We start from the raw sequence: 110,553 nt of genomic DNA on the forward strand, positions 1-110,553 counted from the left end.
AGTAGTGCCGCAGCATCCCGTCCTCCTCGCGGATGACGAGCGCGAGCTTGCAGTGCGTCTTCAGGCCCACCAGCCCGTAGACGACGTGCACGCCGGCCTTCTCGAGCTTGCGGGCCCAGACGATGTTGTTGGCCTCGTCGAAGCGCGCCTTCACCTCGACCAGCGCCAGCACCTGCTTGCCGGCCTCGGCGGCGTCGATGAGGGCCTGGACCACGGGGCTGTCGCCCGAGGTGCGGTACAGCGTCTGCTTGATGGCGAGCACGTGCGGGTCGCGCGCGGCCTGTTCGAGGAACGCCTGGACGCTCGTCGCGAAGGACTCGTACGGGTGGTGCACGAGGACGTCGCGCTTGCGGATGCTGGAGAAGACGTCGCTGCGCTCGTTGTTGTCCCCGGGCTGGAACGCGAGCGCCGTCGTGGGCAGATGCGGCGGGTAGCGCAGGTCGGGGCGCTCGATGCGGCCGAGGTCGAACAGGCCGCGCAGGTCGAGGGGACCGGGCAGGCGGTAGACCTCCTGATCGGTGATGTCGAGCTCCTTCACGAGCAGGTCGAGCGTGAGCTCGTCCATGTCGTCCGTGATCTCCAGCCGGATCGGCGGCCCGAACCGCCGGCGCAGCAGCTCGGCCTCGAGCGCCTGGATGAGGTTCTCGCTCTCGTCCTCCTCGATCTCCACGTCCTCGTTCCGGGTGAGGCGGAACGCATGGTGGTCCAGGACCTCCATACCGGGGAAGAGATCGCCCAGATGGTTCGCGATGAGCTCCTCGAGCCGCAGGAAGCGCTTGATCTCGCTCGATCCGGGCACCTCGACGAATCGGGGCAGCATGGGCGGCACCTTGAGGCGGGCGAACTCCTGGCGTCCCGTCCGGGCGTTGCGGATGCGGATCGCGAGGTTCAGGGAGAGGCCCGAGATGTACGGGAAGGGGTGCGCGGGATCGACCGCCAGCGGCATGAGAACGGGGAACACCTGCGCCTGGAAGTACTCGCCGAGCGCATCGCGCTCGGCCGCGGTCAGGTCGGTCCACTCGGAGATCTCGATGCCGGCGTCGGCCAGTGCCGGCCGGACGTCGTTCGTCCAGACCTCGGAATGGCGCAGCTGCAGGGCGTACGCCTCCCGGGAGATGTCGGAGAGGACGTCGGAGGGCGCGCGCCCCACGTTCGTGGGGACGGCGAGGCCGGTGAGGATGCGGCGCTTGAGTCCGGCGACGCGGACCATGAAGAACTCGTCGAGGTTGCTGGCGAAGATGGCCAGGAAGTTCGCCCGTTCGAGCTCGGGCAGGCTCGGATCCTCGGCGAGCTCCAGCACCCGCTGGTTGAACGCGAGCCAGCTCAGCTCGCGATCGAGATAGCGATGATCGGGCAGCTGCGCGTCCTCGAAGGCGAGCGCGTCGAAGTCGTCGTCCTCGGCGTCTCCGAGGCCGGCGTCTGCGAGGGAGGGATCCATCATGGGATTCATCTAAGCACCGGGAGGTGACGCGCGTGTGAACTGCGACGGGATCAGCGCGCTCCGGCGAGCTGGTCGTCCTCGTAGACGTTGAACCGATAGCCGACGTTGCGGACCGTGCCGATGATCTGCTCGGCGTCGCCGAGCTTCGCGCGCAGACGCCGGACGTGCACGTCGACGGTGCGGGTGCCGCCGAAGTAGTCGTATCCCCACACCTCGCTGAGCAGCTGTTCGCGCGTGAACACCCGGGAGGGGTGCGTCGCGAGGAAGTGCAGGAGCTGGAACTCCTTGTAGGTGAGGTCCAGGGGACGCCCGTGCAGTTTGGCGGAGTAGGACTGCTCGTCGATCGTGACGCCGGACGCCTGGACCCGTGACGGCTCGGCCGATTCCTCGCTGCGGGCGATCGCGAGCCGGATGCGGGCGTCGGCCTCGGCAGGCCCGGCGGTGACCAGCAGCACATCGTCGATGCCCCAGTCCCCGGACACCGCGCTCATGCCGCCTTCCGTGACGACCAGCAGCAGTGGCGCATCCTGACCCGTGGTGCGCAGCAGCTTGCACAGGGACTTCGCACCGGCGAGATCGTGACGTCCGTCGACGATCACGACGTCGCACTCCGGCGCCGACACGAGCTGCGCGGGCTCGGCGGGGATCTGGCGGACCCGGTGGCTGAGCAGATCCAGCGCGGGCAGGACCGGCTCCGCGGTGGGAGCGGATGTCAGGATCAGAAGGAGGGCCACGCAACGTCCTTTCGGGCGTCGAGATCGTCGCCCTTGACGACGATCGAGTGCGACGCCGTGCGCCCATGATACCGATGCCGGTGCCGCGGGGTTCGCAGGACGGAGGCGTTGGGGGACAATGGAGCCATGTCCGAACCGGCCCTGGCTCCGCGCAACGCCCTCACCGGGATGATCCTCGTGTGGTCGGTCGCCCTGCTCGCGGCCGTCGCGATCGGCATCTTCGTCGCGGAGCCCTGGCGGATGCCGGCGCTGCTGGTCTCCTTCGGCGGCGTCGTGCTGCTCGGGTTCGCGGTGCAGCTCGGCTACGGCCGGACGCACGGCTTCGTCGTGCGGGTGTCGGCGAGCATCATGGGCGCGCTGCTGCTGATGGGAGTCGTCTCGGTCGGCTTCGGCCTCGCCGCCATCGCGACCGCGGGGTAGAGTGGCCGCATGGATCTTTTCGCGCTCGAGCTCTTCTTCATCGGTCTGCTCGGACTCGCGAGCCTCGCGATCGTGTTCGTCTCCGGAGTCGTCCTGCGGAACCTGTTCCGCGGCCAGCGCTGACAGCCGTGCTCGAACTGCCGACCGACCTCCCCGCCGACCTCGCGCCGCTGTCCTGGCTGCTGGGCGTCTGGGAGGGGACCGGTGTCATCGACTACCACGCCGGTGACCACCACTTCGAGGGCGAGTTCACGCACCGCGTGAGCTTCAGTCACGACGGCGGGCCGTTCCTGAACTACGCCGCGACCGGGTGGGTCCCGCGCGGCGAGGGTGAAGCGTCTGTCCCACTCGTCGCGGAGTCTGGGTTCTGGCGCATCGCGCGCCCCGCGGGCCCCGCAGATGCCGGACCCGCACTGCTTCCGCCTCTCGAGGATGCGCCCGCGCGCACGGTCGACGACGTCGAGCTGCTGCGCGCGCCCTCCGGAGGATTCCCGCTGGAGGTGTCGATCGCGCACTCGGACGGTGCGCTGGAGCTGTATCTGGGCGAGATCGCCGGCCCCCGCATCGACATCGCCACCGACGCCATCGTCCGCGGCGCCGGCGGCAAGGACTATGCGGCCGCGACCCGCATGTACGGTCTCGTCGAGGGGCATCTGCTGTGGGCATGGGACATCGCCGCGCTCGGCTCCGAGCTGAAGTCGCACGCATCCGCCCGACTGGCGAAGGTATGACCGGTTTCGCGGATCTGCCCGGCGCCGTCCAGGACGACGGCGTCATCGCCCACTACGGCGAGCCGATGCGGGAGCAGCGGCGGCTCGCCTCCGGCGACGCGATCGCGCTGCTTGGGGATCGCGCCGTCGTCGAGGTGTCCGGTCCGGAACGGCTGAGCTGGCTGGACTCGTTCACCTCGCAGGCCACGACCCGCATGGCACCGGGGGAGAGCAGCGAACTGCTGATCCTCGACCCGCAGGGCCACGTCGAGCACGCCGCGGGCATCGTCGACGACGGGACCTCGGCCTGGCTCCTCGCGGATGCGGAGGATGCCGAGGCGCTGGTGTCGTGGCTGAAGCGCATGGTCTTCCGCGCTCAGGTGACCGTCGAGCCGCGTCCCGACCTCGCCCTGCTCGGGTTCTTCGCCGGAGGGATCGCTGAGGAGGCTCTGCCCGCCGGAGTCTTGATCTGGGCGGATCCGTGGGAGCACGTGCAGAGCGGCGGGCATCAGTACGCGACCGTGGCCGAGCATCCGTCCGCCGGGTACGCCTGGCGCGTCGCGAGCGTCGAGGCGGATGCCGCGGCAGCCCTCGCCGGGCACGTCGAGGCCGCGGGGCTCCTGGCCGCCGAAGCGCTGCGGATCGCCGCGTGGCGTCCCCGCTGGGCCGCCGAGGTCGACGAGCGCTCCCTCCCGCATGAGACCGACTGGATCCGCAGTGCGGTGCACCTGAACAAGGGGTGCTACCGCGGCCAGGAGACGGTCGCGAAGGTGCACAACCTCGGGCATCCGCCGCGCCGCCTCGCGGCACTGCACCTGGACGGCAGCGACGACGTGCTGCCCGGACCGGGAGCGCCCGTGTTCGCCGGCGAGAACGAGGTCGGGCACGTGACGTCGGTCGCCCGTCACCACGAGGAGGGGCCCATCGCGCTGGCGATCCTGTCTCGCCGCGCTCCGGACGGCGACCTCATCGTGCGCGCCGACGGCATCGACATCGCTGCGGCCCAGCAGGTGATCGTGCCGGCGGATGCCGGGGCGACGGTGGACGTCCCCCGGCTGACGCGGCTGTCCCGTCGTCGCTGACGTCTTTCCTCACCGGGCGGCGCGGGTGGGCGCCGCGTTTCGACTCGTCGCTGCGCTCCTCGCTCAACGAGCGGGAGAGGGGAGGCTCCTCGCTCGACGAGCGGAAGTGGGAGGCCAGCTCAACGAGCCGACGAGGGCGGCGCGGGCGCGACGGCCGCCCATGGGACGGTCAGCTCGCCGAGGCGCCAGCGGCTGCGTCCCCCGAGCACCGGCCATCCTGCGGCCTTGAGCGCGGATGCCGCGGCGACGAAGCGCTGCGTGGCGCCGAAGGTCGACAGCGGTGCCGCGCGTTCCCACTCCCGGTCGAGGTCTCGGAGCAGGTCGTGCACGCGCTCGCCGGGGACGTTGCGGTGGATGAGCGCCTTCGGCAGCCGTTCGGCGATGATGCCGGGCCGAGCGAGATCGGTCAGCCGCAGCGACAGCGTGAACCGCACCGGCTCGGCATCCGCGGTGACGTCCACCCAGGTCGCAATCCGTCCGATCTCGTCGCACGTCCCCTCGACGAACAGGCCGCCGGGAGCCAGCCGGGACGCGACCGTGCGCCACGCCTCGGCGACATCCGCCTCGTCGTACTGCCGCAGCACGTTCATGGCGCGGATGACCGCTGGTCTGCGGCCGCTCGCGACGGGGACCTCGAAGCCGCCGCGGTCGAAGGCGACCCGCAGATCCGGATCGAACGACGTCCGACCGGCGCGGAGCTCCTCGAGCTGGGCACGTGCCTGGGCGACGCGCTGCGGATCGAGCTCGAGGCCGAGGACCTCGGCATCCGGGCGTATGCGCGTCAGCCGCGACGCCAGCTCGAAGGCGGTGACCCCGCTCGCCCCGTAGCCGAGGTCGACGACGAGCGGGTCAGCGGCCCGGCGGAAGGCCGCCGACGCGGCGATCCAGCGGTCGTTGCGGCGGAGGCGATTCGTGCCCGTGGTGCCGCGCGTCGGCCTGCCGAGCGGAGATGACGCCATGGGTCAATCCTCGCAGGGCGCTCGATAAGCTGGAACCATGACGCGCACCCTGATCCTGCTCCGCCACGGCCGGAGCGAGTGGAACGAACTGAACCTCTTCACCGGCTGGGTGGACGTCCGCCTGAACGCGCAGGGCGAGGCCGAGGCCCGTCGTGGCGGCGAGCTGCTCGCCGAGGCGGGCATCCTGCCGGACGTGCTGCACACGTCGCTGCTCAGCCGGGCCATCCAGACCGCCGACATCGCCCTCGACGCCGCCGACCGGCTGTGGATCCCCGTGTCCCGCTCGTGGCGTCTGAACGAGCGCCACTACGGTGCGCTCCAGGGCAAGGACAAGGCCGAGACCCTCGAGAAGTTCGGCCCCGAGCAGTTCCAGCTCTGGCGTCGGTCGTTCGACGTGCCGCCGCCGCCCCTGGACGACGACAGCGAGTTCAGCCAGGTGAACGACCCGCGCTACGCGGGCATCGACGGCGAGGTGCCGCGCACCGAATCCCTCAAGCTCGTGATCGACCGACTGCTGCCCTACTGGGAGAGCGCGATCATCCCCGACCTCGAGGCGGGCAAGACGGTCCTCGTGACGGCGCACGGTAATTCGCTGCGCGGCCTGGTCAAGCACCTCGACGGCATCAGCGACGAGGACATCGCCGAGCTCAACATCCCGACCGGCATCCCGCTGGTCTACGAGCTCGATGAGGACAACGTGCCCACCGGTCCTGGCCGCTACCTCGACCCCGAGGCCGCCGCCGCCGGTGCCGCCGCGGTCGCTGCTCAGGGCAAGAAGTAGCGGGGAGACCTCTTCTCCGTGACGAGACCCCGTCGTATCCACGTGGATACGACGGGGTCTCGTTGCTGGTGAGAGGTCTCCGGCCGGCAGGGAGAGGTCTCTTGCGTGGGCGGGGCCGGAGATCAGGCGTGTCCGAGCTCCTGCTGCTCCGCCTCCTGCGCCTCCAGGGCGAGCACGATGTCCTCCTCCTGCACGGCCCAGTCGCCGGTGGAGAGGTAGACGACCTTCTTCGCGACGGCGACGGCGTGGTCGGCGAAGCGCTCGTGGTAGCGACTCGCGAGCGTGGCGTCGACGGTCGCGTGGGCCTCGCCCTTCCAGTTGTCGCTGAGCACCTTCTCGAACACGCTCGCGTGCAGCTCGTCGACGTCGTCGTCCGCATTGCGGATCGCATCCGCGAAGCGCAGGTCCTGCGTGCGCAGCAGCTCGGCCAGGGTCCGCGCGATCTCGACGTCCAGCTCGCCCATCCGGATGAAGGTGCCCTTGAGGCCCTTCGGGATGGCGCGCTCGGGGAAGCGCAGCCGCGCGAGCTGCGCGATGTGCTCGCTCATGTCGCCCATGCGCTCGAGAGACGCGCTCACCCGCAGCGCGGTCACGACGATCCGGAGGTCGCGGGCGACGGGCTGCTGGCGGGCGAGGATCTCGATCGCCTGCTCGTCCAGCGCGACGGCGAGCTCGTCGATCTTGGCGTCGTCGCTGATGACCTCCTCGGCCAGGCCCACGTCGCTGGTCGCGAACGCGCGCGTGGCCTTGTCGATCGAGACCGTGACGAGATCGGCGATCTCCACGAGACGGGACTGCAGGTCCTCGAGGGACTGGTGGAAGACTTCGCGCATGTGCGGCGCAACCTTTCGGGTCTCAGCGGCGTGGATGGCCGATCAGCGGGCGCAGCGCAGCGCGCGGGCCCGAGGCGATTGTGTTCGTCGAAGGTTAACGAATGGTGCCCAGAACGTGAATAGTAGTTCGCCGGCACCCGTTCTGGCGCGGAAACCCGCCGAGGCGCCGGTGAACGCACTCTACGCTTGTCGTATGACCACGCCGCAGATCGCGCTGCTCGCCCTCGCTGTCGGCGTGCTGATCGGAGCCGGGATCTGCGGGCTCATCTACCTCGCCTATCGCGCCAGGGCGCAGGCCGAGGCGGAGACCTCCACCGCGATCCCCGCCGGGACGACGGACGTCCTGGAGAGCATGGAGGATGCCGCGTGCGTCGTCGACGCGTCCGGTCTCGTCCTCGCCACTTCGCACGCCGCCGAGCGGTTCGGCATCACCGTCGGGTCGATCCTCGACAATCAGGAGCTGCGCCAGTTGGTGCGCACCGTGCGCTCCACGGGGGCGTCCGAGACCCAGACCATGCGCATCAGCCGCGGGGGGACGACGCTGGATCCCCGGCTCGTCTCCGCCCGCGCCAGCGCGGTCGGAGCCCGGCTCACGCTCCTGGTGATCCGCGACGTCACGGAGCAGGAGCGTCTGGACCAGGTGCGGCGCGACTTCGTCGCGAACACCAGCCACGAGCTGAAGACCCCGGTCGGCGCGGTCAGCCTGCTCGCGGAGGCGATCGAGTCCGCCGCGGACGACCCCGCGCAGGTCCGCGTGTTCGCGAGCCGCATCTCGGCGGAGGCCGCGCGCCTCGGCCAGCTCACGGGGCGCATCATGAGCCTGTCCCGACTGCAGGCCGCGGATGGTCTGTCGGATGTCGCGAACGTCGCGATCGACGAGGTGATCGCGGCCTCGGTCGAAGCGCACGCCGTCCAGGCCGACTCCGCCGGAGTCGAACTCGCGCGCGGCGGCGACCGCGAGATCTGGGTGCGCGGAGACGCGCAGATCCTCATCGAGGCGGTCGGCAATCTCATCGCGAACGCCATCGTGTACTCGCCGCGCGGATCGCGCGTGGGCGTCGGAGTGAAGGCGGACGGCGACGTCGTCGAGATCGCCGTCTCCGATCAGGGCATCGGGATCTCCGAGGCCGACCGGGACCGCATCTTCGAGCGCTTCTACCGTGCCGACGAGGCGCGCTCGCGGCGCACCGGAGGGACCGGGCTCGGCCTGTCGATCGTCAAGCACGCCGTGCACCGCCACGGCGGCGAAGTGCGCGTCTGGTCGCGTCCCGGACGCGGCTCGACGTTCACGATCCGCCTTCCGCGCATCGAGGCGCCTGCGCCCGAGGACGCCGGGAAGAAGACCAAGAAGAAGCGCGCGAAGAAGGCCGCCAAGGCGGCACGCGCCCGTACCGGAGAGAGCGTATGACCCGCATCCTTCTCGTCGAGGACGAACCGGACCTCGCAGACCCCCTGGCCTACCTGCTGCGCCGGGAGGGCTACGAGGTCGAGATCGCCGAGGACGGACCAGGCGCGCTGAACGCGTTCCGCGAGCAGGGGGCCGACATCGTCCTGCTCGACCTGATGCTGCCCGGCATGCCGGGAACCGAGGTGTGCCGGCAGATCCGCTCCACGTCCGCCGTGCCGATCATCATGCTGACGGCGAAGGACTCGGAGGTGGACATCGTCGTCGGGCTCGAGCTCGGCGCCGACGACTACATCACCAAGCCCTATTCCTCGCGCGAGCTGCTCGCCCGCATGCGGGCCGTCCTGCGTCGGGTCGTGCAGGCCGAGAGCGAGCTCGACGAGCGGGTGCTCGACGGCGGACGGGTGAGTCTGGACATCGACCGGCACACCGTCACGGTGGCGGGGTCGCAGATCAACATGCCGCTGAAGGAGTTCGAGCTGCTCGAGGTCCTCATGCGCAACGCCGGACGCGTGCTCACCCGGGGCCAGCTGATCGATCGCGTGTGGGGCAGCGACTACTTCGGCGACACCAAGACGCTCGACGTGCACATCAAGCGCATCCGGTCCCGCATCGAGGAGAACCCGTCCGAGCCCGCGATGCTCGTCACGGTGCGGGGACTGGGCTATCGCTTCGAAGGCTGAGGCCCGCACGGAGAAGGCCGGTCGCCCCGCGGGGCGACCGGCCTTCTCCGTGTCAGGATGCCGAGGGTCAGTGCTCCTCGGACTCCTCGGCGTCGGGGGCGTCGGTGGGAACCGGCGTCTGCGTCGGAACGGCCACCTCGTCGTCGATGATGATGACCTCCTCGACCGGTTCCGGCACGAGGTCGGAGTAGTAGGGGAGCGTGCCGTCGAGGACGGGGACGTTCGCGGCGGCCCCGGTGCCGTCACCGGACTGGAAGTACACCTCGACGGTGGAACCGGGGGCGAGGGTCAGCTCCCCGCCGGAGGCCGCGGCGTCCAGCAGCAGCGGCTCCTCGTTCGCGCCGAGGCTGACGGTCTCGCCGGCGGCGACCTCGACCTCGAAGGGCTCCAGACCCTGCAGCTCGACGGTGACGACGGCGTCGTCCTGCGACCCGTTCACGAACGCGGCGACGAGGTTGCCGAGCTCGCCGTTCTCGTCGGCGATGATCATGGCGTTGCGCACGACGACGGGGCCGGCGGTGTCGGAGACGTTCACCCCGTCCGAGGCGGAGTAGGCGATGGTGCTCGCCTGCGGGGTGATGAAGGTGCACCCCGTCGCACCCGTCAGCACGAGAGCGCTGAGAACGACAGACGCAGCAAGGCGCGATTTCACGGGTCCTCCTGAGATGCGGCGGGAAGTGCACGTCCATTCTATGCGTACGCCGGAGGGCCCGTCGGGACAGTGCGGGGCAAACCTTAGTGCATGTCGCCTGTGGTATCCTGGAGTTTGCCGAAAGGACACGCTTTTATGCTTTTTGAGGTTGGCGAGACGGTCGTCTATCCGCACCACGGGGCCGCGACGATCATCGAGGTCAAGGACCGCATCATCAAGGGCGAGACGAAGAAGTATCTGAAGCTCAACGTCACGCAGGGGGATCTGATCATCGAGGTCCCGGCCGAGAACGTCGACCTGGTCGGGGTCAGGGATGTCATCGGCAAAGAGGGCCTCGACCACGTGTTCGAGGTGCTGCGCGCCCCCTTCACCGAGGAGCCCACGAACTGGTCCCGTCGCTACAAGGCGAACCTGGAGAAGCTCGCCTCCGGTGACGTCATCAAGGTCAGCGAGGTCGTCCGCGACCTGTGGCGCCGCGACCAGGACCGCGGACTCTCCGCGGGTGAGAAGCGCATGCTGGCCAAGGCCCGTCAGATCCTCATCTCCGAGCTCGCGCTCGCCGAGAAGATCGACGAGGAGAAGGCCGGGTCGCTCCTCGACGAGGTGCTGGCCTCCTGATTCAGGATTCCGGAAAGGCGGATGCTTCGGCATCCGCCTTTTCCGTGTCCGGGACCGACCGCGGGTAGCGTGAGGGCATGACTCTGCTCCCGGTTCCCGACACCGCCGTCATCGTCGTCGCCGCAGGATCGGGGACGCGGTTGCGCGCCGGCGGGCCGAAGGCCCTGGTCGGCATCGACGGACGTTCGATCCTGCGCCACGCCCTCGACGGCGTGTTCGCCGCGCGGCCGATGCAGGTCGTCGTGGTGGCTCCGGCCGGATTCGAGGGAGACGCCGAGAGCGAGCTGCGCGCCGCGGCCGGCGAACGCGCCGATCTGGGGCGCGTCGTCACCGGAGGCGAGACGCGTCAGCTGTCGGTCGCCGCGGGGCTGGCGGCGCTGTGGGGCGACGTCACGCGGGTTCTCGTGCACGACGCCGCGCGGGCGCTGACCCCGGCCGCGCAGATCGATGCCGTCGCGGATGCCGTGACCGATGACGCCGGGGTCATCCCCGTGCTCCCGGTCGTCGACACGCTCAAGCGCGTCGACGCCGCCCAGGTGCTCTCCGCCGTCGACCGCGCCGAGCTCGCGGCCGCCCAGACACCGCAGGGGTTCCCGCGGCTTCCCCTGGAGGCGGCCTATGCGACGGCGCTCGCCGCCGCCGTCGAGTACACCGACGACGCGGCGCTGTACGCCGCGGCAGGTCATCCGGTCCGCCACGTCGCAGGTTCCGAGCGCGCCTTCAAGATCACCACACCCGCGGACCTCGAGCGGGCGCGTCACCTGCTCGCCGGTGGCGGGCCGGGCGCGGCATCGATCCCGCTCGTGCCGTCCATCGGGATCGGCACCGACGTGCACGCCTTCGGCGGCGAAGGGAGCCTGTGGCTCGCGGGCCTGGAGTGGCCGGACGAGCCCGCGCTGTCGGGGCACTCGGACGGCGACGCCGTGGCGCACGCCATCGTGGACGCCCTGCTGAGCGCCGCGGGCCTTGGAGACATCGGGCAGCACTTCGGCACGGCGCATCCGGAGTACGCGGGTGCGCACGCCGACGTGTTCCTCGCCAGGACGCTCGAGCTCGTCACGGCGGCCGGTTTCCGAATCGGCAACGTGTCGGTGCAGTTCCAGGGGAACCGTCCCCGCTTCAGCGCGCGCCGGGCCGAGGCCGAGCGGGTTCTGTCGTCAGCGCTCGGCGGCGCTCGCGTGATCGTGGCGGCGACGACGACCGACGGTCTGGGGTTCCCTGGGCGCGGTGAGGGCATCGCTGTCATGGCCGTCGCCCTGCTCATCCCAGCGTCCTGACCCGTACGGTCGGCAGCATGCCCCGGGCGAGCGTGACACAGGCGGGCGTCCAGCACGGCGCCGGTAGGCTGGTGCGGTGACGATCCGCCTCTACGACACCCGCGCACAGCAGCTGCGCGACTTCGTGCCTCTCGACCCCGAGAGCATCACGATGTACGTGTGCGGACCCACGGTGCAGTCCGGACCGCACATCGGTCACGTCCGGGCGGCGCTGGGCTTCGACCTGCTGCGGCGCTGGCTGCAGTTCCGGTACGGACGCGTGACGGTCGTCCGCAACGTCACCGACATCGACGACAAGGTGCTGGCGAACGCGACGGATGCCGAGACCTGGTGGGCCCTGGCCTATCGGATGGAGCAGGAGTTCGCCGCCGCGTACGCCGGAGTCGGCATCCTTCCGCCCACCTACGAGCCGCGTGCGACCGGGTCGATCCCGCAGATGCAGGAACTCATCGAGGTGCTGATCGAACGAGGGCACGCCTATCCGGCCCCGGACGGATCCGGCGACGTGTACTTCGACGTGCGATCCTGGGCGGAGTACGGCGCGCTCACGCACCAGTCCGTCGACGCGATGGAGCCCGCGGAGGACGCCGACCCCCGAGGCAAGCGCAATCCGCAGGACTTCGCGCTCTGGAAGGGCGCCAAGCCCGACGAGCCGGTCGACGCGAGCTGGAGCTCCCCCTGGGGCCGCGGCCGGCCCGGATGGCACATCGAGTGCTCCGCGATGGCCAAGCGCTATCTGGGGGCGGAGTTCGACATCCACGGCGGCGGCCTCGACCTGCGCTTCCCGCACCACGAGAACGAGCTCGCCCAGTCGACCGCCGCCGGCGACGGGTTCGCCCGTTACTGGGTGCACAACGGCCTCGTGACCGTGGACGGCCAGAAGATGTCGAAGTCGCTCGGCAACTTCACGCTCGCAGCCGATGTGCTCGGCGCGCACGATCCGCTCGTCGTCCGCTATGCGCTCGCCGCAGCGCACTACCGGTCGAGTCTGGATCTGACCGAGTCGTCCTGGGCCGAGGCGGAATCGGCGCTGGGGCGCATCCGGACCTTCCTCGAGCGCGCCGTCCGCACGATAGGTGAGCAGTCCGCGGCATCGGCTGCGGATCAACTGCCGCCCGCGTTCCTCGCCGCGATGGACGACGACCTCGGGGTGCCGCAGGCACTCGCCGTGCTGCACGAGACCGTGCGCGCCGGCAACGGGGCTCTCGATCGGGGAGAGGACGACGCCGTGCGCTCCGCGTTCTCAGGGGTCACCGCGATGACCGAGGTGCTGGGGATCAACCCCCTGTCGCCGCGCTGGCGGGGCGACGGCGGAACGGAAGGCGATGCGCTCGACGCGCTCGTGCGCACGATGATCGACCAGCGCGCGCAAGCACGCGCCGACAAGGATTGGGCCGCAGCCGATCGCATCCGCGATGCGATCGCGGCGGCGGGTATCACTCTGGAGGACACTCCGGACGGAACGCATTGGAGCATCGATGGCTAAGCCAGGCAACCCCTCAGCGGGCAAGGGCAAGAAGAAGGGCCCCACCAAGGGTACCGGCGGGCTCGGACGGAAGGCTCTGGAAGGGCGCGGACCTACGCCCAAGGCCGAAGACCGCTCCTGGCACGTGGCCGGGAAGCGCAAGGCCGCTGCCGAGCGCTACGCCGCCGCCGGCGGAAAGGGGCGTCCGGGGGTCGCGGGCAAGCGCCAGACCACCGGCGGGAACCCGAACCGCAGCGCGCGTTCGAAGGACAACACCGCTGACACCGAGACGGTGACCGGACGCAACTCCGTCCTCGAGGCGCTGCGCACGCGGATCCCCGCGACCGCGCTCTACATCGCGCAGCGCGTGGAGATGGACGACCGCGTCAAGGAGATGCTCGCGCTCGCCAAGAACCGCGACATCGCGATCCTCGAGGTCACCCGCCAGGAGCTCGACCGCATGGCCGGCTTCGACGGCGTGCACCAGGGGGTCGCGCTCAAGGTCCCGCCGTACGAGTACGCGCACCCGCAGGACCTGCTCGAGCAGGTGATCGACCGGGACGAGGTCCCGCTGTTCGTCGCTCTGGACGGCGTGACCGACCCGCGCAACCTCGGTGCGATCATCCGGTCGACGGCGGCGTTCGGCGGACACGGCGTCATCCTGCCGCAGCGCCGTTCCGCCGGGGTGAACTCGGCGGCCTGGAAGACGAGCGCCGGGGCTGCCGCACGCGTCCCCGTGGCGCTGGCGACGAACCTCACCACGCAGCTCAAGGAGTTCAAGAAGCAAGGCGTGTTCGTGCTGGGCCTTGACGGCGACGGCGACGTCTCGCTGCCGTCCCTGGAACTCGCCGACCGCCCTGTCGTCCTCGTGATCGGCTCCGAGGGCAAGGGGCTGTCGCGACTCGTCACCGAGACCTGCGACCAGATCGTCTCGATCCCGATCTCGGCGGCGACCGAATCGTTGAACGCCGGGATCGCGGCATCCGTCGCGCTCTATCAGGTCTCGACCGTCCGGAACGCCACCAATCAGGGGGAGTGATCGCATGGCGCGCATCGTCGTCATCGGAGGAACCGGCTACGCCGGTCGCCACATCGTGCAGGAGGCGGTGAGCCGCGGCCACGAGGTGATCTCGGTCTCGCGCTCGAAGCCGGAGAACCCGGTGGACGGCGCGCTCGCCGTGCAGGGCTCCGTGCTGGACATCGACGCCCTGGGCGACGTCTTCGACGGAGCGGATGCCGTGGTCTCCGCGCTCTCCCCGCGGGGCGACATGACCGACGGCGTCCTGGACGCTCTGCGGGGCCTCATCTCGAAGCTCGCCGGCACACCCACGCGACTGGGCGTCGTCGGCGGTGCCGGCGGCAGCCTCGTGGCGCCCGGCGGTCCCCGGCTGTTCGATTCCGGGTTCCCCGAGGAGTACAAGCACGAGGCGCAGGTCGGCATCGACTCGCTCGCACTGCTGGAGTCCTCGGATGCCGGGCTCGACTGGTTCTTCATCCACCCGGCCGAGGTGTTCGGGCCGTGGGCGGAGGGGGAGCGCACCGGCCACTACCGGGACGGCGGCGACGTGCTCGTGCGGGATGAGGACGGCAAGTCCTACATCTCGGGCGCTGACTTCGCGATCGCCGTCGTGGACGAGATCGAGCAGGGCCACCACCACCGCGAACGGTTCACGGTCGGGTACTGATCCCCACGCCCAGTTCGCAGACGTGGTGACTACACGAGGTCGCGCCAGTCGATGTCCGCGGTGTCGTCGGAGACCGGGACTGCGCCCGTCACGACCGGCAGCGACATCGTCTCGGTCGGGGGACCCATGATGGTGGCCTCATCGCGGCGGTGGCGCAGCACCTCGTTGATGTAGCTCGTCAGGACCTCGGCCAGCGGCACCGAGCGCCCCTGCGCCTGCGACAGGTACCAGCGATGCTCGAGGACCTGGTGGAACACCTCGGCGGGCTCGAGCTTTGCGCGCAGGTCGTAGGGGATCGCGCGCACGACCGGCTCGAACACGCGGGTCAGCCACTCGTGCGCGTACATCTCCTCGTCGGCCCACTGCTTCTTCGAGCGGGCGCGGAACTCGTCCAGGTCGTTCAGCAGGCGGCGCGCCTGGTTCTCCTCGACGTCGAGGCCGGTGAGGCGGATGAGGCGGCGCTGGTGGTGACCGGCGTCCACGACCTTCGGCTGGATCTCGACGAGCGTGCCGTCGGCCGTGGTCGTCATCGACATCTCGTCGATGTCGAATCCGAGCGCGTTCAGCCGCTCGACGCGCTCGGTGATGCGCCACGTCTCGTTGGCCGAGAACGACTCCTCGGCGGTCAGCGCAGCCCACAGGGACCGATAGGACGACACGATGCCGTCGGCGATGGCCACGGCATCCACCCCGTGCTCGAGTCGCCCGCCCGCGGCGAGGTCCATGATCTCCCCGGCGATGTTCGTCCGGGCGAGGTCGAGGTCGTAGGCGCGCTGTCCGTCCGTGAGGCCCTCCTCGTGCAGCTCTCCCGTCTCGGCGTCCACGAGGTAGGCGGCGAACGCCCCGGCATCCCGGCGGAACAGCGTGTTCGACAGCGACACGTCGCCCCAGTAGAAGCCGACGTTGTGCAGCCGCACGAGCAGCAGGGCCAGAGCGTCGACGAGACGGGTCGCCGTGTCGGGGCGGAGCACGCGGGTGAACAGGGCTCGGTAGGGCATCGAGAAGCGCAGGTGCGAGGTCACGAGCACGGCGGGAAGCGGCGCGCCCGCGGCGTCGGTCCGCCCGTCGATGACGGCGACGCGCGAGACGCACGGGACGTCGAGCCGCGCGAGGCTGCCGAGCATCTCGTACTCGCGCCTGGCCATCTCACCCGTCGTCTCCTTCACGGCGACGACGCGTCCGGAGAGATCCGCGAAGCGCACCAGGTGACGCGACAGCCCCTTGGGGAGGGAGACGATGTGCTCGGACGGCCATTTCGCCAGCGGCACGGACCACGGCAGGCCGAGCAGGCCCGGGTCCACGGTGCTCGCGGTGATGCGCAAGGCGTCCTGCATGGTGCTCCTCGAGATCGATCCGGAAACGACGCGGCGCGGGCGACCCGAAGGTCGGCCCGCGCCGCGTGTGAGGCGGACTTACGCCGCCGAGACGACCGGCTTGTCGTTCAGGCGATCGCCCGACTCGAGGTCGAAGGCGTGCACGTGGCCGGGGTTGGCGGCCAGCGTGACGGTCTCGCCCGCGTTCGGGTGGCTGCGGCCGTCGACGCGCGCGACGATGTCGGTGCGCTTGCCGTTGATGTCCGTGTGGCCGTACAGGTAGCCGTCAGCACCGAGCTCCTCGACGAGGTCGACCGTCACCGCGAGGCCCTTGCCGTCGGCAGGGCCGACGGTGATGTCCTCGGGGCGCACGCCGACCGTGACCTGGCTGCCCGTGGCACGGCCGACCGTGTCACGGTCGAGCGGGACGACCTCGGAGCCGAACTGGACGCCGCCCTCGGCGAGGTCCGCCGCGAACAGGTTCATGGCGGGGGAGCCGATGAAGCCGGCGACGAACACGTTGTTCGGCTTCTCGTACAGGTCGCGCGGCGAACCGACCTGCTGGAGGATGCCGTCCTTGAGGACCGCGATGCGGTCACCCATGGTCAGGGCCTCGGTCTGGTCGTGCGTGACGTAGACGGTGGTGACGCCCAGGCGGCGCTGCAGCGACGCGATCTGCGTACGGGTCTGCACGCGGAGCTTGGCGTCGAGGTTCGACAGCGGCTCGTCCATGAGGAACACCTGCGGCTGGCGGACGATGGCGCGACCCATGGCGACACGCTGACGCTGACCACCCGAGAGGGCCTTCGGCTTGCGGGTCAGGTACTGCTCGAGGTCGAGGAGCTTGGCGGCCTCGAGAACGCGAGCAGCGCGCTCCTCCTTGCCGACGCCCGCGATCTTGAGCGCGAAGCCCATGTTCTCGGCGACGGTCATGTGCGGGTACAGGGCGTAGTTCTGGAAGACCATCGCGATGTCACGGTCCTTCGGCGGGACGTCGGTGACGTCGCGGTCGCCGATGAGGATGCGGCCGGCGTTGACCTCTTCGAGGCCGGCGAGCATGCGCAGCGAGGTGGACTTACCGCAACCGGAGGGGCCGACCAGGACGAGGAACTCGCCGTCTCCCACTTCGAGGTTGAGCTTGTCGACAGCGGGACGGGTTCCGCCGGGGTACAGGCGGGTGGCGTCATCGAACGTGACAGATGCCATGGCATTTCTCCTTCACCGGCAGGTACGTGCCGGACGATCCGTAGTGATGGAAGCGGCGGGTAGCACCCACCGTGGCCCACCGTTGGGCCGAGTTCAGTATGGCATGAGTTCCCACATCTGGGTATTTCCCAGCCTGCCTCGTTAACATCGATGTCAGTGCTGCTTCTTCAGCGGCCATCCGGGGAACCCGTCCCCGCGCAGATTTTCAAGAGGAACGATGTCGAGCGACGAAACGCCGAACGTCCCCGCCACCCGCAATTCCCGCGAGGCGGTCCGGGAGAAGGCTCAGCAGGTCAACGCCAAGCAGTCCCGCGCGCGCATCGTGCGGCGGATCATCATCGGCCTGGTCGCGGTCGTCGCGATCGGCGCCGTCGGCACCGCGGTGACGATGGCCGTGAACTCGTCGGTCTCCGAGCCGACGCTCAACCCCGCCGGGCTCGCCGATGACGGCATCGTCGTGCAGGAGATCACCGGCGCGACCGTCGCCGGATCCGAGATCCCCGCGACGCCGACGGCCGAGCCGACCGAGGCCGGGGAAGCGGCGACGCCGACCCCGGAGCCGACCGAGACCCCTGGGACGGTCGACATCCACATCTACGTCGACTACCTGTCGCCGGGCGCCGGTGACTTCGAGCGCGCCAACGCGCTGCAGCTGACGGGCTGGATCACGGAGGGCGCGGCGACGGTCACGTACCACCCGGTGTCGCTCCTGACGGCGAACTCGAACGGCACCAAGTACTCGCTGCGTGCTGCTGCCGCAGCGGCCTGCGTGGCGGAGTACTCGCCGACGCAGTTCTACGCGTTCAACCACGAGCTGCTCGTCGAGCAGCCCGAGGTCGACAGCGACGGCCGCTCCGACGTGGAGCTCGCCGATCTCGCCGGCGCCGTCGGCGTCGACGACGCGAAGACGGTGCGCTCCTGCATCGAGGGCCAGGACTTCGTCTCCTGGGCGAAGGATGCCACGGCTCGCGCCCTCGAGGGGCCGCTGCCCGGTTCAGACGATCTCGCACTGAGCGCGGCGCCCATGGTGGTCGTCAACGGCCAGGCCTACGTGGGTTCCCTCGAGGATCCGGCCGAGTTCTCGCAGTTCGTCCTCACGGTCGCGAGCGACGCCTACTACGAGGCGGCCGAGACCCCGACTCCGACGCAGACCCCCGCCGAGTGACGGGCGGCCTGAGAGGCTGACATCCCGTCGGGCAGGGCGCGGAGCGCCGTGCCATAGACTCTGTCATGCGGTGCCGTGGCGCCGCTCGCCGACTTAGCTCAGCTGGTAGAGCACCTGTCTTGTAAACAGGCGGTCGCGGGTTCGAGTCCCGCAGTCGGCTCCGTGCTCTCCTGATCCGACGACGCCTTCCTGATCCGACGACGCCGGCTGATGCGCGTGCCAGGATGAACCCCATGGACTACACGCATCTCGGACGCACCGGCACGCAGGTCTCGCGCATCGTTCTCGGGACCATGAACTTCGGCGATCGCACCTCGGAGGAGGAGTCCTTCGCGATCATGGACCGCGCCCTCGAGCTGGGGGTGAACTTCTTCGACACGGCGAACGCCTACGGCGGCGCGGCGGGTCGCGGCGCCACCGAGGAGATCGTCGGACGCTGGTTCGCGGCCCGCCCCGGGGTCCGCGACGACATCGTGCTCGCGACGAAGGTGCACTCCCCGATGGTGGCTCCGACCGAGGACGGCGACGTCGTCAACGCGCGGGGCGCGTCGGCCTGGCAGGTGCGGCGCGAGGCGATCGGCTCGCTGCGTCGCCTGCAGACCGACCGGATCGACCTCTACCAGTTCCACCACATCGACCGGCACATCCCGTGGGAGGAGATGTGGCAGGCGATGGAGATCCTCGTCTCCCGCGGAGAGGTCGTCTACACCGGCAGCTCCAACTTCGCGGCGTGGAACATCGCCCAGGCGAACGAGATCGCGAAGCAGCGTCACTTCCTGGGCCTGGTGAGCGAGCAGTCGCTCTACAACCTCGCGCACCGAACGATCGAACTCGAGGTCATCCCCGCGGCGCTGAACTACGGCCTCGGCATCCTGCCCTGGTCGCCGCTCAGCGGAGGACTGCTCAGCGGAGGCTCCTCCGACGCGAACGCCCGGTCCAACACCGGTCGCGCGGCGGAGACCCGGGCCAAGCATAAGGAGGCCGTTGAGTCCTACGAGCGCTTCGCCCGCGAGCACGGCTGGAAGCCGGCCGCGCTCGGCCTCGCCTGGCTCCTGCACCAGCCCGGCGTCACCGGGCCGATCATCGGGCCGCGCACCGTCGCCCAGCTGGAATCCGCCGTCGAGGCGCTGGACATCGAACTCACCGCGGAGGACCTCCGCGAGCTGGACGAGATCTTCCCCGGACCCGGCGGCCAGGCACCCGAGGCCTACGCCTGGTGAGGTGAACCCACACCGAACACGTGCGGGTCGACCGGCCGCTGCGCCCGCGGCAGCTTCTCGACCACCAGCCGGTACGACTCGGTGACCAGTTCCGTGACCAGCCCGGGTTCCAGTGAGGGGCCCGGGCTCACGGAGATCCAATGCTTCTTGTTCATGTGATAGCCGGGCGTGATGTCCGCGAAGGTCTCGCACAGCGCCGCGGCATCCTCGGGGTGCGACTTCAGCGTCACCATCGCACGCCCCGCGTAGTGCGTCTGCAGCATGAACACCTTGCCGCGCACCTTGAAGACGTCCCACTCCGGCCCGAACGGATGCTCGAGGCCTGCGCCGGGGAGCTCATCGGCGCGCGCCGTCGCGATGCGCAGCAGGGCTTCGTCGTCCATCAGAACAGCTTCTCCGCCGAGCCCTTGTCGTTCTCCCGTGGAGTGGCTGTGACCCGCTCGTCGAGGGACGCCGCGGCCGCCAGCGCGTCGTCGATCACCTCGCGCCCGCCCTCTCCCAGAAGCCACTCGCGGGCGTAGTCGGTCGGGATGAGCACTGGCATCCGGTCATGGATCCCGGCCAGATGATCGGGCGCGGGGCGCATCACGATCGAGTAGCAGGTGAACCAGGCGCCGTCGGCTGTGCGGCCGCGCTGCGTCACGGCGGCCATGCCGAACAGCGCCCCCTCGTCGAGGCCGAACTCGTGCCACACGCGGTCGGGCTTCTGCAGTTCGAACCAGCCGGTGGCCGGCACGATCGCGCGGGAGCGAGCCTTGCCCGGCTGATCCTGCAGCCGTTCGGACCGGGTGTTGATCGAGGGGAACTTCGCGGGTTCGCCGTTCACGAGGAAGCCCCACCACGCGGGTTCCAGCACCGCTTCGCCGTCCTGGGGAACGACGACCGGGTTGAGATTGCGCAGGTTCTTCCCCGTCGGACGCAGCGTCTCCCCGGCGTTGCGCTCCGCCCACTCGCGGAGGCCGTCGAGGATGTCGGCGTCCGCCTCCGCCAGCAGCTCGGCGTCGGTGAATCGGGGATCGAGTCCATAGCTCGCGCACATGCCGCCAGGGTAGCCCCGATCACCGACATCCGCCGCGGTCGGGTTCGGGTAGCGTGGCAGGAGTGCCGGATACCCGTCGACTGCCCGCCTTCGCGGCCGTCGGCGGCGCCGTCTCGATCGGGGCGATGACGGCCGTCCAGGCCCGGATCAACGGCGTGCTCGGCGTCCGGCTCGACGACGGCATCCTCGCGGGCCTCGTCTCGTTCCTCTCCGGGACGGTCCTGCTCGCCGTGATCGTCCTGGTGCTACCGTCCGGTCGCTCCGGAATGCGGCGGCTCTGGCGCAATGTCCGCAGCCGCGACATCCCGCCCTGGATGCTGCTCGGCGGCGCCTGCGGCGCTCTCACCGTGACCACGCAGGGTCTCACGGCGGCCGTGCTGGGGGTCTCGCTGTTCACGGTCGGCGTCGTCGCAGGGCAGACGGTGCACGGGCTGATCCTCGACCGGATCGGCTTCGGGCCGGCGGGAGTCGTGGCCGTCACGATGGGACGCGTCGCCGGGGGAGCGCTCGCGCTCGTCGCCGTCGGCATCTCCCTCGGCGGCGACGTGCTCGAGGACGCGCCGCTGTGGATGCTGATCCTGCCGTTCGCCGCCGGAGTCGGCATCGCGTGGCAGCAGGCGACGAACGGGCGGCTCGCACAGCGCGTCGGCTCACCCATGATCGCGACCATGACGAGCTTCATCGCGGGGACGATCGTCCTCGCCGTCGCCGCCGGGATCAGCGTCCTCGTGCAGGGCCCTCCGGAGCCTCTGCCCGCGGAGCCCTGGCTCTATCTGGGTGGCGCGCTCGGGGTGGTCTACATCTTCCTCGGCGCCTTCCTCGTGGCTCAGACGGGGGTGCTGCTGCTCGGCCTCGGCTCCGTGCTCGGGCAGCTCGTGACGGCCGTGCTCATCGATGCGATCTGGCCGGCGGACTCGGCGCCCGCGATCTGGCAGATCATCGCGATGGTGACGGTGGCGGTGACCGGCGTGCTGGTCGCGCTCATCCGTCCGCGCCGACGCTGACCCCGTCCTGGGGTCGCGGAGTCGCTAGTTCTTGTGCGGCATCCGGGTGAGCAGCGCCCGGGCGTCGACGGGCTTGCGGCGCCCCGGCTTCTTCGCGGGCTTTCCGCCGACGTACAGCCAGCCCAGCAGCTCCTCGTTCTTCTTCAGACCATGGGCCTTCGCGACCGCCTTCGACCGCGTGTAATGGCCGGTGCGCCAGATGACACCCCATCCTGCCTCGTCGAGCAGAAGGCTGAGCGTGTGCGCGACGCCCGAGGCCACGGCCTCCTGTTCCCAGCCCGGCACCTTGTCGCTCTTGCGGTGGCTGACGACGACGGCGATCAGCAGCGAGGCGCGCAGCGGCTTCGAGGAGGGATGCTTGTCGCCCTGCGCCTTCGCGATCGCCTTCCCGAGCACCTCGCGGTCGGCGCCGCGCAGCTCGATCAGCCGCCACGGACGCAGAGAGGAGTGATCGGCGACGCGGCCCGCCGCGGCCACGAGCGGCAGGAGCTCCTCGCGGCTGGGCGCGTCCTCGGTGACCTTCGACCAGGACTGACGCGCACGGACGGCGTCGAGGGCGCTCACGCCGATGGTTCCTCGGGGGTGAAGGTGAGCGCCAGCGAGTTCATGCAGTAACGGTCGCCCGTCGGCGTGCCGAATCCGTCGGGGAACACGTGCCCGAGGTGCGAGCCGCAGTTCGCGCAGCGCACCTCGGTGCGGACCATTCCGAGGCTGGTGTCCTCGATGAGCTCGACCGCCTCGGGGCGGATCGATTCGTAGAAGCTGGGCCAGCCGCACCCGGAGTCGAACTTCGTTCCGCTCTGGAACAGCTCCGCCCCGCAGGCGCCGCAGGTGTAGAGCCCGGCGCGCTTCTCGTCGAGCAGCTCGCCGGTCCAGGCCCGCTCGGTCGCGGCCTGGCGGAGCACGGCGTACTGGTCGTCGCCGAGCTCGGCACGCCACTCGGCATCGGACTTGTTCACGCTGTAGGACATGAGACCTCCTGAGTCGCTCTCCATTCTCTCGCGTTCCGGGCAGCTCGGGCGATCGCTGCCTGGGAGTTCTCTCGCGTCCCCGGCGGCTTGCGGGATCACGAGCTGGAGCGCGCCGGGAGTGGCTTCCGGGGATGCCGCGACGTGCGGCGTAGGCTTCGAGCATGCTCGGAGACCTGACGGACCGCGATCGCGCGATCCTCGCCCTGGAGGTCTCCTGGCCGCGCCACAGCGGGTCGAAGGAAGAGGCGATCCGCACCCAGCTGGGGATGAGCCCGGCGCGCTATTACCAGCTGCTGTGGCGGCTCATCGACACCGAACAGGCGCTGCAGCACGACCCGCTCCTCATCCGGCGGCTGCGACGGATCCGCGATGCGCGCGGCGCGCAGCGCACCGCCCGGATGCAGGGTTTCGTCGGCTGACAAGGCGCACACGCCGCAACCTGAACGTCCGAGACAGGGATGCCGAGACGCATGCCCTAGCATCGAGGGGTGTCAAAGCCCGTTCGTGATCGTTTCGACGATGTTCCCCGCACGTCCGGACGCGTCGGCGCGCACCGCGCCGAGAACCCCGGCAGCAACGGCTGGATGGTCCTGCTGTGGGCCGTCGTGGCCGCGCTCGTCCTTCTCGTGGTCGGCATCTTCGCGTCGCTGATGATCATGGGGCGCATCACCCTTTTCCCCGCTCCGCAGGAGTCCGTGACGCCGATGCCGGAGGAGACCGGGATCGTGGACACGTCGTACTCCGTGATGATCCTGAACGCCACGCCCGAGGACGGGCTGGACGAGCAGATGCGGGATGATCTCGTCAACGCCGGTTTCGCCGCGGATCTGGTCTTCGCCGTCGACGGCAGCTCGGACGACTTCCCCGAGACCACCGTGTACTACGTCGAGGACGCCGACGAGCAGGCGGCGATCGGACTGGCCGGACTCATCGGAGGAGCGGCCGTCGAGCAGAGCGACGCCTACGCCGGCATGAACGACACCGGGCAGAAGCAGCTGGCGGTCGCGATCGGGCTCGACCGCACGGCAGCGGGGTCCGCCGAACAGACGCCCGAGGAGTAGCGTCCGCGGCTGTTTCCTCCTGCGCGGGCGCGGCTTGCACTCGATGGGGTCGAGTGCCAGAATGGGCGTTAGCACTCGATCACTCTGAGTGCTAAACCGAACGTATACGTCCAGGAGGGACGACAAAACTCATGGCAAAGATCATCGCTTTCGATGAGGAGGCCCGTCGTGGTCTCGAGCGCGGCCTGAACATCCTCGCCGACGCTGTCAAGGTGACCCTCGGCCCGCGCGGTCGCAACGTCGTGCTCGAGAAGAAGTGGGGCGCCCCCACGATCACGAACGACGGTGTGTCGATCGCCAAGGAGATCGAGCTGGACGACCCGTACGAGAAGATCGGCGCGGAGCTCGTCAAGGAGGTCGCCAAGAAGACCGATGACGTCGCCGGTGACGGAACCACCACCGCGACCGTCCTCGCCCAGGCACTGGTCCGCGAGGGCCTGCGCAACGTCGCGGCCGGCGCCGACCCGATCTCGCTCAAGAAGGGCATCGAGAAGGCCGTCGCCGCCATCACCGAGGAGCTGCTCTCCAGCGCCAAGGAGATCGAGTCCAAGGAGGAGATCGCCGCGACCGCGTCCATCTCCGCCGCCGACGCCTCGATCGGCGAGCTGATCGCCGAGGCGATCGACAAGGTCGGCAAGGAGGGCGTCGTCACCGTCGAGGAGTCGCAGACCTTCGGCACCGAGCTCGAGCTCACCGAGGGCATGCGCTTCGACAAGGGCTACATCAACCCCTACTTCGTCACGGACGCCGACCGCCAGGAGGCCGTGTTCGAGGAGCCCTACATCCTCATCGCGAACTCGAAGATCTCGAACATCAAGGATCTTCTCCCCGTCGTCGACAAGGTGATCCAGGACGGCAAGGAGCTCGTCATCATCGCCGAGGACGTCGAGGGCGAGGCTCTCGCGACTCTCGTGCTGAACAAGATCCGCGGCATCTTCAAGTCGGCGGCCGTCAAGGCTCCCGGCTTCGGCGACCGCCGCAAGGCTCAGCTGCAGGACATCGCGATCCTCACGGGCGGACAGGTCATCACCGAGGAGGTCGGTCTCAAGCTCGAGAACACCACCCTCGACCTGCTCGGCCGTGCGCGCAAGGTCATCATCACCAAGGACGAGACCACGATCGTCGAGGGTGCCGGTGACCACGACCAGATCGAGGGCCGCGTGACCCAGATCCGTCGCGAGATCGAGAACACCGACAGCGACTACGACCGCGAGAAGCTGCAGGAGCGCCTCGCCAAGCTCGCCGGCGGCGTCGCCGTCATCAAGGCGGGCGCGGCCACCGAGGTCGAGCTCAAGGAGCGCAAGCACCGCATCGAGGACGCCGTCCGCAACGCGAAGGCGGCCGTCGAGGAGGGCATCGTCCCCGGCGGTGGCGTCGCGCTCATCCAGGCGGGCACCAAGGCGCTCGACGCTCTCACGCTCGAGGGCGACGAGGCGACCGGCGCGAACATCGTCCGCGTCGCGATCTCGGCTCCGCTGAAGCAGATCGCCCTCAACGCCGGCCTCGAGCCGGGCGTCGTGGCGGCCAAGGTCGCCGAGCTCCCGACCGGGCAGGGCCTGAACGCCGCCAGCGGCGAGTACGTCGAGATGTTCGGCGCTGGCATCATCGACCCGGCCAAGGTGACCCGATCGGCTCTGCAGAACGCCGCGTCGATCGCCGGTCTGTTCCTCACGACCGAGGCCGTCGTCGCCGACAAGCCCGAGAAGGCCGCGGCTCCGGCCGCCGACCCGACGGGTGGCATGGACTTCTGACCCCATCCACGCACAGAAACGCCCTGGCTCCGGCCAGGGCGTTTCTGCGTTCCGCGCGGGGGTCAGCGGAACAGGCTGGCCGAGTACTGGTCGGCATCCGCGTACTGCGCGGCCGCGGTGCCGAGCGCGGTGCTGATGGACGACAGCACCTGCTCGACGTGCAGCTGAGCCGCCCGCCATTGCTCCCCGCATGCCTGGAACGCCGCGGACGCGTTGCCGGTCCAGGAGGACTGCAACTGCGTCAGCTGGGCGGCCAGCGCGGTGGATTCGGCCTGCAGCCGCTCGACCGTTCCCCTGGCGGCCGCGGTCGCGGTGTTGACGGCGTCGGTGTCGACGCTGAAGACGGACATGGAGACTCCTCTCGTCGCCCCTGCGTTGCTGCCGGGGGAGCTCCACAGTAGGTCGGCGGCGGCCACGGGCGCTCGGTCCGGAGCCCGGCTTCTGCGGCATCCGTGGACAGCCTGCGCTGCCGGCCCCGCTGTGCAGGGCGAGTACGTCAGATGTCGAGCCGCTCGATCGGCTGCGTGTCCTGGAGCAGATGCTCGGGGATGGCGCGTGCCGGGGCGAGCGGCAGGGTCACGGTGAACGTCGCCCCGCCTCCCGGAGTCTCCGAGACCGCGACCGAGCCCTGCAGCGCCTCCACGATGGAGGCGACGATCGCCAGGCCCAGACCGGATCCGCCCGTCTCGCGCGCGCGGGACGTGTCGGCACGCCAGAAGCGCTGGAAGATCTGCTCCCGGATCTGCTCCGGCACGCCCTCCCCATGGTCGGCGATCGCGATCGTGCCGACACCCGCCACGCGATCGGCGCCGACGATGATCTCGATCGGCGAGTCCTCGTTCGAGAAGCGCCGCGCGTTCCCGAGCAGGTTCGCCACGACCTGGCGCACCTTGTTCTCCTCGCCCAGCACGATGGGGGGCGTGCTCACCGGGGTGTCGACCACCTCGCTGAAGTCGATCTCCGGGACCGGCTCGGCCGACGGCGTGCGGGGTCGGCGGCGCAGGCGCGCCAGCGTCGCCCCGGCTCGACCGCGCGGAGTCGGCGCCGGACGCTGCTGCTCCACCGGGACGGTCGACGTCGAGGGCTCCCGCGGCGGAGGCCGGCGTGCGGTGGTGTCGATGACCGTCACGGTGCGACCGGGGGCCGCCGCCCGGACGTCGAGAGCGGCATCCCGAGCGATCGGACGCAGGTCCAGGGGGACGATCTCCAGCTCGCGCTTCTCGTCCAGCCGCGCGAGGGCGAGGAGGTCCTCGACGAGCACGCCCATCCGGGTCGCCTCCTTCTCGATGCGCTCCATCGCGCGAGCCGTGTCCTCCTCACCGCGGATGGCTCCCATCCGGTACAGCTCGGCGTAGCCGCGCACGCTCACCAGCGGCGTGCGCAGCTCATGGCTGGCATCGCCGATGAAGCGCCGCATGTGCTGCACGGTCCGGTCCCGCTCGGCGATCGATCGGTCCAGACGGTCGAGCATGGTGTTGATCGCGAAGTTCAGTCGCCCGACCTCGGTGGTCGGTTCGAGGTCGGTCATGCGCTGGCTGAAGTCGCCGGACGCGATCGACATGGCCGTCGTCTCGACATGCCCGAGGCGACGGAACGTCAGGGTCACCAGGCCCCGCGTCAGCAGCGCCGCGATGAGGATGGTGAACAGCGCGACCGTCGTGTAGACGCCGAAGTAGACGCCGACGATCCGATCGACCTCCTCCAGAGGCATCGCCACGTACTGCACATAGACGATGCCCTCCGGCCCCTGCTTCGTGCTGACCGCTCCGTTGAAGTGGGCGGTGCCGTCGGCGCTGGTCAGCTCCAGCGGCGTCCTGTCCTCATCGGCCTTCGCCTGCGCGAGCGTGTACGTGTCGGGGAAGTCGGGGGACACGGCATCCTGGGCCCCGCCGGCCTGCGCGACGAAGGTGCCTGCGGAGTCGTAGAAGGCGACGAACGCCTCGCTGCGGACCGCATCCTCCCGTTCGGTCAGGACCAGTCCGCCGTCCCCGTCCGAGCCGACGTCGAAGAAGCGATCGGCCATGTCGGTGCTGGCCAGTGACGGCAGCTGCGAGTTGATGTTGCCGATCAGCGCCTGGCGCATGATCGGCACGGTGCCGATGCCCGCGACCACGAGGCCGAGCGCGAGCACGGCGACGGTGACGCCGGTGACCTTCGCCCGCAGGCTGATCCGCCGCCACCCGCTGGTGACCGCGTCGGGCTTGTGCGCCATGCGGTCCCTCCCGTGAACGGCGTGCGGCGGCTGCCGGTCAGGCGGACTTGCCGCCGACCTTCAGCATGTAACCGAAACCGCGCTTGGTCTGGATGAGCGACTCCTCGGTGTGCGGGTCGATCTTGCGGCGGAGGTACGAGATGTAGCTCTCCACGATCCCGGCGTCCCCGTTGAAGTCGTACTCCCAGACGTGATCCAGGATCTGCGCCTTGGACAGCACGCGGTTCGGGTTGAGCATGAGGTAGCGCAGCAGCTTGAACTCGGTCGGGCTCAGCTCGATCGGGACCTTGCCGACGTAGACGTCGTGCGTGTCCTGGTCCATCGACAGCTCGCCGGCGCGGATGATCGACTCCTCGTCGGCCTGCATCGTGCGGCGCAGGATCGCCTGGGCGCGCGCGACGATCTCGTCGAGGGCGAAGGGCTTGGTGACGTAGTCGTCGCCGCCCGCGTTGAGACCCTCGATCTTGTCCTGCGTGTCGTCCTTGGCGGTGAGGAAGAGGATCGGCGCCGTGAACCCGGCACCGCGGAGGCGCTTGGTGACGCTGAAGCCGTTCATGTCCGGCAGCATGACGTCGAGGATGATGAGGTCGGGCTCCTCCTCGAGGACCGCCGAGATGGTGGCCGCTCCGTTCCCGACGGTCTTCACCTGGAATCCGGCGAAGCTCAGACCCGTGGAGAGCAGGTCGCGGATGTTCGGCTCGTCGTCGACGACCAGGATGCGCGCATCAGTCATGCCCCCATTATGGTGACTCCGGCCATGCCGTGGCTGATCATTCGCCGGAATGGCGCATCACGCCCTCACGCCGCGGTGAGCTCGTCGGCGTCGAGGATCGTGTAGCTGTACCCCTGTTCGGCGAGGAAGCGCTGGCGGTTCTGCGCGTAGTCCTGGTCCACGGTGTCCCGTGCGATGAGCGTGTAGAAGCTGGCGGTGTGGCCGGACTGCTTCGGCCGCAGCAGGCGCCCCAGGCGCTGCGCCTCCTCCTGTCGGGATCCGAAGGATCCGGACACCTGGATGGCGACGGATGCCTCGGGGAGGTCGATCGAGAAGTTCGCGACCTTCGAGACCACCAGCAGCGAGATCTCGCCCTCGCGGAACTGCCGGTACAGCTCCTCCCGCTCGTCCACGGGCGTCGCGCCGGTGATCTGCGGGGCGTTCAGCGCCTCGGACAGCGTGTCGAGCTGGTCGAGGTACTGGCCGATCACGAGGACCCGCTCGCCCGGGTGCTTGGCGATCAGCTCGCGCACGGCGTCGATCTTGGCGGGCGCCGAGGCGGCGAGGCGGTAGCGGTCGTCATCCGTGGCCGCGGCGTACTCCAGCCGGTCGCCGGGTGGCAGGTCGACGCGCACCTCGTAGCAGGCGGCGGGGGAGATGAAGCCCTGCGCCTCGATCTGCTTCCACGGCGCGTCGAAGCGCTTGGGGCCGATCAGGCTGAAGACGTCGCCTTCGCGGCCGTCCTCGCGCACGAGCGTGGCGGTCAGACCGATGCGGCGACGCGCCTGCAGGTCGGCCGTGAGCTTGAAGACCGGAGCGGGGAGCAGATGCACCTCGTCGTACACGATGAGACCCCAGTCCAGGGCATCGAGCAGCGCCAGGTGGGCGTACTGCCCCTTCCGCTTCGCCGTGAGGATCTGGTACGTCGCGATCGTGACGGGCTTGACCTCCTTGGCCTGCCCGGAGTACTCGCCGATCTCCTCGGGAGTGAGCGAGGTCCTCTTGAGCAGCTCATCCCGCCACTGCCGCGCCGAGACGGTGTTCGTCACGAGGATCAGCGTCGTCGTCTTGGTCGCGGCCATCGCGCCGGCCCCGACGATCGTCTTGCCCGCACCGCAGGGGAGCACCACGACGCCGGAGCCGTCCTTCGCGAAGGCATCCACGGCCTCCTGCTGATAGGGCCGGATCGTCCAACCGTCCTCGGCGAGCTCGATCTCGTGCGGCGTGCCGGGGGTGTACCCGGCGAGGTCCTCGGCGGGCCAGCCGATCTTCAGCAGCTCCTGCTTGATCTGGCCGCGCGCCCACGCGTCGACGACGTACGAGTCCGGCGACGGGTGCCCGATCAGCAGCGGCTGGATGCGCTTGTTGTTCGCGACCTGCGCGAGGACGGCGGGGTCGGTGGAGCGCAGGATCAACGTGCCCTCGTCGTCGCGTTCGATGACCAAGCGGCCGTAGCGGTTGACGGTCTCGGCGAGGTCCACGGCCACCGACGGCGGCACGGGGAAGCGCGACCAGCGATCGAGGGTCTCGAGCATGTCCTCGGCCGTGTGCCCGGCCGCCCGTGCGTTCCACAGTCCGAGACGCGTGATGCGATACGTGTGGATGTGCTCGGGGGCCCGCTCCAGCTCGGCGAAGATGGCCAGCTCGTGGCGGGCGCTCTCGGCATCCGCGTGCGCGACCTCGAGCAGGACGGTGCGATCGCTCTGGACGATCAGGGGGCCATCAGACATAGCAGACCAGTCTACCGGGAGTGACCGCGGCGGGCGTCGGGCGCTCAGGCCTCCGGAGCCGCGTCCAGGATCCGCGCGGATCGGATGCTGGAGACGGGCAGGGTCCGTTCGACATCGGCTGCGCGATCACGACCGCGCAGCCGACCGCCGCCGAGCCCGCTCGCCTCGAGGGTCAGCTCGCGCGACGAACCGTCCGGCATCCCCACCTCCACGACGACCACGGCGCGCTGCCGGACTGCCGCTTCGAGCTCGCGGTCCAGCCACGCGGCGTCGGCGTCCGGCCCCTGCCGCTCGCGCAGACGGGCGATGAGCGGCGCATAGGACGCTGCGTCCACCGTGGTCGATGAGGCATCCGCGGGCGGGGTGCGGCGCATCGAGACCGCCTGTCCGTCGGCGTCCACGAGCGTCGCGGGATAGCGGGCGTCGACGAGCGACCAGTACACGGTGTCCGCGCGCACGCGGGAGGTGAGCATCCCGTCCTCCCGAGCGAGGGCGAGCGGACGCAGCCCGCGGTCGATGCCGATCGCCTCGATCAGGTGGGGGTCGCTGCTCGTCACGATGGTCCCCTCGTCCGAGGACCAGACGCGCACGAGCCCGTGCCGCGCGGCCGTCTGGGTGACGAGGTAAGCCAGCGGCTGCGGCAGGCCGGTCAGCGACAGGCCGGTGAGGAATTCGACGATCGAGGACTCGGTCTCTCCCTCCACGAGCGCGCGCGTGAGGGAATCCGCTGTGAAGCGGTACGAGGACGACTGCGCCGAGTCCCGCTCCACCATGCCGCGCAGTCGCACCTCGAGCGCGGGCTGCAGCGGGCCGGGGGCGATCGCGGTCAGATCGTTCTGGAGGAAGACCCGATCCACCTCCGCGGGGACGCGCCCACGCAGAGCGTCGGCGTCGGCATCCCCTCCTCGTCGCAGGCGGGCGGACCACTCCGGCTCGGTGTCGTCGTCGGCGAGGAGGCCGAGCAGCCGCGCGCGGCGCTGGAGCCGTTCGTGTCGTTCCGGCCAGGCCGGATCCCACGGGTAGGCCGAGGACCACGACGCCGGCGGGATCCAGCCGGCCCGGTCTCGCAGCCCGGTGGGCAGCGAGGCGCGGAACGCGGTCGCGAGGCGCTCCCAGCGCTCGGCGAAGCCGAGGTCCAGCCATTCCCGTGCATCGGCCGTCGGCACCACGCGGCGTTCCTGCGTCCGCAGCAGTCCGGCATCCTCGGCCAGAGCGCGCAGCTCGTCGGCGTCGTCCGGATCGATGCCGGACTCCGCCAGCCGCTTCTTCTCGCCGGATGCGAGAGCACCCGTCGCGAGCAGGGCGAGCGGAGACTCGCGTGCGGCGAGGAGGATGTCGGCGACGCGACCCGACGTGGTGAACGCGTGCTCGGCGGCGCGCGCCGATGCGCCGTCGGACGCGGCTTCCGGTTCGATGTCGGCCGACGCCCGGACGACGGGGCGCCCCGACACGGAGTCCGCGACGGGCGCGTACGGGCGGCCGTCGGCGGCGATCAGTGCCAGGGCGATCAGGCGTTCGCGGCTCTCCCCGGCATCCGCTCCGGAGGCGGCTCGAGCGAGCGCCGCGGCGTCCTCACGGGGGAGCGCGGTGACGGCGCGGTCGACCGATCCGGGATCGAGCAGCGCCTCCGCGGCGTCGAAGAAGTCCTGCCACGCCGCATCCGCACGCACCCCGCGCGCGGTGAACAGCCGCTCCAGGTCCTCATCGTCTGCAGCGGCCAGCCACACGGCGAGCGGGCGGGCGTGCGTGCTCATGTCAGGAGCGCTTGGTCGCGCGTCCCTTCCGCACGAAGCTCATGATCAGCAGCGTGATGATCAGCACGAACGCGATCGGAAGGCCCCATTGGGGGACGGCCGCGACGACCGGCCAGACGCCGGTGCCGAAGTCCTCGTGCTGCATTCCCACCGCCGTGGCGATGATGATCGCGAAGAAGCAGATGACCGACAGGGCGGCCAGGGTGAGCGCGGTGAAGGCGAGGATGCGATCCACCGCGCGGACCGGCACGTCCGGTCCGGAGTTCTGCGTGCTCATCCGTCTCAGCCTAGTCCCTCGTTCCCCGGTAGGCTGGAGGGAGGTGCGCGGGGGCGCACCCGATTTCCGATCGCAACACAGTGAGGTTCTCCATGCCCACCGGCAAGGTCAGGTTCTACGACGACGAGAAGGGGTTCGGCTTCATCGCCAGCGATGACGGCCAGGACGTCTTCCTGCACGCCTCCGCTCTCCCCGCAGGAGCGACGGTGAAGGCCGGCAGTCGCGTCGAGTTCGGCGTCGCCGACGGCAAGCGCGGACTGCAGGCGCTGTCCGTGCGCGTGCTCGAGGCACCGGTGAGCCTGTCCAAGGCCAAGCGCAAGCCGGCGGATGACATGGCGATCATCGTCGAGGACCTCGTGAAGCTGCTCGACGGCATCGGCGGAGACCTGCGCCGCGGACGCTATCCGTCCTCCAGCCACGGTCGGAAGATCGCGGCCGTGCTGCGCAAGGTGGCCGATGACCTCGACGCCTGAGCCCGATGCGCGTCTGATCGACGCCCGTGATCTCGCACTCTCCGCGCTGCACGAGATCACGGCTCCGTCGACCGTCGGTCCCGCCGCGGGTCACCTGGTCGAGGAGGACGGCTCACTGTCCCTGCGCTTCGAGAACCGGCTGGCCGGATATCCCGGCTGGTACTGGACGGTGACCGTGGCGCGCGTCGACGACGAGGAGCCGACCGTGCTCGAGGTCGAGCTGCTGCCCGGTGACGGCGCGCTGCTCGCGCCGGACTGGGTGCCGTGGGCCGAACGCCTCGCGGAGTACCGTGCGCACCAGGCGGAGCTCGCCGAGCAGGCGGCCGCCGAGGCATCCGCCGCGGTCGTGGACGACGACGCCGAAGAGGACGTCGATGACGAGGACGCCGACTCGGAGGACGACTTCGACGACGACCTGGATCTGGACGCCGAGGCCGATGAGGACGTCGAGGACGACCTGGACCTCGACGAGGACGCCGTCTCGCCGCGCCTGCACGCCGGCGATCTCGACGGCGTCGACATCGACGAGCTCGACGATTCCGCGCCCGACGAGGATGAGGACGAGCTCTCGGACGAGGATGAGACCGAGCTCTCCGACGAGGACGAAGTCTCCGACGAGGAGGAATGACCCCGGATGCCGCGCGCTGCGGCATCCGCTGCTCTCGCGTCACGCTGCTGTGACCGGTGTCGTGCGGCTCGTGCCCTGCGTCGCGCTGCCATTACCTGCAGACGCCGCTCATTCCGCGACGCTCGGATCGGAAGCGCGAAACCGGGATCAGTGCGATCCCGGGATCAGCAGCGTGAGATCCGGACGCCGCAGGCTCACGCCTGCGTGTGCTCCAGGACGTAGTCGATCGAGCGGATGAGCTGGCGGACATCATCCGGCTCGATGGAGACGAAGGTCGCGATGCGCAGCTGGTTGCGACCGAGCTTGCGGTAGGGCTCGGTGTCCACGATGCCGTTGGCGCGGAGGGTCTTGGCGATCGCTGCCGCGTCGATGCTGTCGTCGAAGTCGATCGTCGCGACGACGGGGGAGCGGTGCGCCGCCTCGGCGACGTACGGCGTCGCGACGTCGGACGCCTCGGCCCAGTCGTACAGTGCCTGGGAGGATTCGGATGTGCGCCCGCCCGCCCACGCGAGTCCGCCGTTGCCGTTGATCCACTGCAGCTGGCTGTCCAGCAGGTGCAGGGTGGTCAGCGCCGGCGTGTTCAGCGTCTGGTTCAGGCGCGAGTTGTCGACCGCGTTCTTGAGGCTGAGGAACTCGGGGATGTAGCGACCGGATGCCGCGATCCGCTCGATCCGCTCGATGGCCGCCGGTGACACCGCGGCGAACCAGAGCCCGCCGTCGGAGCCGAGGTTCTTCTGCGGGGCGAAGTAGTAGACGTCGGCCTGGGTGACGTCGAAGTCGATGCCGCCGGCAGCGCTCGTCGCGTCGATGACCGTCAGTGCGCCCTCGGCCGCCACGCGCTCGACCGGAGCGGCGACGCCGGTGGAGGTCTCGTTGTGAGGCCAGGCGTACACGTCCACGCCGTCCACGATCTCGGCAGCGGTGCGCGATCCGGGTTCCGCGTTGCGCACATCCGGCGCCTGCAGCCACGGCGCTGCCGCGGCCTTGGCGAACTTGCCGCCGAACTCGCCGAACACGAGGTTCTGCGCTCGGTTCTGGATCAGGCCGAACGCCGCGGCATCCCAGAACGCGGTCGACCCGCCGTTGCCGAGGATGATCTCGTAGCCCTCCGGAAGGCGCAGGAGCGAGGCGAGCTGCTCTCGGACGCTGCCGACGAGGTTCTTCACCGGGGCCTGGCGGTGGGACGTGCCGAGGATCGATCCGCCGGACGACACCAGTGCCTCGAGCTGCGCGGGGCGCACCTTGGACGGTCCGCATCCGAAGCGGCCGTCGACGGGCAGGAGGTCTCGGGGAATCTCGATCGCCATGGGTCGATTCTAGGACCCGCGCTCCATGCTGTTTCCCCCGGTGACGCCGCTGATGTCGGAACAGGAATGTAGGCTTGCCTAAGAACCTTCGGAGGGCCAGATGACCGACCTGATCGACACCACGGAGATGTATCTCCGCACCATCCTCGAACTCGAGGAGGAGAACATCGTGCCGCTGCGCGCGCGGATCTCCGAGCGGCTGGGTCACTCCGGTCCGACGGTGTCGCAGACGGTGGGCCGCATGGAGCGCGACGGCCTTGTCGTCGTGTCCGAGGACCGCACCCTCGAATTGACGGACGCCGGGCGCCGCAAGGCCGTCGACGTGATGCGCAAGCACCGGCTGGCCGAGCGCCTGCTGTCCGACGTGATCGGGCTCGACTGGGCGTACGTGCACGAAGAGGCCTGCCGGTGGGAGCACGTCATGAGCGAACAGGTCGAGCGTCGTCTCGTCGAGCTGCTCGGCCACCCGACCGAATCGCCGTACGGCAACCCCATCCCCGGGCTCGACCAGCTCGGCGATCTTCCTGCGCGGACGTTCGATGAGGGCGTGATCGGTCTCGTGCAGAAGCTCAACGCCGCGGAGGAGTCGACGGAGGGGACGGTGCGCCGCCTCGCCGAGCCCGCGCAGGTCGATCCGGAGCTGCTCGAGCAGCTGCGCGGTGCGGGCGTGGTGCCCGGGGCGCGCGGGTCGTACCGATACAACGAGGGCTACGTGCTGATCCAGATGGACGGCAGCGACGAGGGACTCGAGCTCCCGGTCGAGCTCGCTTCGCACATCTTCCTCGTGCGCGACGAGGCCTGATTCCGCCGGTCGCGGATGCGCGGCATCCGGGTTCGGATGATTGCCAGGTTCGCAGGGTGACAGAATCGTTATCTTCCGGTAACCTCGGTCAGGTCGTCCGCGAAGAAGCCCGCAGGCGATGACCGTGAAGATCGCCTCACCGGCTCGTCGTCTTCACGGGAACAGAACGCACAGTGCCCGAGCTACACACGTGCCCCGACAGCAGAGTGCCGACGAGCCAGCGCAACCCGAGCGCCGAGGCGCAGGAGGATCACTGATCTTGGCCACAGACATCGAATCGCCCGAGAAGTCAACCGAAAAGCGCACCCTCGCCCGTCGTGGCGCGGGTCGAAGCGGGCGCAAGGTGTCCGTGAAGAAGCCACTGCGATCGATCGCCATCTTCGGCGCGGTCGGTGCCCTGGTCGCCGCGGTCGCCCTGCCCGCGTATGCGTCCACGACTCCGACGACCGAGGCGGCGACCACGCTGCAGCAGGTCGCGATGGATGACGCGCAGTCCCTCGTCGTCGCGTCCGAGGCGACGTCCGCACCCATGGATCGCGGCAACTACTCGGCCACCACCCCTGAAGAGATCGCGCAGAAGAAGGCCGAGGAGGCCGCCAAGGCGCGTGCCGCGGCCGCGGCCAAGGCGGCGGCCTCATCCTCGCCCTCGTCGTACAGCACCGCCGGAGTCGCGCTCGTCGCTCCGGGATCCGGCCAGGTGCGCAACCCGGTCGGCGGCTCGTACTACGTCAGCCGCACGCTCAGCGGCAGCCACAACGGCGCCGACATGGTGGGCGACGCCGGCACTCCGCTCTACGCGGCCGCCGCCGGCACGGTCCGCATCTCGACGGACAGTTACTACGGCTACGGCGTCGGTGTCGTCATCGACCACGTGCTCGGCGGCCAGCAGGTCTCGACGCTCTACGGCCACATGATCTACGGCTCGCGTCAGGTCCAGGCGGGGCAGACCGTCCAGGCCGGGCAGCTGATCGGATTCATGGGCAGCACCGGGCGCTCGACCGCCAACCACCTCCACTTCGAGGTGCGCATCGGCGGAGGGCTCGTCGAGCCGATCGGCTGGCTCAACGCCAACGGCGCTCCTGCCTGATCGCCATCGACACGCCCCTCGGCGTTCACTGGGCGTTTCGCCGATACTCGGGCTGATGGGTTAGCCTGATCCCGTTGTCGCACAGGCGGGAGTGGCTGATGGACCGAATACCGGGCATCCGAACCATGGATGCGCTCGGCCTTCTGGTGCTTCGGCATTGCCCGCAGGGATGCCACGGTGCAACCGTGCGTGAAAGGCGCTGTCTCTAGAGACGGCGCCTTTTCTCGTCCCTGCGTTCCTCCGCCCGCGCGGCCTCGTGTGAGTCGAGAGTGCCGGGAAGCCGTCCCGGCGTATCGAGAGGATGAAGATGCGCACACTGGTGCTGAACGCCGGATACGAACCCCTCGCCGTGGTGTCCTTCAAGAGAGCGCTCGTGCTCGTCATGAACGACAAGGCGACCGTGATCGAGCACGTGGAAGGCGATCCGGTCTGGGCCAGCCACGGCTCGTTCGACCGCCCGGTCGTCATCATCCTCAGCCGCTACGTGCGGGTTCCCTCCACCCGTCGTGTCCCGGTGACCAGGCGCGGCGTGCTCCGTCGAGACAACCAGCGCTGCGGGTACTGCGGCAAGGCGGCCTCCACGATCGACCACGTCCTGCCGCGCTCGCGAGGAGGGGCGGACTCCTGGGAGAACCTGGTCGCCTGCTGCCTGCGCTGCAACAACATCAAGAGCGACCGGACTCCGCAGGAGATGGGGTGGGAACTGCGGTTCACGCCGCGCCCTCCGCGAGGTACGAGCTGGACCGTGCGCGGCACGGAGCGCAGCGATCCGCGGTGGGAGCCGTATCTCGCGCTTGCGGCGTGACCGCCGAGTCGTTCGCGGACACCGGACGAGGGGGAACCTCGTCCGGCCTGGGTAGACTGGTCGAGCCAGCCTCTGTAGCTCAATGGAAGAGCAGTTGCGTCCTAAGCAAACGGTTGGGGGTTCGAGTCCCTCCAGGGGCACCGTCTGTTCTCTCGCGAAGAGGTCGCGGGTTCTTCACCCTGTCGCTCCGGCCGGCTCCCCGCACACGAGAATGGCGACGGAATCGGCGTAATGAACTGACCGTCGTCGAGTCTCTTCGAGTGCGTGGGGGAGCGACGATCCCGTGCGACACCGGATCTCATAGTCGAGCAGTACCGAGCACAAGGGCCGTGATGGTGACAGACAACAACAAACGATGGGGAGTGGGCCGAACCGGGGCCTGGATCGCCGCGGCAGCGGTGGCACTGAGTGCACTTGCTGCCCCGATGGCTGCGACAGCCGCGCCAGCCGTGGATCTCGAGACGGGGGACACGGTCTATATCGGCGGCAAGCAGGGCTATGGCGGCACGGGCGTGTTCCCGCTGTGGCCGGGCGATGCTCAGGACGGCGACCCTCTCTTCTGGGCGTATTGCCTGGAGAACCAGGTCGACGCGAGGACCAGCGCGACAGGGGTGGTCGGTGACGTAGGGGACTACGTCGGCACCAACTACTTCACGGACCCGACGGTACAGGGCAAGGTCCTGTGGGTGCTCGCGAACAGCTACCCTGCGCTCTCGCTCGACGAGTTCGGTACCGCCGCGGGCGTTCCGGAGATCTCCCGCAACGACGCGATCGAGGCGACGCAGTATGCCATCTGGCGATACACCGACCTGACGTTCGATGCGAACTGGGACTTCGAGACGCAGGATTCCGCGGATGCGTACTGGTACTTGATCAACGGTGCGAACGCCTCTTCGGGTCTGAGTCCCGATGACTTCGAAGTGACCGCGTCCGTCGAGTCGCCCCCCACGCCGCAGACAGCCGATTCCCTGGTCGGGCCGTTCACCGTCACGACCAACCAGTCGACCGTATCGGTCAGCAGCGACGGAGATGCGGTGATCACCGACGCCGTGGGGAACCCCATCGACACGGATGCCGTGGTCGACGGGCAGCAGCTCTACCTCGACCTGCGAGGCACGAGCGCAGCGGGCTCTGCCACCATCACCGTCAGCGCCCGGGGGTCGAGCAGCACGGGGAACATCATCTCCGTCCCCACCGTCGCCGGCACGACCCCGACGGAAGAGGACCACGCGCAGAGCCTCATCCTGGTCACGCCGAGTGAGACCACGACGACGGCCCAGGGCACCGTCGAATGGGCGGCATTGCCGGTTCCAGCGATCAGGACGTCATTGGTGGACGCGGCTGATGGTGATCGGGTGCTGCCGTGGAGCGGAGGATCGGTGACGGACACGGTCGCGTTCCAGAATCTCACGCCGGGCACGGAGTACACGCTGACGGGTGAGCTCATTCGGAAGGCGGACGGTTCGACGACGGGCATCACGGGCTCGACGACGTTCACGCCGACCGAGCCCGACGGCAGCGTCGAGGTGTCGTTCGTGGTTCCCGAGGGATTCGCCGGTGAGGTCCTGGTCGCTTTCGAGCGTCTGTTCCTGGGGGAGGCGACGGGCGATCCTGTCGCCGTCCACGAGGACATCGATGATCCGGCTCAGACCGTCACCGTCGAGGAGGCGCCCGTCACCCCGACGGAGCCGAGCACGCCGTCCCAGCCGAGCACGCCGTCCCAGCCGAACTCGCCGACGCAGCCGAACTCGCCGACGCAGCCGGATGCCTCGGAGCCGTCGGAGGGACGGCTCGCGACGACGGGAGCCACGCTTCCTGACGTCGGTGTCGCAGCGGCGGCGATCATGGTGGCGCTGGGGACAGCCCTTCTTCGGATGCGCCGGGCGCGCTCCGAACTCTGAGTCGTTCTGACCGCAACAGCAGGCCCGGCATCCTTCGATGCCGGGCCTCTGCGCTTCCTCCCTGATCAACGAGGCAGCGCTGCGGCCGGCGAGAGGAACTCTCTCAGATCTGCGACGAGCGCCCCGCTGGCCTCCTCGGCCACGTGATGCCCGCTGTCGATACGAGCCTCCTTCGGCTCTGCGATCGTCCAAGGGCGCCAGACGGCGAGCGGATCGTCGTACAGCGACAGGAGGTCATCACGGAGAGACCAGATGAGGAGGGTCGGCGACGCGATCCTGCGCCCGGCGGCGCGGTCGGCGTCCTCGTGCTCCCTGTCGATCGTCAGCCCCGCCCGGTAGTCCTCGAGCATCGGCGAGGATCACACGCTCCGGGATCTGCGGCTGCGCGAAGAAGAACCAGTGTCACCACGCGGTGGCGAAGCGGTCATCGGCTCGACGAAGATGCTCGCTGATCGGCAGACAGTCCACGAGCGCCAGCCGTCGCACCGCCTCCGGATGGTCGAGCGCCAGTCGAAGGGCGACATAGCTCCCGCGGTCGTGCCCGACGAGGTCGAAGCGACCATGGCCCAGCTCGCGAGCGACCTGCAGCATGTCGTTCGCCATCACGCGTTTCGAGGCCTGTGAATGATCCGCCGCCGGTGGTGGCGCAGTCGATGCTCCGTACCCCCGAAGGTCCGGGCAGATCACGGTGAACCCGAGGTCCACGAGAAGGGGAGCCACGCGATGCCAGGTGGACGATGTGCGCGGATGGCCGTGCAGAAGCATCACTGCAGGTCCTTCGCCGCCGAATCGGCAGAAGATGGTCGCGTCGTCCGTCCGGACGTGCGCCTCGGAGAATCCGGAGAACACCGCGTCCTGGAACCGGTCCTCAGCCTGCCATCGCCTGGAGACGCGTGCGGAGCTCCTCGCTGGTGTGGGTCTCCTGATCGAGATTCTGCTGGAGCAGCTTCGCCGCCTCCGTGCTCTGTGCGTTCACGGCGAGGATCAGGGACGTGTACGCGGCGATCTCGTAGTGCTCGTTCCCCAGCGCGGAGGCGAGTGCGACCTGATCGCGCAAGGCGGGGGCGGCGCGCTTGATCAGCGATTCGGCCTGGCGCGAGATGCCCTTCGTGCTCGGCGACGGAGCCGTCGATTCCGGCAGCTCCAGAACGCGGAACACCTGCTGCAGATTGGCGATCTGCTCCCGGGTCTCCTCCTGATGGTGCCGGAACAGCTTCTTCACATCCGTCGACTTCGCGGCGCCGGCGAGCTCCTTCAGCGCGGCCAGGGAGTCGTTCTCCATCGTCAGTGCTGTGCGGAGCTGGAAGCGGATGAGGTCCTGCGGGGATTCGAGCACCGTCTGGGACATGGCCATTCCTTTCGTCGGAGGACTCACCGTACGGTGCTCGCGCCAGACGCCATGAGGGGCTTGATTTCCGCGTCGCGGAGCACTATCGCGTCCGTGAACGGGGTCGCTCCGCAGGGCCGGCGTCAGGCCACGAGCGGCAGCAAGGACGCCAGGAAACCCAGGATCGCGGCGCCGAGCATGACGGCCGCGAGCACCAGGCAGACGCGCACGGGCGGAGACCGCTTCTCGAATCGCATGCGCTCCGGATCCCGCGTGGAGACGAAGCCGGGCACGGTCGTGCGATCGGCGTACGTCGCGTGCTCCCGCACGCTCAGCGGACGCGTGCAGGTGCGCCCCTGGACGCTCCAGAGCGCGAAACTGCGGTCGTCGATGTCGTCGAGGATCGTCACGGAGGCCGGGGCGTACGCCCCCTCGGCCAGGCGGATCATGAGACCGATCGCCAGCAGCGGGATGCCCGCCAGCACGCCGATCCAGGACAGCAGGTCGCCGATCGTGCCGACGACGTCGACCGCGCTCATGAGCCGGAACCGGATGCGAACAGGCTCGTTGTCACGCGGCTTCCTTCCGACCTGCGCACACGCTGCGCTTCCTCGACGTTAGCGCACGCCGTCACGCCCGACGCGCCATGGTCGCCGTCCCGCGCACCGGTGCCCTCCGCGCCTGTCGCTCGAGTCGGCGCAGCAGCGGCGTGAGCTGCTGCTCGGCGGTCGACGGATGCTCGGGATGCCATTGCACCCCGGTGATCGGCGCGGTCTCGTGCACGACCGCCTCGACGACGCCGTCGCCCGCGCGAGCGGCGACGCGCAGCCCCGCCCCCAGCGCGTCGACGGCTTGATGGTGCGTGCAGAGCACCGGGAGGTCAGCATCCACGTCGCCGGCGAGATCCACGTCGTTCTCGAGCCGCACGTGCGACCGCACGAACGGATCCGTGCCTCGACCGCGGTGCCGTTCCACGGTGGGCAGATGCTGCACGAGCGTTCCACCGAGCGCGACGTTGATCACCTGGAGTCCGCGGCAGATCCCGAGCACGGGCTTTCGCTGCTGCAACGCCTCGAGGACGACCGCGATATGCGTGCTGTCCGTACGCGGCTCGTGGTGTCCGGAACCCGGGTACTCGACTCGGTCGCCGTACAGCCGCGGATCGACGTCCTCGCCGCCCATGAGGACGATGAGGTCGGCGCGGCGCGCGGCCGCATGGGTCTCGGCGGTCGCGATCTCCGCGGTCGGCACCAGGATCGGCTCCCACCCCAGACGGATTACGGACTGCGCCGCCGACGCGTTCAGCGCGTCGAGCTCGGCCTGATATCCGGCCGCGTGCGGCCTGCGGGTGCGCAGGTGCAGGAGCGCGACTCGATGGGTGGTGGGCATTGCGTCTCCGGTCGTTCCCGGTCCGTGTCACCCACACGAACCCTCAGTGCTGCGGAATCACAGCCATCCTGTCGCCCGGGCTTTGCGCGGCGGCGTCGGGGGCGTTACCGGGATGTTTCGGCGTGCGCACGGCGCACCATCGGATGCCGTCCGCGGACCGGAACTCGATCACCGTCAGCGCCGCGGAGCCGATCGGCCGCACGTCGTGTCGCGTGAGGACTTGTTCCGTGTGAGGGGCCGCGTCCACGACATAGGCGGCTTCGAAGAGCGCCCACAGCCGTCCGGCCGTCACCTCCTCGCCATGCGCGTCCGCGTCCGCCTGCACGTGGCGGGCGAAGTCGATCTGCATCCGCCGCGGGAGTGTCACCCCGAACGCGGACTCGAGCAGGTGGGCGATCCCGCCCTTGCCCGACTGCGAGTTCACCCGGATCACCGCGTCGTAGTCGCGACCGAGGTCCCCGGGGTCGACCGGCAGGTACGGGACCAGCCACGCGGCCTCCCGCTCGGGCGTCCCTTCGGCCGCAGCACGCTCACGGTGCTCGGCGAATCCCTTGCGGATCGCATCCTGGTGCGTGCCGCTGAACGCCGTGTGCACGAGATCACCGACATAGGGATGCCGCGGATGCACCTCGATGCGGTTGCACTCCTCGACGGTGCGGCGGATCTCGTCGATGTCCGAGAAATCGATCATGGGGTCGACGCCCTGCGCGTGCAGGTTCAGCGCGAGGGTCGCAATGTCCACGTTCCCGGTGCGCTCGCCGTTGCCGAACACGCACCCCTCGACGCGCTCGGCTCCGGCCAGCACCGCCAGCTCGGCGCAGGCGACGCCGGTGCCTCGGTCGTTGTGCGGATGCACGGACAGGATGACGCCGTCGCGCCGTCCCAGATTGCGGTGCATGTACTCGATCTGATCCGCGTACACATTGGGCGTCGCGATCTCCACGGTCGCCGGGAGATTCAGGATCACCGGGCGCTCGGGAGCGGCATCCCACAGGGTGGTCATGGCGTCGCACACGTCGAGGGCGTAGTCCGGCTCGGTGAGGTTGAAGACCTCCGGGGAGAACTGGAACCGGACATGCGGGAGATCGCCCGCGAGCGCGAGCACGTCGCGGCCGGCATCCAGGATCAGTCTCTTGAGCTCCTCGCGGTCTCGCCCGAGCACGACGTCTCGCCAGGTCGGTGCCGTCGCCGTGTACACGTGGATGACCACGGGGTTGCGGATGCCGCGGATGGACGCGACCGTCTGCTCGATGAGATCGCGGCGGGCGGCCGTGAAGACGACGATCGTGACATCCTCGGGGGCGAGGTCCGACTCGGCGATGAGCCGGACGAAGTCGAAGTCGGTGCGGGATGCCGAGGGGTACCCGACCTCGATCTCCTTGTAGCCCATGGCGACGAGCAGTTCGAAGAACCGTCTCTTGCGCTGCGGGTCCATCGGCTCGGCGAGCGCCTGGTTGCCGTCGCGCAGGTCGACCGGGACCCACAGGGGTGCGTGAGTGAGCCGTCGCGACGGCCATGTCCGCTCGGTCAGCGGCACGGCGACGCGATCGAACACCGACGCGTATCGGTACGAGGGCATCTGAGAACGCTGCTGGCGGTTCCAGTGCGGTGCGGACGCGGGGACGCCGCCGGCGGGTGTGGACAGGGTGGGGAAGGCGATGGACATGATTCCTCGGCACGTCGAAGGGGATCGACCGGTCGGCGACGACGCCACGACGGGGATCCGGTCTGGTCACGACCCGTCGTGGCGACGAAGGAGGAGGAGCCCGATGTGCATGGCGCTACGTTAGCAACTCCTCAGACAAGTTGACAAGTTAGGATGATGCGCATGGTTCAGATCCGCCGCACGCCGCTCGCCGATCAGGCTGCAGATCTCCTGCTCGACCGCATCCGCTCGGGGGAGTGGGTGCTCGGGCAGAAGCTGCCGGGGGAGACGACACTCGCCCCGCAGCTGGGAGTCGGCCGCTCGACGGTGCGCGAGGCGATCCGTCAGCTCGCCGGTCGCGGCGTTCTCGCCGCGAGGCAGGGGTCGGGCGTCTACGTCCTCGCGCTGGACGCCCCCGAGGATTGGGACGCCGTGCTGCGCCGCGCCGACATCGCCGCCGTCATCGAGGCGCGCATCGCCATCGAGAGCGAAGCGGCGTCACTCGCCGCCAAGCGTCGAACGGCGACCGACCTGCGCACGATCCGTCGAGCCCTCACGGGCCGCGACAACGACGCCGAGGGCATCGAGGCGCATGTGGACGCGGACACGGCCTTTCATCGCAGCATCATCGCCGCCGCACACAATCCGATCCTGCTCGAGCTGTTCGACGGGTTCACGCCGCGCCTGCGGCAGGCCATGGTCGAGATGCTGCGCCTCCGGCCGCTCCACAGCGGGCCCGCCGACCAGGAGCGCCACGCGCGGCTCGCCGATGCGGTCGCCGCGAGGGACGCCGGCGCAGCGGCATCCGAGAGCAGAGCGCACCTGAACGAGCTGAAGAAGGGTCTGCGATGAGCGACGAGGTCCTGCGGCTCGATGCCGTCACCTTCCGGCGCAACGGCACGCACATCCTGCGCGGCATCGACCTCGTCGTCCACCGCGGCGAGCACTGGGCCCTGTTCGGACCGAACGGTGCAGGCAAGAGCACGATCCTCGGTTTCTGCGGAGCACAGACGCACCCCACCTCGGGGACCGTCGACGTGCTCGGCCGCCGGCTCGGACGCGTGGACATGCAGGAGCTGCGACGGCACATCGGGCATGTCAATCCGCGACATCCGATCCGCATGCCGCTGACCGCCCTGGACGTGGTGCTCACCGGCTTCACCGGAACCATCGATCAGGCGATCCGCTGGTCCCCGTCGACGGCGGAGCGGAGCCGCGCGACGGAACTGCTCGCGATGGTGGGGCTGCATGATCGCGCCGAGCTCATCTGGCCGACCATGTCGCAGGGCGAGCGGGGCCGGACGCTCATCGCCCGTGCGCTCGCCGCCGATCCGTCTCTCCTCCTGCTCGACGAGCCGACCACGGGACTGGACGTCGCCGCGCGCGAGCAGCTGCTCGAGACGATCGACGACCTCTCCCGCACCGAGGCCGATCTCGCCTCGATCCTCGTGACGCATCATCTGGAGGAGCTCCCGGAGACGACGACCCACGCCATGGTCATCGCCGAGGGTCGGGTTCTCGCCGCGGGGCCGGTGGCGGAGACGATCACCTCGGAACTGATCAGCGACGCGTTCCGGCATCCCATCGATGTCGCCCATGACGACGGGCGTTGGAGCGCACGAGCGCGTCGGCGGACCGTGGTCTGACGCGAGCGCTCAGCGTTCGCCCCGGGACAGTCTCGAGGGCCACCAGATCGCTCGGCCGATGTCGTACGTCAGAGCGGGCACGAGCAGGGAGCGCACCACGAAGGTGTCGAGCAGAACGCCGAATGCGACGATGAACGCGAGTTGCACGAGGAACAGGATCGGGATCACCGAGAGCGCCGCGAACGTCGCGGCCAGCACCAGGCCGGCCGACGTGATGACTCCTCCGGTGATGGCGAGGCCCCGCAGGATGCCCTCCCGTGTCCCGTGCTTCAGCGACTCCTCGCGCACCCGTGTCATGAGGAAGATGTTGTAGTCGATCCCGAGCGCGACGAGGAAGACGAACCCGTACAGGGGCACCGCCGGATCGGCCCCGGGAAAGTGGAAGATCCCGTTGAACACGAGGGCAGAGACCCCCATGGCCGTTCCGAACGACAGCACCGTGGTGAGGATCAGCAGCACCGGCGCCAGGATCGAGCGCAGCAGCAGCATCAGGATCAGCATGATCACGACGAGGATCACGGGGATGATGAGCGTGCGGTCATGGATCGACGCGTCGTTCGTGTCGACTGCCGTCGCCGTGACCCCGCCGACGAGAGCGCCGGTGCCGTCGAACTCGTCGCGCAGTTCGCGGACCGTGGCGGCGGCGGCATCCGAATCCGCGGCATCCGTGAGCGTCGCCTGGAGGAGGACGTCGCCGTCGACCACCGTGGGATCCGGAGCGGGCGCGCCCGGCGCCCCGACGGGCTGGATGCCGTCCTCGGTGACCGGAGCAGTGCCGCTCGGGGAGTCCGCCGCCGTCACCGACACGGACTCCACGCCGCTGTTCGCGAGCAGCACGTCCGCGGCGTCCTGCAGCGCGTCCTCCGGCACGACGACGTAGGCCGGGCTGCCCGACCCGCCGGGGAAGTGCTCGCCCAGCGCCTCCTGACCGTCCCGCGCCTGGGACGAGCCGAGCACGAGAGCCGACTGCGGGACTCCCGACGCGTTCAGCTGGGTGACTCCGGCAGCACCGGCCAGCAGCACGAGGGTCGTCACGATCCAGATCACGCGCGGGCGTCGGCTGATGAGGCCGGCCAGGCGGGTCCAGAGTCCCTGGGCGGGCATGCCGTTCTCGGCCGCGACGACCTCCGGCTCGAACGCGGGACGGCGCGGCCAGAACGCCGCTCGACCGAACAGGAGCAGCAGGGCGGGCAGCAGGGTGAGCGCCGAGAGCATGGCGAACACGATGCCGATCGACGCCACCGGACCCAGCGTGCTGTTGGACTTCAGATCGCTCAGCAGCAGGCACAACAGTCCGGCGATCACGGTGCCGCCGGACGCGAGGATCGGTTCGAAGGATCCCTTCCACGCGCCGAGCACGGCGGCGCCGGTGTCCTTCGTCGCGCGCAGCTCCTCGCGGAAGCGGGCGACGAACAGCAGCGCGTAGTCCGTGGCGGCGCCGATCACGAGGATGAACAGGATGCCCTGGGTCTGTCCGCTCAGCAGCAGGATCTCGGCCTTCGCGAGCCACCACACCGTCAGCAGGGCGACGCACAGGGCGAACAGGCTCGTCGCCAGCACGACGACCGGAAGCAGGAGAGACCGGTACACGAGCACCAGGATCACGAGCACCGCGAGCAGCGCGACGCCCAGCAGCAGTCCGTCGATGCCGGCGAAACCCGCCACGAGGTCGGCGCTGAATCCGGCGGGACCGGTGATGAACACGGTCACGCCCGCGGGCGCGGCGTCCGAGAGCTCGGTCTCGAGCGCGGACACCGTCTCGCCGAGGTCGGCTTCGCTGAGCACCGGGATGAACGCCTGCGCGGCCATGCCGTCCTCGGAGACCAGCGCGGGGGAGACCTCCGCGCCGACGCCCTCGATCTCGGGGGCATCCACCACGGCATCCGAGATCTCATCGAGCTGTGCCTGCGTGAGCTCCTCGTCGCCGACGAACACCGCGATCGCCGGGATCGCATCGGTGTCGTTGAACTCGCCGAGCAGCTGCTGCACCTCGGTCGCCTCGGCGCTCTCCGGCAGATAGCTGGTCTGGTCGTTCGATGAGACCTCGTCGACCTTGCCGAACAGCGGCCCTCCGAACGATGCGGCCGTGAGCCAGACCAGGATCAGGGCGACCGGGAGGAGGACCCGCGCCCAGGAGTGCTTGCGCACGCGGGTGCGGGTGCGAGGCGCGGAGGCGGTCGTGCGGGGCATGGAGGCCTTTCGGTTGCGTGCGGATCGGAGACGCCGGGGCGTCAGCCCAGCCAGGCGAGGATGAGGATCAGGGTGGCGAGGAAGCCGGCGCCGTAGTTCAGGGCGATGAAGCGGCGCCACGCGCGATTCGTTCGGGCGGCGGTCTCGTCGGTCACGTTCCACCAGGGGACGGCGTTGATGAGGTACGGGATCGCGAGAACGGCGGCGAGGGGAGCCGGCCACGCGGCAGGCAGGACGGTCAGCGCGGCCGCTGCCCAGAGGATCACAGCCAGACGCACGGTGGTGCGGGCGCCGAGAGCGGTGGCGATCGAGCCGATGCCCGCCTCGCGATCCGGCACGACGTCCTGGACGGCGCCGAACGCGTGCGCCGCCATCCCCCACAGGAAGAAGGCGACGAGGATCAGGATGAGATCGATGCTGACCGATGCACCCGCCAGGGCCAGGCCCACGATGGCCGGACTCGTGAAGTGCGTGCTCGAGGTGATCGAGTCCAGCACCGGCCGCTCCTTGAACCGCAACGGCGGTGCCGAGTAGGCGACCACGGCGAACACGCTGAGAGCCAGCCACGCCGCCGACGCGGGCGTCCCGACGGCCAGGAGGAAGACGAGGAAGGGGACGTTGCTCGCCGCCGCCGCCCACAGCGTGGCGCGATGCAGCCGCGGCGGCAGCAGGGCGCCTTCGATTCCGCCCTTGCGCGGATTGGCGGCATCGGATGCGTAGTCGAACACGTCGTTGATGCCGTACATGGCGAGGTTGTACGGCACGAGGAAGTACAGCACGCCCACTACGAAGACCGTGTCGACCTCGCGGGTCGTGAGAAGGTATGCCGCCCCGAACGGGAATGCGGTGTTGATCCAGCTGATCGGCCGCGAGGCCAGCAGGATCGTGGACAGAGCGCCGCGAATCATCAGCCCAGCCCCGCATCCGTCCCGATGCCGTCGGCCTCGGACGCTCGGCGCGTGCGCAGCAGGACCCAGACCGACGGGAGGAGGATCGCCGCGGCGATCGGATAGGCGAAGTCCTCGATCGGCGCGAGCCCGATCCGCAGTCCGGAGAGGTGAGGATCCGCGTAGGTGAAGAAACCCGCGCCGATCATGATCGAGTCGAACACGGCCGTGAGCACGAGGAGGGCGCCGAGCGCGAGACCGATCGCTCCGGCGCGCGGCAGGCGGCGAGCGCGCAGCGCCGCGAGTCCGGCCAGTGCCACGGCCAGTCCGAGGAAGACGAGCGACAGGAGCGCATAGGTCATGATGCCTCACCGCCCGACGCTCCTGTCAGCATGCGCTCGGCGCCCGCATAGAGCACCATCGTGCACACCACCAGGAAGACCAGGAAGACCGGCTCCTCGAGGGGGAGTTCCGGGGCGAGGAGGATGCCCGTGGCGTACGGGCTGTCTCCGCGGAGGAAGATGCCCAGCGAGATCCCGGCGAGATCCCACAGGACGAAGAACAGCAACCCGATCGCCGTGACGGTCAGGGCCGACCGCGCGTCCCGCCAGAAGAACAGGCGGTATCGCCAGTCGATCAGGAGCATGCACCCCAGGCTCGCAAGCAGCGCGAGGAGATAGATCGCGCCCATCACGCCGTCCCCGTCCCCGCTCGCGCCGCCCCCGCGCGCGCGGCGACGGGGCCCGGGCTGTGGTCCCCGCGGATCCGCTTGAGCACGAGCTCGGCGCTGATGAGGCACATGGGCACGCCGATTCCCGGCGCTGTGGTCGCACCGGCGTAGTAGAGACCGTCGACACGACGCGATGCGTTCTGCGCACGGAACATCGCGCTCTGAGACAGGACGTGCGCCGGACCCAGCATTCCTCCGCGCCAGGAGTGGTATTGGTCGGCGAAGTCGGCGGGCCCGAGCGTCTGACGCACGACGATCCGCTCGCGGAGGTCTCCGATCCCCGCCCACTCCGAGACGAGATCGATCGCGGCATCCGCAGCACGCTCGACCCTTTCGGACCCGGCACCGTCCGCGCCGCCATGGCCGATGCCGACGTCGGCAGGGACAGGGACGAGGACGAACAGGTTCTCGTGCTCGGCAGGCGCGACCGCCGGATCCGTCGCCGACGGCCTGCAGACGTAGATCGAGGCCGGGTCCGGGATCCGCGGTGCGCGTCCGAAGATCGCGTCGAAGTTCGCGTCCCAGTCCCGCGTGAAGAACAGGGAGTGATGGGCGAGCTCCGGCAGCGGTCCCCGCACCCCGAGCATGACGATCACGGCTCCCGGTCCGCTGATGCGCCGGTTCCACCACCTCTCGGGATAGGTGCGCAGGCTCGGGGGCAGCAGCTCCGTCTCCGTGTGGTGGAGGTCCGCCGCGGAGACGACGATGTCGGCGAGTTCGAGATGCTCCTCACCCGAGGCATCGATCCAGCGCACTCCCTGCGCGCGATCCCGTCCCGCGGCGGGCACGGTGAGGATGGTCGTCACCTCGGCGCCGGTGACGACCGAGGCTCCGTTCTCCTCCGCCAGCGCGCGGATGCGGTCGGCGACCGCCCAGAATCCGCCCTGGGGGTACTGCACGCCTTCGTCGAGATCGAGCGTGCTCATGAGGTGGTACATGGCCGGTGCACGGCGAGGGTCCGTCCCCAGGAACACCGCGGGATAGCCGAGGATCTGCCGGATCACCGGGTGCCGGAAGCGGCGCGCGGCGAAGGCGTCGAGCCGGCCGGCCAACAGGCGTGCCAGCCGGGGGAGTCGGCGCAGGATCTCCGGAGACGCGAGGTGCGACAGGCGCGTGAACGGGTTGTAGAGGAAATGCCGGACAGCCATCTCGTTCGCCTCGGCCGCCGATGCCAGGTACGCGGCGAGGCGGGGGCCCGCCCCGGGTTCGAGAGCGTCGAAGAGAGCGCGCACGCGGTCCGCTCCGGCCGGCACGCTCACCGGCGCAGACGCCTCCTCCGTCGCAGGCTCGGAGAACACGCGGTACGCAGGATCGAGGTCGACCAGGTCGAGCTGCTCGGCTGTCGTGGTGCCCATGAGATCGAAGAAGTGGTCGAAGACGCCGGGCATGAGATACCACGAGGGTCCGGTGTCGAAACGGAACCCATCGCGATCGAGCACTCCCACCCGTCCGCCTGCCCGGTCGTTCCGCTCGAGCACCGTGACGCGGTATCCGTCGCGGGCGAGCAGCCCCGCGGTGGCGAGTCCTGCGATGCCGCCGCCGATCACGATCACCCGGCTCATCGCCGCGGCTCCGCCCACGTGACGACGAGGGATCTCGCCGCGAGCAGGACCTTGACGGCGTCGGGAACGCGCACCCTCTTCTCGTACAGAGCGGCCGCGGGCAGGCGGGCGACGCGTGCGGCGAGCGACTCGAACAGCGCGAGCGCGCTGCGGACCGCGGCGCGCGCGTCCCGGGGGAGCAGAGGGATCGCCCGTCGGGCATCATCGAGCTGCGACCGCACCGTCCGGACCCAGGCGTCGCGATCCTCGTCGGTCAGGCGCCCGGAGCCGCCGAGATAGCCGCGATGCAGTCGTTCGGTGTCGTCAGCGATGTCGCGGAGGAAGTTCACGTTCTGGAACGCGGCGCCGAGCTGACGCGCCCCGGCCTCCAGTCGGTCGCGGTCGGCCTGTGGGGGGTTCTCGTCCCGCAGGAAGACGCGCAGGCACATCAGGCCGACGACCTCCGCCGATCCGTGGACGTAGCGGGCGTGCGCCTCGGCCGTGTAGGTCTGAAGGCTTCCGGGCGCGGACTTCTCGTCTGCGGTCGTGTCGGCGCGCATGGAGTCGAAGAACGGTCGCGTCAGGTCCTCGCCGATCCGGCATCGCGCCGCGGTCCGTGCGAACGCATGGATCACGATGTTGCTGCTGTACCCGGTCCGCATGGCCCGATGGGTCTCGTCGGCGTACGCGTCGAGCGCGGCGCGCTGCGCGGCCGGGTCGAGGCCGGCCTCCCTCGCGACGCCGTCGACGATCTCATCCGCGACGCGCACCAGGGCGTACACGTTCCGCACGTGTTGGCGATGGCGCCGCCCGAGCAGGCGGGTCGCGAGGCCGAACGACGTCGAGTACGCCCGGATGACGCCGGTGGCCGCGGTCTCGGCCGTCCGCGTGAATCGGGAAAGCGCCGGCGCGTCGTCCGGAGAGGCGGAGACAGTCATGACACACGCCCTTCGATGCGGGAGATCAGGTCGGCGAGCGTCTTTCTCGCGCTGGACGGCAGGAGGAGGTCGTCGTCAGCCAGGCCGGCCCGAGCCGCGGCGATCTGCTCTGCGACGAGCTGCTGCACGAAGGCTTCCGCCCCGCAGCGCCGAAGGTGTCCGCGGATCGCGGCGGCGCCGTCCGCGGTCAGATTCGGATCGCCCAACCCGGGGCGGATCGCCGTCCAGGCGCTCGTCATGCGGGCGTAGGCGATCAGTGCCGTCTCCTTGCCTTCGCGCAGATCGGAGTACGGCTCCTTGCCGTGCTCGGCGGCGTCCCCGAACACCGAGAGCGCATCGTCCTGCAGCTGGAACGCGATGCCCAGGTGCTGGGCGGTCGCGGCGAGGCGCGCTTCGATCGGTGGCGCAGCCCCGGCGAGGACCGCGGCGAGTCGCAACGGGAACTCGAAGGTGTACGTGGCGGTCTTGCGCGCCGTCATGGTCAGGATGGTCTGCAGATCGGGCGTGATCACCCCGTCGCTGAGCCCGACGTCCGCGTATTCGCCTGCCACCGTCTCGGCGATCGTGTGGTCCAGAAGGTCCAGTAGTCGGGTGCGCCGGTCAGCGTCGAGATCCAGTCGGGCGAACATCTGGTGCACAGCGGAGAGCAGCAGATCTCCCATGAGGACCGCTCCCGTGGTCGCCCAGTGGTCGGCCGCGCGACGGTCGAGACCGGGATTCGCGGAGCGCAGGGTGCCGATGAGATTCGGCTTTCCGCGGCGATGCGTGTCGCCGTCGATGACATCGTCGTGGAGCAGGAACGCGTAGTGCAGGATCTCGACGGCGGCGGCGAGCTCGATGACGACGTCGAGCGGGGGGCGTTCCGGCGCGCCGTCGAGGAGCCCGGCGTGCAGGTCCACCACCAGCCGTGGCCGCAGCAGCTTGCCGCCGAGCACGTGCTCCGCAGCGGAGCGCCAGAGCTGCGCATAACCTTCGCCGTAGTCGGCCGAACGTGCCGCGTTCGCCTCGAACACGGTCCGCACACGTGATTCCACCTGTTCGTGGATCTCTTCGCGGGTGACGGTGGCGTTCATGGGTCAGACCCTGCCCGCTGCGCGCAGAAGAGGCAACTGCTCTCGCAGCCAGGGGCTGAAGGCGAAGGGGGCGCTCGCGATCGCCGTGAGCAGGTCATCGGGCAGGACCCACGCCCACTCCATGACCTCCGCAGGGTCGGGGACAGGGTCCTCGTCGATCCGGGCCACGTGCACCGGGCAGATCTCGTTCTCGACGGTCCCGCCCGCGTCGACGGCGCGGTACCGGTAGTCGGGCAGAGCGGCGAGCACGTCGATCGGCGTGATCCCCAACTCTTCGCCGCCGCGCCGGATGACGGCATCCAGGAGGTCCTCATCGGGTCGTGGATGCCCGCAGAAGCTGTTCGTCCAAACGCCGGGCCAGGTGCGCTTGGACAGGGCTCTGCGGGTGACCAGCAACCGTCCGCTGCCGTCGAGCAGGTGACACGAGAACGCGAGGTGAAGCGGAGTCGTCGACGAATGGGCGTCGTCTTTCGGTGCTGTCCCGATCGCGGTGCCGTCCTCGGCGAGGAGAGTCACATACTCCACAGGGCCCTCCCTAGTATCGTTTATTGCTAGCCAAGCGAGAAATCAAGCTAGCATGAATGAACATCAGGAGTAAAGTGGCGAGGTGTCCATGGAAGACCGCGCGAACCCCCTCGAGTCCGTGCCCGCCGACACGTCATCTTCCACGCGCGACGGACTCGACCGATCCGCAATCTACGACGTCGACTCATCCGACCCGCGCCAGATGCTCGTGGACCGGTCAGGCATCGACGACGCCGACGTGCGTCAGATCACCGAGCTCATGAAGGCGCTCGGCGCCCTTCGGGAGGCGGAGCAGCGGCTCTCCGAGGCCTCGCGACGCTACATGCAGCTCAACGAGACCGACATGCGTGCACTGCACTACCTGATCGTGTGCACGCACAGGGAGATCATCGCCACGCCGGGAGGCATCGCGCAGCACCTGTCGATCTCCAGCGCCTCGACGACGAAACTGCTCGACCGTCTCGAGCGTGGAGGCCACATCGTGCGGGCCGCGCACCCCACCGATCGCCGCGCGCTCGCGATCACGATCTCGCCGGAGACCCACAGGGCCGCGATGGAAACCGTCGGGCGTCAGCAGGCGAAACGGTTCAATGCGGCCGCACGGTTGTCGTCATCCGAGCGGGAGGTGGTGATCCGCTTCCTGCGGGACATGACGGACGAGATCACCCTGCGCGACGAAGCCTGGGCGAGCGACGCAGCGCACGCCCAGGCCTGATCCGCGCGGGGAGCAGGCCTGATCCCCGCGGGAGGGAAGTGGATCAGTGCGCGGCGCGGTACGCCTCGACCACGGATTCGGGGATGCGACCGCGCTCGGACACCTTGTGTCCGTTCGCGTTGGCCCACTCCCGGATGGCGGCGGTCTCCGGATTGCGCGAGGCGGTGCGCTTGCGCGTCGACCCCGATCGCGCTGCCACGCCGACGGACGAACGACGCCCGGCCGCGATATAGGGTTCGAGCGCGGAGCGGAGCTCCTGCGCATTCTCGTTCGTCAGGTCGATCTCATACGAGATGCCGTTGAGCGAGAAATGCACGGTCTCGCCGTCACCGGCTTCGAGAAGAGTTCCGTCGAGGTCGTCCACAAGCTGGTGCACAATTCGTCGAGCCATTTCCCCATCCTATTCAGACGCCTCCGAACGGCCAAGGAATTCATTCTCTTTTCATGGAGAATGCGCTCGTCGCATCGGTCAGGAAGGAATCACGGAAGCAACCCCATGCGCCGCGCTTTCGCGACGGCGGCATGACGCGTCGAGGCGTCGAGTTTGGACATCGCCGTTCCGAGGTAGGCCTTCACCGTCCCTTCGCGCAGTCCCAACTGCGCCCCGATCTCGGCATTCGTCGCCCCCAGAGCGGCGCACGCCAGCACATCCGTCTCGCGGGGCGAGAGGTGAATGTGAGGGAGGGGACCCGTCGTGGTCGGCGGCTCGCCGCCGGCGAGCTGCAGCAGCCTCCGTTCGAGATCGCCGAGCCGTGCGCGCAGATCATCGTCGGAGACGGAGGCCGAGATGCTGCGCAGTTCGGCGAAGCTCTCCCGGAGTTCCTCGCGGCGCGAGGCGGTCATCGTCGGGCTCGGCGGTGCCATCGCCTGGAGGCGACGCCCCACCTCGTCGCGGATGCGCAACTCGGTGCTCACCGCCTCGGCCACGCTCATCGCGGGTGCCGTCGTCACGCCTCCGACAGGGGACTGCTCCCACGCGCCGGCGTAGAGGACGCCCCGGGCTCGCCCCGCCACCACGATCGGGATCGCGAGGAGCGTGCGGAGCCCCTCGCCGAGGACGAAGCCGTCGTAGTCGTGGGTGATCTGCCGGGATGTGCGGTAGTCGCTCGTCATCCGCGGACGCTGTTCGCTCATCGCGCGACCGCCGAGGCCGCGCTCCGGCCGGACCCGGAGCCCTTCGAGGCTGCGCGTGCGGGTTCCCACGATGCTCGTGACCGAGACCTCGCCGTCCTCGACGAGCCCCCCGAACGCGACAGGAAAGCGGGTGCGCCTGGCCAGCTCGCGCACGGCCTGTGCCACGAGCTCGGCGTCGGTCTCGTCGGAGACTGCCGGAATCACGGATACCTACTTTCGGGGGTGACGGCCCTGTTCCCCGTTTCGTAGCGTCGACCCTACCACCGGGCGGATCCCTCCGCCCGGGCTCGACCATGTGGCAAGGAGGCCTCATGACTGACCGAATCGAAGGCGAGTCGGCAGGACAGATCGACTACATCGCCGTCGAGGAATCGCCGAGATTCCAAGGACTCAAGCGAACGCAGAGATCATTCATCTTCCCGCTGGCTGCCCTTTTCCTGATCTGGTATTTCGTGTACGTGCTGCTCGCCGCGTTCGCTCCCGAATTCATGGGCCAGCGCGTGTGGGGTGATATCACGATCGGACTGCTTTTCGGACTCGGGCAATTCGTGTCGACATTCGCGATCACGATGGGATATGTCGCCTTCGCGAACAGGAAGCTCGATCCCGTCGCCGCAGAGATCCGTGACGAACTCGAGAAGGCGCAGGCCCAGGCATGAACCTCATCCCGATGGAGACGACGCCGACGGGCGCGAACAACCCGATCCTGAACATCTCGATCTTCGCGGCCTTCGTGGCCGTGACTTTGTTCATCGTCATCCGCGCGAGCCGCAACAACAAGACGGCGGCTGACTACTACGCGGCCGGTCGTTCGTTCACGGGCCCTCAGAACGGATTCGCCATCGCGGGGGACTATCTGTCCGCGGCGTCCTTCCTCGGCATCTGCGGTGCGATCGCCGTGAACGGCTACGACGGGTTCCTGTACTCGATCGGGTTCCTCGTGGCATGGCTCGTGGCCCTGCTGCTCGTCGCCGAGCTGATGCGCAACACCGGCAAGTTCACGATGGCGGATGTGCTGTCGTTCCGCCTCAAGCAGCGGCCGGTCCGGATGGCGGCCGCGATCACGACTCTCGCGGTGTGCTTCTTCTACCTCCTGGCGCAGATGGCGGGTGCGGGCGGTCTCGTCTCGCTTCTGCTGGGCATCGACGCCCGGATCGGGCAGTCCGCGGTCATCGCCGTCGTCGGGGCGCTGATGATCCTCTACGTGCTGATCGGCGGGATGAAGGGCACGACCTGGGTGCAGATCGTGAAGGCCGTCCTGCTCATCGCCGGAGCGCTGGCGATGGCGATCTGGGTGCTGGCATTGAACGGCTTCAGCCTCAACACGCTGCTGGAGTCCGCTGTGGAGGCCTCCCCGCAGGGCGACGCGATCCTGGCCCCTGGCCTGCAGTACGGCGCGAATCCCTGGGACTTCCTCTCGCTGGGCATGGCGCTCGTGCTGGGGACCGCCGGTCTGCCGCACGTGCTGATGCGCTTCTACACGGTCCCGACGGCGAAGGAGGCCCGCCGTTCCGTGGTGTGGGCGATCTGGCTCATCGGCGGGTTCTACCTGCTGACGCTCGTGCTCGGGTACGGTGCCGGAGCGCTCGTCACGCCCGAGGTCATCGTGAACGCCCCCGGCGGCGTCAACTCGGCCGCGCCGCTGCTGGCGGAGAGACTCGGCGGGCCACTGCTGCTCGGCTTCATCTCGGCCGTCGCCTTCGCGACGATCCTGGCGGTCGTCGCGGGCCTCACGATCACCGCCGCCGCGTCCTTCGCGCACGACATCTACGCCAACGTGATCCAGAAGGGCCGCAAGAAGTCGGACGGGACGCCGGCGGATGCCGACCCGAATGCCGAGGTGAAGGTGGCACGCCGCACGGTGGTCGTCATCGGCATCCTCGCGATCCTCGGCGGCATCGGGGCGCAGGGACAGAACATCGCGTTCCTGGTCGCCCTCGCCTTCGCCGTGGCGGCCTCGGCGAACCTGCCGACCATCCTCTACTCGCTCTTCTGGCGGCGTTTCAACACCCGGGGCGCGGTGTGGAGCATGTACGGCGGGCTCGGATCGGCGATCATCCTGATCGTCCTCTCCCCGGTGTTCTCGGGCTCCGAGACGGCGATGATCCCGCAGATCGACATCGCGATCTGGCCACTGAACAACCCCGGGATCGTCTCGATCCCGCTCGGGTTCCTGCTGGGATGGCTCGGCACGATCACGGCACGCGGCACCGAGTCGCGGGCGCTCGCCGCCGAGATGGAGGTGCGCTCCCTCACCGGATTCGGGGCCGAGAAGGCCGTGGAGCACTGACCCGCCGAGCGCGGACATTCGAGAAGGGGACGAGGACCCCGGCTGCCTACCGGCCGGGGTCCTCGTCACGCGGTGCGCGCCGCGGCCGAAGACGACTCGAGATCGATCAGGAACCGCTTGTGCTCTGGGTGAGCGCCGTATTGTCCCGCGCTCCCGTCGGCGCGCACCACGCGGTGCACGGGCACGATGATCGAGAAGGGGGTGAGACGACAGGCCGTTCCCACGGCGCGTGCGGCGCCGGGGCTCCCCGCCAGGACGGCGACCTCGCCGTAGCCGAGAGTCTGCCCCCAGGGGATCTCGCACACCGCGAGCAGGGCGTCGCGGTGGAACCCCTCGATCAGACGCCAGTCCAGCCGGATGTGTTCGTCGAAGCGGATGGGGACGCCGTCGAAGTACTCCTCGATGAGGTGCGCGAGTTCGTCCGCGGCACCGGGATCGGGTTCGGGCACGGTGTGCAGCCGCCGGGCGACGCCCTCCAGCAGCCAGGGGACGGTCGGGTCCTGCCCCTCGGAGAGGTCGAAGCTCACGACGCCGTCGTCGGAGAACACGACGAGGGCGTCGCCCAGCGGAGTGGGAACGAAGTCGTATCGGAAGTTCATGCCTCCATCCTGCTCGCCCCGAGGGCGTCGGTTTGGTCGCGGAGCCGCGATCGGGGGAGAACCCGCCGCGGGGCGGATCTGTGCAGGGCGAGTGCTCCGCGGCATCCGGAACCGCCCGTGAGGGCACCAATCCGGCACAAACCCGCCTGGCATGCAGGACCTCCTGCCACCTGACGCCTAGTCTGTGATATGTGTGGCGACGACAGGACAAGTCTGCGGATGACGCGGAGACGACGGCCGCAGTGACGCTCGGCGCACTGGGCGAGTCGTCGACCGGCGTCGCCCTGCCGCACGCCGCGGATGCCGAGCGGGCGCGCCTCAAGGCGGAGGCGGCGGATCTCGGCGGTCCGTCCCCGCTGATCCGTTATCACGACAGCGTCGAGGGCGGCATCGACATCTCCAAGGCGCACCCGGGGAGTCTGCCCCAGTTCATCACCGGTCGGTCCACTCTGCTGTCGAACCTCTTCCGGGACGAGGTCGGGCTGCGCACCGCGCGCCTGGCGGCCGAGCGCATCACCGCGAAGCACACCGAACTGCGCACGGTCCGCGGCATCGACGCCGTCCACCTCGTCGTCGGCCTCGCCGGGTGGCGGATCGGCGGGGTGGCGTTCTCTGCGCCGGTGCTGCTGCGCCCGCTGGCCATTCGCCGGCACCACTCCGACTTCGAGCTCAAGCTCCAGGGGGCCTTCTCGGTCAACCCGGAACTCGTGCGCATCGCCAGGGAGCACTTCGGGATCACGATCGACGCGGATGCGCTGGCAGCGCTCGCGTACGACGGCGGCATCTTCAAGCCCCAGCCCGTGATCGACAGCCTGCGGGCGCTCACGAGGTCGATCGACACGTTCTCGGTGCAGCCCCGGCTCGTCGTCTCGGTGTTCGCGGATGTGGCCTCGGCGATGGCGGCCGACAGCCGGAACCTCGATCACCCCGTGCTCAACGCCCTCGCCGGTCACGTCGACGACCGGGAGCGCCTCACCGTCGAACGACCGGCGCCCGCCGTGACGAGCCCGGACGATCGCGCGCCGGCATCGGACACGCTGCTCCTGGATGCCGACTCCGAGCAGGAGGCGGTGCTCGCCCGGATCGCCGCCGGCCATTCGCTCGCGATCGCGACGCTGCCGGGGACGGGTGGCACCCAGACCGTCATCAACGCCCTCGGCGAGCTGATCCGGGCGGGCAAACGCGTGCTCGTCGTGTCGGCGCGGCGATCGACGCTCGACGGCGTGCGTCATCGCCTGAGCGGGATCGGGCTGGACAGCCTCGCGATCAGCCCGGCCTCGGTCCGGCGTGACCTCGTCCACGCCATCGGGCGCAATGAGAAGGCCACGGCTCCGCGGGCCGGAGAGGTCGACGACGCGCTGGTGCGCCTGCGCACCGTGCTGCGCGACTATCGGCAGGCTCTCACCGCGCCGATCGCCGGCACCGGGGCCTCCGTGCTCGATGCGACCAGGCAGCTGACGCGGCTCGCGTCCCTGGAGCGGCCGCCGTCCACGACGGCTCGTCTCGACCTCGAGGCGCTCACGCGTCTCGCGGGGGATCGCAGCGCCGCAGCGGCCAAGCTCGTGCAGGCGGCCCGGCTCGGCGAGTTCCGCTTCGGTCCGGACGATTCGCCCTGGTACGGGGTCACGTTCGCCAGCACCGAAGCCGCGCGCGCTGCGCACGAACTGGCCGGCCGACTGCACTCCACGAGCGTTCCGGCACTGCTCGAACGCGGCTACGAGCTCATCGCCCAGACCCGGATGCGGCCGTTCGCGACGATCGACGAACTCGGCGAGTACCTGCGACTGCTGCAGGGCATGCGCGATTCGCTCGACCGGTTCAGTCCCACGGTCTTCGAGCGGCCGCTGGGCGAGCTGATCCAGGCGCACGGCTCGCGACGCGACGCCCCGGGGATGTCTAGTGCGAACCGGCGCCGGCTGAAGAAGCTCGCGAAGGAGTACGTGCGCCCGGGCGTGCACATCCTCGACATGCACGAGGCGCTGCTGAGGATTCAGCAGCAGCGCACCGAGTGGCAGCGTTTCGTCGATGCCGGTGTGGCTCCGGAGATCCCGCTGGGGCTCGGAGACGTGCACGCGGCGTGGCAGCGCGTCGAGGCCGAGCTCGGTGAACTGGATGCCGCGCTCGGGCGGCGCGAACCACTGGCGACGCTGCCGCTGGCTCGCCTGGTGCGCACGCTCGCCGGACTCGCCGCCACCTCGGACGTCTTCGAGAACCTCGTCGAGCGGGCGACCATCCGCGACGAGCTCGCGCGGCTGGGGCTGGAGCCGCTGCTGGCCGAGCTGTCGGTCCGCCACGTCTCCGAGGACCGCGTGGCCGACGAGCTGGAGTTCACCTGGTGGCAGTCGCTGCTCGAGCGCGCTCTGCAGGACGACCGCGCGCTCCTGGGCGCGAACACGGCCGTGGTGGACCGGCTCGAGAAGGACTTCCGCCTCGTGGACGAGGCGCACGCCGCAATGGCGGGACCGCTGCTGGCGTGGCAGCTCGCCAACCAGTGGAAGATCGCGATCGTCGACGAGCCGACCGAGTCGCAGCATCTGCGTCGCGCGCTCACCCAGGGGACGCCGACCGCCGCCGAGATCGTGAGCGCCGCGCCGACGCTCCTGTCGGTCCTCGCCCCGGCATGGATCTCCTCGCCCTACCAGGTGCCCGAGATCCCGGACAGCGTGGAGTTCGACACAGTCCTGCTGGTCGATGCCGCGGCCATCAATCTCGCGGAGGCGGCACCCGCGATCCGGCGCGCACGGCAGGTCGTCGCGTTCGGCGATCCGGTGACCCAGCGTCCCACGCCCTTCCGCGTGGCGGTGGCAGGCGACGAGGACTGGGAGCCGGAGGTGCCGTTCGATTCGGTCTCGGTCTTCGAGCGCCTCGCCGAGCTGCTTCCGGTGGCCACACTGACCCGCAGCTATCGCGCCGGGGGAGAGGATCTCGCCGAGCTCATCAACGACGCGTTCTACGGGGGCGAGATCCAGTCCCTGCCGTGGGCGGGCTCCTATCTGGGGCGAGGCAGCCTGACGGTCGATTACGTCGAGGGCGGGGTGGGCACACCCGATCCGGTCTCGGGTGCTGTCGAGAGTCCGGAGTCCGAGGTGTCCCGCGTGGTGACGCTGGTCGTCGAGCACGCCGTGCACCGGCCCACCGAGTCCCTCATGGTCGTGACCGCGAGCAGACGTCACGCCGAGCGGGTCCGCGCCGCCGTCACCAACGCGTTCGCGGGCCGCAGCGACGTGACCGCCTTCGTCTCGCGCGACACCGCCGAGCCGTTCGCGGTGCTCACGCTCGAGGAATCCGTCGCCGAGAGCCGTGATCGGGTGATCTTCTCGCTCGGCTTCGGGCTCACCAAGCACGGCCGCGTCCTCAGTGACTTCGGCGATCTGTCGAGCGCCGACGGCGAGCGGCTGCTGACGGTGGGCATGACCCGTGCGCGCCGTTCGATGGTGCTGGTCTCGTCGATCCGGCCCTCGTCCTTCGACGACGGCCGGCTCGAGCACGGGGCGGCGACGCTCATGTCGATCCTCGGCGGTCTCGCGACTCGCGGTCGCGAGGCGCGCCTCGAGGACCTCGCGGACCCGTTGACCCTCGCTCTGGCGCGGGAGCTGCGTCGTGCCGGGGCGTCCGTCGACGTCGACTACCGGGGGCTGCTGCCGCTGGTCGCGCAGCACGGCGGCCGGGCCGTGGTCATCGAATCCGATCCGGAATCGCGGGGCGAATCGCTTCGCGAGACCCTGCGCCTGCGGCCGAACGTGCTGCGCCGGCTGGGCTGGCACTACGTGCGCGTGCACGCGTTCGACCTCTACAGCGACCCCGCGACCGTCGCCAACCGCATCGCTGACGTGCTCGGCATCTCCGCCGACACGCAGCGGGTGGACCTCGACACGCAGCCCATCGAGCGGGGCGATGACTGAGGATCCGCGCCAGCGGGTCGAGCGGGTCGCGGGAGCGCGTCGCGCTCGCCTGACCCCGGCACCCGGCACCGACCCGTCACCGGACGTCGAGACGTCGGATGCCGCGGCATCCGTCCCCGTGAAGGACCAGGGCCCCAACGACGCGCGTCTGCGCCAGGACGTCCCCCCGCACTACTGACCCGCGCACGCGACTCCGCCCGCCTCGGGAAACGCCGAGAGGGCAGAAACGCGCAGTGCGCCGGCGCGCGACGGCCCGTTTCTGCCCTCTCGCGGCGACTACGCGGCGTTGTTCCTGCGCAGCAGGTCGCGGATCTCGATGAGGAGTTCCTGTTCGCTGGGCAGCGTCTCCTCCTCGACCGCGGGGTTCTTCGCGGCCTGGTGCTCCTTGTACTTGTTCATCGGCAGGACGAACACGAAGTAGACCACGATGGCGACGGCGAAGAAGCTGATGATCGCGGAGATCAGGTCGCCGAGTGGGAACGTCACCTCGTTGCCGTAGATGTTCGTCAGCTTCGGACCGAAGTTCCCCGCGGCATCCGCCTCGAAGAACAGCGAGACGAGCGGATTGATGATGCTGGTCACCACGGCGTTGACGATCGCCGTGAACGCACCGCCGATGACGACCGCCACCGCGAGATCGATGACGTTGCCCTTGGTGATGAACTCCTTGAATCCCTGGATCACGGGAACCCCCAAACGAATCGGACCTCAGCTCGAGGCCGGAGCCGCAGCGGGCGCCGGTGCGGCGCTCGTCGACGAATCCGCCTTCGATGATGCCGAGGATTCGCTCTTTCCACCACTTCCGCCGCGCGAGTCCGTGCGATAGAAGCCGGACCCGTTGAAGGTCACGCCGATCGAGCCGTACTGCTTGCGCAGCGGGCCGCCGCATTCGGGGCACGTGGTGAGCGCGGCATCCGAGAAGCTCTGGACGGCGTCGAACTGGTGACCGCACTGCGTGCAGGCATAGGCGTAGGTGGGCATGGCGGTGTTTCCTGGAATCAGTGCCGCGCGGGCGACAGGGTGAGGGTCCGGGTGGGGGTCACGATGCCGGTGACGGCCTGGTCGTGCACCTCCCTCGGAAGGGATTCGAGTACCTCGGAATCATAGATCACCGCGTACACCGGCGGGCACTTCTCCATCGAGCCGATGGTCTTGTCGAAGTACCCGCGGCCCCAGCCCAGTCGCATGCCCGTCCGGTCCACCGCGGCCGCGGGGATGATCATGAGGTCGACATCGTTCACCGCGATCGGCCCGAGCACCTCGCCGGTGGGCTCCGGGAGACCGTGCAGCCCCTCGGCGACGTCGTCGGTGTCGTTCGCGACGGCCCAGTCCAGGAGCCCGTCCGCACGCGTGACCGGCAGCAGGACTCGGATGCCGCGGCGCACGGCCCTCGTCACGAACTCGCGCGTCCCGGGTTCGGTGGTCGTCGACAGGAAGCAGGAGACGGAACGCGCGCCGAGGGAGTCGATCAGCTCGTCCAGACGTTCGCCGATCGCGACCGCGGCGGCTTCCCGCTGCGCGTCGGAGAGGAGCTGACGCCGCTCCCTGAGCTCGGCCCGCAGCGCCCGCTTGGCCTGCTCGACGTCGTTGGACATGCTCCCGAGTCTAGACGGGGCGTCCCGGTAAGCTGGCCGAATGGCGAATCACACGATCAAGGCCGTCATTCCCGCGGCGGGGCTCGGAACGCGCTTCCTCCCCGCCACGAAGGCGATGCCGAAGGAGATGCTGCCCGTCGTCGACAAGCCGGCGATCCAGTACGTCGTCGAAGAGGCCGCAGCGGCCGGCATCGACGACATCCTGGTGATCATCGGGCGCAACAAGAACGCCATCTCGAACCACTTCGACTCGGTCCCCGAGCTCGAGGTCAAGCTCATGGAGAAGGGCGACACGGGGCGTCTGGCGCGCGTCGTGCAGTCCAGCGACCTCGCCGACATCCACTTCGTCCGCCAGGGCGAGCCGAAGGGCCTCGGGCACGCCGTGCTGCGCGCCAAGACCCATGTCGGCGACAGCTCCTTCGCAGTGCTGCTGGGCGACGACCTGATCGACGAGCGCGACGAGCTGCTGACGACGATGCTGGAGGTGCACGAGCACACCGGCGCCGCCGTCATCGCGCTCATGGAGGTCGATCCGTCCAGCATCCACATGTACGGCGCCGCCGCCGTCGAGCCGACGGACCGCGACGACGTCGTGCGGGTCACCGGACTCGTCGAGAAGCCGGCGCAGGAGGACGCGCCGTCCAACCTCGCGATCATCGGACGCTACGTGCTGCCGGCGAGCGTCTTCGAGGTCCTCGAGCGCACCGAGCCCGGCAAGGGCGGCGAGATCCAGCTGACCGACGCGCTGCAGGAGCTGGCGACCCGGCCCGAGGGGCCCGGAGTGGTCGGAGTGATCTTCCGCGGCCGTCGCTACGACACGGGGGATCGTGTCGACTACATCAAGGCGATCGTGCAGCTGGCGGCCGATCGCGACGACCTGGGCGCCGACCTGCGCCCGTGGCTGAAGGAGTTCGCCGAGCGCCTCTAGGCCGCGAAGCGAGGCGTGCGATGGAACTGCTGGCGGGGCACCGGCACGGCAAGGTCGAGCTGCGGCTCATCCGCACCCGTGACGCGCGCACCCTGCAGCAGGAGCTCTTGAGCAACCGTGCCTGGCTGCAGCGCTGGGAGGCGACGATCCCGAACGGCGTCGCGTCGTTCGACATGCGCGTGGGCATCCGGCGTCTGCTGCAGCAGTACCGGGACGGCGGCGGGTATCCGTTCGTCATGGAGTACGACGGCGAGATCGCCGGTCAGCTCAACATCTGGGGCGTCGCGCGCGGGTCGCTGTGCTCGGCGACGATCGGGTACTGGGTGAGCGAGCGGTTCGCGGGGCGCGGGATCACGCCCACCGCGGTGGCGTTGGCGACCGATGCCAGCTTCACCGAGTACGGGCTGCATCGCATGGAGATCTGCATCCGCCCGGAGAACGCCGCGAGCCTGCGCGTCGTCCAGAAGCTCGGATTCCGGTACGAAGGCCTGCGGCGGAGGTACATCCACATCGACGGCGACTGGCGGGACCACTACGCGTTCGCTCTGACCCGCGAGGACGTGCCGCAGGGTGTTCTGGCGCGCTGGCTGCACGGACAGGCGCCGCAGGATGCCGCGGCCATTCCTCCTTCGGACCGGCTGTCGATCTGATTCGCCGGCGACACGCGTCCGGACTCCGGGGGCGGGGGGTGCGGTTCCCTTACCGTTGACGTTATGGATGGGCCGGTGCTGAGCGGGGGAGTGATCGTCCTCGTCGCCGTGCTCCTGTGGATGCTCTACCTGTTGCCCAGCTGGCGCGGACGGTACCAGTACAACGCGGCGGAGCGGAACGCCGTCCGTCTGAACCAGGCGCTGCGCGTGCTCGCCGAGACGAGCGAGACCCCGGAGGAGATCCGCCTCGAGCTGAACGCCCGGACGGCGCTGGCGCAGCAGAAGCTCGCCAAGCGCGTGCAGTCCGAGAAGGAGGCCGCCGAACTCGTGCGGCTGCGCGAGGAGCTGGCCGCGGCGCAGGCGGATCCGGCGCTGCAGCAGGCGAGGGCTCGCCGTCGGGTGCGTGTCGCCGCGCTGGTGGTCACGCTGGCCGGACTCGCTCTCGCGGGCGTCGGCATCTGGCAGCTCGTCCAGACCGGTGCGCAGGCGCTCATCTGGATCGGCGGTGCCATCGCTGTCGCGTCGACGCTCGTGCTGCAGCGCATGGCGCGAGTCGCCGCTCGAGCCGCCCGACGGCCTGCGGCCGTGGCTGAGGTGCCGGTTGCGCGGGTGTCTCCTCCGCTGCACGATCAGGGCACGGCATCGTGGACGCCGCGCCCGCTTCCCGAACCGCTCACCTCGGTGGCGGGCTCGCGGGCTCAGGTGGCGCGAGCGCAGATCGATGCCGCGCAGGATCTCCGTCGCGCGGAGCGGCTCGCCGAACTGCGGGAGCGCGCAGCGCGCATGGCACCTGAGGAACCGGTGCGCCTCGCTCCGCGTGAGGTTCCCGCCGCTGCCGAGGCGCCCGCCGCGGATTCGCCGTATGCGCGCATGGGCTTCGTCGACGACGCCGAGATCGAGGACCACGTCCGCCGGATGCTGTCCCGTCGTGCCGCCGGCTGATCATCGCACCTCCGGGAACGTGATAATCTAACGGAGGTTCAAGGGCCTATGGCGCAGTTGGTAGCGCGCCTCGTTCGCATCGAGGAGGTCAGGGGTTCGAATCCCCTTAGGTCCACCAACGACTTACGGCTCCGGGCGAATGCCCGGGGCCGTAAGTCGTTAATCAGGCTGAGTGATTCGGGGAGGAGGCGTTGCGCAGCGACGCCGACGGAGTCCCCTGAGGTCCACCGACGAGTCACCGGGCTGAGCAGACAGAAGGCGCCCGCACGTCCCGTTCAGACGGAGATCACCTCCCCCGTCATATCGCCCTCGACGGCATCCACGTATGCGTCGGCGACCACGGAAGCCGGCACCGGCGAGAACCCGGGGAAGCTGGCGTGGTATCCGGGGGCCTCGACCAGCACGTTCGGGCTGATCGCGTTGATGCGCAGGCCGCGCGGGAGGTAGGGCGCGACGGCGAGGATGTACGCGTTCACAGCACCGTTGGCGGTGGACGCCGCAGCGCCGGTCGGCACGGGCCGGGTGCTCAGGATTCCCGAGGTGACGGTGATGGACCCGCCGTCGCGCAGGCGGGGTACGGCTGCCGCCGCGACCGCGATCTGGCCGAGCGTCTTGTCCTCGAGTCCTGAACGGATGTCGTCGAGCGAAAGGTCCTCCAGCGGCTTGAACGGCGTCGAGCCGAAAGCGGTCACGACGGCATCCAGCGCGCCGACACGGGAGAACAGGGAATCGAGCGAATCCCGGTCACGGACATCGACGCGTTCGTCGCTGCTGCGCGATGCGCGGATCACGGTGTGCCCGCGGGTCTCGAGGGCGCTCGCGACGGTCGCGCCGATGAGTCCGGATGCCCCGATGACGAGGATGTTCTGACGCATGTTCTGCTCCTTCAGGGTGGACGACCAGCCTCTCATCCGAAGCAGTCCGACCACGTTTTCTACGGCATGTAGAATTCAAGGGTGAGCCGAACCGAGAACCCGAACGACCCCTGGGTGATCGAGGCGGAGCGCGCGGCGCGCGCTCCCGGGTTCCGCCGCCCCGACCTGTCGGCGGTGCCACGGCGCTCTCTCTACGCGCTCGGCGTGCTCGCGGCATCCCGAGCTCTGGGGCTGGTCCTCATCGCGGAAGCCCTCGCCCGGGGCATCTCCGGGCTTGCAGCGGGAGGCATCGACGGCGGCGGGCTGCGTCTGGTGCTCGTCCTCGGCATCCTGGGAGCCCTGCTGCGATCCGGGGCGGAGTGGGCGGCCTCCGTGCTCGCGCGACGCGTCGCCACCTCGGTGAAGCAGGATCTCCGCGGCCGCCTGTGGCGCCGGCTCGCTGCGGGCGACGCGAGCGGGGGAGGAACTGCGATCCTCGCCGCCGACGGGCTCGACGACCTGGACGACTACTTCGTTCAGACCATCCCCGCCGTCATCTCCGCCGCGGTGGTGCCCCTGATCGTCGGTGTCCGCATCCTCGGTGCCGACTGGGTCAGCGCCCTCGTGATCGTCCTCACCGTCCCGCTGGTGCCGCTGTTCATGATTCTCATCGGCAAGCACACCCAACAGCGCACGGACGCCGCCCTCGCGGCACTGACGCGACTGGCCGATCACCTGACCGAGCTCGCCCGTGGACTGCCGGTGCTCGTCGGCCTCGGGCGCGTCGACGAGCAGACGCGCGCGCTCGACAGCATCCAGAGCCGCTATCGCGCGCGGACCGAGGAGACTCTGCGATGGGCTTTCCTCTCCGCGTTGGCGCTCGAGCTCGTGGCGACCATCTCGGTGGCGATCGTCGCGGTCTTCCTGGGCCTGCGGCTGCTGAACGGGACGATGACCCTCGAACCGGCCCTTCTGGCGCTCGTCCTCGCACCGGAGTGCTTCACCGCACTGCGGGAGGTCGGCACGGCCTTCCACGCGTCGCAGGATGGCCTCTCGGCGCTCGATCGCACGCGAGCTCTGCTGTCGCGCAGCGGCGGCAGGGATGTGCGCGAGCCCGGCGACGCCGGAATCCGGCTCGAGGCGCTCTCAGTGCGGTACGCAGGACGCGAGGACGCCGCGCTGGATGCCGTCACCGGGGAACTGCGCGGCATCACCGCGGTCACCGGCCCGAGCGGCGCCGGCAAGTCGACGCTGCTCTCCGCGCTCGCGGGAGTCCTCCCCGCGGATGCCGTCGTCTCGGGGCGGATCGTCGGAGTGAGTGCGGATGCCGTGGCGTGGGCGCCGCAGGCGCCCCGCGGCTTCGCCGACACGCCGCGCGCCGAGCTCGCCCTGTACGGCGCCGGAGCCGACGCGCTCCGCGAAGTGGGGCTCGCTGCGCTGGCGGATGCCGCCGTCGCGGAGCTCAGTCCGGGCGAGCTCCGCCGGCTGGCGGTGGCCCGGGCCCTCGCGCGCATCGACGCCGGCGCGCGGCTGCTCGTGCTGGACGAGCCGACGGCGCACCTGGATGCCGGGTCTGCAGCGCTGGTCCGGGCGGCGATCTCACGTCGGGCCGACCGCTGCATCGTCGTGCTCGCGAGTCACGAGCCCGACACCCTCGCGATGGCGACGGGCACGATCCCGGTCGGCGCGACCGGTGCGGAATCCGGGCGGGCGGGGTCGGAAGCGGACGCGTCCGCGGCGCAGCGGCCTGGTCCGGCGGAGGTCGGGACTGCCGCGGTGGCCGCGCCCACGAGCGTGGCCGCGGCACCGAACAGACCGGTCGCCGGCCCGAGCGGGCGCCTGACGCTGCGCGCGCTGGTGCGTCCGCACCGGTGGATCTGGACGGCTTCCGTCCTGCTCGCGGCCCTCGCCGCGGGCCTCGGCATCGCGCTCACCGCCGTCTCCGGGTGGCTGATCGTCCGCGCGAGCGTCGAGGAGTACATCATGTATCTCCTCGTCGCGATCGTGGGCGTGCGCGCGTTCGGCATCGGGCGCGCGGTCGGACGCTATGCGGAGCGCCTGGTGACGCACCGCGCGGCGTTCCAGGTCGTCGACGCGCTGCGCCTTCGGCTGTGGCGGGCGATCGCTGCTCGCGGAGCGGGATCGCGCCGCCTGCTGGAGGGCGGAGCGCCGCTGGACTACCTCGTCACGCTGGCGGACGATCTGCGCGATCAGCTGCCGCGCGTGCTCCCGCCGATCGGTGCCGGCGTGCTGGTCATCGTCGGGGCCATCGTCACGACGGGCCTCGTCGCCCCGCATCTCGTGCTCCTCGTCGCCACGGTGCTCCTGCTCGCGGTGGCTGCGGCATCCGTTCTCGCGATCGCCTCCGAACGCGGGGCGGGAGCCGCCAGGGTGAGCGCGCGCTCGGACATCGTCCGCGGGACATCCGCTTTGGCCGCCGCGGCCGACGACCTGCGGGGCAACGGCGCGACGCCCGCGGCGCTGGACGTCCTGGACGCTGCCGGCGACCGGCTCGCCGCCGCGGAACGGCGGGCCGCGTGGTCGTCCGGGCTGGGGTCGGCGGTCGTCACGGCGGCGGTGGCCCTGCTCGCGATCCTCGTCGCGCCGCTGTCGCCGCAGCTGCCGGCCGAGAACGCGTCCGCGGTCGCCCTGCTCGTGCTCGCGCTGCTCGAGCCGCTGGTGGGGCTGGTGGCGGCCGTGCACCGGCTGCCGGCGCTGCGCGCCCTGCGGGAGCGCCTCGGTCCGATCCTGCGCCCAGCGCCGTCGCCGGAATGGGGACGGATGGCGCCGGATGCCGCGGTGGAGGAAGTCGCGCTGGACGACGTCACGATCCGCTATCCGGGAGCCGCACGCCCGGCCGTCGAGGGTGTCGCAGGCGTTGCGCGCGCCGGCCGCTGGCTCGTGCTCGACGGGCCGTCCGGATCGGGGAAGTCGACCGTGCTCTCAGCCGTGATGGGGGCGCTGCCGCTCGAGCGGGGCGCCGTCCTCGCCGACGACGTGCCCCTCACGCGGATGACCGAGCGCGGCTGGCGGGACCGGGTGGCCTGGTGTCCGCAGGACGCGTACGTGTTCGACTCCACGCTGCGCGGGAACCTCCTGCTGGCCAGGCCGCGCGACGACGCGCCGGATGACACCGCCCTGCGCGCCGCCCTCGCGCGCGCCGGACTCGCACCGCTGCTGGACGGGCTGTCCGCCGGCCTGGACACCCGGGTCGGCGCCGGCGGATCGGCGCTGTCGGGCGGAGAACGTCAGAGGCTGGCCGTCGCGCGCGCCCTGCTGACGCAGGCCGACGTGATCCTGCTCGACGAGCCCACAGCCCATCTGGACGAGCCGACGGCGGCCGCGATGATGGCCGACGTGCGCTCGGCGACGGCGGACCGTGTCGTGCTGCTCGTGTCGCACCGGACGGCCGACCGGACGCCGGGAGACGACGTGGTGTCTCTCGCGCGGTGACGTCTGCGCAGGTTCAGCGAGCGAGCGGATCGAGTCGAAACGCACCAGGCGAACGCCGCTCGATCGTCAGCGTGTTTCCGGTCGGCTCCGCCGTCCTCGCTCAACGAGCGAGAGGAGGGGCGACCGCCGCTCTTCGCTCACACGTGCGAGAGGAGGTACCGGCTGCTCTTCGCTCAACATGTGAGGGAGGAGCGGAGAACCGACTCAGGCCGGGAAGAGACGGCGGAAGCGGTCGCTGACCCTCGTCGATCCCGAGACGACGCGCTCGGCGCCCGGCACTCCGCTGGCTCCCACGGCGAGGATGGCCCTGGCGAGCACTTCGTCGCGGACCTCCCGCCGAGCATGATCGTCGGCGAGCATCTCGACGAGCGCGGCGACTTCGGCCTCGGCACGGGCGGCGATGGGGAACCAGGGCAGCGCGGAGCGCCACGCACGGAACGCGAGCAGCAGCAGATCGTGGCGCTGCTCGACGTGCGCCCGCTCGTGCGCGATCACGGCGACGAGCTCATCGGGATCCAGGCGGTCCAGCAGCCCCTGTGACAGCACGGTCACCGAGCGCGCGCCGTTCGGCAGGCAGTACGCCACCGGCACCGCATCGTCGATGACCCGCGTGCGCGCCCTGGTCGGATGCGGGGACGTGAGCATGTCCAGCAGGGCGAGATGGCGGTGGCGCTGGAGCGTGACCTGCACGATCGTGACGGCCAGGTGCGCCAGCAGATAGACCGTGAACGCCGTGGCCGGCAGCAGCGCCCACCATGGATGCTGCGGGGCGACCGCATAGCCGGCGAGCGCGAGTGCGCCGATCATCGACAGCCCTCCCGCCAGGCCGATCGCCTGCCAGAGCAGCAGGGCGATCACCGGCATCCGCATCGGCCACGTGGCCCGCGACAGGGCGACGGGGACCGGCCAGGCCAGCGCCAGCGCGACGACGCCGAGAACGACGGCGCCCGCGACGACCGCGCCGTGCGGGATGACGACAGCCCCGACGAGGGCCTGGTCACTCGCGGCGGAGAACGCGGTCATGTGCGTCTCAGTGCGTCCCGGACAGCAGTTGACGGAGCACCGCGGCATCCTCGGCGGAGACGCCGCCCACGAAGCGCTCGAGGACGGCGGTGCGATCCCCCGCGTCGCCGAGGACCGAGTGCATGAGCTCGGCGACGTGGTCGGCGCGCGACGCGACGGCGGTGTAGCGGTGCGGACGCGCGGAGCGGTCGGAGGAGACGAAGCCCTTCTTCTCCAGGCGCGAGAGCACGGTGAGCAGCGTCGTCACGGCCAGCGCGCGGCCGGCGGAGGAGAGCTGCTCCTGCACGTCGTACGCGGTGACGGGTGCATCGGCATCCCAGATCGCATCCATGACGGCGCGTTCGAGTTCTCCGAGCGTTCCCATGATCGCCTCCCTGGCCGTCCGTCGATTCTCACGGCCGATCTCATTCTACCCCCGGTCGAATTTGTTCTATGCTCTGTCGAAGAAGTTCTACGTAATGTAGAATTCAAGCGCGGGTCCTTCCCGCGATCGGCTCTGCGAAGGAGATCAGCAGTGGACGTGCTCGACATCGCCCGGTGGCAGTTCGGCATCACGACCGTGTACCACTTCCTGATGGTGCCGCTGACCCTCGGGCTCGGCATGTCCGTGGCGATCATGCAGTCGGCGTGGGTGCGCACCGGGGATGAGAAGTTCCTGCGCATGACGAAGTTCTGGGGCAAGGTCTACCTGATCAACTTCATCGTCGGCGTCGCCACCGGCCTCGTGCAGGAGTTCCAGTTCGGGATGGCATGGAGCGAGTACTCCCGCTTCGTCGGCGACGTCTTCGGGGCGCCGCTCGCCATGGAGGGACTGCTCGCGTTCTTCGTCGAGTCGACCTTCCTCGGCATCTGGATCTTCGGCTGGGGGCGCCTGCGCAAGGGGATCCACCTGGCGGCCCTGTGGTGCGCCGTGATCGGGTCCTGGATCTCGGCGTACTTCATCATCGTCGCGAACTCGTGGATGCAGCACCCGGTCGGCGTCGAGCTCGGAGCCGACGGACGTCCGGTGATGACCGATGTCTGGGCGGTGCTGACGAACAACACCGCGCTGGCGGCGTACACGCACACGATCTTCGGTGCGCTCGTGGTCGCAGGCATGTTCCTGCTCGGCATCTCGTGGTACCACCTCTGGCGCCGTCGTCACGACGGCATCGACACGGTCGACGCTCAGGGACGGGTCGTCGTGGGCGAAGCGGATGCCGTGCCCGGCCGCGACAGGAAGGACCACGGCGTCTGGATCTGGTCGCTGCGCTTCGGCGCGATCGTCGCGATCCTCGGCTTCGCCGGCACGGTCGCCACGGGGGACATCCAGGGCAAGCTCATGTACGAGCAGCAGCCCATGAAGATGGCGGCGGCGGAGGCGGCCTGCCACACCGGATCGGCCTTCTCGGTGCTCTCCCTCGGCGACCCCGGATCGCGCGACTGCTCCGACGTCGTCACCCTGATCGAGATCCCCGGCGTGCTCGGATTCCTCGGCACGGGGGAGTGGGGCGCCGAGATGCCCGGCATCAGCGATCTCGAGCCGCAGTACGTGAACCAGTACGGCGAGACGATCCCGAACGACGAGCTGTACGGCGACCGCGCCGGCAGCGAGGTCGAGTACGTGCCGGTGATGTGGGTGACGTACTGGGGCTTCCGGCTCATGATCGGGCTGGGCGGCATCGTCGCGACGGGCGCCGTCATCGCCCTGTGGCTCACCCGCAAGGGGACGGTCCTGCGATCGCCGTGGATCATGCGCCTGGCGCTGCTGGGCATCGTCGCTCCGTTCGCGGCCAACATCGCCGGCTGGATCTTCACCGAGATGGGACGGCAGCCCTTCGTCGTCGCCCCGAACCCGGACGCGACCGGCATCGACGGGGTGTTCATGTTCACGGCGGCCGCCGTCTCACCCGGGGTCACTGCTGGCGAGATGCTCTTCTCCGTCATCACCCTCACGGCGGTCTATGGCGTGATGCTGGTGATCGAGCTCTTCCTCATGACCAAATACATCCGCGGCGGGGTCGCAGCGTCCATGCCGGAGCTCTCCGGGCACCGGGATGCCGACGACGACGGCCCCGGAGACGGCACCGACGGCGACCGGCGCGACGACGTCCTCGCCTTCGCCTACTGATCGGGAACGAGAGGAATCACCATGGAACCGCTTCCCATCGTCTGGTTCATCGCGATCGCCGTGCTGTGGATCGGATACCTGCTGCTCGAGGGGTTCGACCTCGGCGTCGGCATGCACATGATCTTCTCGACGCGTTCCGAGCGCGATCGCCGCGTCATGCTGAACACGATCGGTCCGGTCTGGGACGGCAACGAGGTGTGGCTCATCACGGCGGGCGCCGCGATCTTCGCCGCCTTCCCGGCCTGGTACGCCTCGCTGTTCTCCACGTTGTACGTCCCGCTGACGATCACGCTCGTCGGGCTCATCGTCCGTGCGGTCGGCATCGAGTACCGCGGAAAGATCCACACCGAGCGCTGGCGCACGTTCTGGACGTGGATGATCGGGCTCGGCTCCCTCATCGTGGCGTTCTGCATCGGCGCGGCGCTCGCCCTGACTTCGCTCGGCCTGCCGATCGACGCCAACGGCGACCGGGTGGGCGGCCCCTTCGTCTGGTTGACCGTCCCGGCCGTGCTCGGCGGGCTGGCCGTCGTCGGGTTCTCCCTTGCCCACTCCGCGACCTTCCTCGGTCTCAAGGCGGACGGCCCGGTGCGCGAGCGCGCCGGACGCTTCGCCGCGCGCTGGGCTCCGCTGTGCCTTCTGCCGGCGGCAGGATGGGCGATCTGGGTGCAGCTCGCCCACGGCGGCACCCCTCTCGCGTGGACGTTCATCGCGCTGGCCGTGGCCGGGGCCGTGGTGGGCTGGATCGCGGCGCGCCGACGCCGCGAGGGCACGGCCTTCATCGGCTACGCCGGGTTCGGGCTCTTCGGCGCCGCGGCGGTGTTCGCCGGGATGTTCCCGCTCGTGCTGCCCTCGACCGTGGATCCGGCCTTCGACCTGACGATCGCCAACGCCTCGAACAGCCCCTACACGCTCGGCGTCATGACCGTCATCGCAGCCGTGTCGCTTCCGGTGATCCTGCTGTACCAGGCCTGGAGCTACTGGATCTTCCGCAAGCGGGTGACACCGGGCATGATCCCGGACGCGCACATCGTGCTTCCGGCGATCCTGCGGGCGGACCCGGCCCGCTGACGATCAGGCTCACCCGCCTCCGCCGTCGGCCGTGTGCCGGTACTTCTCGGAATCCGGATCGAGGTGAACCGGCACCTCGCGGTCCGGCTCGATGTGGACCTGGACGCCATCGGTGAACACGACGACGCCGAACCCGGGCAGCGGCACGCGTGAGGGAGTGGCCGACATCGCCACCGCGATGTCGCGTTCGGCGTCGCCGTCTCGGTACACGATGCGGGTGTCGCGGAACTGCGTGAATCCGCCGATGTCACCCGTCATGCGGCCGATCGACACGACGGTTCCGAACAGACGCCGTCCGCGTTCCCGCAGCCGCGCGATGGCCCGCCCTCGCCGTCGCGCCCGGGCGACGGCGAACGGCAGCCAGGTGGCCGATCCGGCGAAGCCGAGCAGGGCGGCTGCGATGAAGAACAGCGAGATCACGCCATCCGTCGTCTCGACCGGCGAGGCCGTCGCGATCGCCGCGTCGATCGCCATTCCGGCGCCGAAGCCCGCGCACGCTGCACACGCCGCCATGACGAAGGCGATGTCGAGCTGCCGGAAGATGCGCCGGGCGACGGCGAAGAGACCAGCCGTGGACCACATCATGAGCACCGCGGCACCGGCGAGGAGAACCAGCCACCACCACGTCCGGGACATCTCCTGGAGCGCCTCCGAGCGCACCGGGCCGGTCGTGCGCGGCGCGGAGAGGATCATCAGGATCAGCCAGGCGCCGGCGGTGCCGACCATTCGCAACAGCAGACCGAGGTCGAGACGGCCGATGTTCTCGCCGGGAGGAAGGACCGTGATTCGTCCCCCGTGGTCCGACACGGAGAACACCGGACCGCTGACCCACCACGGCTCCTTCATGCGCACCTCCCGGAATCAGGCTAGGCGCGCGGGGCGCTCCCGATCACAGGTCGCGCCTCACCCCAGCAGCAGAGTCGCGACCAGCAGCACCGGCACGCAGCCGATCGTCGTGATGAACACGGTGTCGCGCGAGATCGCCTCGCCGATGTCGTAGCGCTGCGAGTAGTTGAAGACGTTCTGAGCGGTGGGGAGAGCGGCCAGCACGACGACGATGAGCACCTCGTGCGCGCTGAGACCGAACAGGAACTGCGCGACGAGCCACGCGATCACCGGCATCACCAGCAGCTTCAGCGAGGAGGCGAGCAGCACGTCGCGGCGTTGGCCGGAGGTGCCGAGCACGCGCTGGCCGAACAGCGAGATGCCGTAGCTGACCAGCAGGACCGGCACGCATGCGTTCGCGAGCAGCACGGCCGGCTCCATGACGATGGGCGGCAGGTCGATCCCGAGGACCGACACGAGCGTGCCGAGCGCCGAGCCGAGGATGATCGGGTTGGTCGCCGTGCGAGCCATCGTGCGCCACACCGAGCTCTTCCTCGCGGCGGTGACCGCGTCGAGGATCGTCAGCGAGATGGGCGTGAACACCAGCAGCTGCATGAGGATCACGGGCGCGGGATACGCGGCGCTGCCGAGCAGGTAGAGCGACAGCGGAATGCCGATGTTGTTGGAGTTCACCTGGCCGGCGGACAGGGCGCCGATGACGGTCTCGCCGACATCCCGCTTCCAGAACACTCGGGCGACGAGCGCGTAGGCGGCGATCACGACGGCCGCGGCGATCGCCGAGACCGGAAGCAGCGAGGAGAACAGGACCTTCGCGTCGGCCTGCGCGAGCACGGTGAACAGCAGGAACGGGGACAGGACGAAGAAGGTGAGCCGCCCGAGCACGTGGCGCGCGTGCGGGCCCAGCAGGTCGATGCGGCCGATGACGTACCCGACGGCGATCGCGAGTCCCACCACGGCGAATCCGGTGAGAGTATCGAGCACGCTCTCGAGCGTAGCGCCCGGTCAGCTGCCGCCCTCGCCGCTGGGCGCCGTGTAACGCGAGATGTCGGTCGCGAAGTCCAGAGGGCGATCGGGATCCGGCTCGACGTGCGTCCGGCCGTGCGGGCTGACGAGCACGAGCACGGGTGATCCGGGGAGGGGCACCCGGTGGGCTGTCGTGCTCATCGCCGCCGTGATCGTGCGCCGGCGCTCGCCGTCGACGAAGCGCACCTCGATGCGGAACTGCGGCCGCGCGAGGATCCACAGAGACGGGTCCGGGACGATCGCGACCTCCCCCGGGAGGTGGCGCCCGTGTGCGCGCAGCTGCAGGATCTCGCGCGTCACGCGGCGGACCGAGGACACGCTCAGGAGGAACAGCAGTAGCGCACCGACCGCGACGACCGCGCTCGCGGCGGCTCCCCACCCCACGAACGGCGCGAGGTCCGCGATGAACGGCTCGCGGTTCCCGGACAGCAGCCACGACCAGACGAGCAGCGCGATCGCCGTGCCGCCGGCCACGATCCAGGTCGCGCCGCGCATCGCGAGCGAGGCCTGTCCGAACGCCTCCTCGAGGAGCGCGTAGCAGGCGGGGACGACGGTGATGAGCATCCACGCCGCCCCCAGGACGAGCGGGATCCACCAGAGCAGGTGCCAGGCGCTCCAGCCGAGGGCGGCCGCGAGCGGCGGGAAGCTCGCGGGCAGGACCAGCGCGATCAGGATGCCGCAGAAGACGGGGGCGATCGCGAGCATCAGAACCTGGACGGCGTCGAGGCGGGGAAGGTCGGCGTCCGGTCCGACGGACACGATGCGACTCCCCGCCCGTGTCGTCGAGAAGATCGGACCGTCCTCCCACCACACCTCTTCGCGCGTCTCATCCGTCATGGCTGCAGGCTACGCGCCGGTGTCCGCTCCCGATCACGGGTCGGATTCCGGCGGGTGCATCCGACGGAGGAATTTCCCGGTCAGCAGGAAATTTGACTTCCTGCAGGAACCGGATATGGTCGATCATTCACCCGCCAGCCGACGAAGGGGAAGCGAGTTCACATGTCAGGCAAGTCACCGCGCGCACGCGACGGCAGGAAGACCCCGCAGCTCACTCTGAAGGAGAGGAGAGCGGCCAAGCGCGAGAAGAGGGAGCCGGCCGCGTTCATCAAGCCGCGCAAGGGCGCGTCCGGCTGATCCGAACGCCGGCCTCATCGCCGAAGGCGTCGTTCCAGCGTGGATGCCGTCTCGGCGACAGCAGTCGCGGCCGCCTGCTCCTCGGGTCCCGCATCCGTCGACCAGGTGGCCGCGACCGCTGCGATCGGCCAGCCCGCCGCATCGTGGACGGCGGCGCCGACCGATCGCAGTCCGGGTGTCACCTCGCCGTCCTCGATCGCGAGGCCCCGGACGCGCACCTCGCGCAGCAGATCCCGCAGTTCCGCGGGCCCTGACGGTCCGTCGCCGGTGCGGGTCGGGAACGCGGAGCGGTCCGGGAACAGCGCGCGCACCTGCTCACGGGGGAGGGCGGCGAGCATGGCACGGCCGGTGGCGGTCAGATGAGCGGGCAGCCGTACCCCGACATCCGTCACCAGGGCCGGTCGCCGGGGTGCGCGCTCCTCGACGATGTAGACGACGTCCGCGCCGCTCATCACGGCCAGATGGGTGCTCTCGCCGAGCCGGTCCGCCAGCGCGGCGACGAGCGGCCGCCCGAGTCGCGCGAGCGGCTGCTGCCTGGCGAACCCGCCGGCCAGCTCGCTGGCCGCGGTGCCCAGAGCCCAGCGGCGTTCCTCGCGCAGATGCAGCACGAAGCCGTGCTCGGCGAGGGTCGCGAGCAGGTGGTACACGGTGGATCGGGGCAGCTCCAGGTCGCGGGCGATCGCGGACGCCGCGACCGGCGCCGGCCGTCCGGCCAGGTGACGCAGGATCCGCAGCGTCTGATCGGCTGCGGGCACCCGGGGCGACGGTCTGCCGCTCATGTCTGGGATCACAGACACATGATCGCACGGAAGGCTGTCGCGGGCCGTCGCCGGGGTGTGGAATCGGGAGCATGAGCGCGCATCCCCCTGTCCACGTCGGAGCCGAGCCCCTGTCCGTCGCCGACGTCGTCGCCGTCGCCCGTCACGACGCGCCGGTCGCGATCGACACCGCAGCCCTCGACCGGGTCGCCGAGACGCGCGCGATCGTGGACGCTCTCGCCGCCGACCCCGATCCGCACTACGGCGTCTCCACGGGATTCGGCGCCCTCGCCACGACGTTCATCGCTGCGGATCGTCGCAGGCAGCTCCAGGCCAGCCTCATCCGCTCCCACGCCGCGGGCACCGGCGCCGAGGTGGAGCGCGAGGTCGTGCGCGGACTGCAGCTGCTGCGCCTGCAGACCCTCGCCTCGGGGCGAACGGGCGTGCGACCCGTCGTCGCCGAGACCTATGCGGACCTGCTGAACGCGGGAATCGTCCCGGTCGTCCGCGAGTACGGGTCGCTGGGATGCTCCGGCGACCTCGCTCCGCTCGCGCACATCGCGCTCGCCGCGATGGGCGAGGGGGAGGTGCGCACCGGGAACGGACTCGTCCCGGCATCCGAAGCCCTCGCGGCCGCCGGGATCGAGCCGCTCGTCCTGGAGGAGAAGGAGGGGCTCGCGCTCATCAACGGCACGGACGGGATGCTGGGGATGCTGGCGCTCGCTCTCGCCGACCTGGAGACCCTGCTCACGACCGCGGACGTCGCCGCCGCGCTGTCCGTGGAGAGCCAGCTCGGCACGGACGCCGTGTTCGCCGCCGACCTCATGGCGCTGCGGCCGCAGTCCGGGCAGGCGGTGTCGGCAGCCCATCTGCGCGCGTTCCTCGCGGACTCGCCGATCGTCGCGAGCCACAAGGGCCCGGAGGACGGGCGCGTGCAGGACGCCTACTCGCTGCGCTGCTCGCCGCAGGTGCACGGCTCTGCGCGCGACACCGCCGAGCACGCCGCGACGATCGCGTCGCGCGAGCTCGCGAGCGTCATCGACAACCCGATCATCACCCCGGACGGCCGCATCGAGTCGAACGGCAACTTCCACGGCGCTCCGGTGGCGGCCGTGCTCGACTTCCTCGCGATCTCGGTGGCCGACGTCGCGAGCGTCTCGGAGCGCCGCACCGATCGCGCGCTGGATCCCGCACGCAGCCATGGTCTGCCGCCGTTCCTCGCCGACGAGGTGGGGGTCGACTCCGGGCTCATGATCGCGCAGTACGCCGCGGCCGGGATCGTCTCGGAGCTCAAGCGCCTCGCGGTCCCGGCATCCGTCGACTCCATCCCGTCCTCGGCGATGCAGGAGGACCACGTCTCGATGGGCTGGTCGGCGGCGCGCAAACTGCGTCGCGCGATCGACGGCCTGACGCGGGTCCTGGCGATCGAGATCCTCACCGGCACGCGGGCGCTCGATCTGCGCGCACCGCTGCAGCCGGGCCCCGCGACCGGCGCCGTCCGCGACCTCGTCCGCACCGTCGCCGGCGGTCCGGGTCCCGACCGCTTCCTGTCGCCCGACATCGAGGCCGTCACCGAACTCGTCCGATCGGGCGCCGTCGTCCGGGCAGCGAAGGAGCACGCGCATGTCTCGTGAGATCAGGGCCCCGCGCGGGCCGGAGCGCACCGCGAAGAGCTGGGGCGCCGAGGCCGCCAAGCGGATGCTGATGAACAACCTCGACCCCGAGGTCGCCGAGCATCCCGAGGACCTCGTCGTCTACGGCGGCACCGGCCGCGCAGCGCGCAACTGGGAGGCGTACGACGCGATCGTGCGCACGCTCGACGAGCTCGAGCCCGACGAGACGCTCCTGGTGCAGTCCGGAAAGCCCGTCGGCGTGTTCCGCACGCACGAGTGGGCGCCGCGCGTGCTCATCGCGAACTCGAACCTCGTCGGCGACTGGGCGACGTGGCCGGAGTTCCGCCGTCTCGAGGAGCTCGGGCTGATCATGTACGGGCAGATGACCGCGGGAAGCTGGATCTACATCGGCACGCAGGGCATCCTGCAGGGGACCTACGAGACCTTCGCCGCCGTCGCGCGGTCGCTCGGGCGCGATTCGCTGCGAGGCACGCTGACCCTGACCGCAGGCGCGGGCGGCATGGGCGGGGCGCAGCCGCTCGCCGTGACGATGAACGAGGGCACCGTGCTCATCGTCGACGTCGACGAGTCGCGCCTTTCCCGTCGCGTCGCGCACGGATACCTCGACGAGTACACGACCGACCTGGATGCCGCGGTGGAGCGCGTCCTGGCCGCCAAGGACGCCGGCGAGGCGCTGTCGGTCGGTGTGCTCGGCAACGCCGCCGAGGTGTTCCCCGAGCTGCTGCGTCGCGGCGTGCCGATCGACATCGTGACCGACCAGACCAGCGCGCACGATCCGCTGGCGTACCTGCCTCTCGGCGTCGCGTTCGAGGACTGGAAGGGCGAGGCATCCCGGGACCCGGAGGACTTCACCCGGCGCGCCCGCGAGTCCATGGCCGCGCACGTCGCCGCGATGGTCGCGTTCCAGGATGCCGGAGCCGCCGTGTTCGACTACGGCAACTCGATCCGTGCAGAGGCAGAGCTCGGCGGGTTCGAGCGGGCGTTCGCGTTCCCCGGCTTCGTGCCGGCGTACATCCGGCCGCAGTTCGAGGAGGGTCGGGGGCCCTTCCGCTGGGCTGCGCTTTCCGGCGACCCGGAGGACATCCGGCGCACCGACCGGGCGATCGCCGAGCTGTTCCCCGAGGACACCGCGCTGCACCGCTGGCTCGAGAAGGCCGGGGAGAAGGTGCACTTCGAGGGTCTTCCCGCGCGCATCTGCTGGCTGGGGTACCAGGAACGCCACCTCGCCGGACTGCGGTTCAACGAGATGGTGGCCTCAGGCGAGCTGTCGGCGCCGATCGTGATCGGCCGCGACCACCTCGACTCTGGGTCGGTCGCCTCGCCCTACCGGGAGACCGAGGCGATGAAGGACGGTTCGGACGCGATCGCCGACTGGCCGCTGCTGAACGCGCTGCTGAACACGGCGTCCGGGGCGAGCTGGGTCTCGCTGCATCACGGCGGCGGGGTCGGGATCGGGCGGTCCATCCACGCCGGCCAGGTGACCGTCGCCGACGGTTCGGACCTGGCCGCGGAGAAGCTCGCCCGCGTCCTCACGAACGATCCCGGCACGGGTGTCATGCGCCACGTCGACGCCGGATACGAGCACGCGCGCGACGTCGCCCGCGAGCGCGGCCTGAAGGTGCCGATGCTGTGAACACGCTCATCACGAACATCGCGGAGCTCACGACCAACGTCGGAGAGGGCCTGCTGCGCGACGCCGCCGTCCTGGTCGAGGACGGCCTGATCTCCTGGGTCGGCGACGCCGCGGCGGCACCGCGTGCGGAGGAGGTGGCGGATGCCGCGGGGCGAGCCGTCATCCCGGGATTCGTGGACAGCCACAGCCACCTCGTCTTCGGGGGCGACCGCGCCGCGGAGTTCGAGGCGCGCATGGCGGGTGAGAAGTACGCCGCCGGCGGGATCCGCTCCACCGTCGCGGCGACCCGCGCGGCCTCGGACGAGGAGCTGCGCACGCGGCTGCGCGGATTCATCGATGAGATGCTCGCGCAGGGGACGACGACCGTCGAGATCAAGAGCGGGTACGGACTCACGGTCGCTGACGAGGAGCGGCTCGTGCGCCTCGCCGCCGAGGTCACCGCCGAGGTCACCTTCCTCGGCGCCCACGTCGTGCCCGCCGAGTACGCCGACCGTCCGGAGGCCTACGTCGACCTCGTGACGGGGCCGATGCTGGATGCCGCGGCCCCCCACTCCCGCTGGATCGACGTGTTCTGCGAGACCGGGGCGTTCACCGTCGAGCAGTCCCGGCGCATCCTGGAGGCGGGCATCGCCCGCGGACTCGCACCGCGCGTGCACGCGAGCCAGTTGGGCCCCGGCGAAGGAGTCCGACTGGCCGTCGAACTCGGCGCCGCCTCGGTCGACCACGGCACCTACCTCACCGAGGACGACGTGGCGGCTCTCGCGGCATCCGACACCGTCCTGACCCTGCTTCCCGGTGTCGAGTTCTCGACCCGGCAGCCGTATCCGGATGCGCGCCGGCTCCTCGACGCCGGAGTGTCGGTGGCGCTGGCCTGCGACACGAACCCCGGCTCCAGCTTCACCAGCTCCATGCCGTTCTGCATCGCGATCGCTGTGCGCGACATGGGGATGACCCCGGGCGAGGCGGTCCGGGCCGCGACCGCCGGGGGCGCGAAGGCGCTGCGTCGTGGCGACATCGGCGTCATCGCTCCCGGCATGCGCGCGGACCTCGTGCTGCTGGACGCTCCCAGCCGCGTGCACCTGGCCTATCGTCCGGGCGTGCCGCTGGTGGCCGGCGTCTGGAAGGACGGCATCCGGGTGCGCTGAGCTCACGAAAGAGAGCCCGACTCGGCGGTCGGGCTCTCTCGAGGGTTCGGGTCAGATGACGCCCTGTGCGAGCATCGCCGCCGCGACCCGCTCGAAGCCGGCGATGTTCGCGCCTGCCACGTAATCGCCGGGGACGCCGTAGCGCTCGGCAGCCTCGAAGGAAGCGCGGTGGATGTCCGCCATGATCTGGCGGAGCTTGCGCTCGCTGTCCGCGAAGGCCCAGCGCTGACGCGAGGCGTTCTGGCTCATCTCCAGCGCCGAGGTGGCCACACCGCCGGCGTTGGCCGCCTTGCCGGGGGCGAACAGCACTCCGGCGGACTGGAACGCCTCGACGGCCTCGGGGACGCACGGCATGTTGGCGCCCTCCGAGACGGCGCGCACGCCGTTGCCGATGAGGGCCTGAGCGTCCGCGAGGTCCAGCTCGTTCTGCGTGGCCGACGGCACGGCGATGTCGACCGGCACCTCCCACACGCGGCCGCCCTCGACGAAGCGCGCGCCGGGGCGGCGGTTCGCGTACTCGACGATGCGCCCGCGCTCGACCTCCTTGATCTGGCGGAGCAGATCCAGGTCGATGCCCGCGTCATCGACGACGTAGCCGGAGGAGTCCGATGCCGTGACCGCCGTCGCGCCGAGCTGGGTCGCCTTCTGGATCGCGTAGATCGCCACGTTCCCGGAACCGGAGACGCCGACGCGCTTGCCTTCGAAGGAGTCGCCCTTGACGGCGAGCATCTCCTCGGCGAAGAACACCGCGCCGTAGCCGGTCGCCTCCGTGCGCACCTCGGCGCCGCCCCAACCCGTGCCCTTGCCCGTGAACATGCCGGACTCGTGGCGGTTGGTGATCTTGCGGTAGGTGCCGAACAGGTAGCCGATCTCACGGCCGCCGACCCCGATGTCGCCCGCGGGGACGTCGGTGTGCTCACCCAGGTGGCGCCACAGCTCGCTCATGAACGACTGGCAGAACCGCATGATCTCGGCATCCGAGCGGCCGTGCGGGTCGAAGTCGCTGCCGCCCTTCGCGCCGCCGATGCCCTGGCCGGTGAGCGCGTTCTTGAAGATCTGCTCGAAGCCGAGGAACTTGATGATCGACAGGTTCACCGAGGGGTGGAACCGCAGTCCGCCCTTGTACGGACCGAGCACCGAGGAGAACTGGATCCGGTAGCCGCGGTTGACCTGCAGGCGGCCCGCGTCGTCCACCCACGGCACGCGGAACATGATCTGGCGCTCCGGCTCGACGACGCGCTCCACGATTCCCGCGTCCGCGTACTCGGGGTGGCGCTCGAGCACCGGGCCGATCGAGTGCAGCACCTCATGCACGGCCTGCTGGAACTCCGGCTCGTGCGGGCTGCGCGTGCGGACGGTGTCGAAGACGGGCTGGACGGCGTCGGCAAGGGGATGGAAGTCAGTAGCGGTCACGCGGAGAGCGGCTTTCTGGATGGGGGATGCGGAGCAGGGCGATCGTGTCGCGTGAGAAGGCGCCGGTCGGGCACACGAGTTCTCACTTTAGCGCCCTGCACGTTGTGAGCAGGACCGCGGGGATCACCCGGTGTTCTGCAGACCCGCCGCCACGCCCGAGACCGACAGCAGCAGCAGGCGCTGCTGCTCGGCGTCCGCTCCGGATCCGGTGGCGGACTCGTCGGCCGAACGCAGCTCGCGCAGCGCCCGCAGCTGCAGCAGCGAGAGCGCGTCGACGTACGGGCTGCGCAACTGCACGGCGCGCTGCAGGATCGGCTTGTTCTCGAGCAGACCGGTGCCGCCGGTGAGGCGGATGACCCATTCGCGCGTGAGAGCGAGCTCGTCGAGCACAAGCTGTGCGAGATCTTCGCGGTCGCCGAGCGCCAGATAGCGACGGGCGATGCGCTCGTCGGTCTTGGCCAGGCTCATCGCGACGTTGTCGATCATGGTGTGCAGCAGCGGCCATTCGCGATACGCCTCGGCGAGCAGCTTCTCGTCGCCGACCGCCTCCAGCGCCGTTCCCAGGCCGAACCAGCCGGCCAGGTTGATGCGGGCCTGGGTCCACGCGAACACCCAGGGGATCGCACGCAGGTCCTCGAGCGACTCCACCGACAGCCCGCGGCGCGCCGGACGCGAGCCCAGCGCGAGCAGGCCGATCTCCTCGAGCGGGGTGACGGTCGCGAACCAGGGGGCGAAGCCCTCGGCGTGCACGAGCTCGAAGAAGCGGGCGCGCGAGGCGGTGTCCATGGTCGCCGCGATCGCGGCGAAGCGCTCGGCCGCGCCGCTGGTGCGCTGCTCGACGCCGGGGGAGGAAGCCAGCAGCGTGGCCGCCGCGACCTGGTCGATGTGACGCATGGCGATGGCGGGCTCGCCGTACCGGGCGAAGATGACCTCGCCCTGCTCGGTGAGCTTGAACCGGCCGTCGACGGAGTGCGGCGGTTGGGCCAGGATGGCCGAGTTGGCCGGTCCGCCGCCGCGTCCGAGGGCGCCGCCGCGTCCGTGGAAGAGCGTCAGTTCGATCCCGGCGTCCTTCGCCCACTGCGCGATCTTCTGCTGAGCCTCGTACAGGGCGAGGTTCGCCGCGACCGGGCCGACGTCCTTCGAGGAGTCCGAGTAGCCGAGCATGACCTCGAGCCGGTTCCCCGTCTCTGCCATGCGCGCGCGGAACTCCGGGAACTGGACGGTCTCGGCGAGGATCGCCGGTGCCGCCTGCAGATCGGCGAAGGTCTCGAACAGCGGGACGACGTCCAGGACCGGTGCTTCGTCGCCCAGCGCGCAGCGGGCGAGCCGTCGCACGTTCGCGAGGTCCTCGGCGGACTGCGTGAACGACACGACATAGCGACCGGCGGCGCGCGGGCCGTACTCCCGCTGGATCTCCGCGATCGCGTGGAAGACGTCGAGGACCTCGCGCGTCTTCTCGCTGAGCTCGCCGCCGGCATCCAGTTCGGCGAGCGCCTGACGGTGCACCTGGGAGTGCTGGCGCACCTCCAGCTCGGTGAGGTGGAAGCCGTACGTCTCCACCTGCCAGATCAGGTGCTGCACGCCGCCGAACGCGTGGCGGCGGGCCCCGGCGGCGACGAGCGACTCCTGCACGACGCGCAGGTCGGCGAGCAGGTCCTCGGGTCCGGTGTATCCGCCCGTCGCGCCCGTGCGCTTCGCCGCGACGCGCCGCGAGAACAGCAGCAGCAGCCGGCGGTGCGGCTCCTCGGGGGACCGGGTCGAGATGTCGGCCGCGGCCTCGGGCTCCGCGGCGGCGAACGCGTCCCACAGGGCCGCGGCCGCGGGGGAGACCGGGGTGCTCTCGGCATCCAGCGTCAGCGTGCGGCCGATGCGCGCGAGCGCGCGCTCGAGGCCCTGCAGCACGTGGTCGGACGCGATCTCGGCCGCCTGGCGGGTGACGGATGCCGTGACGAAGGGATTCCCGTCGCGGTCGCCGCCCACCCAAGAGCCCACGCGGACGAACGCGGGGACGACCGGAGCGCTCGCGCCGGACTCGTCGCCGCGCAGGGCGTCGTCGATGCGGCGGTAGACATGCGGCACAGTGGTGAAGAGGGTCTCGTCGAAGACGCTCATGACCGTACGGACCTCGTCGACCGGCGTCGGCTTCTGCGCCCGCAGAGGTGCGGTGCGCCAGAGGGTGTCGATCTCCTCCAGCATCCGGCGCCGTGCCCGGCGCTGCTCTGCTCCGGCATCGCTGGCCTCGTCGTGCTGGGTCAGCAGATCCGACAGCCGGCGGATGCTCGTGGAGACCGCGCGGCGACGCGCCTCGGTCGGGTGGGCGGTGAAGACCGGGTGGAAGCGGAGTCCGGCGAGCCGGCGGGCGGCCTCGTCCTCGCCCACCTCGCGGCGCAGCTGCGCGAAGGCGGCGGCCACGGTGTCCACGGCGTCCTCGCGGCCGGGCTGTCCGGCCCGCTCGCGCAGCACGCGGACGCGCTGGTGCTCCTCGGCGAGGTTCACCAGGTGGAAGTAGGCGGTGAAGGCGCGGGCGACCTCATCCGCACGTTCGACCGAGAAGGAGTCGGCGATGGATGCCGCGCGCTCGAACGCCTCGGTGCTGGACTCGTCGTAGGCCTGGATGGTCGCGAGGCGCAGCCGCTCGACGTCCTCGAACAGGCCGGGTGTGCCGGACTCGCGGAGCACCTGGCCGAGCAGGGCGCCGAGCATGCGGACGTCGGCGCGCATGGCGTCGGGGATGCCGCGGCCTGCCTCGAATCGGCCGATGACGCGGATGGCCTCAGTGGGCGTGGGCTCGGGGGTCATCCTTCGAGCGTATCCCGATGCGAGGGGGCCGCCCGACCGCGTGACGCCGCATGAACGCCGGACGCCGCCGCGCCCTACCATGGAGGGGATGGCTGACTCCCGCAACCCCCTGCGCTCCGCGCAGTTCCCCGCGATCCTGCTGCTGGTGGCAGCCGGAATCGGGCTCCTCCTGGCCAACACCCCGGCGCACGACGCCATCGCGGGAGTGCTCGATCTGCACATCCCGGTGCCGGGGACCGGGCTCGATCTCTCGGTCGAGCACTGGATCTCCGACGGCCTGCTGGCGATCTTCTTCTTCGTCGTCGCCATGGAGCTGCAGTTCGAGCTCACCAGCGGCGAGCTCAACTCCTGGCGGAAGGCGATCCAGCCGGCGATCGCGGCCGCGGGCGGCGTCATCGTCCCGATCGTCATCTATCTCGTGATCGCGGGGGCGCCGCGGACCGCCTCGGGCTGGCCGATCCCGACGGCGACCGACATCGCGTTCGCGCTCGGCGTGCTCGCGGTGTTCGGTCGAGGGCTGCCGTCGACCGTGCGGGTGTTCCTCCTGGCCCTCGCCATCCTCGACGACATCATCGGCATCGTCTTCATCGCCGTGCTGTTCGCACACGACCTGAACTGGCTGCTGCTCCTGCTCGCCCTGGTCGGCGTCGTCGTCTTCGGCCTGCTCAGCCGTCAGCTCGAGGAGCGCAACCGCTTCGTGATCGGCGCGGCGATGGTCGTGATCGGCATCGTGGTGTGGGCTCTGGTCGCCGCCTCCGGCGTGCACGCCACGATCGCCGGTGTGCTGCTGGGGCTCGCGGTCGCGCAGGCCCCGTCGATGCGCATCCGGTACGCGCTGGAGACCTGGGTGAACGGCGGGATCCTCCCCGTCTTCGCCTTCACCGCCGCGTTCGTCGTGATCCCCGCAGTGTCGCCCTCCGAGCTGTCGCCGGCGTTCTTCGGGATCGCGCTCGCGCTGCCGATCGGCAAGATCATCGGCATCGGACTGTTCGGCTGGCTGGCGATGCGGATCGGATCGCAGGGCGGTCCGGCTCTGAAGCTCGCCGATCTCCTGGCCGCCGGGACGCTCGGCGGCATCGGGTTCACGGTCTCGCTGCTGCTGGCGAATCTGGCCTTCGCGGACGACGCTGAGATCCGCGATCAGGCCATCCTCGGCGTCCTCGTGGGCTCTCTCGCCGCTCTCGTGCTGTCCGGCATCATCGTGTCGCTGCGAGCGGCGCACTACCGGCGGCTGGACTCCGCGGCGACGTCGTGAGGCGGGTGAGGGGAGACCGATGAGCGACGCGCTGAGGGACGCGGCGGAGACCATGCGCGCCGTGCGCGAGCGCTGCGTGTGGTCGCAGCGCATCACGCACCGCGACCTGATCCCCTACCTCATCGAGGAATCGCACGAGGTCATCGACGCCGTCGAGACGGGGGACCGCGCCGAGCTGCGCGAAGAGCTGGGCGATCTGCTGTGGCAGGTTCTCTTCCACGCCGCGATCGCGGCGCAGGATCCGCAGGATCCGTTCGACATCGACGACGTCGCGCGCACGCTGACCGAGAAGATGGTGCGCCGCCATCCGCACGTCTTCGCGGACGCGGTCGCCACGACCCCGGACGAGGTGCTGGTGCACTGGAACGCGGCGAAGGCGGCCGAGAAGCGGGCGCGTACGAGCGTGCTGGACGGCGTCCCGAGCGGGATGCCGGCGCTGTCGCGTGCTCAGAAGGTGCTCGGGCGTGCCGCGCGCGTGCTCCCCGAGCATCCGTCCCCCGAGCAGGCCACCCCGGCATCCGAAGCCGAGCTGGGCGACGCGCTGCTCGCCCTCGTCGCGCAGGCCCGTGCGAACGGATGGGACGCCGAGCGCGCCCTGCGTGAACGCACGCGTGCGCTGGAGGGCGAGGTCCGCGCCGCGGAGTCCGCCTAGCGGTGCCTGGACCCGCAGACCTGGAAAGATGGACTCGTGGCTACCGTGAACCCGCCGCGCGGCATGCGCGACATCCTCCCCGCCGACAAGGCGCGTCGAGAGCGCGTCCTCTCCGTCATCCGCGAGCGCTACCGCGCGCACGGCTTCGACGAGATCGAGACGCCCGTGGTGGAGGAGTACGACCGCCTGCATGCCGGCATCGGCGGTGACAACGAGAAGCTGTCCTACAACATCCTGCGCCGGGGTCTGGACGCCGACGCGATCCGTGCCGCCGCCGGCGACCCCGCCGGCCTGTCCGACCTGGGGCTGCGCTACGACCTGACTGTCCCGCTGGCGCGGTTCTACGCGTCGAACCGCGCACAACTGCCCGCGGTGTTCCGCGCGATCCAGATCGGGTCGGTGTGGCGTGCGGAACGGCCCCAGAAGGGGCGGTACCGGCAGTTCGTGCAGTGCGACATCGACGTCATGGGCGACGACTCGGCCCGTGCCGAGGCCGAGCTGCTGGTGGCGTCGCTGGACGCCGTCGCGGCGCTCGGCCTCTCCGACGCGAGCGTTCGCATCAACGACCGGCGGGCGCTGGAATGGATGCTGGACGCGTTCGGGTTCACCGCGGATGAGCGTCCCGGCGTGCTCATCACCATCGACAAGCTCGACAAGATCGGCCCCGACGGGATCGTCGCCGAGCTGCGGGAGCGGCAGGCGACGTCGTCCGCCGTGGACGCCTTCGAGCAGTTCCTGCGTCGCCCGCAGACGAGGGAGTACACCCCGTACGGCGAGCGGCAGATCCGCAGAGCGCTTCCGGACGGGGCGCCGGAGGAGATCGTCGCGCACCTGGTCGGTATCGGCGAGGCCGTGGCCGCCGGAACCGGACGGACGGACATTCCGTTGGTGTTCGATCCGTTCCTGGTGCGGGGCATGGGGTACTACACCGGCACGATCTTCGAGCTCGCGCACCCGTCCGTGCCGTACTCGCTCGGTGGCGGCGGCCGCTACGACGGGATGATCGGACGGTTCCTCGGCCAGCAGGTGCCCGCGGTCGGGTTCTCGCTCGGGTTCGAGCGCCTGGTCGATCTCGTCGAGCTCGGCGAGGACGCGGATGCCGCGGCCGTCGTGCTCGTGCACGACAAGGACGTGCCGGTGGTGGAGCTCGTGGCGCACAAGGCCGCGCTGATCGATCAGGGCTCGCGCGTGCGCCTCGAGCGCCGGACGAAGAACCTCAAGGGGCTGCTCGAGCGCTCGGCCGCCGACGGGTACACGGCGTTCGCGACCGTGGCGGCAGGCGCCCCGGTTGGCGCTCTGGAGATCAAGCCGCTCGGCTGAGACGCGGGGACCGCGCGTCCCCGGCCGTCCCCGCCCATTCACCCCGGGTTCACTCCTGCGGTGTTTGCTGGCACCGTGGCTCGCGTGAGGATCCTCGGCGCCGTGCTCGCCGCCTGTGTGCTCGCCGCGCTCGGCATCCGCATCCTCCTGTCCCGTCAGGCAGCGATCGCGCGCCGACGGATCGGCAAGCCACTGGGCGAGGAATCGCTGGATGCGGACCGGGTCTGGCGGAAGACGCTCGAAGGGCGACCCGTCGATCTGCTGCTCCTCGGCGACTCCCTCGCGGCCGGCCTGGGGGCTGAGCGTCGCAAGCAGACGCTCGGCGGCCGGCTCGCGAAGGCCGTCGCGCGCCGGCTGCAGCGCCCCGTGCGACTGCGCACGGCGGCGGTGGTCGGCTCGGAGTCCTCGGCACTCGAGGCGCAGCTGGACGGACTGGATCCCGATTACCGCGCGGATGTCGCGGTCATCGTCGTCGGGGGCAACGACGTCACGCACCTCGTTCCGGCATCCGTGGCGTCGGCTCAGCTCGAGCAGGCCGTCCTGCGGCTGCAGGACGCCGGGACCCCCGTCGTGGTCGGCACCTGCCCGGACCTCGGGACGCTGCGTCCCGTGCCCCAGCCGCTGCGGTCGCTGCTGTCACGGATGTCGCGGCGTCTCGCCCTGGAGCAGACGCGTGTCGCGTGGCGGACGGGCGCCGTGCCGGTCGACCTGCGCCAGCTCGTCGGGCCGACGTTCCACGCGGAGCCCGAAGAGATGTTCAGCCTCGATCGGTTCCACCCGAGCGCGGCGGGCTACCGACGGACGGCCGAGGCGCTGCTTCCCGCCGTCGTCACGGCGCTTCGCTCGCGGCAGTGAAGCTCGCCGCCCACTCCTCGACCCGCCGGGCGCTCTCGGCGGGGGAGAGGTCCTCCACGCGGGACATGATCGACCAGCGCACGCCGAAGGGATCGCGGATCGACGCGAACCGGTCGCCCGAGACGAAGTCGCTCGGCGCTTCGCGGACCGTGGCGCCGGATGCCGTCGCGCGCGCGACGACCGCGTCCACATCCGGGACGTACAGGCCGAGAGAGTAGCAGTCGTCCTCGCCGGACGGCGGGGGCACGAGATGGTATTCGGACGTGGGTTCGCCGATCTGCAGCAGCCCCATGCCGAAGTCCAGATCGGCGTGGACGACGGTTCCGCCCATCTCCGTGACGTCGAGTACGGTGGCGCCGAAGACGTCGCGGTAGAAGCCGATCGCGTCGGCCGCCCCGGGGATCGCGAGGAACGGGGTGAGGCTGGTCGCGTTGTTCGGGCGGCCGTCGGTGGTGTGCGCTCCGGTGAGTCCTGTGCTGTTCATGACGTCGACGTTACGGACCGGCCGTATCCCGGCGCTTGGAGATTCGCGACACCCTGTCCGGGGCCGGCGCTATCCTGTCCCGCGTGATCGATGCGCGGCGTGGAGTGCTGTATCCCGCACGGATGCCGGACTTCCACCGCTGTCCGCCCCCGGGCGAGGCCGCGGAGCTCGTCGAGTGGTTCTGGATACCGCAGTGGGACATCGATCCGGGGCGGTCCTCGCGGCAGCACGTCGTCGCGTACCCGGCGCTGAACCTCGTCGTCGAGGGAGATGCGGTCGAGCTCGTGGGCGCCACCACGGCGGCGTCGCATCGCGATCTCACGGGCCGGGGCTGGGCGGTCGGGGCGCTGCTGAAGCCGGCCGCGGTCGCAGCCCTCATCGAGGATCCGGCGGCGCTGCGCGATCGGTCCCGCATCTTCGACGCTCCGGACCTGCGGGACGCCGTCGTCCGGGCGATGGGTGACGGAGGGGAGCAGGAGCGAGCGGACGCCGTCGGGGCGTTCGCGGCATGGCTCGTCCGCCGGGTCGGCGAGCCGTCCGAAGTGGCGCGGGAGGCGAACCGGATGGCGGAGGTTCTCATGTCGGATCCCGAGATCGTCCGGGCAGAGGATGCCGCGGCGAGGCTGTCCATCTCCCTGCGCACGCTCCAGCGGCTGGCGCACCGATACGTCGGCCTCCCGCCGCTGGCGATGATCCGGCGTCGACGCCTGCAGGAGGCGGCGCAGCGGATCCGGGAGCATCCGGACACCGACCTGGCCACGGTCGCCGCCGAACTCGGTTACGCCGATCACGCGCATCTGACGCACGACTTCCGTGCGGTGCTGGGCTTCACGCCTACGGCCTACCGTGCGGGGGCGCCGTGAAGGGGATCACAGAGGGGTGATACGCGGCTGACGAGAGTCGCCGTCTCAGAAGGGAGGGTTGGGCTCGGTCGCATGCCCGGTCGGCGAGATCACCTGGACCGTCCCGTCGCGTCGCGATCGGTAGCGGAAGGTGGTGCGATGGTTGTGCCTGTGGTCGCGCGGGCACAGCGGCGCGAGATTGTCCGCGTTGGTCCTGCCACCTCTGGCCCACGGTCGACGATGATCGATCTCGGCATCGGCGGCGAGACGTTCGCAGCCGTCTCGCGCGCAGGTGCGGTGCTTCAGGATGAGCCAGTCGCGCTGCGCCTCCGTGGGCCGGTAGCTCCGACGGTCCATGTCGAGAATCGCGCCCGTGATCGGGTCCGTGATGACGCGGTGGAAGGCCGACGCATCGAGGAACAACTGCGCCGCCGTGACCGCATCGATCGCGTCGCCTCCGACCATCTCGGCCTGCTCCGCCGCCAGCGCCTCGGCGACGGAGGGGTCGATCGGCGCTCCGTCCCGCGCCGCGGCGAGCAGCTGGACCGGGACCGTGACGAAGACCTTGGTCTTCACCGCGGTGTCGGTGCCGACACCGCGCAGCCATGCGCTGGTCAGATCGGCGCGCAACTGATCGCGGGTGCGCCCTTCGCGGCGGTCCTTGGTGAGGTGCTTCGCGGTGCTGGTCATGCGACGGAACGCGGCGTGCGCCTCATGGGAGGGCATCAGCGCGTGGAGCCAGGCCATGCCTCCGTCGGCGTCCTCGATCCAGACGCGCCGGTCCCGCATCTCCCGAGCGTGCTTCGCCTCGGCGGGAAGCAGCGCGAGCCGATCGGTGAGCCGCTTCAGCCGGCGGTTGAAGGACGCCGGCGAGCACGAGAGCGACCATTCCCTGCACGCGGCGTCGATGCGCGCGAACGCCCGCTGCTCCGCGGAGCGCTCCGGGTCCGTTGCGTCTGCGGGGGCCGCGACGAGACCGAGCGCATGCACGGCACGCCCGAGCAGGTACAGGGAGGCGAACCCGGACGCGGTCTGCTCCCACAACCCGGGGAGGTGCTGCTGGGCGCGCTCGACGAGGAACACCTGCCCGCACACGTGATCCTCGGTGCTGTTCATCCGCAGCGCCAGGTCCAGGATCGCCGCCCGTTCCGCGAACTCGATCGCCTCGGCGCCGTCCAGGCCGTCCACGTAGAGCTCCGGGTGCCGACGCGCGCACTGCACCACGCGCAGCATCCGCGCCGCCTGCAACGCGGCCTGCCGGTTCGCATCGACCTGCGAGCACTCGGCATCCGCCAGCAGCAGGCCGATCTCCTCGCCCGGGTTCAGAACCGAGGAAGAGGGTGTCGGCATCGCTGCGTCCATGAAGCCAGTATAGTACAGAAGTACGAGAAGAAGCAGTGCCGAGCTGCCTAATTAGGGCAAAAATATTCGATACTGGATCGCGCTCCGCTCCTCGACGTACGGGCGCTGATCGCCGACACTCAGCGCGCGATGCGCAGCCGCAGCATCCGGTAGGCGACGCCTGCGAGCACGACGACGGTGCCGATCAGTGACGCCATCGCGGGCAGTGTGCTCACGAGGACGAGGCACCCCAGGGCGCCGAGCACCTGCAGCGCGCGCGGATAGCGCCGGACGTCGTCGCCGGTCTGGCGGAACGCCGCCGCGTTCGCGATGAGGTAGTACAGCAGCACGCCGAAGGACGAGAAGCCGATCGCTCCGCGCAGGTCCGCGACGAGGACGATGCCGATCACGATCAGCGCGATCGTGATCTCCGCGCGTCGCGGCACCTGCCAGCGCGTGTCCACGGCCGACAGCCAACGCGGCAGGTCGCTTTCGCGCGCCATCGCGAGCGTCGTACGGCCGATGCCGGTGAGCAGGGCGAGCAGCGCGCCGAGCGAGGCGGCGGACGCCGCCACACGAACCACGGGATCCGCCCATCCCCAGCCCGCGGCCTCGACGACACCGGCGAGCGGGGCCGGTCCGGCGACGGCATCCGCACCCAGCACGAGGATCACCGTCACGCCGATCGCGAGGTACACCACGACCGCCCCGCCGAGTGCGAGCACGATCGCGCGCGGGATCGTCCGCGCCGGGTCCACGACCTCCTCGCCCATCGTCGCGATGCGGGCGTAGCCGGCGAACGCGAAAAAGAGCAGGCCGGCACCCTGCAGGACCCCGTACACCGTGGCGTCCGCGAGCGGAGCGGGGGAGTGCGGTGCTCCGCCGACTCCCGCGGCGACGACGACGGCGAGCCCGAGCAGGGTCGCCGCGACGAGGATGCGGGTCGCGAGCGCGGTGCGGGTCACGCCGAAGCAGTTCACGGTCGCGAGCGCGGCGACGGCGAGGACGGCGACCGGCCGCTCCCATCCCGCTGGCGCGGCGTACGACGCGAAGGTCATCGCCATCGCGGCGCAGCTGGCGATCTTGCCGATCACGAAGCACCAGCCTGCGACGAATCCCGGCCAGGGGCCGATCTCGGCGCGCGCGTAGGCATACGTGCCGCCCGCGACGGGGTGCACGGCGGCGAGCTGGGCGGAGCTGGTCGCATTGCAGTACGCGACCACGGCCGCGATCGCGAGAGCGACGAGGATGCCGGAGCCGGCGGCTCCGAGCGCCGGTGCCCAGACGGCGAACACGCCGGCGCCGATCATCGATCCGAGGCCGATGGCGGTGGCGTCCGGGAGGGTCAGCCTGCGAGCGAGGGGCACGTGATCATCGTGCCACCGCTCGGTTAACGATCGGTGCCGCGCGCGGCGGTCACGCGCTTCTTCTCGCGGATGTACACCTCGCGCCGCACCTTCGCGACCACGTCCCCCTCGCTATCCGTGATGACGGTCTCGAACCACTCCAGGACCTTCGCCCCGCCGTGCGCGCGTTCGCGCAGTTCGGCGGCCTGCTCCTTCGGGACATGGAACTCGGCGGTGAGCACACCGCGGCCGGGCTTGACGAACTCGATCTCCCCCCGGGTGTCCCACACGACGTAGTCGCGCCCGAGCTGGTGCATCACGAGCATGAAGAAGTAGGGATCCGTCATGGCGGACATCGATCCGCCGAACGCCGTCTTCACATAGTTGCGAGTGAGGAGATTGACGTGCAGCTCGACGGTGGCGCGGGTCCAGTCCGCGCTGAAGCGACGGACGCGGATCCCGCTGAACAGGTTCGGTGCCCAAAGGCTCATTCCGATCGCGAGCCGGCGCGGAGTGATCTTCATGGCGATCAGTGTCGGGGAGCATCCCGGCATCCGGCAAAGCCTCTGGCGTCTTGCTACAACTGTTCTATTTCTCATAGAATAAGTCGAACGAGGAGGACGACATGCTGATCCGGATCGACGCCGACAGCCAGCGGCCGCTGTTCGAGCAGGTCGCCGCCTCCGTCCGCGCCGACATCCTGACGGGCGCCCTCGGGCCGGGCGACCGGCTGCCGTCGGCGCGCGAGGTCGCCGACGCGCTCGACATCAACCTGCACACGGTGCTGCATGCGTACCAGCAGCTGCGTGACGAACGGCTGGTGGATCTGCGGCGCGGCCGCGGGGCCACCGTGGCAGCATCCGCTGCGCCGCTCGTCGACCTCGCCAAGGAAGTCGCCGATCTCGTCGCCAGGGCCGGTGAGCTGGGCGTGTCCGCCGAGACGCTCGCCGCGATCGTGACATCCGCCGTCCCCATCGACCGCCGACCGGAGGAGCGCCCATGACCGAGCACGACATCACCCGCACGCCTCCGGCGCAACTGCGCCGAGCGCGGGTCCGATTCCTCCTTGTCGCCGTCGCGGTGCCGATCGTTCTGGTCGCCGTCGGTCTCGCCATCGTCCTGGCCTGGATGCCTGAGCTGCCGGCGTCCGTCGTGACCCACTGGGGCGTTTCGGGCCCCGACGGATTCGGCTCTCCGCTGGTCTACGTGTGGATGCTGATCGGCCTCGGGTTCGGACTGCCCGTGCTGATGGCGGCCTCGACGCTCATCGCCGTCGGGACGCACTGGGGCGCCGCGGCGCGCTTCATGGGAGCGATGGCCGCGGGGCTCTCCGCATTCGCCCTCGTCCTCGCGGTCGGTTCGCTGGCACCGCAGCGCGGGCTGTCGGACGCCGCGGCGATGGGCGGGATCTGGTGGGTGGTGGCGCTCGGCTTCGCCGCGCTGCTGCTGGTCGGCGTCGCGGCGTGGTTCGCGCAGCCGGCCGTGGCAGCAGTCCCGGGGCCGTCGCTCGACGACGGTCGATCGGTGGTTCTCGGCGAGGGCGAGCGGGTCGTGTGGGTGGGGACCGCGACGATGCCGCGCACCCCGCTGATCATCATGGCCTCGGCCCTGGTCCTCGTCACCGTGCTCACGATCGCCCTCGCGTTCGCCGGAGGACCCGCTGCCTGGATCGGCGTCGTCCTCATGCTGATCGTCCTGCTGGCTCTGCCGGCGACGGCGGCGTTCCGCATCCGCATCACGCCGGAGGGATTCTCCGCGCGCTCCCTGCTCGGAGTGCCGCGCACGCGCATCCCGCTCGCCGAGATCGATTCGGTCCGGGCGGTCGACATCTCCCCGTTCGGGGAGTTCGGCGGATGGGGCTGGCGCATCTCGCTCGACGGCCGCAGCGGCATCGTCACGCGTCAGGGTCCGGCGATCGAGATCGCGCGGCGCGGAAAGCGCCGGTTCGTCGTCACGATCGACGGTGCGGAGCAGGCCGCGGCGCTGCTCCAGGCGTACGTGGATGACTCGGCATCCGATCCCGGCCGCACGATCAGAGGAGGCGCACGATGAGCGAGTCGACCGCGTCGAGGACGCCGCTGATCGCGATCGTCTCCTTCGTCCTGCTCGCCTGCGGACTGGCGTGGCTCGTCGCGCTCCCGCTGTGGCTCTCGGATGGCCTGCGCCATCCGCTCGCCGGCGTGCTCATCTCGGTGATGATGTTCACCCCGGCGGTCGCCGCGGTGCTCGTGATCCTGCTGATGCGTCCCGTGCCGAAGGGAGAGCGGCTGCGCTTTCTCGGCGTGTGGCCGCTGCGCCCGGCGAAGCGCGTGATCGGTCTGAGCGTTCTGGGCCTGTTCGGTCCGCTCGTCGTCATCGCACTGTCGATCGCGATCGCCGCCGCGTTCGGATGGGTGCACCTGGATCTGATCGGATTCTCGGGGTTCGGCGAGACGCTCGAGGCGTCCCTGCCGGAGGGGGTCCCCGCGCCGCCGGCGGGTCTCGTGATCGTGTCGCAGCTGATCGCGATGCCGATCGCCGCCGCGACGATCAACGCGGTCATGGCGCTCGGCGAGGAACTGGGCTGGCGCGGATTCCTGGTCCCCGCGCTGCGGCAGTACGGCACCTGGCCCGCGCTGCTCATCAGCGGCGCGGTATGGGGGCTGTGGCATGCTCCGGTGATCCTGCTCGGCTACAACTTCGCGCGCACGGACGCCACGGGTGTCGCGTTCATGGTCGGCGGCTGCGTCGTCTGGGGGATCCTCCTGGGCTGGTTGCGCCTGCGCTCGGCGTCCGTCTGGCCGGCGGTCTTCGCCCACGGGGCGATGAACGCGGCCGGTGCGACGATCGCGCTGCTGTACGCCGCAGGCACGACGTTCGACATGGCCTTGGCAGGGCCGCTGGGGGTCGCCGGCTGGATCGCGTGCGGCCTCGTGATCGTCGTGCTCCTGGCGACCGGGCAGTTCCGGAAGCAGCCGGAGCTCGACGCCGCGGCGCGACGGGCCCTCCCGCATCGTCCGCCGGAATAGCCCGGTGTCTTGACCTCGCCCGCCCGGCCGGGTTGGCTGAGGGAATGGCCGAATCGAACCCGCAGAACTGGCGCGCCGCCGATGCCTACCTCGCCGACCTCCTGGTCGGGCAGGACCCGACCCTGGATGCGACGCTCGCCGCGCAGCGGGCCGCAGGACTCCCCGAGATCGAGGTCGCACCCGTCAGCGGAAAGCTGCTGAACCTGCTCGCCCGCATGAGCGGAGCGCGACGCGTCCTCGAGATCGGCACGCTCGGCGGGTATTCGACGATCTGGCTCGCGCGCGCGGTCGGGCCCGACGGCCGAGTCGTCACGGTCGAGGCGGAATCGGCGAACGCCGCGGTCGCACGGCGCAACCTCGATGCCGCCGGCGTCGGGGATCAGGTCGAGATCCGCATCGGCCGCGGTGCCGAGGTCCTGCCGAGCCTGGACGGCACCGAGCCCTTCGACCTCGTCTTCATCGATGCCGACAAGGAGTCGAACACGATCTACCTCGACTGGGCCGCGCGACTGGGCCGCGCCGGCACTGTCGTCGTCCTGGACAACATCGGCCGGGAGGGCGAGATCGTCGACGAGAGCACCACCGATCCCCGTGTCATCGGCACGCGGGAGGGGCTCCGGATGCTGGGGGAGGACGCTCGCTTCGACGCGACGGCGCTGCAGACCGTCGGCCTCAAGGGCTGGGACGGAGTGGCCATCGCCCTCGTGGTCTGATCGCTTCGGCGCGTCGGACGCGCCCGGCTAGAATGGCGACGGATCGACGACGCTCCACCACAACCTTTTCTCTGAGCAAGGAGCACATTCGTGGCACTGATCGAGGCTGTAGGCGCACGTGAGATTCTCGACTCCCGGGGAAACCCGACCGTCGAGGTGGAGGTGCTCCTCGATGACGGCATCGTGCAGCGCGCGGCCGTTCCCTCCGGCGCATCCACCGGTGCGTTCGAGGCGTACGAACTCCGCGACGGCGACAAGAGCCGCTACGGCGGAAAGGGCGTGCTCAAGGCCGTCGAGGCCGTCATCGACGAGCTGGGCCCGGCCATCGAGGGCGTCGAGGCGAGCGAGCAGCGCATCGTCGACGAGATCCTCATCTCCACCGACGGCACCGAGAACAAGAAGCGCACCGGCGCCAACGCGATCCTCGGCGTCAGCCTCGCGGTCGCCAAGGCCGCGGCCGACAGCGCCGACCTGCCGCTGTTCCGCTACCTGGGCGGGCCCAACGCGCACGTCCTCCCCGTGCCGCTGTTCAACGTCATCAACGGCGGCGAGCACGCCGACAACGGCATCGACATGCAGGAGTTCTTCCTCGCGCCGATCGGCGCCGAGACCTACTCCGAGGCGCTGCGCTGGGGCGTCGAGACGTACCACGTGCTGCGTGCCGAGCTGAAGGCCGCCGGCTACGCGACGGGCCTCGGCGACGAGGGCGGCTTCGCGCCCGACCTCCCCAGCAACCGCGAGGGCCTCGACTTCCTCGTCAAGGCCATCGAGAAGGCCGGCTTCACGCCGGGATCGGACATCGCGCTCGGCCTCGACGTCGCCGCGACGGAGTTCTTCAAGGACGGCGTCTACCGCCTGGACGGCAAGGACTGGGATGCCGCGGCGCTGACCGAGTACTACGTCGGCCTGGTGAACGACTTCCCGATCGTCACGATCGAGGACGCGCTCGCCGAGGACGACTGGGACAACTGGAAGCACCTCACCGAGGCGCTCGGCTCGAAGGTCCAGCTCGTGGGCGACGACCTGTTCGTCACCAACCCGCAGCGCCTCGCCGACGGCATCCAGCGCGGCGTCGCCAACTCGCTGCTCGTCAAGGTCAACCAGATCGGCACGCTCACGGAGACCTTCGACGCGGTCAGCCTGGCGCAGCGCTCCGGTTACACCGCGATGCTCTCGCACCGTTCCGGCGAGACCGAGGACACCACGATCGCCGACCTCGTCGTCGCCACCAACTCGGGCCAGATCAAGGCGGGTGCCCCGGCGCGCAGCGAGCGCGTCGCGAAGTACAACCAGCTGCTGCGCATCGAGGAGGAGCTCGGCGACGCGGCCGTCTTCGCGGGCCGTTCGGCGTTCCCGCGCTACACCGCCTGAGCGCCGACGCGCACGAGACAACGAGGCCGCCCGCGCGGCGGCACGACCCGGAGGGGGAGCATGGCGAGACGACCGGCTTCCCCTTCGGCGTCCTCGCGCACGGTCGACGTGCGCGAGTGGGCATCCGGCATCCGGCTGTCCGCGTTCTCCGTGATCATGCTCTCGCTCGTCGTACTGGGCGCGTGGGTGCTCGTGCCGACGCTGGGCACCTACATCGAGCAGCGGCAGCAGATCGCCGCGCTTGAGCAGTCCGTGCAGCTGTCGAAGGAGGAGATCGCGGATCTCGAACTCGAGCAGCAGCGCTGGGAGGATCCCGCCTTCATCACCACCCAGGCGCGCGAGCGCCTCTACTACGTCAAGCCCGGCGAGGTCGTCTATCTGATCGACAACGATCTGGACGCCGCCGACCTGCCGCGCGAGCAGCAGCCGGTCAGCGCCGAACTCGAGGAGAGCGCCTCGGACTGGATGCCTCATCTGCTGCGCACCCTCGCCGGCGCCGGCCTCGCGCAGACCGCCGCCGAGGGCGGGTAGAGCCTTCGTTCAGGAGCGCCTCCCGTACGCTGGAAGGGTGACGACACCGCCCTTCGCCCCGCCGACCCCTGCGGAGATCGACGTTCTCTCCGCGCAGCTCGGACGTCCCGTGCGCGGGGTCATCGGCATCGCCGCACGCTGCGCGTGCGGCAACCCGACGGTGGTGGCGACCGCGCCGCGACTGCCGGACGGCACGCCGTTCCCGACGTTCTACTACCTGACGCATCCCGCGGCCACCGCCGCCATGTCGACCCTCGAGGCGACCCAGGTCATGCCCGAGCTCGCGGCGCTCCTCGACGAGGACGAGGCTGTCGCGGCGGCCTACAGCGCCGCGCATCAGGCCTACCTCGGCGACCGCGCCCGCTACGGCGAGGTCCCCGAGATCGACGGGATCTCCGCGGGCGGCATGCCCACGCGCGTCAAATGCCTGCACGCGCTCGCCGGGCACGCGCTCGCGGCGGGTCCTGGTGTCAACCCGATCGGCGACGCCGCGCTGGAGCGGTCGAGCTGGTCGCCGGAGCGATGCCAGTGCGAACAGCCGGGGGCCGCTCTCGCATGACCCGCCTCAGGACGCTGCGCGGCATCGTCGCAGTCGCGGCGGTGACGGCATCCGTCCTGCTCACCGGGGCGACGTCGGCGCCGACCCAGACGCCGGAGCCGACCCCGGCGCCGGTCGCCGACGAGCCGACCGACCCGATCCGCGCGGCGGAGTACTGGCTGGACGGCGCGCGGATCCGTGACGCCTGGCAGACGAGCCGCGGTGAAGGCGTCACGATCGCCGTCATCGACACCGGCATCGCGCCGGTGCCGGCGGCATTCGGCGACGCCGTCGTCGGGGGGACCGACGTCTCGGGGACCGGCTCGTCGGACGGACGCACCCCGGTGGGCACGATCGACGTGAACCACGGGACCTGGGTCGCCTCGCTCGCCGGCGCGCGCGGAGCGGCGGACGGCACGGGAATGATCGGCGTCGCCCCCGAGGCCGACCTGCTGTCCATCTCGGTCAACTTCGGCGCGGCGGCGGCGGTGCCGTTCACCGAGCAGATCGCGGACGCCATGCGCTGGGCCGTGGACAACGGCGCCGACATCATCAACCTGTCCTTCACGACCAACACGCTGGACTGGGACAAGAGCTGGGATGAGGCCTTCCTCTACGCGTTCGAGCACGACGTGGTGGTCGTCGTCGCAGCCGGGAACCGCGGCAGCGGCACCTCGATCGTCGGCGCTCCGGCCACGATCCCCGGCGTGCTGACGGTCGGCGGCGTCAACCAGCACGGGGAGGCGAGCGTCGAGGCCTCGACGCAGGGCATCACGATCGGGATCTCCGCGCCCAGCGAAGGGCTGCTCGGCGTCTCGGCCGATGGAACGCTCGCCGAGTGGGACGGCACGAGCGGTGCGGCCCCGATCGTCGCCGGCGTCGCGGCCCTGGTGAGGTCCGCTCACCCCGATCTGGATGCCGGGAACGTCATCAACCGCATCCTGAAGACCGCCATCCCGGTCGACGGCGTGACGCGCGTGCCCGACCCGCTCTACGGCTTCGGGCTGATCGACGCGCATGCGGCGGTGACCGCCTCCGTCCCGAAGGTGGACGCCGACCCCGCCGAGGACCTCAAGGAATGGATCCGGGTGTACCGGCGCGCGGAGTCCGTGCCGCAGCCGACGCCGACGGTCGCCCCGGTGACGGTCGACCCCCTGCCGGCCGCCGACCCGCCGACGGAAGCGGGTTCACCGCTGCTTCCCAGCGCGGAGACGCTGCTGTACGGTACCCTGCCGCTGATCGTGCTCACGGTCCCTGGTATCCTGGTTGCGCTAGGCGTCACCGCAGCTGCCCGGCGTATCCGAACGGCGCGCGCGCAGCGCACGCCTGCCCCCTGACAAGGAGTTTTCCCTCTGTGGCTGAGAACAGCACTGTGCCCAAGATTCTGATCGTCGGCGGTGGCTACGCGGGTTTCTACACGGCGTGGAAGCTCGAGAAGCACCTCCGCAAGGGCGAGGCCGAGGTCACGATGGTCGACCCGCTGCCGTACATGACGTACCTCCCGTTCCTCCCCGAGGTCGCCGCGGGATCCATCGAGCCGCGCCACGCGGTCGTCTCGACCCGTCGTCACCTGAAGCGCACGAACGTCGTCGCGGCAAAGGTCACGAAGATCGATCACGCGAACAAGGTCGCGACCATCACTCCGGCCGACGGCGACGCGTACGAGTTCGCCTACGATCAGATCGTCGTCACGGCGGGTTCCGTCTCGCGCACGTTCCCGATCCCCGGCATCGCGGACAACGCGATCGGCATGAAGTCGATCGAAGAGGCCGTGTGGGTGCGCGACAAGCTGCTGTCGAACTTCGACCGCGCGGCGGCGCTGCCCCCCGGGCCCGAGCGCGAGCGCCTGCTGACCGTCGTCGTCGTCGGCGGCGGCTTCGCCGGCATCGAGACCTTCGCCGAGCTGCGTTCGTTCGCCTCGGCGCTGTTGAAGCGCTACCCCGAGCTGACGTTCGAGGAGACGCACTTCCACCTCATCGAGGCCATGGGACGCATCATGCCCGAGGTCTCGCTGCCCACGAGCGAGTGGGTGCTGAAGGACCTCGCCAAGCGCGGCGCCAATGTCCACCTGGACACCCAGGTCACCGGCGCCGTCGACGGCAACGTCGAGCTGTCGACGGGCCAGGTCATCCCGACCGACATCATCGTCTGGACCGCCGGAGTCATGGCCAACCCGCAGGTGGTCCGCTCGGGCGACCTGCCGGTCGAGGAGCGCGGTCGCATCCGTGCTCAGGCCGATCTGCGCGTGGTCGACGCGGACGGCAACGTCATCGACGGCGCCTGGACCGCTGGTGACGTCTCGGCGGTTCCGGACCTGACCGGCGGCGGCGTCGGCGGCTTCTGCGTCCCCAACGCCCAGCACGCCGTCCGCCAGGCCAAGCGTCTCGCGAAGAACCTCGTCGCGGTCCTGCGCGGTGAGGCTCCGGTGGACTACATCCACAAGAACCTCGGCGCGGTCGCCGGCCTCGGACTCGGCACCGGCGTGTTCCAGTCCGGCAAGCTGGCGATCAAGGGCTTCTTCGCCTGGGTCGCGCACCGCGGTTACCACGGCCTCGCGATGCCGACGTGGGAGCGCAAGTGGCGCGTCCTGTGGGGCTGGTGGCACAACCTGTGGCTCGACCGCGACATCGTGAACCTCGAGAAGGTGCAGCAGCCGCGCGCGTTCTTCGAGGAGTTCGCCTCCCGTCCCCGTCCGGCCGCGGATGCCGCACCGGCCGCTGCTCCGGCGAAGGCGGCTCCCGCGAAGGCCGAGAAGGCTTCCGCTCCCGCGAAGGCCGAGAAGGCGCCGGCGAAGTCCGAGAAGGTCGCGGACAACGCCGCGGACGACAAGACGGTCAAGAAGGCGCCGGCGCGCAAGCCCGCCGCCAAGAAGGCGCCGGCCGCCAAGGCGGACGCGAAGTAACCGGCATCCGCAGCTCCGTGCGAAGGCCCCGTTCCTGTGGAACGGGGCCTTCGCCGTTCCAGCCGATCCATAAGCGGGACCGGTAGCGTCTGTGGAGCAAGGGGAGTACTCCCGAAGCGGCGGAGTCGTCACTACGGATGCGCGATCGCGTCCCGGCCCGCCGGTCCGTGAGGGTGGAGGAGACCTGGCGTCCGCTCGGCGGACCGCCACGGCGACCCTGCGTCCGTGACCGTCCGCCCCACCCGGTGAAGGATCGACATGGACAAGATCTCCCGCCTGATCGGCATGGCCTCGAAGGCGCTCGACAAGAACTCAGCATCCCGCGGATCCGGCTCGTCCGGGTCGACGGACTGGGGAGGCGTCCTGCGCGGCGCCGTGGATGCCGTGCGCGGCCCGGCACAGCCGACGACGTCGCCGAGCCCGCATGTTTCGCCGGCATCCACGCCGGCGCCGGCCGGATCCGGCGCCAACCCGTACGCACCGCCGCCTGCGCCGGGCGCCGGTGTCCCGCGCTCCGCCACGGGCACCGGCAGCGCGCATCCGTATGCTCCGCCGCCCGCCCCGCGGGCCGCTGGCGCCCCTGCGGTCTCGGAAGCCGATCGTGCCGCGATCGCACGCTACGACTACCTGATGCAGACCGCGGATCCGCACCGCATCGAGCAGATCCACCGCGACGCGTTCGCGCGCCTCACGCCGCAGCAGCGCGCCCACGTCGAGCAGCGGATGCGCTCCGAATTCGCCCCCGGGGAGCGTCCTGCGTCGTCCTCGCCCGACGACCTCGCACGGGCGGCGGGGCGAGCCGAGGCGCTGCGGCCCGGCAGCATGCGGGGTCTGCTGTCGCGTGTCGGCGGGGCCGGTGTCGGCGGAGCGGCCGTCGTCGCCGGCGGCGCCGCTCTCGGGGTGCTGGGAGCCGTCGCGGCCGGGTCGGTGCTGAGCGCGGCCGCCGGACCACTGCTCGAACAGGCGACCGCGATGGGGGTCGACTTCGTCGGACTCGCCGAGGGCGTGGACGTCGAATCGCTCGCCGGCGGCGCCGACGAGCTCTTGGGCTCCGCAGGCGAGACGGTGTCCGGACTCGGCGACTCGGTCTCGGAGTGGGGCTCAGCCCTCGGAGATTTCGGGCTAGGAGGCCTGTTCGGCCGGTGACGGGGCGGGAAACCGGCATGGATCGCGACCGGAGATGCGTCGCCGTGCTCTGAGCGGCACGAACTGCGACGGGAATCCGGACGGACGCATCCGGCGGGGCCCCTCCTTCACAGTTGTACCCCCGCTGGGACTCGGTCCCCACCGGCCACTCGCCTCGTCGCTGCGCGCCGGGGCGAGCCTCTGGCCGGCGGGGCCCCTCCTTCACAGCCGTACCCCCGGTCGGATTCGAACCGACACTGAAGCGAGTTTAAGTCGCCTGCCTCTGCCGATTGGGCTACGGGGGCGTGCCGATCAGCCTAGCGGCGGATGCCGCGACCGAGGTCGTAGGGTGGGGGAGTGCTCGATCTGATCGACGGCCCGACGAACGCCGGCCTCCGCGCCTGGGAGGATCCGGCGCGGTGGTGGCCGCGGCTCACCGCCGCCACCGCGCACCTGACCGCTCCGGTCGCTGTGATCGACCTGGACGCGCTCAGGCACAACGCCATGGACCTCCTGGTGCGGGCGGGCGGCATCCCCATCCGCGTCGCATCGAAGTCCGTGCGTGTACGCGCCGTGCTCGACGCCGTCCTGAAGATCCCCGGCTATCGGGGCATCCTCGCGTTCACGCTCGCCGAAGCTCTCTGGCTGGCCGAGACGCACGACGACGTCGTGGTCGGGTACCCCACGGTCGACCGGGCGAGCCTCGCCCTGCTCGCGGCGGATGAGCAGGCGGCATCGCGCGTCACCCTCATGGTCGACGACCCCGCCCATCTGGATCTCGTGGACGCGGTCGCCGCTCCGGGGCGCCGCGCGGAGATCCGTGTGGCGATCGACGCCGACGCGTCCTGGCGTTCAGCCGCGCTGGGGCACATCGGGGTGCGCCGCTCGCCGCTGTTCACCGCCTCGGATGTCGCGCGCTTCGCCCGCATGATCGTCCGACGCGACGGATTCCGCCTGGTCGGGCTGCAGATGTACGAGGCGCAGATCGCCGGGCAGGGCGACGACGCCGGGCCGGACGCTCCGATCATCCGCTTCGCGCAGGCACGGTCGCGGGAGGACCTGCTGCGCCGTCGTGCCGAGATCGCGACGGCCCTCAGCGACATCGCCCCCCTGGAGTTCCTCAACGGCGGAGGCACCGGATCGCTCGAGTTCACCGGCAGCGACGAAGCCGTCACCGAGGCGACCGCCGGCAGCGGCCTGCTGGGCGGGCACCTGTTCGACGGGTACCGCTCCTTCCAGCCGGCCCCGGCCTCCGCGTTCGCCTTCGACGTCGTCCGCCGCCCCTCGGCCGACATCGCCACCGTCCTCGGCGGAGGCTGGATCGCCTCGGGTCCCGCCGTCGCATCCCGGCAGCCGCGGCCGGTGTGGCCGGCCGGGCTGCACACGCTGCCGCGTGAGGCCGCCGGTGAGGTGCAGACTCCCGTGCAGGGACGCGCCGCGGCCGGCCTGGACATCGGCGACCGGGTCTGGTTCCGGCATGCGAAGAGCGGGGAGCCCGCCGAGCGCATCGAGGCCTACCATCTCGTCGACGGCGACGCGGTCGCGGACGAGCTGCTCACGTACCGCGGCGAGGGAAAGGCGTTCCTGTGACACGACTCGGCGGCAGCTGGCAGAATTGGGCGCGCTCTGCGTCCGTCGATCCGGTCCGCGTCGAACGGCCCCGTACCCCGGAAGGGGTGCAGCGCGCCGTGCAGGCCGCGGCGGCGCAGAGCCTTCAGGTCAAGGCGGTCGGGGCCGGCCACAGCTTCACCGGCATCGCCGTCGCGCCCGGGGTCCTGCTGGACCTCAGCGACCTGCACGGTCTCGTGTCCGCGGATGCCGCGACCGGGAGGGCGACGTTTCTCGCAGGCACGCGACTGCACCGCATCCCCGCCCTGCTCGCACCCTTCGGCCTCGCCATGGAGAATCTCGGCGACATCGACCGGCAGTCGCTTTCGGGGGCGATCTCGACCGGAACGCACGGCACCGGAGCACGATTCGGTGGAATCGCGACTCAGGTCGTCGGCGCCGTCCTCATCACTTCGGCGGGGGAGTTCCTCCGCGTGGACGAGCACGAGAACGCCGACCTGCTGCCCGCTGTCGCGCTGGGCCTGGGCGCCCTCGGCATCCTGGTCGAGGTCACGCTGCAGTGCGTGCCGGCGTTCGTGCTCCGCGCCATCGACGAACCCGCTCCGCTCGAGGACGTCCTGGCCACCCTGCCGGAACGCGTCCAGGCCCACGACCACTTCGAGTTCTACTGGTTCCCGCACACCCAGGTCGCGCTCACGAAACGGCAGGAGCGCCTTCCCGAATCCACCCGGCGCGAGCCGCTGCCCGTCCTCGGGCGGTGGATCGACGAGACCCTCCTGTCGAACACCGTCTACCGTGCGGTCTGCGGACTGGGTCGTGCCGTCCCGGCGATCACCCCGCCGTTCAACCGCCTGGCCGTTCGGCTGACGGGCGACCGCGCGTACACCGATCGCTCGCACCGCGTGTTCACGCAGAGCCGCCGCGTGCGGTTCCGCGAGATGGAGTACGCGCTGCCGGCCGAGAACGTGGTGCCGGCATTCCGCGCCGTGCGCGAGACGATCGCGCGGCGCGGCTGGACGATCGAGTTCCCCATCGAGGTGCGCTTCGCCGCCGCGGACGATCTGTGGCTCTCCACGGCGCACGGCCGGCACACCGGGTACATCGCCGTGCATCGCTACTGGCGTGCCGATCCGACGGAGTACTTCAACGCGATCGAGCAGATCATGCTGGAGCACGGCGGGCGCCCGCACTGGGGCAAGCTGCACACGCTCGACGCGGATCGGCTCCGTGAGCTCTACCCGCGTTTCGACGACTTCCGGGCCGTGCGCGACCGGCTCGACCCCGATCGGCTGTTCAGAAACCGGCACCTCCGGCGCGTGCTCGGCGACTGAGCGTCGTCCAGTCGCCACGCAGGCAGCGCGACTAGGATGAAGGAAATCTGCGGAAGGGGTGGCCTCCCATGTGGGAATGGCTCGTGCCGGTACTGATCGTCGTCGCTGTCATCGTGATCATCGGCGTCTACCTGTGGGCGACCTACAATTCCCTCGTCCAGCTGAACGTCCGCGTGGACGAGGCATGGAGCGGCATCACGGTCCAGCTCAAGCGCCGGGCCGATCTCATCCCGAACCTCATCGAGTCCGTCAAGGGCTACGCCTCGCACGAGAAGGCGGTCTTCGAGAACGTCACGCGTGCCCGAGCCGAGACGCTGTCGGCGTCGAGCCCCGGTGAGGCCGGGATCGCCGAGGGGCACCTGCAGCAGGCGCTGAAGAGCCTGTTCGCCGTCGCTGAGGCCTACCCGCAGCTGCAGGCCAGCCAGAACTTCCTCCAGCTCCAGCATTCGCTCGTCGACACCGAGGACAAGATCCAGGCGGCTCGGCGCTTCTACAACGGCGGCGTGCGCGAGCTGAACACCAAGATCAAGGTCTTCCCGAACAACCTCTTCGCCCGCGGACTCGGATTCACCGAACGCGAGTTCTTCGAGGTCGCCGACGGCACCACGATCTCCGAGCCCCCGCGCGTCCAGTTTTGACACGAGAAGCCTCAATGCGCCGCAGGCGCGTTAAGGCTTCTGCGTGTCAAGGTTGAGCGAGCGCAGCGAGTCGAAACCTTGACACGGGTCACTCCCGTTCATGCTCGTGCCGGTCCGACACGACCCCACCGATCGCCGCGAGGGCGTCGGCCACCGCATCCGTCGCGTCGCCCCACCGTGACACGGTGATCCGCTCCAGCTGCTGCCACGAGGCTGCGCGCACGAGTTCCTCGGCAATCGCTGCGGCGTCCTCCGGACGCGACGCCGGCTCCCACCAGGCGGACTGGACCCGCAGCGTCGACGACGCCCGATCGGCCTTGAGATCGACGCGCGCCGCGATCCGATCGCCCACCAGAACCGGAAGAGAGTAGTAGCCGTAGCGCCGCTTGTGCGCCGGCACGTAGATCTCGATCCGATAGTCGAGCTCGAACGCGCGCAGTGCCCGGTCGCGGAACCACACCACCGGATCGAACGGCGTCAGAAGGGTCGTCGCGTCGACGCGGCGCGGCAGCACGGCATCCCGATGCCGGAAGGCCGGGAGGGGGCGCCCGGCGCGCTCCCACCCGCGGACCCGGACGGGCTCGAGCTCCCCGGCGTCCACCAGGTCGGCGATCGCCTGTCGGACGCCCGGACGATCGCGCAGGCGGTGGTAGTCCGCCAGGTCCGACTCCGTCGCGACGCCGGACGACCGGGCGGCGCGCCGGACCAGCTCCCGGAACGCGTCCTCGCGGGGAATCCGCCGACCCCGCACCTCGGCGGGGATGACCTGCTCGGCGAGGGCGTAGCGCCGCTCGAAACCGCGCCGGCCGCTGATCGCCACGTCGCCGGTGCGCCACAGGTGCTCCAGCGCCAGCTTCACCTCGTCCCAGTCCCACCAGGTCCCGCGTTCGCGCGGGGCGTCCTCGCGCAGGTCGGCGGGACGCAGCGGCCCGCGCACGCGGAGCTCGTCCTTCACCCAGGCGACCGTGCGCTGGTTGCTGTTCAGCCACGAGTCGGGATCGTCCGCCCATCGCCTCCGGAAGTCCTCCATCCGGAAGCCCCACAGCGCCCAGTCGGATGCCGGGACGAACGTCGCCTCGTGGGCGAGGTACTCGACGTAATGGGTCGCCCGGGAATGGAAGATGCGCTCGAACAGGGCGGGATCGTAGGCGCCGAGACGCGAGTAGAGCGGCAGATGGTGCGAGCGGACGAACACGTTCACGGAGTCGATCTGCAGCACGCCCATGTGCTCCATGGCGCGGTGCACGTGACGGGCCGTGACGGTCGCCGGACGTCGACGGGTGAAGCCCTGGGCCGCGAGCGCCATGCGTCGCGCCTGTGCGGCGCTGAGAGTGTCTGACACGAACGTCAGCGTAGCGTCGGGCGCCGACATCCCCCGGCGTAGACTGACGGGATGACGGACGAGAAGCGCCCCCGCAAGCGGGACCTTCTGTGGGGCGGCATGCCCACCGAGCGCACCGTCCGCACCGACATCGACCACGCGGTGCCGTTCGCGCTGCGCGTCACCGCCGGATACGCCTGGCGCCTGCTGCTCATCGCGGCCGCCGCCGGCGTCGTGATCTGGGTGGTCATGCAGCTCAAGCTGCTCGTGATCCCGCTTCTCATCGCCATCCTCGTCACCGCGCTGCTGTCACCGGGCGTCGGATGGATGCTGCGCAGGGGCGTGCCGCGGTGGCTCGCGATCGTGATCGCGCTGATCGCGACGCTCGCGATCGTCACGGGCCTCGTCTGGCTGATCGTGTGGCAGGTGTCCCGGCAGTGGGGCGAGGTCCGCGACAGCACCGTGACCGCCGTCGAGCAGTTCCGCCAGTACCTCATCGACGGTCCGCTGCACCTGTCCGCAGAGCAGATCCAGGACTATCTGGACCAGGCCTTCGTCTTCCTGCAGCAGCAGGTCGACCTGCTGTGGTCCGGCGCTCTCGCGATCGGCACGACCGCCGGCCACGTCGTCACCGGTGCCGTGCTGGCCCTGTTCATCCTCATCTGCCTGCTGGCGGACGGAGCGGGCATCTGGCGCTGGACCCTGAAGC

111 protein-coding genes and 4 tRNA genes (2 of these 115 cut by a window edge) are annotated in these 110,553 nt (G+C 70.2%); 62 read left to right on the top strand and 53 right to left on the bottom strand.

Annotated elements, in window-relative coordinates:
* Together KYX17_RS00565 and KYX17_RS00570 are read right to left on the bottom strand one after the other, a co-directional pair.
* On the bottom strand, positions 1 to 1,441 hold the 5' portion of the coding sequence (locus KYX17_RS00565) for an RNA degradosome polyphosphate kinase (protein WP_243224608.1). It extends 725 nt beyond the left edge of the window; only the first 1,441 of its 2,166 coding nucleotides appear in the window; its start codon is at positions 1,439 to 1,441; its stop codon lies off the left edge, out of view.
* Positions 1,442 to 1,491: 50 nt separating this feature from the next.
* Entirely contained in the window at positions 1,492 to 2,175 is a 684-nt protein-coding gene (locus tag KYX17_RS00570) for a response regulator transcription factor (RefSeq protein WP_243224609.1), read from the bottom strand.
* 126 nt (positions 2,176 to 2,301) lie between these two features.
* Here KYX17_RS00570 and KYX17_RS00575 point away from each other — a divergent pair, with 126 nt between their 5' ends.
* The 3 genes from KYX17_RS00575 (at position 2,302) to KYX17_RS00585 (ending at position 4,387) form a co-directional block, all read left to right on the top strand.
* Positions 2,302 to 2,595 (top strand): hypothetical protein, encoded by a 294-nt coding sequence (locus KYX17_RS00575; RefSeq protein WP_243224610.1) that lies wholly within the window; start codon positions 2,302 to 2,304, stop codon positions 2,593 to 2,595.
* A gap of 128 nt (positions 2,596 to 2,723) precedes the next feature.
* Complete coding sequence (locus KYX17_RS00580; RefSeq protein ID WP_243224611.1) at positions 2,724 to 3,326, top strand: FABP family protein; 603 nt, start codon at positions 2,724 to 2,726, stop codon at positions 3,324 to 3,326.
* Complete coding sequence (locus KYX17_RS00585; RefSeq protein ID WP_243224612.1) at positions 3,323 to 4,387, top strand: folate-binding protein YgfZ; 1,065 nt, start codon at positions 3,323 to 3,325, stop codon at positions 4,385 to 4,387. Before KYX17_RS00580 ends, KYX17_RS00585 begins: the two co-directional genes overlap by 4 nt.
* 119 nt (positions 4,388 to 4,506) lie before the next feature.
* Here KYX17_RS00585 and KYX17_RS00590 read toward each other — a convergent pair whose 3' ends face one another.
* Positions 4,507 to 5,346 (bottom strand): class I SAM-dependent methyltransferase, encoded by an 840-nt coding sequence (locus tag KYX17_RS00590; protein WP_243224613.1) that lies wholly within the window; start codon positions 5,344 to 5,346, stop codon positions 4,507 to 4,509.
* 37 nt (positions 5,347 to 5,383) lie between these two features.
* On the opposite strand from KYX17_RS00590, the gene KYX17_RS00595 reads away from it, so the two are divergent.
* Complete coding sequence (locus KYX17_RS00595; protein ID WP_243224614.1) at positions 5,384 to 6,127, top strand: phosphoglyceromutase; 744 nt, start codon at positions 5,384 to 5,386, stop codon at positions 6,125 to 6,127.
* Positions 6,128 to 6,249: 122 nt separating this feature from the next.
* Here the strand turns inward: KYX17_RS00595 and phoU are convergent, their stop codons facing one another.
* Positions 6,250 to 6,960, bottom strand: coding sequence for a phosphate signaling complex protein PhoU (gene phoU, locus KYX17_RS00600; RefSeq protein WP_243224615.1), 711 nt, complete (start codon positions 6,958 to 6,960; stop codon positions 6,250 to 6,252).
* Positions 6,961 to 7,153: 193 nt separating this feature from the next.
* Here phoU and KYX17_RS00605 point away from each other — a divergent pair, with 193 nt between their 5' ends.
* Both KYX17_RS00605 and KYX17_RS00610 read left to right on the top strand, forming a co-directional pair.
* On the top strand, positions 7,154 to 8,368 hold the full coding sequence (locus KYX17_RS00605) for a cell wall metabolism sensor histidine kinase WalK (protein ID WP_243224616.1): 1,215 nt from the start codon (positions 7,154 to 7,156) through the stop codon (positions 8,366 to 8,368).
* The gene (locus KYX17_RS00610; RefSeq protein ID WP_243224617.1) at positions 8,365 to 9,048 is read left to right on the top strand and encodes a response regulator transcription factor; all 684 of its coding nucleotides are present in this window, start codon (positions 8,365 to 8,367) and stop codon (positions 9,046 to 9,048) included. The genes KYX17_RS00605 and KYX17_RS00610 overlap by 4 nt, the downstream gene beginning before the upstream one ends.
* 67 nt (positions 9,049 to 9,115) lie before the next feature.
* Here KYX17_RS00610 and KYX17_RS00615 read toward each other — a convergent pair whose 3' ends face one another.
* Positions 9,116 to 9,700 (bottom strand): DNA modification methylase, encoded by a 585-nt coding sequence (locus tag KYX17_RS00615; RefSeq protein WP_243224618.1) that lies wholly within the window; start codon positions 9,698 to 9,700, stop codon positions 9,116 to 9,118.
* A gap of 135 nt (positions 9,701 to 9,835) precedes the next feature.
* On the opposite strand from KYX17_RS00615, the gene KYX17_RS00620 reads away from it, so the two are divergent.
* From KYX17_RS00620 to KYX17_RS00640, 5 genes are all read left to right on the top strand, one after another.
* The gene (locus tag KYX17_RS00620) at positions 9,836 to 10,318 is read left to right on the top strand and encodes a CarD family transcriptional regulator (protein WP_243224619.1); all 483 of its coding nucleotides are present in this window, start codon (positions 9,836 to 9,838) and stop codon (positions 10,316 to 10,318) included.
* 77 nt (positions 10,319 to 10,395) lie between these two features.
* Positions 10,396 to 11,595, top strand: a complete 1,200-nt coding sequence (gene ispD / locus KYX17_RS00625; RefSeq protein WP_243224620.1) for a 2-C-methyl-D-erythritol 4-phosphate cytidylyltransferase — start codon at positions 10,396 to 10,398, stop codon at positions 11,593 to 11,595.
* Between the two features lie 76 nt (positions 11,596 to 11,671).
* Positions 11,672 to 13,081, top strand: coding sequence for a cysteine--tRNA ligase (cysS, locus tag KYX17_RS00630; RefSeq protein ID WP_243224621.1), 1,410 nt, complete (start codon positions 11,672 to 11,674; stop codon positions 13,079 to 13,081).
* The gene (gene rlmB, locus KYX17_RS00635) at positions 13,074 to 14,099 is read left to right on the top strand and encodes a 23S rRNA (guanosine(2251)-2'-O)-methyltransferase RlmB (protein ID WP_243224622.1); all 1,026 of its coding nucleotides are present in this window, start codon (positions 13,074 to 13,076) and stop codon (positions 14,097 to 14,099) included. Before cysS ends, rlmB begins: the two co-directional genes overlap by 8 nt.
* Before the next feature lie 4 nt (positions 14,100 to 14,103).
* A complete protein-coding gene (locus tag KYX17_RS00640) occupies positions 14,104 to 14,745 on the top strand; it encodes an NAD(P)-dependent oxidoreductase (protein WP_243224623.1) in 642 nt (213 codons plus the stop codon).
* A gap of 29 nt (positions 14,746 to 14,774) precedes the next feature.
* On the opposite strand, the gene KYX17_RS00645 is transcribed toward KYX17_RS00640, so the two are convergent.
* A complete protein-coding gene (locus KYX17_RS00645) occupies positions 14,775 to 16,079 on the bottom strand; it encodes a DUF4032 domain-containing protein (RefSeq protein WP_243224624.1) in 1,305 nt (434 codons plus the stop codon).
* Between the two features lie 78 nt (positions 16,080 to 16,157).
* Entirely contained in the window at positions 16,158 to 17,264 is a 1,107-nt protein-coding gene (locus KYX17_RS00650) for an ABC transporter ATP-binding protein (RefSeq protein ID WP_243224625.1), read from the bottom strand.
* A 217-nt stretch (positions 17,265 to 17,481) separates the two neighbouring features.
* Between KYX17_RS00650 and KYX17_RS00655 the strand changes: the two genes are divergently transcribed.
* The 3 genes from KYX17_RS00655 to KYX17_RS00665 all read left to right on the top strand — a co-directional run bounded on the left by KYX17_RS00655 (position 17,482) and on the right by KYX17_RS00665 (position 19,649).
* Entirely contained in the window at positions 17,482 to 18,429 is a 948-nt protein-coding gene (locus KYX17_RS00655) for a thioredoxin domain-containing protein (RefSeq protein WP_243224626.1), read from the top strand.
* An 87-nt stretch (positions 18,430 to 18,516) separates the two neighbouring features.
* Positions 18,517 to 18,589, top strand: a tRNA-Thr gene (locus KYX17_RS00660).
* 73 nt (positions 18,590 to 18,662) lie between these two features.
* Positions 18,663 to 19,649: an aldo/keto reductase gene (locus KYX17_RS00665; RefSeq protein ID WP_243224627.1), complete on the top strand. Its 987-nt coding sequence runs from the start codon at positions 18,663 to 18,665 to the stop codon at positions 19,647 to 19,649.
* Here the strand turns inward: KYX17_RS00665 and KYX17_RS00670 are convergent.
* Positions 19,637 to 20,032 (bottom strand): MmcQ/YjbR family DNA-binding protein, encoded by a 396-nt coding sequence (locus KYX17_RS00670; protein ID WP_243224628.1) that lies wholly within the window; start codon positions 20,030 to 20,032, stop codon positions 19,637 to 19,639. The genes KYX17_RS00665 and KYX17_RS00670 overlap by 13 nt on opposite strands.
* A complete protein-coding gene (locus tag KYX17_RS00675; RefSeq protein WP_243224629.1) occupies positions 20,032 to 20,688 on the bottom strand; it encodes an SOS response-associated peptidase family protein in 657 nt (218 codons plus the stop codon). The genes KYX17_RS00670 and KYX17_RS00675 overlap by 1 nt, the downstream gene beginning before the upstream one ends.
* A gap of 62 nt (positions 20,689 to 20,750) precedes the next feature.
* On the opposite strand from KYX17_RS00675, the gene KYX17_RS00680 reads away from it, so the two are divergent.
* On the top strand, positions 20,751 to 21,692 hold the full coding sequence (locus tag KYX17_RS00680; RefSeq protein ID WP_243224630.1) for a DMT family transporter: 942 nt from the start codon (positions 20,751 to 20,753) through the stop codon (positions 21,690 to 21,692).
* A 24-nt stretch (positions 21,693 to 21,716) separates the two neighbouring features.
* Here the strand turns inward: KYX17_RS00680 and KYX17_RS00685 are convergent, their stop codons facing one another.
* Both KYX17_RS00685 and msrB read right to left on the bottom strand, forming a co-directional pair.
* On the bottom strand, positions 21,717 to 22,256 hold the full coding sequence (locus tag KYX17_RS00685) for a nitroreductase family protein (RefSeq protein ID WP_243224631.1): 540 nt from the start codon (positions 22,254 to 22,256) through the stop codon (positions 21,717 to 21,719).
* Complete coding sequence (gene msrB, locus KYX17_RS00690) at positions 22,253 to 22,663, bottom strand: peptide-methionine (R)-S-oxide reductase MsrB (protein ID WP_243224632.1); 411 nt, start codon at positions 22,661 to 22,663, stop codon at positions 22,253 to 22,255. The genes KYX17_RS00685 and msrB overlap by 4 nt, the downstream gene beginning before the upstream one ends.
* Before the next feature lie 161 nt (positions 22,664 to 22,824).
* Here msrB and KYX17_RS00695 point away from each other — a divergent pair, with 161 nt between their 5' ends.
* The 3 genes from KYX17_RS00695 to groL all read left to right on the top strand — a co-directional run bounded on the left by KYX17_RS00695 (position 22,825) and on the right by groL (position 25,475).
* Entirely contained in the window at positions 22,825 to 23,082 is a 258-nt protein-coding gene (locus KYX17_RS00695) for a DUF3263 domain-containing protein (RefSeq protein WP_243224633.1), read from the top strand.
* A 69-nt stretch (positions 23,083 to 23,151) separates the two neighbouring features.
* Entirely contained in the window at positions 23,152 to 23,724 is a 573-nt protein-coding gene (locus tag KYX17_RS00700) for a LytR C-terminal domain-containing protein (RefSeq protein ID WP_243224634.1), read from the top strand.
* Positions 23,725 to 23,855: 131 nt separating this feature from the next.
* On the top strand, positions 23,856 to 25,475 hold the full coding sequence (gene groL / locus KYX17_RS00705; RefSeq protein ID WP_243224635.1) for a chaperonin GroEL: 1,620 nt from the start codon (positions 23,856 to 23,858) through the stop codon (positions 25,473 to 25,475).
* 62 nt (positions 25,476 to 25,537) lie between these two features.
* On the opposite strand, the gene KYX17_RS00710 is transcribed toward groL, so the two are convergent.
* The 6 genes from KYX17_RS00710 to KYX17_RS00735 form a co-directional block, all read right to left on the bottom strand.
* Positions 25,538 to 25,825, bottom strand: coding sequence for a WXG100 family type VII secretion target (locus KYX17_RS00710; RefSeq protein WP_243224636.1), 288 nt, complete (start codon positions 25,823 to 25,825; stop codon positions 25,538 to 25,540).
* 146 nt (positions 25,826 to 25,971) lie between these two features.
* Positions 25,972 to 27,687 carry a HAMP domain-containing sensor histidine kinase gene (locus KYX17_RS00715; protein WP_243224637.1) on the bottom strand — a complete coding sequence of 572 codons (1,716 nt, stop codon included), beginning with the start codon at positions 27,685 to 27,687 and terminating at the stop codon, positions 25,972 to 25,974.
* 37 nt (positions 27,688 to 27,724) lie between these two features.
* Entirely contained in the window at positions 27,725 to 28,420 is a 696-nt protein-coding gene (locus KYX17_RS00720) for a response regulator transcription factor (protein ID WP_120229555.1), read from the bottom strand.
* A 65-nt stretch (positions 28,421 to 28,485) separates the two neighbouring features.
* On the bottom strand, positions 28,486 to 30,129 hold the full coding sequence (locus tag KYX17_RS00725) for a DNA repair helicase XPB (RefSeq protein WP_243224638.1): 1,644 nt from the start codon (positions 30,127 to 30,129) through the stop codon (positions 28,486 to 28,488).
* Between the two features lie 44 nt (positions 30,130 to 30,173).
* Positions 30,174 to 31,883, bottom strand: coding sequence for a helicase-associated domain-containing protein (locus tag KYX17_RS00730; RefSeq protein WP_243224639.1), 1,710 nt, complete (start codon positions 31,881 to 31,883; stop codon positions 30,174 to 30,176).
* A gap of 1 nt (position 31,884) precedes the next feature.
* Entirely contained in the window at positions 31,885 to 32,160 is a 276-nt protein-coding gene (locus KYX17_RS00735) for a multidrug ABC transporter ATPase (RefSeq protein WP_243224640.1), read from the bottom strand.
* A gap of 92 nt (positions 32,161 to 32,252) precedes the next feature.
* Here KYX17_RS00735 and KYX17_RS00740 point away from each other — a divergent pair, with 92 nt between their 5' ends.
* Positions 32,253 to 32,633, top strand: coding sequence for a cold-shock protein (locus KYX17_RS00740; protein ID WP_243224641.1), 381 nt, complete (start codon positions 32,253 to 32,255; stop codon positions 32,631 to 32,633).
* Positions 32,617 to 33,261, top strand: a complete 645-nt coding sequence (locus KYX17_RS00745; RefSeq protein ID WP_243224642.1) for a DUF3027 domain-containing protein — start codon at positions 32,617 to 32,619, stop codon at positions 33,259 to 33,261. Before KYX17_RS00740 ends, KYX17_RS00745 begins: the two co-directional genes overlap by 17 nt.
* A 194-nt stretch (positions 33,262 to 33,455) precedes the next feature.
* Here the strand turns inward: KYX17_RS00745 and serC are convergent, their stop codons facing one another.
* The gene (gene serC / locus KYX17_RS00750) at positions 33,456 to 34,568 is read right to left on the bottom strand and encodes a phosphoserine transaminase (protein WP_243224643.1); all 1,113 of its coding nucleotides are present in this window, start codon (positions 34,566 to 34,568) and stop codon (positions 33,456 to 33,458) included.
* Between the two features lie 100 nt (positions 34,569 to 34,668).
* Between serC and KYX17_RS00755 the strand changes: the two genes are divergently transcribed.
* The 5 genes from KYX17_RS00755 to KYX17_RS00775 all read left to right on the top strand — a co-directional run bounded on the left by KYX17_RS00755 (position 34,669) and on the right by KYX17_RS00775 (position 39,163).
* Entirely contained in the window at positions 34,669 to 35,370 is a 702-nt protein-coding gene (locus KYX17_RS00755) for a metal-dependent transcriptional regulator (protein WP_243224644.1), read from the top strand.
* A 349-nt stretch (positions 35,371 to 35,719) separates the two neighbouring features.
* Positions 35,720 to 36,457, top strand: a complete 738-nt coding sequence (locus tag KYX17_RS00760; RefSeq protein WP_243224645.1) for a M23 family metallopeptidase — start codon at positions 35,720 to 35,722, stop codon at positions 36,455 to 36,457.
* Between the two features lie 307 nt (positions 36,458 to 36,764).
* Positions 36,765 to 37,262 carry an HNH endonuclease gene (locus KYX17_RS00765; RefSeq protein ID WP_243224646.1) on the top strand — a complete coding sequence of 166 codons (498 nt, stop codon included), beginning with the start codon at positions 36,765 to 36,767 and terminating at the stop codon, positions 37,260 to 37,262.
* 68 nt (positions 37,263 to 37,330) lie between these two features.
* Positions 37,331 to 37,402: transfer RNA gene (locus KYX17_RS00770), tRNA-Arg, on the top strand.
* 285 nt (positions 37,403 to 37,687) lie between these two features.
* Positions 37,688 to 39,163: a VaFE repeat-containing surface-anchored protein gene (locus tag KYX17_RS00775; RefSeq protein ID WP_243224647.1), complete on the top strand. Its 1,476-nt coding sequence runs from the start codon at positions 37,688 to 37,690 to the stop codon at positions 39,161 to 39,163.
* Between the two features lie 65 nt (positions 39,164 to 39,228).
* Here KYX17_RS00775 and KYX17_RS00780 read toward each other — a convergent pair whose 3' ends face one another.
* The 6 genes from KYX17_RS00780 to KYX17_RS00805 form a co-directional block, all read right to left on the bottom strand.
* A complete protein-coding gene (locus tag KYX17_RS00780) occupies positions 39,229 to 39,513 on the bottom strand; it encodes a hypothetical protein (protein WP_243224648.1) in 285 nt (94 codons plus the stop codon).
* A 52-nt stretch (positions 39,514 to 39,565) separates the two neighbouring features.
* Positions 39,566 to 39,928, bottom strand: coding sequence for an alpha/beta fold hydrolase (locus KYX17_RS00785; RefSeq protein WP_243226136.1), 363 nt, complete (start codon positions 39,926 to 39,928; stop codon positions 39,566 to 39,568).
* Between the two features lie 103 nt (positions 39,929 to 40,031).
* The gene (locus KYX17_RS00790; RefSeq protein ID WP_243224649.1) at positions 40,032 to 40,511 is read right to left on the bottom strand and encodes a ferritin-like domain-containing protein; all 480 of its coding nucleotides are present in this window, start codon (positions 40,509 to 40,511) and stop codon (positions 40,032 to 40,034) included.
* A 122-nt stretch (positions 40,512 to 40,633) separates the two neighbouring features.
* A complete protein-coding gene (locus KYX17_RS00795) occupies positions 40,634 to 41,029 on the bottom strand; it encodes a hypothetical protein (protein WP_243224650.1) in 396 nt (131 codons plus the stop codon).
* Between the two features lie 91 nt (positions 41,030 to 41,120).
* The gene (locus KYX17_RS00800; protein ID WP_243224651.1) at positions 41,121 to 41,879 is read right to left on the bottom strand and encodes a gamma-glutamyl-gamma-aminobutyrate hydrolase family protein; all 759 of its coding nucleotides are present in this window, start codon (positions 41,877 to 41,879) and stop codon (positions 41,121 to 41,123) included.
* Positions 41,880 to 41,922: 43 nt separating this feature from the next.
* Positions 41,923 to 43,458, bottom strand: coding sequence for a 2-isopropylmalate synthase (locus KYX17_RS00805; protein ID WP_374208923.1), 1,536 nt, complete (start codon positions 43,456 to 43,458; stop codon positions 41,923 to 41,925).
* A gap of 249 nt (positions 43,459 to 43,707) precedes the next feature.
* On the opposite strand from KYX17_RS00805, the gene KYX17_RS00810 reads away from it, so the two are divergent.
* Positions 43,708 to 44,376, top strand: coding sequence for a FadR/GntR family transcriptional regulator (locus KYX17_RS00810; protein ID WP_243224653.1), 669 nt, complete (start codon positions 43,708 to 43,710; stop codon positions 44,374 to 44,376).
* The gene (locus tag KYX17_RS00815) at positions 44,373 to 45,170 is read left to right on the top strand and encodes an ABC transporter ATP-binding protein (protein WP_243224654.1); all 798 of its coding nucleotides are present in this window, start codon (positions 44,373 to 44,375) and stop codon (positions 45,168 to 45,170) included. The genes KYX17_RS00810 and KYX17_RS00815 overlap by 4 nt, the downstream gene beginning before the upstream one ends.
* 9 nt (positions 45,171 to 45,179) lie before the next feature.
* Here KYX17_RS00815 and KYX17_RS00820 read toward each other — a convergent pair whose 3' ends face one another.
* The 8 genes from KYX17_RS00820 to idi are packed head-to-tail and all read right to left on the bottom strand — an operon-like array spanning position 45,180 to position 53,054.
* Positions 45,180 to 47,360 (bottom strand): efflux RND transporter permease subunit, encoded by a 2,181-nt coding sequence (locus KYX17_RS00820; protein ID WP_243224655.1) that lies wholly within the window; start codon positions 47,358 to 47,360, stop codon positions 45,180 to 45,182.
* A 41-nt stretch (positions 47,361 to 47,401) separates the two neighbouring features.
* Complete coding sequence (locus KYX17_RS00825; RefSeq protein WP_243224656.1) at positions 47,402 to 48,268, bottom strand: prenyltransferase; 867 nt, start codon at positions 48,266 to 48,268, stop codon at positions 47,402 to 47,404.
* Positions 48,268 to 48,609, bottom strand: a complete 342-nt coding sequence (locus tag KYX17_RS00830) for a lycopene cyclase domain-containing protein (RefSeq protein WP_243224657.1) — start codon at positions 48,607 to 48,609, stop codon at positions 48,268 to 48,270. The genes KYX17_RS00825 and KYX17_RS00830 overlap by 1 nt, the downstream gene beginning before the upstream one ends.
* On the bottom strand, positions 48,606 to 48,938 hold the full coding sequence (locus KYX17_RS00835) for a lycopene cyclase domain-containing protein (RefSeq protein WP_243226137.1): 333 nt from the start codon (positions 48,936 to 48,938) through the stop codon (positions 48,606 to 48,608). Before KYX17_RS00835 ends, KYX17_RS00830 begins: the two co-directional genes overlap by 4 nt.
* Positions 48,938 to 50,539 carry a phytoene desaturase family protein gene (gene crtI / locus KYX17_RS00840; protein WP_243224658.1) on the bottom strand — a complete coding sequence of 534 codons (1,602 nt, stop codon included), beginning with the start codon at positions 50,537 to 50,539 and terminating at the stop codon, positions 48,938 to 48,940. Before crtI ends, KYX17_RS00835 begins: the two co-directional genes overlap by 1 nt.
* Positions 50,536 to 51,456 carry a squalene/phytoene synthase family protein gene (locus tag KYX17_RS00845; RefSeq protein ID WP_243224659.1) on the bottom strand — a complete coding sequence of 307 codons (921 nt, stop codon included), beginning with the start codon at positions 51,454 to 51,456 and terminating at the stop codon, positions 50,536 to 50,538. Before KYX17_RS00845 ends, crtI begins: the two co-directional genes overlap by 4 nt.
* Positions 51,453 to 52,529 carry a polyprenyl synthetase family protein gene (locus tag KYX17_RS00850; RefSeq protein WP_243224660.1) on the bottom strand — a complete coding sequence of 359 codons (1,077 nt, stop codon included), beginning with the start codon at positions 52,527 to 52,529 and terminating at the stop codon, positions 51,453 to 51,455. Before KYX17_RS00850 ends, KYX17_RS00845 begins: the two co-directional genes overlap by 4 nt.
* Positions 52,530 to 52,532: 3 nt before the next feature.
* Positions 52,533 to 53,054 (bottom strand): isopentenyl-diphosphate Delta-isomerase, encoded by a 522-nt coding sequence (idi, locus tag KYX17_RS00855; RefSeq protein ID WP_243224661.1) that lies wholly within the window; start codon positions 53,052 to 53,054, stop codon positions 52,533 to 52,535.
* Between the two features lie 88 nt (positions 53,055 to 53,142).
* Here idi and KYX17_RS00860 point away from each other — a divergent pair, with 88 nt between their 5' ends.
* Positions 53,143 to 53,769, top strand: coding sequence for a MarR family winged helix-turn-helix transcriptional regulator (locus tag KYX17_RS00860; protein WP_243226138.1), 627 nt, complete (start codon positions 53,143 to 53,145; stop codon positions 53,767 to 53,769).
* Positions 53,770 to 53,812: 43 nt separating this feature from the next.
* On the opposite strand, the gene KYX17_RS00865 is transcribed toward KYX17_RS00860, so the two are convergent.
* Positions 53,813 to 54,160 carry an Lsr2 family protein gene (locus KYX17_RS00865; RefSeq protein WP_243224662.1) on the bottom strand — a complete coding sequence of 116 codons (348 nt, stop codon included), beginning with the start codon at positions 54,158 to 54,160 and terminating at the stop codon, positions 53,813 to 53,815.
* Between the two features lie 89 nt (positions 54,161 to 54,249).
* Entirely contained in the window at positions 54,250 to 55,107 is an 858-nt protein-coding gene (locus tag KYX17_RS00870) for a LuxR C-terminal-related transcriptional regulator (RefSeq protein WP_243224663.1), read from the bottom strand.
* Positions 55,108 to 55,214: 107 nt separating this feature from the next.
* Between KYX17_RS00870 and KYX17_RS00875 the strand changes: the two genes are divergently transcribed.
* Both KYX17_RS00875 and KYX17_RS00880 read left to right on the top strand, forming a co-directional pair.
* The gene (locus tag KYX17_RS00875; RefSeq protein ID WP_243224664.1) at positions 55,215 to 55,562 is read left to right on the top strand and encodes a DUF485 domain-containing protein; all 348 of its coding nucleotides are present in this window, start codon (positions 55,215 to 55,217) and stop codon (positions 55,560 to 55,562) included.
* Entirely contained in the window at positions 55,559 to 57,193 is a 1,635-nt protein-coding gene (locus KYX17_RS00880; protein ID WP_243224665.1) for a cation acetate symporter, read from the top strand. Before KYX17_RS00875 ends, KYX17_RS00880 begins: the two co-directional genes overlap by 4 nt.
* Positions 57,194 to 57,258: 65 nt before the next feature.
* Here KYX17_RS00880 and KYX17_RS00885 read toward each other — a convergent pair whose 3' ends face one another.
* Entirely contained in the window at positions 57,259 to 57,792 is a 534-nt protein-coding gene (locus KYX17_RS00885; protein WP_243224666.1) for a methylated-DNA--[protein]-cysteine S-methyltransferase, read from the bottom strand.
* A 191-nt stretch (positions 57,793 to 57,983) separates the two neighbouring features.
* Between KYX17_RS00885 and KYX17_RS00890 the strand changes: the two genes are divergently transcribed.
* On the top strand, positions 57,984 to 61,694 hold the full coding sequence (locus KYX17_RS00890; RefSeq protein WP_374208912.1) for an AAA family ATPase: 3,711 nt from the start codon (positions 57,984 to 57,986) through the stop codon (positions 61,692 to 61,694).
* Complete coding sequence (locus tag KYX17_RS00895; protein WP_243224667.1) at positions 61,687 to 61,872, top strand: hypothetical protein; 186 nt, start codon at positions 61,687 to 61,689, stop codon at positions 61,870 to 61,872. Before KYX17_RS00890 ends, KYX17_RS00895 begins: the two co-directional genes overlap by 8 nt.
* Before the next feature lie 98 nt (positions 61,873 to 61,970).
* On the opposite strand, the gene mscL is transcribed toward KYX17_RS00895, so the two are convergent.
* From mscL to KYX17_RS00910, 3 genes are read right to left on the bottom strand one after another with little or no spacing between them, the layout of a single operon-like run.
* Positions 61,971 to 62,378, bottom strand: coding sequence for a large conductance mechanosensitive channel protein MscL (gene mscL, locus KYX17_RS00900; protein ID WP_243224668.1), 408 nt, complete (start codon positions 62,376 to 62,378; stop codon positions 61,971 to 61,973).
* A gap of 24 nt (positions 62,379 to 62,402) precedes the next feature.
* The gene (locus tag KYX17_RS00905; RefSeq protein WP_243224669.1) at positions 62,403 to 62,675 is read right to left on the bottom strand and encodes an FmdB family zinc ribbon protein; all 273 of its coding nucleotides are present in this window, start codon (positions 62,673 to 62,675) and stop codon (positions 62,403 to 62,405) included.
* Positions 62,676 to 62,692: 17 nt separating this feature from the next.
* Positions 62,693 to 63,289: a 5-formyltetrahydrofolate cyclo-ligase gene (locus KYX17_RS00910; RefSeq protein WP_243224670.1), complete on the bottom strand. Its 597-nt coding sequence runs from the start codon at positions 63,287 to 63,289 to the stop codon at positions 62,693 to 62,695.
* A 40-nt stretch (positions 63,290 to 63,329) separates the two neighbouring features.
* Here KYX17_RS00910 and galU point away from each other — a divergent pair, with 40 nt between their 5' ends.
* The 4 genes from galU to KYX17_RS00930 all read left to right on the top strand — a co-directional run bounded on the left by galU (position 63,330) and on the right by KYX17_RS00930 (position 65,927).
* Positions 63,330 to 64,217, top strand: coding sequence for a UTP--glucose-1-phosphate uridylyltransferase GalU (gene galU / locus KYX17_RS00915; RefSeq protein WP_243224671.1), 888 nt, complete (start codon positions 63,330 to 63,332; stop codon positions 64,215 to 64,217).
* A gap of 20 nt (positions 64,218 to 64,237) precedes the next feature.
* Positions 64,238 to 64,867: a GNAT family N-acetyltransferase gene (locus tag KYX17_RS00920; RefSeq protein WP_243224672.1), complete on the top strand. Its 630-nt coding sequence runs from the start codon at positions 64,238 to 64,240 to the stop codon at positions 64,865 to 64,867.
* A gap of 63 nt (positions 64,868 to 64,930) precedes the next feature.
* On the top strand, positions 64,931 to 65,809 hold the full coding sequence (locus KYX17_RS00925; protein ID WP_243224673.1) for a hypothetical protein: 879 nt from the start codon (positions 64,931 to 64,933) through the stop codon (positions 65,807 to 65,809).
* A 42-nt stretch (positions 65,810 to 65,851) separates the two neighbouring features.
* Positions 65,852 to 65,927, top strand: a tRNA-Ala gene (locus tag KYX17_RS00930).
* Positions 65,928 to 66,084: 157 nt separating this feature from the next.
* On the opposite strand, the gene KYX17_RS00935 is transcribed toward KYX17_RS00930, so the two are convergent.
* The gene (locus KYX17_RS00935) at positions 66,085 to 66,684 is read right to left on the bottom strand and encodes a short chain dehydrogenase (protein WP_243224674.1); all 600 of its coding nucleotides are present in this window, start codon (positions 66,682 to 66,684) and stop codon (positions 66,085 to 66,087) included.
* 81 nt (positions 66,685 to 66,765) lie between these two features.
* Here KYX17_RS00935 and cydC point away from each other — a divergent pair, with 81 nt between their 5' ends.
* Positions 66,766 to 70,116, top strand: coding sequence for a thiol reductant ABC exporter subunit CydC (gene cydC, locus KYX17_RS00940; protein ID WP_243224675.1), 3,351 nt, complete (start codon positions 66,766 to 66,768; stop codon positions 70,114 to 70,116).
* A 204-nt stretch (positions 70,117 to 70,320) separates the two neighbouring features.
* Here the strand turns inward: cydC and KYX17_RS00945 are convergent, their stop codons facing one another.
* Positions 70,321 to 71,139: a M56 family metallopeptidase gene (locus tag KYX17_RS00945; protein ID WP_243224676.1), complete on the bottom strand. Its 819-nt coding sequence runs from the start codon at positions 71,137 to 71,139 to the stop codon at positions 70,321 to 70,323.
* A gap of 7 nt (positions 71,140 to 71,146) precedes the next feature.
* On the bottom strand, positions 71,147 to 71,503 hold the full coding sequence (locus KYX17_RS00950) for a BlaI/MecI/CopY family transcriptional regulator (RefSeq protein WP_243224677.1): 357 nt from the start codon (positions 71,501 to 71,503) through the stop codon (positions 71,147 to 71,149).
* A gap of 150 nt (positions 71,504 to 71,653) precedes the next feature.
* Here KYX17_RS00950 and KYX17_RS00955 point away from each other — a divergent pair, with 150 nt between their 5' ends.
* Together KYX17_RS00955 and cydB are read left to right on the top strand one after the other, a co-directional pair.
* Complete coding sequence (locus KYX17_RS00955; RefSeq protein ID WP_243224678.1) at positions 71,654 to 73,249, top strand: cytochrome ubiquinol oxidase subunit I; 1,596 nt, start codon at positions 71,654 to 71,656, stop codon at positions 73,247 to 73,249.
* A gap of 21 nt (positions 73,250 to 73,270) precedes the next feature.
* Entirely contained in the window at positions 73,271 to 74,317 is a 1,047-nt protein-coding gene (gene cydB, locus KYX17_RS00960) for a cytochrome d ubiquinol oxidase subunit II (RefSeq protein WP_243224679.1), read from the top strand.
* A gap of 9 nt (positions 74,318 to 74,326) precedes the next feature.
* Here cydB and KYX17_RS00965 read toward each other — a convergent pair whose 3' ends face one another.
* The 3 genes from KYX17_RS00965 to KYX17_RS00975 are packed head-to-tail and all read right to left on the bottom strand — an operon-like array spanning position 74,327 to position 77,023.
* Positions 74,327 to 75,163, bottom strand: a complete 837-nt coding sequence (locus KYX17_RS00965) for a hypothetical protein (RefSeq protein ID WP_243224680.1) — start codon at positions 75,161 to 75,163, stop codon at positions 74,327 to 74,329.
* A gap of 57 nt (positions 75,164 to 75,220) precedes the next feature.
* Positions 75,221 to 76,144 (bottom strand): AEC family transporter, encoded by a 924-nt coding sequence (locus tag KYX17_RS00970; RefSeq protein WP_243224681.1) that lies wholly within the window; start codon positions 76,142 to 76,144, stop codon positions 75,221 to 75,223.
* A 21-nt stretch (positions 76,145 to 76,165) separates the two neighbouring features.
* Positions 76,166 to 77,023, bottom strand: a complete 858-nt coding sequence (locus KYX17_RS00975; RefSeq protein ID WP_243224682.1) for a hypothetical protein — start codon at positions 77,021 to 77,023, stop codon at positions 76,166 to 76,168.
* Positions 77,024 to 77,185: 162 nt separating this feature from the next.
* On the opposite strand from KYX17_RS00975, the gene KYX17_RS31950 reads away from it, so the two are divergent.
* Positions 77,186 to 77,320, top strand: a complete 135-nt coding sequence (locus KYX17_RS31950; RefSeq protein ID WP_283818065.1) for a hypothetical protein — start codon at positions 77,186 to 77,188, stop codon at positions 77,318 to 77,320.
* Between the two features lie 14 nt (positions 77,321 to 77,334).
* Here the strand turns inward: KYX17_RS31950 and KYX17_RS00980 are convergent, their stop codons facing one another.
* Positions 77,335 to 78,099 (bottom strand): IclR family transcriptional regulator, encoded by a 765-nt coding sequence (locus tag KYX17_RS00980; RefSeq protein WP_243224683.1) that lies wholly within the window; start codon positions 78,097 to 78,099, stop codon positions 77,335 to 77,337.
* A gap of 71 nt (positions 78,100 to 78,170) precedes the next feature.
* Between KYX17_RS00980 and hutH the strand changes: the two genes are divergently transcribed.
* Genes hutH through hutI form a run of 3 tightly spaced genes read left to right on the top strand, consistent with a single transcriptional unit; the run spans position 78,171 to position 82,490 of the window.
* Positions 78,171 to 79,712: a histidine ammonia-lyase gene (hutH, locus tag KYX17_RS00985; protein ID WP_243224684.1), complete on the top strand. Its 1,542-nt coding sequence runs from the start codon at positions 78,171 to 78,173 to the stop codon at positions 79,710 to 79,712.
* Positions 79,702 to 81,345: a urocanate hydratase gene (gene hutU / locus KYX17_RS00990; protein ID WP_243224685.1), complete on the top strand. Its 1,644-nt coding sequence runs from the start codon at positions 79,702 to 79,704 to the stop codon at positions 81,343 to 81,345. Before hutH ends, hutU begins: the two co-directional genes overlap by 11 nt.
* Positions 81,342 to 82,490: an imidazolonepropionase gene (gene hutI, locus KYX17_RS00995; RefSeq protein WP_243224686.1), complete on the top strand. Its 1,149-nt coding sequence runs from the start codon at positions 81,342 to 81,344 to the stop codon at positions 82,488 to 82,490. Before hutU ends, hutI begins: the two co-directional genes overlap by 4 nt.
* A gap of 51 nt (positions 82,491 to 82,541) precedes the next feature.
* On the opposite strand, the gene gdhA is transcribed toward hutI, so the two are convergent.
* Both gdhA and KYX17_RS01005 read right to left on the bottom strand, forming a co-directional pair.
* Positions 82,542 to 83,903, bottom strand: a complete 1,362-nt coding sequence (gene gdhA, locus KYX17_RS01000) for an NADP-specific glutamate dehydrogenase (protein WP_243224687.1) — start codon at positions 83,901 to 83,903, stop codon at positions 82,542 to 82,544.
* Positions 83,904 to 84,026: 123 nt separating this feature from the next.
* Complete coding sequence (locus KYX17_RS01005) at positions 84,027 to 86,702, bottom strand: phosphoenolpyruvate carboxylase (protein WP_243224688.1); 2,676 nt, start codon at positions 86,700 to 86,702, stop codon at positions 84,027 to 84,029.
* A gap of 88 nt (positions 86,703 to 86,790) precedes the next feature.
* Here KYX17_RS01005 and nhaA point away from each other — a divergent pair, with 88 nt between their 5' ends.
* The 4 genes from nhaA to KYX17_RS01025 all read left to right on the top strand — a co-directional run bounded on the left by nhaA (position 86,791) and on the right by KYX17_RS01025 (position 90,784).
* A complete protein-coding gene (gene nhaA / locus KYX17_RS01010) occupies positions 86,791 to 87,957 on the top strand; it encodes a Na+/H+ antiporter NhaA (protein ID WP_243224689.1) in 1,167 nt (388 codons plus the stop codon).
* A 19-nt stretch (positions 87,958 to 87,976) separates the two neighbouring features.
* Positions 87,977 to 88,609 (top strand): MazG family protein, encoded by a 633-nt coding sequence (locus KYX17_RS01015; protein WP_243224690.1) that lies wholly within the window; start codon positions 87,977 to 87,979, stop codon positions 88,607 to 88,609.
* A 63-nt stretch (positions 88,610 to 88,672) separates the two neighbouring features.
* Positions 88,673 to 89,929, top strand: coding sequence for a histidine--tRNA ligase (gene hisS, locus KYX17_RS01020; protein WP_243226140.1), 1,257 nt, complete (start codon positions 88,673 to 88,675; stop codon positions 89,927 to 89,929).
* Between the two features lie 75 nt (positions 89,930 to 90,004).
* Positions 90,005 to 90,784, top strand: a complete 780-nt coding sequence (locus KYX17_RS01025) for an SGNH/GDSL hydrolase family protein (protein ID WP_308220826.1) — start codon at positions 90,005 to 90,007, stop codon at positions 90,782 to 90,784.
* Here the strand turns inward: KYX17_RS01025 and KYX17_RS01030 are convergent.
* Positions 90,759 to 91,268, bottom strand: a complete 510-nt coding sequence (locus KYX17_RS01030; RefSeq protein WP_243224691.1) for a glyoxalase/bleomycin resistance/extradiol dioxygenase family protein — start codon at positions 91,266 to 91,268, stop codon at positions 90,759 to 90,761. The genes KYX17_RS01025 and KYX17_RS01030 overlap by 26 nt on opposite strands.
* Positions 91,269 to 91,351: 83 nt before the next feature.
* Here KYX17_RS01030 and KYX17_RS01035 point away from each other — a divergent pair, with 83 nt between their 5' ends.
* Positions 91,352 to 92,131: a helix-turn-helix domain-containing protein gene (locus KYX17_RS01035; protein ID WP_243224692.1), complete on the top strand. Its 780-nt coding sequence runs from the start codon at positions 91,352 to 91,354 to the stop codon at positions 92,129 to 92,131.
* A gap of 45 nt (positions 92,132 to 92,176) precedes the next feature.
* On the opposite strand, the gene KYX17_RS01040 is transcribed toward KYX17_RS01035, so the two are convergent.
* The 3 genes from KYX17_RS01040 to KYX17_RS01050 form a co-directional block, all read right to left on the bottom strand.
* Positions 92,177 to 93,472, bottom strand: coding sequence for an HNH endonuclease signature motif containing protein (locus KYX17_RS01040; protein WP_243224693.1), 1,296 nt, complete (start codon positions 93,470 to 93,472; stop codon positions 92,177 to 92,179).
* Positions 93,473 to 93,591: 119 nt separating this feature from the next.
* On the bottom strand, positions 93,592 to 94,818 hold the full coding sequence (locus KYX17_RS01045; protein WP_308220827.1) for an APC family permease: 1,227 nt from the start codon (positions 94,816 to 94,818) through the stop codon (positions 93,592 to 93,594).
* A gap of 23 nt (positions 94,819 to 94,841) precedes the next feature.
* Positions 94,842 to 95,321, bottom strand: a complete 480-nt coding sequence (locus tag KYX17_RS01050; protein ID WP_243224694.1) for a DUF4442 domain-containing protein — start codon at positions 95,319 to 95,321, stop codon at positions 94,842 to 94,844.
* 101 nt (positions 95,322 to 95,422) lie between these two features.
* Between KYX17_RS01050 and KYX17_RS01055 the strand changes: the two genes are divergently transcribed.
* The 10 genes from KYX17_RS01055 to KYX17_RS01100 all read left to right on the top strand — a co-directional run bounded on the left by KYX17_RS01055 (position 95,423) and on the right by KYX17_RS01100 (position 105,006).
* A complete protein-coding gene (locus KYX17_RS01055; protein WP_243224695.1) occupies positions 95,423 to 95,800 on the top strand; it encodes a GntR family transcriptional regulator in 378 nt (125 codons plus the stop codon).
* A complete protein-coding gene (locus tag KYX17_RS01060; protein ID WP_243224696.1) occupies positions 95,797 to 96,849 on the top strand; it encodes a DUF1648 domain-containing protein in 1,053 nt (350 codons plus the stop codon). Before KYX17_RS01055 ends, KYX17_RS01060 begins: the two co-directional genes overlap by 4 nt.
* On the top strand, positions 96,846 to 97,805 hold the full coding sequence (locus KYX17_RS01065) for a CPBP family intramembrane glutamic endopeptidase (protein ID WP_243224697.1): 960 nt from the start codon (positions 96,846 to 96,848) through the stop codon (positions 97,803 to 97,805). The genes KYX17_RS01060 and KYX17_RS01065 overlap by 4 nt, the downstream gene beginning before the upstream one ends.
* Positions 97,806 to 97,849: 44 nt before the next feature.
* Positions 97,850 to 98,518: an O-methyltransferase gene (locus tag KYX17_RS01070; protein WP_243224698.1), complete on the top strand. Its 669-nt coding sequence runs from the start codon at positions 97,850 to 97,852 to the stop codon at positions 98,516 to 98,518.
* Positions 98,519 to 98,608: 90 nt separating this feature from the next.
* On the top strand, positions 98,609 to 99,889 hold the full coding sequence (eno, locus tag KYX17_RS01075) for a phosphopyruvate hydratase (protein ID WP_243224699.1): 1,281 nt from the start codon (positions 98,609 to 98,611) through the stop codon (positions 99,887 to 99,889).
* Between the two features lie 60 nt (positions 99,890 to 99,949).
* Positions 99,950 to 100,420, top strand: a complete 471-nt coding sequence (locus tag KYX17_RS01080; RefSeq protein ID WP_243224700.1) for a septum formation initiator family protein — start codon at positions 99,950 to 99,952, stop codon at positions 100,418 to 100,420.
* 37 nt (positions 100,421 to 100,457) lie between these two features.
* Complete coding sequence (locus KYX17_RS01085; RefSeq protein ID WP_243224701.1) at positions 100,458 to 100,979, top strand: DUF501 domain-containing protein; 522 nt, start codon at positions 100,458 to 100,460, stop codon at positions 100,977 to 100,979.
* Positions 100,976 to 102,295 carry a S8 family serine peptidase gene (locus tag KYX17_RS01090; protein ID WP_243224702.1) on the top strand — a complete coding sequence of 440 codons (1,320 nt, stop codon included), beginning with the start codon at positions 100,976 to 100,978 and terminating at the stop codon, positions 102,293 to 102,295. The genes KYX17_RS01085 and KYX17_RS01090 overlap by 4 nt, the downstream gene beginning before the upstream one ends.
* Before the next feature lie 35 nt (positions 102,296 to 102,330).
* Positions 102,331 to 103,860 (top strand): FAD-dependent oxidoreductase, encoded by a 1,530-nt coding sequence (locus KYX17_RS01095; protein WP_243224703.1) that lies wholly within the window; start codon positions 102,331 to 102,333, stop codon positions 103,858 to 103,860.
* A gap of 258 nt (positions 103,861 to 104,118) precedes the next feature.
* Complete coding sequence (locus tag KYX17_RS01100; RefSeq protein WP_243224704.1) at positions 104,119 to 105,006, top strand: cation-transporting ATPase; 888 nt, start codon at positions 104,119 to 104,121, stop codon at positions 105,004 to 105,006.
* Between the two features lie 210 nt (positions 105,007 to 105,216).
* Here the strand turns inward: KYX17_RS01100 and KYX17_RS01105 are convergent.
* Positions 105,217 to 105,290 (bottom strand) — tRNA-Leu (locus KYX17_RS01105).
* A gap of 52 nt (positions 105,291 to 105,342) precedes the next feature.
* Between KYX17_RS01105 and KYX17_RS01110 the strand changes: the two genes are divergently transcribed.
* From KYX17_RS01110 to KYX17_RS01120, 3 genes are all read left to right on the top strand, one after another.
* Positions 105,343 to 106,575 (top strand): alanine racemase, encoded by a 1,233-nt coding sequence (locus KYX17_RS01110; protein WP_374208913.1) that lies wholly within the window; start codon positions 105,343 to 105,345, stop codon positions 106,573 to 106,575.
* Positions 106,572 to 107,885 carry a D-arabinono-1,4-lactone oxidase gene (locus KYX17_RS01115; protein ID WP_243224705.1) on the top strand — a complete coding sequence of 438 codons (1,314 nt, stop codon included), beginning with the start codon at positions 106,572 to 106,574 and terminating at the stop codon, positions 107,883 to 107,885. The genes KYX17_RS01110 and KYX17_RS01115 overlap by 4 nt, the downstream gene beginning before the upstream one ends.
* A gap of 68 nt (positions 107,886 to 107,953) precedes the next feature.
* Positions 107,954 to 108,523 (top strand): LemA family protein, encoded by a 570-nt coding sequence (locus KYX17_RS01120; protein ID WP_243224706.1) that lies wholly within the window; start codon positions 107,954 to 107,956, stop codon positions 108,521 to 108,523.
* An 88-nt stretch (positions 108,524 to 108,611) separates the two neighbouring features.
* Here KYX17_RS01120 and KYX17_RS01125 read toward each other — a convergent pair whose 3' ends face one another.
* On the bottom strand, positions 108,612 to 109,865 hold the full coding sequence (locus tag KYX17_RS01125) for a winged helix-turn-helix domain-containing protein (protein WP_243224707.1): 1,254 nt from the start codon (positions 109,863 to 109,865) through the stop codon (positions 108,612 to 108,614).
* Between the two features lie 51 nt (positions 109,866 to 109,916).
* Here KYX17_RS01125 and KYX17_RS01130 point away from each other — a divergent pair, with 51 nt between their 5' ends.
* Positions 109,917 to 110,553, top strand: the 5' portion of a protein-coding gene (locus tag KYX17_RS01130) for an AI-2E family transporter (protein WP_243224708.1). 557 nt of this gene lie beyond the right edge of the window; the window shows 637 of its 1,194 coding nt (coding positions 1-637); its start codon is at positions 109,917 to 109,919; its stop codon lies off the right edge, out of view.

This window comes from Microbacterium sp. CIAB417, assembly GCF_022788845.1.

Excerpts from the sequence above, each read along its gene's own strand:
- KYX17_RS00725 (WP_243224638.1), bottom strand. The coding sequence starts at position 30,129 with ATGTCTGATGGCCCCCTGATCGTCCAGAGCGATCGCACCGTCCTGCTC.
- KYX17_RS00595 (WP_243224614.1), top strand. The coding sequence starts at position 5,384 with ATGACGCGCACCCTGATCCTGCTCCGCCACGGCCGGAGCGAGTGGAAC.
- KYX17_RS00610 (WP_243224617.1), top strand. The coding sequence starts at position 8,365 with ATGACCCGCATCCTTCTCGTCGAGGACGAACCGGACCTCGCAGACCCC.
- KYX17_RS00775 (WP_243224647.1), top strand. The coding sequence starts at position 37,688 with ATGGCTGCGACAGCCGCGCCAGCCGTGGATCTCGAGACGGGGGACACG.
- KYX17_RS01120 (WP_243224706.1), top strand. The coding sequence starts at position 107,954 with ATGTGGGAATGGCTCGTGCCGGTACTGATCGTCGTCGCTGTCATCGTG.
- KYX17_RS00875 (WP_243224664.1), top strand. The coding sequence starts at position 55,215 with ATGACTGACCGAATCGAAGGCGAGTCGGCAGGACAGATCGACTACATC.
- KYX17_RS00845 (WP_243224659.1), bottom strand. The coding sequence starts at position 51,456 with ATGACTGTCTCCGCCTCTCCGGACGACGCGCCGGCGCTTTCCCGATTC.
- KYX17_RS00665 (WP_243224627.1), top strand. The coding sequence starts at position 18,663 with ATGGACTACACGCATCTCGGACGCACCGGCACGCAGGTCTCGCGCATC.
- KYX17_RS00815 (WP_243224654.1), top strand. The coding sequence starts at position 44,373 with ATGAGCGACGAGGTCCTGCGGCTCGATGCCGTCACCTTCCGGCGCAAC.
- KYX17_RS00740 (WP_243224641.1), top strand. The coding sequence starts at position 32,253 with ATGCCCACCGGCAAGGTCAGGTTCTACGACGACGAGAAGGGGTTCGGC.
- KYX17_RS00745 (WP_243224642.1), top strand. The coding sequence starts at position 32,617 with ATGACCTCGACGCCTGAGCCCGATGCGCGTCTGATCGACGCCCGTGAT.
- KYX17_RS00835 (WP_243226137.1), bottom strand. The coding sequence starts at position 48,938 with ATGGGCGCGATCTATCTCCTCGCGCTGCTTGCGAGCCTGGGGTGCATG.
- KYX17_RS01070 (WP_243224698.1), top strand. The coding sequence starts at position 97,850 with ATGGCCGAATCGAACCCGCAGAACTGGCGCGCCGCCGATGCCTACCTC.
- KYX17_RS00710 (WP_243224636.1), bottom strand. The coding sequence starts at position 25,825 with ATGTCCGTCTTCAGCGTCGACACCGACGCCGTCAACACCGCGACCGCG.
- KYX17_RS01030 (WP_243224691.1), bottom strand. The coding sequence starts at position 91,268 with ATGAACAGCACAGGACTCACCGGAGCGCACACCACCGACGGCCGCCCG.
- KYX17_RS00865 (WP_243224662.1), bottom strand. The coding sequence starts at position 54,160 with ATGGCTCGACGAATTGTGCACCAGCTTGTGGACGACCTCGACGGAACT.
- KYX17_RS01050 (WP_243224694.1), bottom strand. The coding sequence starts at position 95,321 with ATGAAGATCACTCCGCGCCGGCTCGCGATCGGAATGAGCCTTTGGGCA.
- KYX17_RS00975 (WP_243224682.1), bottom strand. The coding sequence starts at position 77,023 with ATGACGGATGAGACGCGCGAAGAGGTGTGGTGGGAGGACGGTCCGATC.
- KYX17_RS01080 (WP_243224700.1), top strand. The coding sequence starts at position 99,950 with ATGGCGAGACGACCGGCTTCCCCTTCGGCGTCCTCGCGCACGGTCGAC.
- KYX17_RS00715 (WP_243224637.1), bottom strand. The coding sequence starts at position 27,687 with ATGGCGCACAAGCCCGACGCGGTCACCAGCGGGTGGCGGCGGATCAGC.
- hutH (WP_243224684.1), top strand. The coding sequence starts at position 78,171 with ATGAGCGCGCATCCCCCTGTCCACGTCGGAGCCGAGCCCCTGTCCGTC.
- phoU (WP_243224615.1), bottom strand. The coding sequence starts at position 6,960 with ATGCGCGAAGTCTTCCACCAGTCCCTCGAGGACCTGCAGTCCCGTCTC.
- KYX17_RS00945 (WP_243224676.1), bottom strand. The coding sequence starts at position 71,139 with ATGACCGCGTTCTCCGCCGCGAGTGACCAGGCCCTCGTCGGGGCTGTC.
- KYX17_RS31950 (WP_283818065.1), top strand. The coding sequence starts at position 77,186 with ATGTCAGGCAAGTCACCGCGCGCACGCGACGGCAGGAAGACCCCGCAG.
- KYX17_RS00780 (WP_243224648.1), bottom strand. The coding sequence starts at position 39,513 with ATGCTCGAGGACTACCGGGCGGGGCTGACGATCGACAGGGAGCACGAG.
- KYX17_RS00640 (WP_243224623.1), top strand. The coding sequence starts at position 14,104 with ATGGCGCGCATCGTCGTCATCGGAGGAACCGGCTACGCCGGTCGCCAC.
- KYX17_RS00935 (WP_243224674.1), bottom strand. The coding sequence starts at position 66,684 with ATGCGTCAGAACATCCTCGTCATCGGGGCATCCGGACTCATCGGCGCG.
- KYX17_RS00575 (WP_243224610.1), top strand. The coding sequence starts at position 2,302 with ATGTCCGAACCGGCCCTGGCTCCGCGCAACGCCCTCACCGGGATGATC.
- nhaA (WP_243224689.1), top strand. The coding sequence starts at position 86,791 with ATGGCTGACTCCCGCAACCCCCTGCGCTCCGCGCAGTTCCCCGCGATC.
- KYX17_RS00885 (WP_243224666.1), bottom strand. The coding sequence starts at position 57,792 with ATGAACTTCCGATACGACTTCGTTCCCACTCCGCTGGGCGACGCCCTC.
- KYX17_RS00790 (WP_243224649.1), bottom strand. The coding sequence starts at position 40,511 with ATGTCCCAGACGGTGCTCGAATCCCCGCAGGACCTCATCCGCTTCCAG.
- KYX17_RS01065 (WP_243224697.1), top strand. The coding sequence starts at position 96,846 with ATGAGCGAGTCGACCGCGTCGAGGACGCCGCTGATCGCGATCGTCTCC.
- KYX17_RS01005 (WP_243224688.1), bottom strand. The coding sequence starts at position 86,702 with ATGACCCCCGAGCCCACGCCCACTGAGGCCATCCGCGTCATCGGCCGA.
- KYX17_RS00825 (WP_243224656.1), bottom strand. The coding sequence starts at position 48,268 with ATGATTCGCGGCGCTCTGTCCACGATCCTGCTGGCCTCGCGGCCGATC.
- serC (WP_243224643.1), bottom strand. The coding sequence starts at position 34,568 with ATGGCGATCGAGATTCCCCGAGACCTCCTGCCCGTCGACGGCCGCTTC.
- KYX17_RS00695 (WP_243224633.1), top strand. The coding sequence starts at position 22,825 with ATGCTCGGAGACCTGACGGACCGCGATCGCGCGATCCTCGCCCTGGAG.
- KYX17_RS01100 (WP_243224704.1), top strand. The coding sequence starts at position 104,119 with ATGGACAAGATCTCCCGCCTGATCGGCATGGCCTCGAAGGCGCTCGAC.
- KYX17_RS00655 (WP_243224626.1), top strand. The coding sequence starts at position 17,482 with ATGTCGAGCGACGAAACGCCGAACGTCCCCGCCACCCGCAATTCCCGC.
- KYX17_RS00860 (WP_243226138.1), top strand. The coding sequence starts at position 53,143 with ATGGAAGACCGCGCGAACCCCCTCGAGTCCGTGCCCGCCGACACGTCA.
- KYX17_RS00965 (WP_243224680.1), bottom strand. The coding sequence starts at position 75,163 with ATGAAGGAGCCGTGGTGGGTCAGCGGTCCGGTGTTCTCCGTGTCGGAC.
- KYX17_RS01015 (WP_243224690.1), top strand. The coding sequence starts at position 87,977 with ATGAGCGACGCGCTGAGGGACGCGGCGGAGACCATGCGCGCCGTGCGC.
- KYX17_RS00650 (WP_243224625.1), bottom strand. The coding sequence starts at position 17,264 with ATGGCATCTGTCACGTTCGATGACGCCACCCGCCTGTACCCCGGCGGA.
- KYX17_RS00925 (WP_243224673.1), top strand. The coding sequence starts at position 64,931 with ATGGATGGGCCGGTGCTGAGCGGGGGAGTGATCGTCCTCGTCGCCGTG.
- KYX17_RS01060 (WP_243224696.1), top strand. The coding sequence starts at position 95,797 with ATGACCGAGCACGACATCACCCGCACGCCTCCGGCGCAACTGCGCCGA.
- KYX17_RS00805 (WP_374208923.1), bottom strand. The coding sequence starts at position 43,458 with ATGCCCTCGTACCGATACGCGTCGGTGTTCGATCGCGTCGCCGTGCCG.
- groL (WP_243224635.1), top strand. The coding sequence starts at position 23,856 with ATGGCAAAGATCATCGCTTTCGATGAGGAGGCCCGTCGTGGTCTCGAG.
- KYX17_RS00980 (WP_243224683.1), bottom strand. The coding sequence starts at position 78,099 with ATGAGCGGCAGACCGTCGCCCCGGGTGCCCGCAGCCGATCAGACGCTG.
- ispD (WP_243224620.1), top strand. The coding sequence starts at position 10,396 with ATGACTCTGCTCCCGGTTCCCGACACCGCCGTCATCGTCGTCGCCGCA.
- KYX17_RS00785 (WP_243226136.1), bottom strand. The coding sequence starts at position 39,928 with ATGCTTCTGCACGGCCATCCGCGCACATCGTCCACCTGGCATCGCGTG.
- KYX17_RS00730 (WP_243224639.1), bottom strand. The coding sequence starts at position 31,883 with ATGAGCACGCACGCCCGCCCGCTCGCCGTGTGGCTGGCCGCTGCAGAC.
- galU (WP_243224671.1), top strand. The coding sequence starts at position 63,330 with ATGGCGAATCACACGATCAAGGCCGTCATTCCCGCGGCGGGGCTCGGA.
- crtI (WP_243224658.1), bottom strand. The coding sequence starts at position 50,539 with ATGAGCCGGGTGATCGTGATCGGCGGCGGCATCGCAGGACTCGCCACC.
- KYX17_RS00670 (WP_243224628.1), bottom strand. The coding sequence starts at position 20,032 with ATGGACGACGAAGCCCTGCTGCGCATCGCGACGGCGCGCGCCGATGAG.
- cydB (WP_243224679.1), top strand. The coding sequence starts at position 73,271 with ATGGAACCGCTTCCCATCGTCTGGTTCATCGCGATCGCCGTGCTGTGG.
- rlmB (WP_243224622.1), top strand. The coding sequence starts at position 13,074 with ATGGCTAAGCCAGGCAACCCCTCAGCGGGCAAGGGCAAGAAGAAGGGC.
- hisS (WP_243226140.1), top strand. The coding sequence starts at position 88,673 with ATGCGCGACATCCTCCCCGCCGACAAGGCGCGTCGAGAGCGCGTCCTC.
- KYX17_RS00720 (WP_120229555.1), bottom strand. The coding sequence starts at position 28,420 with ATGACTGATGCGCGCATCCTGGTCGTCGACGACGAGCCGAACATCCGC.
- msrB (WP_243224632.1), bottom strand. The coding sequence starts at position 22,663 with ATGTCCTACAGCGTGAACAAGTCCGATGCCGAGTGGCGTGCCGAGCTC.
- KYX17_RS00830 (WP_243224657.1), bottom strand. The coding sequence starts at position 48,609 with ATGACCTATGCGCTCCTGTCGCTCGTCTTCCTCGGACTGGCCGTGGCA.
- hutU (WP_243224685.1), top strand. The coding sequence starts at position 79,702 with ATGTCTCGTGAGATCAGGGCCCCGCGCGGGCCGGAGCGCACCGCGAAG.
- KYX17_RS00850 (WP_243224660.1), bottom strand. The coding sequence starts at position 52,529 with ATGAACGCCACCGTCACCCGCGAAGAGATCCACGAACAGGTGGAATCA.
- KYX17_RS00755 (WP_243224644.1), top strand. The coding sequence starts at position 34,669 with ATGACCGACCTGATCGACACCACGGAGATGTATCTCCGCACCATCCTC.
- KYX17_RS00590 (WP_243224613.1), bottom strand. The coding sequence starts at position 5,346 with ATGGCGTCATCTCCGCTCGGCAGGCCGACGCGCGGCACCACGGGCACG.
- KYX17_RS00620 (WP_243224619.1), top strand. The coding sequence starts at position 9,836 with ATGCTTTTTGAGGTTGGCGAGACGGTCGTCTATCCGCACCACGGGGCC.
- KYX17_RS00765 (WP_243224646.1), top strand. The coding sequence starts at position 36,765 with ATGCGCACACTGGTGCTGAACGCCGGATACGAACCCCTCGCCGTGGTG.
- KYX17_RS00950 (WP_243224677.1), bottom strand. The coding sequence starts at position 71,503 with ATGGGAACGCTCGGAGAACTCGAACGCGCCGTCATGGATGCGATCTGG.
- KYX17_RS01090 (WP_243224702.1), top strand. The coding sequence starts at position 100,976 with ATGACCCGCCTCAGGACGCTGCGCGGCATCGTCGCAGTCGCGGCGGTG.
- KYX17_RS01040 (WP_243224693.1), bottom strand. The coding sequence starts at position 93,472 with ATGGACGCAGCGATGCCGACACCCTCTTCCTCGGTTCTGAACCCGGGC.
- KYX17_RS00910 (WP_243224670.1), bottom strand. The coding sequence starts at position 63,289 with ATGTCCAACGACGTCGAGCAGGCCAAGCGGGCGCTGCGGGCCGAGCTC.
- KYX17_RS00920 (WP_243224672.1), top strand. The coding sequence starts at position 64,238 with ATGGAACTGCTGGCGGGGCACCGGCACGGCAAGGTCGAGCTGCGGCTC.
- KYX17_RS00675 (WP_243224629.1), bottom strand. The coding sequence starts at position 20,688 with ATGTGCGCGAGCTATGGACTCGATCCCCGATTCACCGACGCCGAGCTG.
- KYX17_RS00795 (WP_243224650.1), bottom strand. The coding sequence starts at position 41,029 with ATGAGCGCGGTCGACGTCGTCGGCACGATCGGCGACCTGCTGTCCTGG.
- KYX17_RS00585 (WP_243224612.1), top strand. The coding sequence starts at position 3,323 with ATGACCGGTTTCGCGGATCTGCCCGGCGCCGTCCAGGACGACGGCGTC.
- KYX17_RS00880 (WP_243224665.1), top strand. The coding sequence starts at position 55,559 with ATGAACCTCATCCCGATGGAGACGACGCCGACGGGCGCGAACAACCCG.
- KYX17_RS00895 (WP_243224667.1), top strand. The coding sequence starts at position 61,687 with ATGACTGAGGATCCGCGCCAGCGGGTCGAGCGGGTCGCGGGAGCGCGT.
- KYX17_RS00735 (WP_243224640.1), bottom strand. The coding sequence starts at position 32,160 with ATGAGCACGCAGAACTCCGGACCGGACGTGCCGGTCCGCGCGGTGGAT.
- KYX17_RS00800 (WP_243224651.1), bottom strand. The coding sequence starts at position 41,879 with ATGCCCACCACCCATCGAGTCGCGCTCCTGCACCTGCGCACCCGCAGG.
- KYX17_RS00605 (WP_243224616.1), top strand. The coding sequence starts at position 7,154 with ATGACCACGCCGCAGATCGCGCTGCTCGCCCTCGCTGTCGGCGTGCTG.
- KYX17_RS00820 (WP_243224655.1), bottom strand. The coding sequence starts at position 47,360 with ATGCCCCGCACGACCGCCTCCGCGCCTCGCACCCGCACCCGCGTGCGC.
- KYX17_RS00905 (WP_243224669.1), bottom strand. The coding sequence starts at position 62,675 with ATGCCCACCTACGCCTATGCCTGCACGCAGTGCGGTCACCAGTTCGAC.
- KYX17_RS00810 (WP_243224653.1), top strand. The coding sequence starts at position 43,708 with ATGGTTCAGATCCGCCGCACGCCGCTCGCCGATCAGGCTGCAGATCTC.
- KYX17_RS01055 (WP_243224695.1), top strand. The coding sequence starts at position 95,423 with ATGCTGATCCGGATCGACGCCGACAGCCAGCGGCCGCTGTTCGAGCAG.
- KYX17_RS00645 (WP_243224624.1), bottom strand. The coding sequence starts at position 16,079 with ATGCAGGACGCCTTGCGCATCACCGCGAGCACCGTGGACCCGGGCCTG.